The organism is Halomonas sp. 1513 (assembly GCA_001971685.1).
GTDB lineage: Bacteria > Pseudomonadota > Gammaproteobacteria > Pseudomonadales > Halomonadaceae > Franzmannia.
Window position 1 is genome coordinate 3,205,578 of record CP019326.1, and the last position, 115,343, is coordinate 3,320,920.

A 115,343-nucleotide genomic window follows, 5' to 3' on the forward strand; every position below is an offset into this window, starting at 1 on the left:
GCCGAGGCCGACCTGGCCAGGGCCCAGGCCGAGCTCGCCAGCGAGCGCGGCGAACAGCTGCGCGCGCAGAGCGAATACCAGTCGTTCGGCCGTGAGCTGCCCGCCGAGCGCCGTGCCCTGGTGCTGCGCGAGCCGCAGCTGCGCGCCGCCGAGGCCGGCGTGGCCGGCGCCCAGGTGGCCGTCGAGCAGGCCGGGCTGGACCTTGCGCGCACCCAGTTGACCAGCCCCTACCGCGCCATGATCCAGGAGCGCCTGGTGGGCAGCGGCAGCGAGGTCAGCGCCGGTACCGAGCTGCTGCATCTGGTCGACGTGGCGCACTTCTGGGTCCAGCTGTCGCTGCCCGGCGAGGCGCTTGCGTGGATCGATGCCGGGCAGGCCAATGGCGGCAGCGCCGAGGTGCGCCTGACCAGCCGCGGCTGGCCGGCGGGGGCCGAACGCCACGGGCGAGTACTCTCGGTGCTGCCGGCACTCGACGAGGGCGGCCTGCAGACCCAACTGCTGGTGCAGGTCGACGACCCGCTGGCGCTGGATCACGATGGGCCGGCGCTGCGCCTCGGCGATCTGCTGCGCGCCGAGGTCATCGCCAACCCCCGCGACGGCCTGTTCGCACTGCCGGCTCAGGCGCTCAGGCCCGGCGACGAGGTATGGCGTCTCGACGACGAGGATCGCCTGCGCCGCGCGCGGGTCGAGGTGCTGCACCGCGGCCAGGACCAGGTGCTGATCAGCGCCGGGCTCGAGGCCGGCGAACGCATCGTGGTCTCCAACCTCGGCCAGCCACGCGACGGCATGCGCCTGCGGCCGCGAACCCTGGGCAGCACCGAGCTTGCGGCGCTGCTCGATAGTGCGGCGGAGGACGAGTCATGATGCGGCGCGGCCCGATCGCCTGGATGGTCCATCACGGCGTGGCCCCCAACCTGCTGATGCTACTGCTGATCGTCGGCGGCCTGATGGCCTCGCTGACGATCAAGAAGGAGGTGTTCCCCGCCTTCGAAATCGAAATCGTGCAGATCTCGGTCAGCTACCCCGGGGCGACCCCGGAAGAGGTCGAGCAGAGCATCCTGCTGCCGATAGAAGCCGAGCTTGCCGATATCGAGGGCATAGACGAGGTCACCGCCACCGCCAGCGAGGGCAGCGCCAGCCTGCGCGCCACCCTGATCGACGGCGTCGAGGTGATGCGCGTCTACCAGGACATCCAGCAGGCGGTGAACGCCATCACTACCCTGCCCGCCGCCGCCGACCCGCCGCGCATCAACCTGGCCGGGCGCTCGCGCAGCGTGCTGCGCCTGCAGGTGCACGGCAACGTCAGCGACCGCGCCCTGCACGACGCCGCCGAGGAGGTACGTGCCGAGCTGATCGCCAGCCGCGGCATCGCCAAGGCCGAGCTGTCGGGCAACCGCGAGCGCGAGATCCAGGTGTGGCTCGACGACGAGGCGATGCGGCGCTTCGACATGACCCACGGCGAACTCGCCGCACGCATCGGCGACGAGGCCCTCGACCTGGCCGGCGGGCGGCTCTCCACCCAGGAGGGCGAATGGCTGATCCGCTACCAGGGCCGCCGCGACGACGCCCTGGCGTTCGCCGAGCTGCCGGTGGGCAGCACCGCCAACGGCGGCATCATTCGCCTCGGCGATGTCGCCGAGGTCCGCGACGGCTTCGCCGAGAGCGATCGCGAGGTCCAGTACAACGGCCAGCCGGGCCTGACCATCGACGTCTACCAGATCGGCGACCAGACCCCGCTGGGCATTTCCGAGGCGGTTCACGCCGAGCTCGACCGGCTGATCGCCAACCTCCCCGAGGGCGTCACCCTGAGCGTCGCCCGCGATAGCTCCGAGATCTACCGCGACCGCCTCGACCTGCTGCTCAAGAATGCCTGGCTGGGCCTGGCGCTGGTGATGGTGATGATGGCGCTGTTCCTCGAGGCGCGGCTGGCGTTCTGGGTCACCCTGGGCATCCCCACCGCCTTCCTCGGCGCCATGCTGTTCCTGCCGTGGATCGGCGTATCGATCAACATGATGTCGATGTTCGCCTTCATCATCGCGCTGGGCATCGTGGTCGACGACGCGATCATGGTCGGCGAGAACATCTACAGCTACCGCGAGCAGGGCCACTCGCTGCGCGAGGCGGCGGTACGCGGCGCCCGCGAGCTGGCCACGCCGATCACCTTCGCCATCCTCTCGAATATCGTCGCCTTCCTGCCGCTGCTGTTCCTGCCCGGTTTCCTGGGCATGATCTTCGCCATGGTGCCGCTGGTGGTGATCACGGTGTTCGTGATGTCGCTGGTGGAGGCGCTGTTCATCCTGCCCGCCCACCTCGCCCACGGCGCCAGCCGACGCCCCACGCCGCGCTGGCAGCGACCGCTGGAGCACGTCAGACGCAGCATGCAGGGCGGCCTGACGCGGTTCACCGAGCGGCGCTTCGCGCCGCTGCTGCAGCGCGCCCTCGACCAGCGCGCGCTGACCATCAGCCTGGCGGTGGCGGTACTGGCGGTGGCGCTGGCCTATGCCATGAGCGGGCGGCTGGGTTTCTCGCTGATGCCGCGGGTCGAGTCGGATCAGGTCCAGGCCAGCGTGACCCTGCCGGTGGGCAGCCCGATGGCCGACGACCGGCGCGTCCGCGACCAGCTGATGGAGGCCGCCGAGCGTCTCGCCGAGCGCGACGACGGGCCGCACTTCACCGGCACCCGTACGCGCCTCGACGGCGACAGCCTCGAGGTCCTGCTGCAGCTCGACCCGGCCAGCCTCGACGCCTGGCCGCCGTCGCGGGTGGCCCGCGAGTGGCGCGAGCTGAGCGGCGAGCTGACCAACGTCCAGGCCGCGCGCTTCGAGTCCGACGTCGGCGGCCCGGGCCGCGGTGCGGGGCTGACGCTGCGGCTGTCGCACCCCGACAGCAACGTGCTCGAGGCGGCCTCCCTGCGGCTCGCCGATGAGCTCGCTCAGTTCGGCGGCCTCACCGACATCGACAGCGGCCTCGGCGACGGCCTGCCGCAGCTCGAGGTGCGGCTCTCCGCCGAGGGGCGCGCCCTGGGTCTCAGCGGCAGCGACCTGGCCGCCCAGCTGCGCGGGCCGCTGCAGGGCGTCACCGCCGTCGAGCAGCACGCCGGGCGCACCTCGGTGAGTGTCGAGGTGCGCCTGCCGCCGCAGTCCCGCGACAGCTTGAGCGAGCTCTATCAGCTGCCGATTCGCACCGCCGAGGGCGTCGAGGTGCCGCTGGCCCGGGTCGCCGATATCGACATCGGCCGCGCCTCCACCACCCTGCGCCGCACCGACGGCCGCCGCGATATCACCGTCACCGCCGACCTCGACGGCGACGCCCAGGTCAACCAGGTACTGGCAACCCTGCAGGAACAGGTGTTTCCCGGCGTCGAGGCCGCCTATCCGGGCCTCGAGATCGGCCTCGGCGGCCGCCAGCAGGACACCGCCGACAACCTGGCCACGCTGAAGACCGCCATGTGGCTGACTCTGGCGGCGATCTACTGCCTGCTGGCGATCCCCTTCCGCAGCTACCTGCAGCCGCTGCTGGTGATGGCGGCGATCCCGTTCGGGGTGATCGGCGCGGTGGGCGGCCACCTGATCATGGGCTTCGGACTCTCCATCGTCAGCCTGCTGGGCATGCTGGCGCTGTCCGGCGTGGTGATCAACGATGCGCTGGTGCTGATCGACTACGCCAACCGCCGTCGCCGCGAGGGCATGGCCGCCCGCGAGGCGATCGTCGCCGCCGCCACGCGCCGCCTGCGGCCGATCATGATGACCACCATGACCACCTTCCTGGGGCTGGCGCCGATGATCTTCGAGACCTCGCGCCAGGCGCGCTTCATGATTCCCATGGCCATCTCGCTGGGCTTCGGCATGCTATTCGCCACCCTGATCCTGCTGATCCTGGTGCCGGTGCTCTACCTGAGCCTCGAGGGTCTGCGCGAACGTCTGATCTCTCACACCGCGACACGCCCACAGGAGGCCCGCTGATGCCCGCCTACACATCTCGCCGGCCGGTGGTATCGCGCCTCGGCGTCAAGCTGTTCGTGATCATCCTGGCGGTCAACGTACTGATCGCCGGCATGGTGTTCCTGGCCGTGTCGCGCAGCATCGACCGCGGCTTCATCGACTACCTGGAGACCACCCAGACCAGCCGCGCCGAGACCCTCGCCGAAGGCCTCGCCGAGGAGTGGCAGCGGCGCGGCGACTGGCAGTGGCTACGCGATGACATGAGCGCCTGGCAGCGCCTGGTGCGTCGCCAGCTGTGGCCCGGCGACGGCCCGCCCCCCCAGGGCATCGACCGGCGCCTGGGCGACCCCGGCGACTTCGTGCTCCACGACGCCAACGGCCTGCCGGTCATCGGCCTGCGCCCCAGCGAGGACGATGAGGTCGACGGCTCCGAACTGCACTGGCTACCGATCATCAGCCAGGGCGAGCAGGTCGGGGCTCTCGGCTATCGCCCTCCCCAGCAGCTGATGGCGCGCATGGACCGCATCTTCCTGTCACGACAGCAGCGCAACCTGGGCATCATCGTCGCCTCGCTGGCACTCGCTTCGCTGCTGCTGGCCGGTGGGCTGTCGTGGTGGCTGGGCGGGCGCACCGGCCACATGGCGCTGGCCACCCGGCGCCTCACCGAGGGCGACTACGACATCCGCCTGCCGGAGCATGGCGGCGATGAGCTGTCGCGGCTATCCCACGACTTCAACGTGCTGGCGGCGACGCTGGAGGCCAACCGCGAGGCGCGCCAGCGCTGGGTATCCGACATCGCCCACGAGCTGCGCACCCCGCTGGCGGTGCTGCGCGGCGAGATCGAAGCGATGCAGGACGGTATCCGCCCGATGAACGAGGATAACCTCGGCTCGCTGGCTCAGGAGGTCGGCCAGCTCGAGCGCCTGGTCGCCGACCTGCGGCTGCTGGCCCAGAGCGACGCCGGCGTGCTCGACGTATCGCTGGCGCCCCTCGATCTGGCCGAGACCCTGGCCGCACGCCTCGAGGAGCGCCGCGGCTGGCTGGCCGACCAGGGCCTCGAGCTAGAGGTACATATCACCGACCAGGCGCCGATCCGCGGCGACCTGCAGCGCTTGCGCCAGCTGTGGCACAACCTGCTCGACAACACCTGCGCCTATACCCAGGCCCCCGGCCGGCTAAGGGTCAGCCTGACCTGCGATACGCAGGTCGTGCGCATCGTCTGGGAAGACACCGCCCCGGGGGTGCCCGAGCAGGAACTCGACCGTCTCACCGAGCGCCTCTACCGGGTCGAGGGCTCGCGCAACCGCGCCAGCGGCGGCAGCGGACTGGGGCTGTCGATTGCCACCGCCCTGGTTACCGCCCACGGTGGCAGCATGCGGGCCTCGAATTCCCCCCTCGGCGGGTTATGCTGGACCCTCGAATTTCCACTGCTCAGGGAGAACGTGCATGAGCGCCACGCCTAAGGAAACCGTGCTGATCGTCGAGGACGAGCCCAAGATCGCCAGTCTGGTGGCCGACTACCTCAGCGGCAGCGGCTTCGCCTCGCACCACCTCGACCACGGCGACAGCGTGGTGCCGTGGCTCGAGCAGCAGCAGCCCGACCTGGTGCTGCTCGACCTGATGCTGCCGGGTACCGACGGCCTGACCCTGTGCCGCCAGCTGCGCGAGCGCTGGCCGCGGCTGCCGGTGATCATGCTCACCGCGCGGGTAGAGGAGGTCGACCGCCTGCTGGGCCTGGAGCTCGGCGCCGACGACTATATCTGCAAGCCGTTCAGCCCCCGAGAGGTGGTGGCACGAATCAAGGCAGTGCTGCGCCGCAGCCGCGCCGCCGAGGTACCCGGCAGCGCCGAGAGCGCCGCGCTGGTCCTCGACGACGACGGCTGGCGAGCGCTGGCCGACGGCCACGACCTGGGTCTCACCGCCGTGGAGTTTCAGCTGCTCAAGGTGCTGATGAACGCCCCGGGGCGAATCTTCTCCCGCGACCAGCTGATGGACCACATGTACCGCGACCATCGCATCGTCTCCGAGCGCACCGTCGACAGCCACATCAAGAAGCTGCGCAAGAAGATCAGCGACGTGTGGCCGGAGCGCGAGATCATCCGTTCGGTCTACGGCGTCGGCTACAAGTACCAGCCGGAGGAGTGAGACGCTGTTGCGCGATGGTTGCACCCTTGCTGCAACCTGATTGCACCACCGTAGCCGAGAGTGTCAGCGTCACCCTAAGGAACCAGGAGTCCAGCATGATTCGAATGACCGTACGCAAGACCCTGATGCCGGCGCTGCTGGCGCTGGCCATCGCGCCGCTGTCGCTGGCCGTCAGCGCCGCCGACCACGGCGACGCTAGCGCCAAGGGCGAGCGCTACCAGCAGAAGCATGTCGAACGCCTGGATGCGATGCAGGAGCGCCTGGGGTTCGGTGACGACACCCGCGCCGAACTGGAAGCCGCCCACGCCGAGCTGCACGATGCCCATCGCGACCTCAAGGACCAGGACTTTGCGTCCCGCGACGAGCGCCGTGACGCTTACCACGAGCTGCATGAACAGCACCGCGCCGCCCTCGACGAGATCCTCACCGACGAGCAACGCGAGGAGCTGCGCAGCGCCATGCGCGAGAAGATGCAGGAGCGCCGCGCCGAGTACCGCGAAGCGATGCAGGAGCGCCTTACCACGCTGGTCGACGGCTGGGAGCTCAGCGACGCCGAGCGCGAGGCCCTGACCGAGGTACGCCAAGGCATGTACCGCGATATGCGCGAACTGCGTAGCCAGGCGTTCGACTCTCGCGATGAGCGCCGCGAGGCCTACCGCGCCCTCCGCGACGAGCATCGTGCGGCGCTGGCCGAGATCCTCGACGAGCAGCAGCTCGAGGAGCTCAAGGCCACCATGCAGCCCAATGGTGGCAAGCACGGCCATCATCCCGACGCTTGAGCCGCTGATCACGCCAGCGGGCGCCATCCCCCCTCTGCCCACTGCCCGACACGTGCTGTCGGGCAGTTTTTTTGCTTAGCCGTATAGCACCCCGCGAGCCAGAACACAGCATCGTTGAATTACAGTTCAACTGCTCAGCCTCCCCTCGAGGGTTGAAGGTATCCGGCGACTCGCGTATTTTATTTGAATGATCAATCAATAAACGCTGTACGCGATGACTGCCGCCAAGCGGCGTGCAGTCTGCGTCGGCCACGCCATCACGATCGGGCACCCAAGGTGCCAAAAGCGTCTCACGGCATGCCTCAATGCGGCATGCATTGCGAGTCATGTGGGCAAATGACGGTCATTGGCGTTATTTTGATTGCTCGAGCAATCAAAATAACAGCAGCACCCATGCCCGACACGCCGCACCGCGAGACACCATATCAACAACGCTAAGGGAGTCTGCCCAATGGCGCATGACCAACACCCCCCCGAACGCCGGGATCGGCTCAATCCGGCCGTCTTCCACGGTTCGGTCGCCGGCATCCTGGTATTCCTGGTCGTTACCATGACCTTCACCGAGCAGGCCGGCGCCTTCTTCGACGCCGGCCTGGCCTGGGTAAGCGCCACCTTCGGCTGGTACTACATGCTGGCGGTGGTCGCCTACCTGGTGTTCGTGGTACTGATCGGCTGCTCGCGGTTCGGCAGCATCCGCCTCGGCCCCGATCACTCGCGGCCGGAGTTCTCGCTGCTCTCCTGGTCGGCGATGCTGTTCGCCGCCGGCATCGGCATCGACCTGCTGTTCTTCAGCGTCGCCGAGCCGGTGGCCCACTACCTGGCACCGCCCGACCTCGACCCCGAGAGCCAGGCAGCGATGCGTGCCGCCGTGGTGCAGACCTTCATGCACTGGGGGCTGTCCGGCTGGGGACTGTACGTGCTGATGGGCATGGCGCTGGCCTACTTCAGCTATCGCCATCGCCTGCCGCTGGCGATCCGCAGCGCCCTCTACCCGCTCCTCGGCAAGCGCATCTACGGCCCCATCGGCCATGCAGTGGACATTACCGCGGTAATCTCCACGGTGTTCGGTATCGCCACCAGCCTCGGCATCGGCGTGATGCAGCTCAACTACGGACTGACCTACATGTTCGACGTGCCCGAGAGCCTCTCAGTGCAGGTGATCCTGATCGCCCTGGTGGTGGTGATGGCGACCATCTCGGTGGTCAGCGGCGTCGAGAAGGGCATCCGCCGGCTCTCCGAGTTCAACATGCTGCTGGCGCTGGCGCTGCTGCTGTTCGTGCTGTTCCAGGGTCACACCCTGCAGCTGCTCGACATGGTGGTCAACAACGCTGGCGACTACCTGTCCGGCTTCATCGCCAAGAGCTTCGACACCTACGCCTTCGCCGGCGAAGAGGCCCAGGAGTGGAAGATGTGGTGGACGATCTTCTTCTGGGGCTGGTGGATCGCCTGGACGCCGTTCGTCGGCCTGTTCCTGGCGCGCATCTCGCGCGGGCGGACCATCCGTGAATTCGTGGCAGGCGCGCTGGGTATCCCGCTGGCGTTCATGATGGTGTGGATGTCGGTGTTCGGTAACAGCGGTATCGAGCTGGTCGCCAACCAGGGCGTCGCCGAACTCGGCGAACAGGCCCTGAGCACCCCGCAGACCACGCTCTACACCCTGCTCGAGCACTACCCCTGGGTGGGCCTGACCGCGGCGGTGGTGACCGTGCTCGGCATCGTCTTCTTCATCACCTCGGCGGACTCCGGGGCGCTGGTGCTGGCCAACTTCACCTCGATCCTCTCCGACGTCAACCACGACGCGCCGGTGGCCCTGCGCATCTTCTGGTCGGCGGTGATCGGCCTGATCACCATCGCCCTGCTGATGGCCGGCGGTCTGGCGGCGCTGCAGAGCGCCGTGGTGATCACCGCCCTGCCGTTCTCGCTGGTGATCTTCGCAATCATGGCCGGCATGTACCGCGCCCTGCGCATGGAGGGCGACAAGGCCGACGCCCGCCGCCGCATCGCCGGCACCGCGCCTGGCGGCGACTGGCGCGAGCGCCTCGACCGCGCGCTGGACACCTCCAACCGCGCCGGCGCCGCGGCGACCATCGAACACTCGATCCGCCCGGCGCTGACCCAGTTCGCCCAGGAGCTCGAGAGTCGCGGCCAGGTCGCCAACGTCAGCGAGGAGCAGGTCGAGGGTGAGCCGCTGCCGCGCCTGACCCTGCAGGTCGAGCTCGAGAACGCGCCGTTCTTCGTCTACCAGGTGTGCCCGCACCGCATGCGCACGCCGAGCTTCCTGCCGGTGGACGACGACTACTACGTGCGCCTCGACGTCTACCTGTCGGAAGGCGGCACCGGTCAGGACCTCAACGGCTATACCCGCGGCCAGGTGATCGGCGACGTGCTCGCCGAGTACGAGCGCCACCTGCACTTCCTGTCACTGGCCGGCGAGAACGGCAGCGTTCCCGCCATGCCCGGCGCGGTAGGCGATACGCCCTGATCCACGCTCAGGCAGTGACACCACGCGGCGACTCTTCGGAGTCGCCGCTTGTGTTAACGCCCAGGTTGATCGCCGCTGCCCCCAAGCGAAGGGCGCCGGGGCAGTTGCACCCCCGCGAGTAGCGTGGAACACTGTTCGGCAACCCTATCTCACGGCCCAGGCCGATATTCGGATTATCGTGACGACACCATCTATCTCAGCATCGCGCCCCCTGTGGCTGGCCCCGCTGGCGCTGGGCATTGCGCTTGCCAGCGGCTCGCTGCTGGCCGACGACGACTGGCCGCTTGGTCACCACCCGTTGCCCGAAGACGGCAATATCATCGGCGAGCGCTACACCGTCGAGGTCGAGGGCGACGAGACCCTGCTCGATATCGCCCGTGCCCACAACGTCGGCTATGAAGAGATCCGCGCCGCCAACCCGGAGGTCAGCATCTGGATCCCCGGCGACGGCACCGAGGTGGTGATTCCCGCCAAGCACATCCTGCCCGAGGCGCCTCGCGAGGGGCTGGTGGTGAATCTTGCCGAGCTGCGGCTCTACTACTTTCCGCCCACCGGCAACGGCGAGACCCCGCGGGTCGAGACCTACCCCATCGGTATCGGCCGCGAGGGCTTCAATACGCCGCTGGGCACCACCGAGACCACCATGCGCCTCGAGGACCCGGCCTGGTACCCGCCGCGCTCGATGCGCGAGGAGGCCGCCGAGCGCGGTGAACCGGCGCCAGCGGTGGTCCCGCCCGGGCCCGACAACCCGCTGGGCCGCCACGCCATTCTGCTGGATATTCCCGGCTACCTGATTCATGGCACCAACATGCCCGACGGCATCGGCATGCGCGCCAGCCGCGGCTGCATCCGCATGTACCCGGAGGACATCGAACACCTCTACCGCAATATCCCCAACGGTACCGCGGTCAATATCATCGACGACCACTTCAAGGTCGGCTGGGAGGAGGACACCCTCTACGTTCAGGCCTTCGCCCCCGCCGAGCAGCGCGAGGATGCCCTGACCCACCTGCTCGATCCTTTCGACAGGCTGCATCAGGCACTCGGCGACGATCTCCCGGCCATCGACTATGGCCAGCTACGCGACATCATGGAGACCGCCAACGGCGAGCTGGTGGCGGTCTATCCTCCTCCGGAACCGGTCGAGGAGGAGCCAGAGGTGCCGGAGCCCGGCGGTATCTATCGCTATGTCCTGGATGCCCCGGGCGGCATGTACCAGGAGCTGGTGGCCGGATGAGCGGCCCGCTTGCAGTGTCCAGCAACGCCAAGGGCGCGACCGAGGTCGCGCCCTGTTGGTTGAAACGCCCCGGCGCGGGCCGAGGCGGCAGGCTCAGAAGAAGCCCAGCGGGTTGATGTCGTAGCTGACCAGCAGGTTCTTGGTCTGCTGGTAGTGCTCCAGGGCCATCTTGTGGTTCTCGCGGCCGATGCCGGACTTCTTGTAGCCACCGAAGGCGGCGTGGGCCGGATACTGATGGTAGCAGTTGGTCCACACGCGCCCGGCCTGGATACCACGCCCCATGCGGAAGGCGACGTTGATATCGCGGGTCCACAGGCCGGCACCGAGGCCGAACTCGGTATCGTTGGCAATGGCCAGGGCTTCTTCCTGGTCCTTGAAGGTGGTCACTGCCACCACCGGACCGAAGATCTCCTCCTGGAAGACGCGCATCTTGTTGTGGCCCTTGAGCAGCGTCGGCTGAACATAGAAGCCGCTGTTGAGCGCATCGTCCATGGTCTCCTTGCCCCCGCCGGTGAGGAACTCGGCGCCCTCCTCGCGGGCGATGTCCATGTACGACATGATCTTGTCGAACTGCTCCTCGGAGGCCTGGGCGCCGACCTGCACATCAGTGTCGAGCGGATTGCCGCGCTTGATCGACAGGGTGCGCTCCATGACCTTGGCCATGAAGTCGTCGTAGATGCTCTCCTGAATCAGCGCCCGCGACGGACAGGTGCAGACCTCGCCCTGGTTGAAGAAGGCCAGCACCAACCCTTCCGCCGCCTTGTCGATGAACTCCGGCTCGGCGTTCATGATGTCGGCGAAGTAGATGTTCGGCGACTTGCCGCCCAGCTCCACGGTGGAGGGGATGATGTTCTCGGCGGCGCACTTGAGCACATGCCCGCCGACCGGCGTGGAGCCGGTGAAGGCGATCTTGGCGATGCGCTTGCTGGTGGCCAGCGCCTGGCCCGCCTCGGCGCCGTAACCGTTGACGATGTTGACCACCCCCGGCGGCAGCAGGTCGCCGACCAGCTTCATCAGCTCAAGAATCGAGGCCGGGGTCTGCTCGGCGGGCTTGAGTACCACGCAGTTGCCGGCCGCCAGCGCCGGCGCCAGCTTCCAGGTGGCCATCAGGATCGGGAAATTCCAGGGAATGATCTGGCCCACCACGCCCAGCGGCTCGTGAAAGTGATAGGCCACGGTGTTGTTGTCGATGGCGCTTGACGTGTCTTCCTGGGCACGGATACAGCCGGCAAAGTAGCGGAAGTGGTCGACGGCCAGGGGCAGGTCGGCATTGATCGTCTCGCGCACCGCCTTGCCGTTGTCCCAGGTTTCGGCCACGGCAAGCATCTCGATGTTCTGCTCGATGCGATCGGCAATCTTGAGCAGGATATTGGAGCGCTCCGTGGTCGAGGTCCTGCCCCAGGCGGGGGCGGCCTGATGGGCGGCATCCAGCGCCTTGTCGATATCCTCGGCGGTAGAGCGCGGGATCTGGCAGAACACCTGGCCGTTGACCGGGCTGACGTTATCGAAATACTGACCCTTCACCGGCGCGACGAACTCGCCGCCGATATAGTTGCCGTAGCGCTCTTCGTAGGTCATTACGGATCCGGGCTGGCCGGGGTTGGCATAGATCATGGCGTTGCTCCTGTCGGTTGTCGCTATTGTCGTTATCGGTGATGCTCGCTTCAGTGTTGGACAGGCCGGCACTTCGCGACATACTGCCATGGCAGGAGCCAGCCTCCTCCCTTGGTAGGAGACCCGCCTGCGATACCGCCAGCCAACTCAAGGAGCGCGCCACGCATGTACCGGCTGCTGATCGCCGATGACCACCCCCTGTTTCGCGAAGCGATGGTCGCGGTGATCGCCCGCGGACTCAGCGGCAGCGAGACCCTCGAAGCGCCCAGCCTGGGCGCCACGCTGGAGGTCATCGCCCAGCATGATGACCTCGACCTGGCGCTGCTCGACCTCGGGCTGCCCGATGCCGAGGGCCTGAACGGACTGGCTCGGCTACGCCAGGCCGCGCCCTGGCTGCCGGTGGTGATCGTCTCCGCCGAGCAGCACAAGCAGACCATCCTCGAGGCACTGAGCCTCGGGGCGGTGGGCTATATCCCCAAATCGACGCCACGCGATGCGCTGCTTGCCGCGCTCAGGCAGATCCTCGCCGGCCAGGTCTACCTGCCGCCCGATATCATGCGCGCTGGCGGCCACCCGGCCGGCGCCACGCCGGCCGCCGAGCCCAGCTCACTGGCCACGCTTACCGACAAGCAGCGCGAGGTGCTGGCGCACATGGTCAAGGGCGAGTCCAACAAGATGATCGCCTACCGCCTCGACATCGCCGAAACCACCGTCAAGACACACGTCTCGGCGATCCTGCGCAAGCTCAGGGTCAGCAGCCGAGTCCAGGCGATCCTGCTCGCCAGCGAACGCGACGACGTCACACGCTAGGCGATGCTGCCTTGCGACATGAGGGAGGCTTTTCTAGGCTGAGGGACGGGCACGGATGGCCCGCGCCCCTCTGTTCATCGCCTGCAAGGAGCACTGCGAGATGCCATTACATCCCCCCGCTGCCACGCGCACCCCGATTGCCGCGCGACTCACCCTGTCGCGACTCGCCCTGGCCGTGATGCTGGCCTCGGCCTACGGCGTAGCCAATGCCGACGACAGCGAGACCAATGACAGCGGCGACGGACGCGCCAACGTCAGCGTGACCGACGACGAAGTGATCAGCGACCATGACAGCGAAGAAACCACACTCGGCGTTACGCAGGTGGTCAGCGGTCTAGAGCACCCCTGGTCACTGGCCTGGCTGCCCGACGGCCGCATGCTGGTCACCGAACGCCCCGGCAGCCTCTATCTGATCGACGCCGACGAGGCCATCTCGCTTGGCAACCTGCCGGAGATCGACACCGACGAGGATCAGCTCACCGCCCCCGAAGGCGGCAACCAGGGCGGCCTGCTCGATGTCGCCGTGCACCCCGATTACGACGACAACGGCTGGATCTACTTCACCTACTCGAGCCCGGGCGACGATGACGGCGTTGCCAGCGACGACTATGGCACCGCCACGGCCCTGGCGCGCGCACGCCTCGACGAAGACAACCGCGAACTGACCGACGTCGAGACGTTCTACGCCCAATCGCCGCGCACCGAGCCCGGCCGTCACTACGGCTCGCGGATCCTGCTCCCCGGCGACGGCAGCGTGCTGTTCTCGATCGGTGACCGCGGCCTGCGCTACCCCTCCCAGGACCTTACCGACCCGGCAGGCTCGCTGATCCGGCTCCTCGAGGACGGCGGTGCGCACCCCGACAACCCCTTCATCGAGATGGCACCGGGCAACCTGCGCCCCGAGATCTACTCCTTCGGCCACCGCAACAAGCAGGGGCTGGCCATTCACCCCGACAACGGTGAGCTGTGGGCGGTCGACCACGGTCCCTCCGGCGGCGACCTGCTCTACCGGCTCGAGGTCGGTGCCAACTACGGCTGGCCCCAGGTCGCCTTCGGCAGCGACTACAGCACCGGCGAGTTCATCGGCATCGGCCAGGAAGCACCGGGGGTGACCGAGCCGGCGCACTGGTGGGAGGAGTCCATGGCCCCCTCCGGCATGGCCTTCTACAGCGGCGACGATGTCGCCGAGTGGCAGGGCAACCTGTTCGTCGGCTCGCTATACCGCGAGCAGCTGCACCGGCTGGTGCTCGACGGCAATAGCGTCGCCCACGAGGAGGTGCTGCTCGACGAGGAGCTGGGCCGCATTCGTGACGTGCGCCAGGGGCCGGACGGCATGCTCTATGTGCTCACCGACGAGTCCGACGGCGGCCTGTATCGACTGACGCCAGCCGATTGAGGCCACCCGGCCGGCCAGCGTGGCAGTGGCCGGCCTTAACCCGACGCGCCGCTGGGCGCCGCCGCCACGCACTGCAGCAGCGCCATCTTCAGGCGCAAGGGCTTGAGCGGCTTTAGCAGGCAGCGGTAGCCCCGCTCGCGGGCCCGCGCCTTGAGCGAGGCATCGTGATTGGCGGTGATCATGATCACCGGCAGCCGCGGAAAACGCCGCTGCAGCATCGCCGCGACATCGAATCCGTCGGGCTGATGCTCGTCGAGGTGATAGTCGATGATCAGGGCATCAGCGCCTCGTGACAGCCCTGCGTAACGGTTCAAGCCTGCCAGCGACTCGCCGCTGACCACCTCGCAGCCCCAGCCCTCCAGCAGGGCCTGCATGCCCTCGCAGATCGCCGGATCGTTGTCGATCACCCAGACCCGCGAGCCGGCCAACGGTGCCACTCCCGGTAGTGGCGGCGCCCTGTGCTGGACTGACGTTGTCGGTGGTTGGCCATAGGGCACCAGAATCGCGAAGCGCGAGCCGCGCCCGGGGATAGAGGCCAGCGACAGGCGGTGGCCGAGCATGCCGCTGATGCGGTCGACGATGGCGAGCCCCAGCCCCAGGCCGCGGTCGCTCTGCTGGCAGCCCGCATCCCCGCGGCGAAATTCGAGGAAGATCTCCTCGCGCTGGGCCTCCTCGATCCCCCTGCCGGTATCGGCAACGCTGATCTCGAGCCCCGCGGCACGGCGTCGACAGCCCAGCAGGATATGGCCGGTCGGCGTGTAGCGAATGGCGTTGCTCAACAGATTGCGCACCACCCGCGCGAGCAGGGCCATATCGGAATCGATCACCGCCGAGGACGCAACGTAGCGTAGCGTGAGGCCGCGGGTAGCGGCCATCTGGCGGTACTCCTCGGCCAGCGCATCGAGCAGCTCGGCGGCCGCGAACGGTGCCACATCCGGCGTCAGCACGCCGGCATCGAGGCGCGAGATATCCACCAGCGTACCGAGCAGCGTCTCGACGTCCTTGAGCGAGCGGCCGATATGCCCCACCAGGCGGCGCGACTCCGCCGGCATGGCCGGATCCTCGAGCTGATCGCCCAGCGCGGTGGTGAACAGGCGCGCCGCGTTGAGCGGCTGCAGCAGGTCGTGGCTGACCGCGGCCAGGAATTTGCTCTTCGACAGGTTGGCCGCCTCGGCCTCGGCCTTGGCCTCGCGCAGCCGCCGCTCGGTCTCGCCGCGCACGGCGATCTCCTCGCGCAGCTTGGTGTTCACCGAGCCCAGCTCGGCGTTGACCTGGCTCAGCTCATCGAGGGTACGATGCAGGGTCTCGGTGCGCTCGCGGACCTGCTCGGCCAGCAGCACGGCGTGCTCGAAGGCCGCATAGGGCGCACCGCCGGCGACACCGCTGGACTCGACGCGCTCGATCAGCGCCGCACACACCTTGTGCAGCCGCGCATTCTCCTCGACCAGGGCCTGCTCGCGGGGCGTCAGCGCGGCATCGCTGTCAGCCGCTACCGGGGCGCCCAAGCACAACCCCGGTGAAGGTCTGGTTGATGTGCATGCCATGGTGCTGCTCCCCGTAGGTGTTGAAACCGATCACCCGCTGGCGGCGCAGCAGGTCCGAGGCCGCCTCGAGGCTGCCCAGCGCCTCGATCTCCAGGCGCCGCAGGAAACAGTCGAGGCCGATGATCAGTTCGGGTGCCCCGAGCCGGGCGCTCAGGTCGTCGAATACCGCCTCGAGGTCGGGCAGGATCGGCGCCGGCGTCATGGCGGTCAGCACGATGCCGTTCTCCACCGCACAGTAGAAGCTCAGGCTGCCGTCATCGTTGACGCGCTGAATCGAGCGCACGAAGTAGCTCTCGCCGATCCGCACCGCCAGCGGATAGCGGGCGAAGACCGCATCATCCAGGGCCTCACGGGGGCAGCCAACCAGTCGCGCGTACTCGTCGGCGGCGGGCGCGGCGTTGAGCTCGATCACCCGGCGCCGCTCGCGATCGGCCCGGGTCACCACCAGCTTCTCGCTACGCGGCCGCAGATGATGGGTGGTGAAGACCTCGAACGGCAGGCGCGTGGTGAACATCACCACCACCGCGGCCTGGTCATGGAAGCAACCGTCGCTGTAGACGTGGGTGTGCGCTAGGCGATTATCGTCACCGGCCGACCCGCCGAAGCTGGGAATGCTGCCCAGGGCCGCATCGAGGGTCGCCAGCACCTGCTCCTCGCAGCTGGAGAGGCCGTCGAGCAGGGTCAGGGCGAAGTGGTCGCCGCCCGGGGCCGCCTGGCGTCGGGACGTCGCCAGCAGGCCGTCGGTGACGCGCTGGGCGCGCACCAGGTCGAAGCCGTCGAGCTCGTCGATCAGCGCCACTCCGACGCCGAAATGCCGCGCATCGAACCCCACCGCCACGATGCAGCCGCGGTCGTAGCCCTCGGCGGTGATCTCGCCAGCGGTGGTGCAGCCGCTGATCGGCACGCCGGCAAAGGCCGCGTCGAGCGCCTCGCCGAGTGGCCTCAGGGCATACTCGGCGCTAACGAAGAACAGCACGAATCCCAGCTGCGGGTGACGCAGCGCCGCGGCCAGTTCCGACGCAGCGCACTGGGGGTCGCGCGCGTGGCTGACCGCGGTACGCACCGCCTGGCTGTCGCTGGCGACGCTGGGATCAAGAAGTGGTGCATCGAGCATGGCAGCGATCCTGCGCGGGTTTCCTGCAGTGTAGGCCGCCGCCATCTTGCTTCACAATGGCGCCGCTAGCGGCGCGAGGCAAACAGTGCCGCGAGGCGCTCCACCTCGTCCGCCGACCACCCCTCGGGCTCGATCAGCGCCATCCAGGCCTCGATGTAGTGCTCGGCGGCGATCTCGTGGCCGTAGCCGGGCGGCGCGGTACCGGCGGCAAGGTCGGCCAGCAGCTGCAGGCCGGTGACCACCGGGTACCAGGTCAGGTCCTGGGAGACATCCGGCCCGCGCGGGGCCTGCAACCACTCCGGTTCACGGTAGAGCGCCTCGGGCTCGAAGAAGGTCACCGGATCGCTGGCATACTGCAGGTAGGCAATGCGGAAGTCGCCCCAGTCGGCCGCGCCGTCGTCGAGGCCGCCGTGCTGATTCATGAAACGCACCACCGCACCGTCGCGGAAACGCGGCCGCCAGGCCGGCGAGCCGGCATCGCGATCGCGCGTCATGGCCCGCCAGGTAGGGCTGCGAAACGGCGGCCCGCTCCACAGCGCGCCGTCGAAGGGGTCATCGATGATGTCGTAGATATCGAAGGAGCGGTCGGAGTTGAGCGCGCCGAGACTCAGCCCGTGCAGATACAGCGCCGGGCGCTGGTCGTCGGGCAGTGACGTCCAGTGGCGATAGACCGCCTCGAACAGCGCCCGCGCCATTTCGGCACCGTAGTCGCCCTCCACGATCAGCGCCAATGGGCTCGGCAGGTAGGAGTACTGGGCGGTGACCGTGGCGATATCGCCGCGCTGCAGATACTCCAGGGTGTTCTGCGCCGCCGGGTCCAGCCAACCACGGCCGGTGGGCGTGGCCAGCAGCAGCAGCGAGCGCTCGAAAGCCCCCGCCCGCTTGAGCTCCTCGAGCGCCAGTTCGGCGCGCGCCTTGGGCGTGTCGGCGGCGTTCAGCCCGACATAGACCCGCAGCGGCTGCTCGGCGGGTTCGCCGAGAAACGCCTCGATGTCGCTCGCCGAGGGGCCCCGGGTCACGAAGCGCCGACCGCGCAGGCCCAGGGCTTCCCAACTGATCAGCGACGCCTCGCTGCCAGCTACCTGAGGGTCGCTGGGCGGCGCCAGGTCATCCGGCATCAGCACGTCGACCTGCTGGTAGGAGCGATCCAGGGCGCGCAGGGTAAGGGTGAAGATGACCCCGTCGATCACCGACCAGAACAGCGCCGCGGCCGCCACCACGCCGATGACATTCGAGACGCGACGCGGTACCACGCGCTGTAGCCGGCGTGAGAGGAAACGAAAGGTGCGCCGGAACAGCCTGGCCAACAGCAGCAGCAGCGCAAATATCGCCAGCGCAATCAGGGCGACACTCAACGGCCGCGTGCCGCTGGTGGGCTCCATCTCCATCAGTAACCGCACAGAGTCCTGCCAGTCCGAGGCGCGCCACAGGAACGCAGCGGCAATCACCGCACAGACGCCAGCGGCGATACGCTTGATGCTCAGCGCGCCGCGAGGCCCGGGTATCGGTAGCTCGAGATAGGCCCACAGCCAGCGCGCCAGGACACCCAGCGCATAGCCCGCCGAGAACGACAGCCCCGAAATCACGCCTTGGACGACGAAGGTGCGTGGCAGCAGACTCGGCGTCAGTGAGATGGCAAACAGCAGCGTCCCTACCAGCAGCCCGAGTGCCGAAAACTGACGTAGCACCTGCATGCCTCTCTCCTTTGCCTGTTGGACCCGCCCCACCCTGCGAGCCTAACCAAGCGGCAGCCTGGCCGTCCAATCGTCTCGCTATGCCCTACGCTGGTGCCACCAGCGCTCCAGCCGCCCCACCAGGGTGCAATCGCCGCGCAGCCAGGGCCCCAGCAGGCGGGTCGAGAGCGGAATGAACAGGAACACCATCAGCGGCGTGAGTGCCAGGGTGCTGACCAACACCTTGGCGAGCAGCGGCAGCGTGGCAAGCGCACCACCGGCCAGCAGTTGAAACGCCAGCGATACCGGGAAGAACGCCAACCAGATCGCCACCGCCTGCTTCCAGCGCGGCGGCGCCTGGCCGTTGGCGTCGGCAAACCAGCGATCCAGCCCGGTGGCACGATGCTCGTGGGGCGCCTCGAACAGGCCAGACCCGCGCGCCAGCCAGGCACGCCGCGAGGCGGAGTGCTCCCAGGCGGCCAGGGTCTGGGCATCGCGGAAGCGAAAGATGATCTGGTACTCGTCGTCGCCGGGCGGCGGCGCCAGCACGCCGGAGCCGAGATAGCCGGCGAAGTCGGCGGCCAGGTCGCGGCCTTCATTGAGCCAGGCAATGAACGCGCGGTAGCGGCCGCGGGCCACGCGGCGTGCCACCATCAGCGTCACGGGGGCGGTAGACATCGTGTATCTCCTGTTTCATCAGCGGCGCGGGTAGCACCGCCGAGCGAACGAACGGCCCGGGTAAGAGCCCTCCGTTTTCATCCGTTCAATTCAGTGCTGCAAAAACTACACCAGCTTTACCGAGAATACTATCAAACCATCATTGAATGGCTATTCAGGATAAAATCCACGAATCCTTTGAAATGACAGGTCATACCTCTATCAACGGCAATATTTTCCGGTCTCCCGATAGGCATCGGGTAATAAAAAGCCGGCGCCCGAAGGCACCGGCAAGCCATGCAAAGAACTGCCAGCAGCGATCAGTTGGTCGCGGCCACCGCCACCGGTGCGGCACCGCGCTTGAGGGCGGCATAGCCCAGGCCAGTGACCAGCGAGCCAATCACGATGGCGGCCAGGTAGAACAGCACCGGGCTGATGGCGCCGGGGATCATCAGCACGAAGATGCCGCCGTGGGGGGCCATCAGTTGGGCGCCGACCAGCATCGATAGCGCCCCGGTCACCGCCCCGCCAACGATGCAGACGGGAATCACCCGCAGCGGATCCTTGGCGGCGAAGGGGATCGCCCCTTCGCTGATAAAGCACAGCCCCAGCACGAAGGAGGCCTTGCCCGCCTCGCGCTCCGGCTGCGAGAACTTGTGACGCGCCACGAAACTGGCAACGCCCATGCCGATCGCCGGCACCATGCCGGCGGCCATGATCGCCGCCATCGGCGCATAGGTCTGGGAGGCCAGCAGGCCAACGCCGAAGGTATAGGCGGCCTTGTTGACCGGCCCGCCCAGGTCGACGCACATCATGGCGCCGAGCAGGATGCCCAGCAGTACCGCATTTGTGGCATCCATGCCGGCCAGGAAGCCGGTCAGACCCGTCATGATCGCCGCCACCGGCTCGCCGATCACGTAGATCATGGTCAGGCCGGTGACCAGGCTCGCCACCAGCGGGATGATCAGGATCGGCTTGAGCGACTCGACGCTGGACGGCAGCTTGACGTGGCGCGCCACCGCCAGCGCCACGTAGCCGGCCAGGAAACCGGCCAGGATGCCGCCAATGAAGCCGGCCTCTATCTCCGCGGCCAGCATGCCGCCAATCATACCCGGGGCGATGCCCGGCCGGTCGGCGATGGAGTAGGCGATATAGCCGGCCAGCACCGGAATCATCAGCGCGAAGGCGGTGCCGCCACCGATCTGCATCAGCGCCGCGGCCAGGGTGCCCTCCTGCTCGAAGGCGTCGATGCCGAAGGCGAAGGAGAGCGCGATCAGCAGGCCGCCGGCCACCACCATCGGCAGCATGAATGAGACCCCGGTCAGCAGGTGCTTGTAGACGCCGACCTCCTTGAAGCTCTTGCTCGCCTCGCCGCCAGTGGCGCTCGCCCCGGCTTCCTCTAGCGTGGCATTGGCCAGCGCCGCCTGGATGGTCGGCTGGGGCTTCTTCAGGGCGTTGCCGGTGGAGGTGCGGTAGATGCGCTTGCCGGCGAAGCGGGTCGGGTCGACCTCGATGTCGCAGGCCAGCAGTACCAAGTCGGCATCCGCGATCTCCTGCGCGGTGAGCTTGTCCTGGGCGCCCACCGAGCCCTGGGTCTCGACGCGAATCTGGTGGCCCAGCGCCTTGCCGGCCTCACTCAGTGCCTCGGCGGCCATGAAGGTATGCGCGACCCCGGTCGGGCAGGCGGTGACGGCGACGATCTTGCTGCCGGCAGTGGACACTGAAGGCGCTGACTCCTCCGCCACCGGCGTGAACTCGCCGGCCTCGCGGCTGGCACGCTCGAGAAAGGCGTCGGGATCGGGCAGCGCCTGGTCGATGGAGGCCCGGTAGAGGCGCTTGCCGGCGAAGCGCGCCGGGTCCGGGACCCGCTCGGCGGCGACCACCACCAGGTCGGCGGCGGCGATCGCCTCGGCGCTGACCGGGGTCAGCGGCTCGAGCTGGCCGTGCATCTCGACGCTGACCTGCCACTGGCGACGGATCGCGGCCTGTTCCAGGCGACGGGCGGCGAGAAAGGTAGTCGCCATGCCGCTGGGGCAGGCGGTGATCAGGATGATGTTCATACGAGCGCTCCCCCTGTATCGACGTCGTCGAGGCGACGCACACGGGTCTGTTGTTGGAGAGAAGAGAGATCCTCGGCGTGGACGTTGCCCACCCCGAGGTGACGAACCGATTCCGCCGACAGCGCCGTGGCGAACGCCAGGGTCTGCGGCGCTGCATGGCCTTCGAGCAGGCCGTGCAGCATCCCCGCGACCAGGGTGTCGCCGGCGCCCACGGTGCTGGCCACCGCCACTCGCGGCGGGGTGGCCAGCCAGCTGCCGCGCCGGCTGACCCACAGCACGCCGTCGGCGCCGGCGGAGATCAGCGCCTCATCGACGCCAGCGGCGTGCAGCCTGAGCGCCGCTGCCAGCCGTTCGGCCGGGGTGTCCAGCGCCCTGCCGGCCCAGTCGGCGAGCTCCATTTCATTGGGCTTGACCGCGGTGGGACCCGCCTCGATGGCGGCCCGCAGCGCCGCCCCGCTGGTGTCGACCCACACCGGCAGGCCGTGCTCGCGCAGCCGCACCACCAGCGCGGCGAGATCCTCGGCGACGATACCCGGCGGCAGACTGCCGCCGATCAGCACCGCATCGGGGCGCGCCTCACGGTCGCAGGCCAGGGCATCGAGGCGCTCGATCAGCGCGCTGAAGGCGGCGGCGTCGATCTCCAGTCCCGGCCCGTTGATATCGGTGACCCGGCCGTCGTGCTCGGCGACCTTGGCATTGATGCGCGTCTCGCCGGCCACGCGCAGGAAGTCATCCTCCACGCCCATGGCCTCGAAGGCGCGCAGGAAGGGGCCGTCGTTGGCGGCGCCGAGGAAACCCGAGACGCGCACCCGGTGGCCGAGGGCCGCCAACACCCGCGCCACGTTGACGCCCTTGCCGCCGGCTTCGAGGTGGGTGGCATCGGTGCGGTTGACCTGCCCCAGCGCCAGGCGCGGCAGGCTGATCGCCAGGTCCAGCGCCGGGTTGAGGCTGAGGGTGAGGATATTGGCCATCAGCGTGCCTCCAGGGCGTCGCGTACCGCCTCGCTGGTGGCCTGGGCCAGCGCCAGCTCGGCCTGGGCGCGGGCCTCGGCGAGGTCGATATCGCGCAGCCGCGCCTTGACCAGCGGCACCTGGCGGGCGCTGACCGACAGCTCATCGACGCCCAGCCCCACCAGCACCGGCACCGCCGTGGCGTCCGAGGCCAGCTCGCCGCATACCCCGACCCACTTGCCCTGGGCGTGGGCGGCGTCGACGGTCATCTGGATCAGGCGCAGCACCGCCGGGTGCAGGCCATCGGCCTGGGCCGAGAGTTCGGGGTGGCCACGGTCGATGGCCAGGGTGTACTGGGTCAGGTCGTTGGTGCCCACCGAGAAGAAATCGACCTCGGCGGCCAGGCTGGGCGCCAGCAGCGCGCTGGACGGCACCTCGATCATGACGCCAAGCTGCACATCGGTGGCACGCTCGGTGGCAGGCAGCTCGGCCAGCAGGCGGTCGTAGATCGCCTTGGCCTGGCGGAACTCGGCGATGTCCTTGACCATCGGCAGCATGATCCGCAGCGGCGTGCCGACGGCGGCGATCAGCAGCGCACGCAGCTGGGTCTCGAGCACCTCCGGCTGGGTCAACGCCAGGCGGATGCCGCGCAGGCCCAGGAAGGGGTTGTCCTCCTGGGGTAGCGGCCAGTAAGGCAGCGGCTTGTCGCCGCCGACATCGAGGGTGCGCGCCACCAGCGGCCGCCCCTCGAGGGCGGTGATCGCCTGGCGATACTCCGCGATCTGGGTGTCGAGATCCGGGGCGCTGGCATGCGCCATGAACAGAAACTCGGTGCGCAGCAGGCCGACGCCTTCGGCACCGCGCTCGACGGCATCCGCGGCGTGGGCGGTATTGCCGAGGTTGGCGGCGACCTCGACGCGCTGGCCGTCGCGGGTGCGTCCCTCGTCGAAGCGCGCCTCCCAGGCCGCTCGCTCCCGCGCCTCATGCTCCTTGAGGCGCAGCTCGGCGCGGCTGCGCCGCTCCGCCGACGGCGCCGGAATCACCCGTCCGCGCTCACCGTCGAGGATCATCTCGAGGCCGTTATCGAGGCTCAGCACGCGCTCCCCCGCGCCGACCACCGCCGGGATGCCCAATGCGCGGGCAAGGATCGCGCTGTGGGCGGTGGCGCCACCGCGGGCGGTGAGCAGGCCGCGCACTCGCGTGGTGTCGAGGCGCGCCACATCGGAGGGGCCCAGGTCGTCGGCCACCAGGATATAGGGGTGCGCCGGCGGCTCGGGCAGCGTGACCTGGCAGAGGATGCCCAGCACCCGGCGCCCTACATCGCGCAGGTCGGCGGCGCGCTCGGCCAGCAGCCGGTCGGCGAGCATCTCCTGGGCGTGGGCGGCGGTGTCGATGGCGTCCCACCAGGCCGCCTCTGCAGAGAGCCCGTCGTCGATGGCGTCGCGGGCCGCCTGGTGCAGCTCGGGGTCGTCGAGCATCTCCTCGTGCATCGACAGGATCTCGGCGACCTCGCCACCCGGAGCGCGTTTGACCAGCGCCTCGAGCTGCGTCTGGCCCTCGGCGATGGCCTGCTCGAGACGCGGAATCTCGTGACGGGCCCCCTGGCCCTGGCGCGGATAGTCGAAGCGCGGCGTGCGCATCACGAACAACGGCGCGATGGCCAGGCCCGGCGAGGCGGCCACCGCCTGATGCGCAGTGTCGGCCGGCAGCGGCTCCAGCTTGGGCGCCGTGGCAGAGGCGATGGCGGCGTGCTCGCGGCCCTCGTCGAAGGGCGCCACCTTCTCGCCGAGCCCGGCGCTGACCGCCTCACAGACCGCCGTCAGTGCCGTTTCAGCGCCCTGGCCCTCAGCCGAGAACTGCAGCATCTGGCCGCGCCGCGCGCCGAGGCCAATGACCTTGGTCAGGCTCGCCGCAGACACCGCCGCAGCGCCGCCCTCGGCCAGCCGCACCTGGATCGCCAGCGGCTGGGCGCGGGCCACCTGAACCAGCTGCTTGGCGGGCCGCGCGTGCAGGCCGTGGGCGTTGAGCACCCGCACCGTAGCGGTCTGCGCCGTCGCCGACTCGCCGGCCAGGCGTGCCAGCACCTCGGCCTCGCCGAGCCCCGCCAGGGTCTCGCCGGCACCGCTATCGAGCAGCGCCACCAGACGCTCCAGCAGCGGCCGATGCGCCTCGCCCTGGGCCGCCAGGCAGAACACGCCGTTTACCGCTCCCTGAGCCGTGGCCAGCGGGGCTTCCGGCGTGGCCAGGGCCAGCGCCGGCTGGCTGACGCCGCGCTCGGCGCTGGCCAGCCACAGCCCCTGGCCCAGCGGCTGAGGGCTGGCGGCGGCAATCGCCGCGACGAACTCGCTGGCCACGCAGCCCGCCTGGCGCAGCCTTGCGGCGCCGGCCAGCGCCAGCTCCGCCGCATCATGACCCGGGAACCCCAGACACAGCGTCGTGGCGTCCATCCGCGCCTCGACCACCGCCTTGGAGAGCAGCGCGGCGACCTCGCCGCGGTCACTCGCCGCCGCCAGCCGTTCGGCGACGCCGTCGCGGTCGAGGACGTGAGTCAACTGGCGCAGGATATCGAGGTGTTCGTCGTTCTGGGCGGCGATGCTGACCAGCACGTGGACGCGATTGCCGTCGTGCCACTCGACGCCGCGGGGAAACTGCAGCACCCGCACCCCGGTGCGCTTGACGTGCTGACGGCTCTCCGGGGTGCCGTGGGGAATGGCAATGGCATTGCCGAGGAAGGTCGACGACTGCGCCTCGCGGGCGTGCAGGCCCTGGCGATAGGCGGCATCCACCAGCCCCGCGGTCTGCAGCGCCTGGGCAGCGGCATCGAGTGCCTCATGCCAGTCACGCGCCTGGCAGTCGAGAAGAATGTCGTCCTGGCCGAGTGTCAGCATGAGCTGCCTCCTGGTAGTGCCTCGCCCGTCGCGGGCAAGGCGCAGATAATCGCGCGGGTGGCGAGACGTTTGACGCGCCCGGCCTCAAGCGCTACATGTTATAGCGGCAGGCTGAATCGTGTCACCACGCACTAACGACAATGCTGGATCGAGAACACGCTTTTATCAAGCCACGATACCTACGACTTTGGCAGGGGGTCTAAGGGCACATCGGTGGCGTAGAATAAGGAAATCGACGCATGCCCAAGCCAAGGAAACCCGTCATGACCCTAGCCGAAATCGCCCGCCTGGCCGGCGTCTCGCGCACCACGGCAAGCTACGTGATCAACGGCCGGGCCAAGGAGCGGCGCATCAGCCAGGACACGGTCGACAAGGTCATGGCCGTGGTCGAGCGTCACCACTACCGCATCGATGCCCAGGCCGCCGCGCTGCGGCGCGGCGCCAGCCGCACCCTGGGGTTGATCATTCCCGACCTGGAGAACGCCAGCTATGCGCGGCTCGCCAAGCGTCTCGAGCGCGGCGCCCGTGAGCGTGGCTACCAGCTGCTGATCGTCGGCTCCGACGACGCCCCCGAGAGCGAGCGCGAGCTGGCCAGGGCGCTGCGTGCGCAGCGCTGCGACGCCCTGATCGTCGCCAGCTGCCTGGCCATGGACGATCCCTTCTACGCCGAGCTGATGGAGACGGGGCTGCCGGTGATCGCCGTCGACCGCGCCATGGATCCGTCGCGCTTCGTCAGCGTGGTCAGTAACAACCAGGCCGCCGCCCATACCCTTACCCGCTCGGTGCTGGCACCCGAGGTGGGGCGCATCGCCTGGTTCGACGCCGTGCCGCGGCTGTCGATCAGCGTCGAGCGGCGCGCCGGTTTCCAGCAGGCCCTGGCCGACGCGCCGGCCCAGGCGGTGACCTACAGCGCGGCACGCTACGAACGCGGCGAGGGCGCGCGGCTGATGCGTCAGCTGCTCGACGACCACGGCCTGCCCGACGCCCTGGTCACCGCCTCCTATACCCTGCTCGATGGCGTGTTCGACGTCCTGCTCGAGCAGGGCAGCCTGCCGCAGCGACTGCGCCTGGCCACCTTCGGCGACGACCGACTGCTCGACTTCCTGCCGCTGCCGGTCAATTCACTGCCCCAGGATCATGCGCGTATCGCCGAGCTGACCCTCAACCGCGCCCTGGCCGCCTGCCAGGACGACTATCGCCCGGGTCAGGACGTGGTCGAGCGCAGCCTGCGCCAGCGCCTGCCGCAGCTGGTGACCAATCCTCAAATGGTATAGAATATTCAACACTAGGGCGCCACGGCGACAGCGCCCACTAAGTGAACACCGGCATCCACCGCCTACTAAGTGAACACCGGCATCCACCGCCCAGACAGTACGTGTCTGGGCGGTGGATTTTTTGATGCCGCGTCGCCAGCCTCATATCCACGGGTGACACCATGAACGCCTATCTTGAACAGCGTGCGCTGAAAATTTCCACCGCCATGACCCTGCTGGTGGCGAGCCTGGGGGTGGCCTTCGGGCTGCTCTCGGGGTCGCGCTCGATTCTCTTCGACGGGGTCTTTTCGACCATCGATGCCGCCATGTCGCTGCTGGCGCTGTTCGTCTCGCGGCTGGTAATGAAGGAGTCCAGCCAGCGCTTCCAGCTCGGCTACTGGCACTTCGAACCGATGGTCGCGGCACTCAACGGCTCGATCCTACTGCTGCTATGCTTCTACGCCTTTCTCAACGCCGTCAGCGGGTTGATGGAGGGCGGCCGCGAACTGGCCTTCGATGTGGCGATCGGCTATGCGGTCATCGTCTGCGCGGCCTGCTACGGCATGTTCTTCTATGAACGGCGCCTTAACCGCCGCGCGCGCTCGGAGTTCGTGCGCATCGACACCCAGGGCTGGCTGATGGCGGCGCTGATCACCAGCGCCCTGCTGGTGGCCTTCATCGCCGCACTGCTGATGCAGGACACCGCCCTGGCGAGGTGGACACCCTACGTCGATTCGGCGCTGCTGGCGGTATTGACGCTTTGCTTCATGCCGGTACCGATCGGTATCGTGCGCCGCGCCATGGGCGAGATCATGATGGTCGCCCCGCCGGCGCTGGACGCCGAGGTGCATGCGGCCATGGCGCCGGTCATGCAGCGTGACGGGCTGCTGGAGTATTCGAGCCACGTGGCCAAGAGCGGCCGAGTGCATACCATCGAGATCCACCTGCTGACCACGCCGGCGTTTGCCCGCGACGCCGGCGTGGCTCACCTCGATGAGATTCGCGAGGAGATCGCCTCGCGGCTGAGCATTCCCGGCGAGCAGCGCTGGTTCACGCTGTCGTTCACCGCCGAGCGGCGCTGGCTATGAGGTCTCGCTAGCCGGCCAGCGCCGCGCCAGCGCCGCCAGCGACGGTGCTAGACAGTCACGCAGCGCCTCGAGTGCGGCCTGGCACGGCGCCTGCTGCGCAGCGGCCTGCTCGAGGCGCTGCGCCGCCGCTGCCAGCCGCCCCAGCCCCAGGCTCCCGGCCTCGCCCTTGATCAGATGCGCCAGCTGCGCGGTGCGTGCCAAGTCGTCGGCCGCGCGAGCGGCCTCCAACTGGTCGAGGCGTGCCGGCATATTGGACTGAAACAACGCCAGCAGTGCCTGGCGATCGGCCAGCGCCAGGCTGGCCTCGAGCTCTTCCAGGGCGGCGCCATCGAGCCATGTCGACGCCTCGTCAGGCGTGTCGGGGGACGCCGCCGGCGCGGGGTGCGGGGCATCGGGCAGGTGGCGCTCGAGCATCGCCAGCAGCGTCTCGCGAAACAGCGGCTTGGCCAGGTAGCCATCCATGCCGGCCTCACGGCAGCGCGCCTGGTCGCCGTCCAGCGCCCCGGCGGTCATGGCCACGATGGGGACCTGCCGGGTCCAGCCGTCGCGCTGGCGCAGCGCACGGGTGACCGCCAGACCGTCCAGATCGGGCATCTGCACGTCCATGAAGATCAGCGCGAAGCGCTGCGCCTCGCAGCACGCCAGGGCCTCGCTGCCGCTGGCGGCCACCGTGACCCGGCAGCCCAACCGCTCGAGCATGGCCACTGCCACCTGCTGGTTGATCGGGTTGTCCTCGACCAGCAGCAGCGAGGCGCCGAAATTCACCGCCGTGGCAACGTGCGGCCGACTCGCCGGCACCACCGTGTCAGCCGCCATCGCCGGCTGCAGCGGCAGCCGCAGCCAGAAACGGCTGCCCTGCCCCGGCGCGCTGGTAAAGTCGATCTCGCCGTCCATCGCGCTGGCCAGCTGCTTGCAGATCGCCAGCCCCAGGCCGCTACCGCCGAAGCGTCGTGCCGTGGAAGGGTCGCCCTGGCGAAAGGGCTCGAACAGCAGGTCTCGCTGGCCCTCATCGATACCGCAGCCCTGGTCACTGACGCTGATCTCGAGGCCCTCGTCCTCGCCACGCTGCGCGGCCAGCACCACCTCGCCGCGGGTGGAGAACTTGATGGCGTTGGAGAGTAGGTTGAGGATGATCTGATTGACCCGGCCCGGGTCGCCACTCAGCCGCGCTGGCAGCCGCGGGTCGCACTCGCTGCGCAGGGTCAGCGACTTGGCGCTGGCGCGCGGGGCAAACAGCGCTACCGCTTGCGCCATCAGCTCGCGCAGGTCGTAGTCGGTATGTTCCAGCTCCAGGCGACCGGCCTCGATCTTGGAGAAGTCGAGGATGTCGTTGATCAAACCCAGCAGCAGCCCGCCGCTTTCGTGAATGGTGGCGGCGTAATGCCGCGAGGTGGCATCCAGCGGCCGTTCGCGCAGCAGCTCGCTCATGCCGATCACGCCGTTGAGGGGGGTGCGAATCTCATGGCTGACCGTGGCCAGAAATTCGCTCTTGGCCTGGCTAGCCGCCTCAGCGCGCCGCGCGGTAATCTCGAGCTCCCCGCTCAGCGCTTCGGTGGCACGCCGCGCCGCAGCGCTTTCGCGTGCTTCTCGAAACAGGAACACCACCACCAGTGCCGCTGCGGCGCTCATCGCCATGATCAACCCCAACAGCAGCCGGTAGAGGCCCTGCAGCTGTTCGCGCTCGTGCGTCGTGGTATCGGCGAGGTGGGCGTTGATGGCCACGATCAGCTCTTCACTATAGCGGCTCAGCGTATCGAGCCGCGCATCCAGCGCGTCCCGTCCATCCTGCTCAAGCGAAAAATCCTCGCGGTAGAGGCGCTCGTCGATGGCGTCGACCTGATCGCCGATCGATGCCATCAGCGAGGAGGCCCGCGGAATGCTGTCGAGCAGTTCGGCGAGCTCACCGCGGCGCAGCAGGTTGACGCGGCTGTACATCAGCTCGAAGCGCAGGCGTAGATCACTCAGGGTGCCCTGGTCGGCCGGCCTGGCCAGCTGCGAACGCAGCTGAATCGCCTCGCGATCCAACTTGTAGGCCGACCAGGCCGCATCACCGCCCACGCTCTGGGCCAGGCTGTCCTGGCGCCACAGCACCAGCCCCGCGACCGTGATGGCCGCAATGAAAAACAGCAGCGCGGCAATAGCGCCGAGCTTCAGGCGGCCGGGATAGCGCAGCATCGCAGGCCCCTCATGTCAGCGGGCGATCACTCGGCATGAATATGAACCACCTGCCATACGGAACGGAAACGGATCGTCTCGTTGTGCAGCTCGGGATGGTCATCGAACGGATAGAGCACGAAGATCGGCCCGTAATCACGAATCGGCATCGCTTCACCGTTGCGGGTCAGCGCCAGGATCACATCGTAGTCGTAAAAGTTGTCGACCGGGATATCGGCGGCGAAGTCGTTCAGCGCCCTCACCCGCACCGACTCGCTGTCAGTCCCTACGGCCTCCAGCAGCGCGCGCGCCAGCGGCCCCTCGAAAGCGCTCGGACCATCGGTCCAGGGGGTATGGGTCTCGATCACCCTGCCCGGAAGGGCCTCCAACATCGCGGCATCGAAGTGCGCTTCATCGCCGACGTTGGTATGGGCAATATTGCCCGACACCGTGAGGATGACGTCACCTTCCGGGGCGGGCAGCGCCCAAGCGGCCAGCGGCAAGACGCTCAGCAACACGGCCAGCGGCAGCCGGCAGGCGAAGGATGACAAACGGTGGCGAATGCGCATGGCAGCCCCTTACGTAAACACGTTGTTATGATAATGCTGCTTCTTGATCCGTCGCACTATTTTGCCATATTCCCTAGTGTAGAATCTTACCCTTGGCATACCTTGCCGGCACCCTGGACGATACCCGGACCACAGGAGAGGTCTCTTGCCCGAGCAGTTGAAGGATTTTGCCCACACCTTCTTGCACGCCGTGAACAACCTGCTGCCGATCATCGTGGTGGTGGTGGTGTTCCAGGCGCTGGTACTGCGCCAATGGCCGGACGGCGGCCTGGGCATGGCGGTTGGCCTGCTGATCGTGGCACTCGGCGTGGCGCTGTTCCTGCGCGGCCTGGAACTGGGCATCTTCCCGGTCGGCAAGAGCCTCGCCAACCAGTTTGCGCGCCGCGGGTCGCTGCCGATCCTGATCAGCTTCGGCTTCGCCATTGGCTTCTCGGCAGTGATCGCCGAGCCGGCGCTGATCGCCGTCGCCGACCAGGCCGCCGAGATCAGCGACGGGCGCATCGATGCCCTGACCCTGCGCCTGATCGTCGCCGCCTCGGTAGGCCTGGTGATGGCCATGGGGATCCTGCGGGTGATTCTCGGCCATCCGCTGCACTGGTACATGATCATCGGCTACCTGACGGTGGTGGCGGTGACCTTCTTCGCCCCGGAGGAGATCGTCGGGCTCGCCTACGACTCCGGTGGGGTGACCACCAATATCGTCACCGTACCACTCATCGCCGCGCTGGGGATTGGCCTGGCCACCTCGATTCGCGGCCGCAACCCGCTGATCGACGGCTTCGGCCTGGTAGGTCTGGCGGTGATGGTGCCAATGATCAGCGTTCAGCTGTACGGCATCATCGTCTACGGCCAGGCCAGTCCCGCGGGTGATGCCGAACTGGTGATGAACGGTGACGATGCCCTCGACGCGGCCAATCCGCTGCTGCAGATGGCGCTCGACCTGTTCAGCATGCTGCGTGACGTACTGCCGATCCTGCTGGTGATCCTGTTCTTTCAGTATGCGGTACTGCGGCGCGCCCTCTCCAATCGGCTACGGGTCGCCGCGGGCTTCGCGCTGGTGATCATTGGTCTCTACGCCTTCGTGGTGGGGCTCAAGCTGGGGCTGTTCCCGATCGGCCGCAGCATGGCCGAGCAGCTGATTCAGTTCGACAGCTGGCTGTGGGTCTATCTGTTCGCCTTCGCCATCGGCTTTGCCACCACCATGGCCGAGCCGGCGCTGATCGCCGTGGGCCAGCAGGCCGAAGAGGCCGCCGCCGGCAAGATCGACGGCCGCGCGATCCGGCTGCTGGTAGCGCTGGGCGTGGCGATCGGGATCACCATCGGTGTTCACCGCATCATCACCGGCGACTCGATCCACCACTACATCATTGCCGGCTACAGCCTGGTGATCGTGCTTACCGCGCTGTCGCCACGCTATATCGTGGCGTTGGCCTTCGATCTTGGCGGTGTGACCACCTCGGAGGTCACGGTGCCGCTGGTCACCGCGCTGGGCATCGGCCTCGCCACCCAAATCGAGGGCCGCGACGTGCTCATTGACGGCTTCGGCCTGATCGCCTTCGCCTCGATATTCCCCATCGTCACGGTGATGATCTATGCCATCATCATGGAACGCCTGGTCAAATGGAGGAGCGTCCGATCATGAAGTTTTCCGCACTGGTGGCCATCGTGCCCGAGGAGCTGGAGCAGGAGTGCCTCGATGAGGCCAACCGCACCGGTGGCGGCGGGGTCACCCTGCTGTCCGGTCGCGGGCTTGGCGGCGAACCCAAGAAGACCTTCTTCGGCCTGACCTTCGAGGGCAGCCAGACGGTGCTGCTGATGGTGCTCGAGAAGGGCTTGTCGCTGAGCGTGCTCAAGGCCCTGCAGAAGGTGCTCAACCCCGACGGCGAGAGCTCCCGCGGGGTCGTCTTCACCATGCCCATCGAGCACCTCGGCGGCCTCGACGTCTCGCAGCTGGAGCGCTTCGAGCAGCACCTGCGCGATACGCTCTAGCCATTCATCCATCCGCCACCCGGCGGCGTCACAGGAACACATGCCTATGCTGGTCAAGGACATCATGGTGCGCGATGTGGTGAAGGTCTCGGCCTTCGCCACCCTGCGCGAGGCGTTGGCGCTGATGAAGCGCCATTCACTCAAGTCACTAGTGGTCGAGCAGCAGACGCCCCACGACGCCTGGGGGCTGATCACCTACACCAATATTCTCAAGACCATCGTCGCCGAGAGCGGCGATATCGATCTGGTCAACGTCTATGACGTCTGTGTCAAGCCGGTGATATCGGTGGGTGAGAGTCTCGACGTCAAGCACGTCGCTTCGCTGATGACCGACAACCGCGTCAAGCGCGTGCTGGTGCTGCGCGACAACGAGCTGGTCGGCCTGCTGACCATGGACGATATCATCGGCACCGTGCTGGACATGATCGACTGACGGCACTGGCCTACTGGGTCAGGCCGGCACCCGCCCGCCCGGGCAGCTCTTCCAGGCCATCCAGGTAACGCTGCAGCTGGTAGGCGCGATCCTCGAGCACGGCGTTGCGGCGCAGCTGCTCGGCCAGCGGCCAGGGCGTATCGCCAGCCGCGGCACGCGTCTCGTCGTCGACATAGCCCTCCTCGGCGTACTGCAGGTCAGCATAGTAGGCCGCAACGAAGGCAAAGTCGGCATCCCGACTCAGCTCCCACTGCTGCTGAGCTAACGCCAACGCCTCGCGCGCCTCGCTGCCGAGCCGCCCCGAGAGGCGCGACACCAGGCGCTCCACCTCGGTCTGCCAGTCGTCGTAGGCATCCGACGCGCAGGCCAGCATCGCCGGAGTGTGCCATTCGCCCTCTTCCATGCAGCTGTCGGTCTTGTGGTCGATGGGATGGCTACCCCGGGTGGGGGGCGCCTCTCCCTGGGCCAGCCCCGCCACGGGCGCTGCCAGCAGCAGCATGCCAAGAGTATGACCTATCATTGCGTGCCTCATGACACCACCTCCAGCGCCGCGCCCACCGTCAGGGTGCCGCCGCGGGCGACGATCAAATTCTGGCCAAAGTAGATCAGCCCGTCCGCTCCGCGTCGATACTCGGCCAGGGTGCGCAGCGGCTCCCGCCCGGGCAGGAACTCACCGCTCGACGGGTCCACCGTGACCATCGCACAGCGCGAGCAGGGCTTGTCGACCAGCAGCTCGACCTCGCCGATACGCAGCAGGTGCCAGTCGTCTTCGGCATAGGGCAGGCTGCCGCTGACCACCAGGTTGGGCCGAAACTGCGCCATCCGCTGCGGCGTGGCGAGGCGCGTGTTGAGGTCATCCAGCGAGGCCTGGCCGATCAACATCAGCGGATAGCCGTCGGCGAAGCTGACCCGCTTGCCCAGCGCCTGGCGATAGCGCGGTGAGCGATCGCCGAGCCATAGCAGTCGCACCGGCTCGCCCAGGGCCTCACTCAGCCAGGCGTCCGCCTCGGCGGTAGTGGTCAAGCCGGAGAAACGGTCGCCCCACACCTGGGTGGCCAGCGGCTCGCCGATATGGTTGACGTGATGCAGGGTGAAGTCGTCCAGCGCCGCATGGTGCAGCACGATGCCGTCATCGAACAGCGTGGTCGAAACACGCTGCAGCTGCGGGTGGCTGCGCGCGGTGACGAAGACACCGTCGGGGCGCACCACCATGTAGCGGCGATCCCCGTCCAGCCCCTCCTCACCGGCCCAGGCGGCGCTCAGTGCCTCGCCGGCGGTGGACTTGATCGGGTATCGAAACAGACCCGCGAGACGCAGCGACGATTCGGCCATGCAGTCATCCTTGTATCAAGCGTTGCCGTCCCCAATAACGACACTGGGGGCGATAGTCGCCCCCAGCATAGTCGTATCGGCCGTCACTTCGCCACGCCGTCAGCTCTTGGGCAGCGTCTCGATACGTACCAGATCTTCGTAGGCATGCCAGCTGGCGTGGCCCAGTACCGGCAGGATCAGCGCCAGGCCGATGTAGAAGGTCATCACGCCAATCAGCACGCAGCCGGTCAGCATGGCCGCCCACAGCAGCATCGGCCGGAAGTTACGCGCCACCGAACGCACGCTGGCCTCGATGCCCTCCATGAACGTCAGGTCCTGGTCCATCAGGGTGGGAATCGCCACCACGCTGATGGAGAAGGCCCCAAAGGCCAGGATGGCCCCGGCGGCGGTGCCCACTGCCAGCATGCCGAAGCCTTCCGGCGTGGTGATCAGCGCCGTATAGAGCGTGTCCGGGCTGGGCGTCTCGAAGCCGAAGAACAGCGCGAACAGCAGCGTGGCCAGACGAATCCAGGCGAGGAAGAAGATCATCATCATCACGCCCATCATCGCCAGCTGCCCGGCATGCGGGCGCCAGGCGCCGAAGGCGTCACCCAGGGTCGGTGCCCGCCCCTCCTCGAGGCGCCGACTGATGCCGTATGACCCTACTGCCACCAGCGGTCCCAGGAACATGAAGCCGGCCACCAGCGGCAGCAGCCAGTGCCAGAACCCCAGCGTGAAAGCCCCAGCCGTGACCGCGATGCTCAGCCCCACCCAGAACATGCCGTAGGCCAGGCTCACCGCCGTGGCCTCACGAAAGTCCTTGAAACCCGCGACCAACCAGGCACGCGGTCGATCCATGCCCACCGGGTTGATGGTGATCTTGACCGTGGCATCCGACTGCTTGTGTTTGTTTGTTTCAGCAGCATTCATGGCGTTACCCCTTATCCCGCAAGCAGTGATCCGGCACACCGGGATCGGGCCTGACGTGGCCTCGGTCGCGGGTGGCCAACACAAGGCTAGATGCCTTTTCTCCTACGCCTTCACTATAGTTCAGCGCTCGCCAATGTGCAGGTGTCGAGCATTCAACGCGACGCCCGGCGGCTCGCCAATGGCTATAAAAAATAAAGTTCATATAATCATTACCCATAGCGCTTGGCCTCCTGCCGGCGCTTGGCGCTATGCTGTTAGCGCGACTGCCCTCGCTCGCCCGAGGGGATAACGATAACGACGTCTTGTGAGGGATCCGACGATGAACGTACGCCTACCCCGAGCGGCGATGGCGGCACTCGGTGCCTGCCTGCTGCTCGGCGCCTCCCACTCAGCGCTGGCCGACGGCTATGACCTGCAACTTGAGGTCATGGCCGGTGGCTGTGCCAACTGCCACGGTACCGATGGCGCCCGCGCCGGCAGCGTGCCGCCCCTGGCCGGCCGCGATGCCGACTACCTGGAGGAGCGACTGCTGGCCTTCAAGCGCGATGAGGTGGCCGACACCACCATCATGAATCGCATCGCCAAGGGCTTCAGCGACGATGAGCTGACCCGCCTGGCCGAACACTTCGCCAACGTCGAACAGGAGTGAGGCACCCATGAACGTTGACAACATGCCACTCAAACCCCGCCAGGGTGTCTCGCGGCGCCAGGTACTCAAGGGCCTGGGGGCCGCCTCCAGCCTGCCGTTGATCGGCGGTCTGGCTCCAGCCTTCGCCAGCGGCAGCGACGGCCGCGTCGTGGTGATTGGCGGCGGCTTCGGCGGCGCTACTGCGGCCAAGTACCTCAAGCGCGCCAACCCCAACCTCAGCGTGACGCTGGTCGAGCCGGCACAAACCTTTTACACCTGCCCGTTCAGCAACCTGTTTCTCGGCGGCCTGCGCGAGATGAGCAAGATCGCCCACGGCTACGATGAATTACGCGACCGCTATGGGGTCGAGGTGATACACACCCTGGCAGAGGACATCGATCCGGATGGCCACAGCGTGAGCCTGGCCAACGGCGATACCCTGCACTACGACAAGCTGGTGCTGTCACCCGGCATCGACATCCGCTGGAACGCGCTGGAGGGCTACGACGAGGCCGCCGCCGAGCTCGTTCCCCACGCCTGGAAAGCCGGCCCGCAGACCGAGCTGCTCAAGCGTCAGATCGAGGGCATGGACGACGGCGGCACCTTCGTACTAGTGGCCCCGGAGAACCCCTTCCGCTGCCCACCCGGGCCCTACGAGCGGGCCAGCATGGTGGCGCACTACCTGTCACAGCATAAGCCCAGCTCCAAGGTGCTGATCCTCGACGCCAAGGACAACTTCTCCAAGCAGGGGCTGTTCACCAGCGGCTGGCAGCAGCTCTACGGCGACAGCATCGAGTGGGTGGGACTCTCCGGCGACGGCCGCGTGACCCGCGTCGACGCCGAGAACCGCGAAGTCGAGACCGAGTTCGGCACCGTGCACCGTGCCGACGTGCTCAACGTGGTGCCGCCGCAGAAGGCCGGCTGGATCGCCGAGCGTGCCGGCGTCACCGACGACAGCGGCTGGGTGCCGGTCAAGCCGGAGACCTTTGAATCCCAGCGGGTCGCCGATATCTTCGTGGTCGGCGATGCCACGGTGGCAGCGCCAATGCCCAAGTCGGGGTTCTGTGCCAATGCCCAAGCCAAGGTGGCGGCGGCCGCGATCGTTGCTGCCCTGCGCGGCGACAGTGCGCCGGAGCCCTACTGGAGCAATACCTGCTACAGCCTGATCGGCCCCGAGTACGGCATCTCGGTGGCCGGTGTCTACCGCGTCATGGATGGTGCCATCGCCGAGGTCGAAGGCTCCGGCGGGCTCAGTCCCAGCGATGCCAGCCCGGAGATCCGCCAGATGGAAGCCGAGTACGCCGTCGGCTGGTACAACGCCATCTGCCAGGACACCTGGGGCACCGAGGCCTGAACTGCAGCACGAATCGGGCTAGAATGAGGCCACCTTCGGGTGGCCTTTTCGATTGTCATGGAGACGCGCAATGACCCACACCGCCATGGTGGCCTGGTCGGGCCTGCTGCTCGGCCTGCTGTTCGGTGCCGCCGGCAGGCTCAGCGGTTTCTGCCTGATGCGCGGCCTGGCCAACGCCTGGGCAGCGGAGCACGCTCAGCGCGACGCTCGCAAGCTGCGCGCCTTCGCCGTGGCCATGGCGGTGGCCCTGCTCGGCAGCCAGCTGCTGGTGAGCACGACCGCGCTGTCGCTGAACGATGCCCTTTACCGCACTGCCAGCCTGTCGTGGCTACTGGTGCCGCTGGGCGGCATGCTGTTCGGCTACGGCATGGTAATGGCCAACGGCTGCGGCGCACGCTCGCTGGTGCTGCTCGGCAGCGGCAACCTGCGCAGCTTCGTGGTGCTGGTATGCCTGGGGATCGCCGCCTATATGACGCTGTCCGGCGTGCTCGCCCCGCTGCGGGTGTGGCTCGAGGGAATGACGACGCTGACGCTGCCGGCCCGCGACCTGCCCGGCTGGCTGATGCAGGGCGGCCTGGGCGCAGGCATGGCCCGCTGGCTGCCCAGCCTGCTGCTGGGCGGGGCACTGCTGGCCTGGGCACTCTCCAGCGCAGCGTTTCGCGCCTCGCCCCGCGACTGGCTGGGCGGGCTGGTGATCGGCGCGCTGATTCCCGGCGGCTGGTACGCTACGGGGGTGCTCGGTTTCGACGATTTCGAGCCGGTGCGGCTGGCCAGCCTGACCTTTATCGCGCCGATCGGCGAGAGCCTGCAGTACCTGATGCTCTCCACCGGTACGCGCCTCGGCTTCGGCGTCACGGTGGTCGGCGGTGTGCTGGCTGGCTCGCTGCTCACCTCGCTGGCGAGCCGCGGATTTGCCTGGCAGGGCTTTCCCGACCACACCCGCATCCTGCGCAGCATGGGCGGCGGTACCTTGATGGGCATCGGCGGCGTGCTGGCCCTGGGCTGCTCCATCGGCCAGGGGCTGTCGGGATTCTCGACCCTGGCGCTGACCAGCTTCGTGGCCCTGGCGGGTATTGCCGCCGGTGCCGGGCTGGGAATCCGCGGCCCGCTGGCGCTGTCCAAGGTATGATAGTGACCTTTCCTGTTTCAGCCTGGAGACCCCAATGCCCCACCGCGCACGCCAACTGACGCTTTCCCGCCGCCGCCTGCTGCACGGCGGCCTGCTCGGCCTGGGCCTGCTCGGCGCGGCCCCGGGACTGCTGTTTTCGCCGACCGCCCTTGCCAGCGACGCCTGGCAGCGGCTCGACGCAGCTCAGCAGGTGATCGGCGACGCCACCCCCGAGAGCAGCGGCCTGAGCCTGGATCTACCCCACGTCTCCGAGGACGGCTCGGCGGTCGCGCTGACCGTGGGCGTCGAGGCATCCCTCGACGAGGGTGACTACGTGGAGCGTATCTATCTGTTCGCCAGCGGCAATCCCAATCCCGAGATCGCGGTGTTCCACCTCACCCCGCTGGCCGGCAAGCCCGAGGTCTCGACCCGGGTGCGCCTCAACGAGACCCAGGAGGTAGTGGCGGTGGCGCGCAGCGCCGAAGGCAAGGTGTGGGCCACCGCCCGCGAGGTGAGGATCACCGTCAGCGGCTGCCTGATGCGCGGCGACGACGTCCCGGAGTCGCTCAGCAACCCGCGGGTCAGCGTGCCCGACAGCTTCAGCGCCGGCCAGCCCGGGGAGATCCGCACCCTGATCACCCACCCCATGGAGACGGGCCTGCGCGAGGGCGACGACGGCGAGACCCTGCCGCGTCACATCATCGAGCGCTTCACGGTCAGCGTCGACGGCGACACGGCCTTCGAGGCGGAGCTGCACCAGTCGGTGTCGGCCAACCCCTATCTGCGCTTCCACCTGGCGCCGCAGGCCAGCGCCGAGGCGGCCTTCGAGTGGCACGACGACACCGGCGACAGCGCCCGCGAGACCCGCGAGCTCAACGTCTCGTAGGAGCAACGTCAGTCGCGATGACAGCGCGCAGCGCTGCCTGGTGTATGGCCGAGCGCAATAGCTTGTAGGCTAGCGCACGATCATCACCGACATCTTCGAGTGATGCACCACGTGCTCGGCGTTGGGGCCGAGCACGTAGTCGGCGAACTTACGCTTGTTGTGGGAGGCCATCACGATCAGGTCGGCGTCGATCTTCTTGGCCGCCTTGATGATCGCCTCCCACGGCGAGCCGTCGATTACCGCATGCTTGACGCTGACGTCACCCGGCACGTGCTCGTCTACGAACGCCTGTTGGGCCTCGTTCAGCGCCTCGCGCGCCTTCTTGGCAAAGTCCTTGGGAAAGTAGGACCCCACCAGCGGCATGCGATAGTCGGGCATCACCGTGACGATCTGCAGCGAGGCGCCGAAGGTCCGGCATAGCGTCAGCGCCGTGGGCAGCGCCTTCTGCCAGGAGGCCTCCTCGTTGAGGTCGATGGGCAGCAGTAACTTCTGATACATGGCAGCTCTCCTTGGGCGTTAGGCGGACGCCGTCTGCGCCGACGTTGGCTCACGACGGCGGCGCTGCAGCACCACCACCAACCCGAACAGCAGGAACCCGGGGATCCACATCCACTCCTTGGCCCAGCGATCCACCGGTGCCAGGATCTCGAGCACCTCTTGATCGAAATCGAAGCCGACGTCAGCGGCCAGGCTGCCGAACTCGACGAAGTCGACGATCGCCTGGTCGCCGTCGACGTAGAGCTCGAGCCCCAGGTTCTGGAGGCGCTCGGCGCCGCTGTCACCGCGCGGTACCGGCACCAGCAGATAGGTGGTCATGGGATCGCCGAAGGCGTCTTCGCCAGCGATCTGCACGCGAATATTGCTGCCATCCTCGATGTCGTCCAGCGCCTGCTCGAGCTGCGCCGGCGGAATCGACTCGTAGGGGTCGTGTATCTGATCCATCCAGTAACCGGGACGGAACAGCGTGAACGCCACCAGCAGCAGGATAAGGTTTTCGTACCAGCGGTTGCGCACGATCATGAAGCCCTGGGTGCCAGCGGCGAAGATCAGCATCGCGATGGTCGAGATAATGAATATCACGATGCCCTGCATAAAGCTGACGTCGATCAGCAGCAGGTCGGTATTGAAGATGAACAGGAACGGCAACGCCGCGGTGCGCAGGCTATAGTAGAAGGCCTGGAAGCCAGTGCGGATCGGGTCACCGCCGGACACCGCCGCCGCGGCGAACGAGGCCAGGCCCACCGGTGGCGTGACGTCGGCCATGATGCCGAAATAGAACACGAACAGGTGCACCGCAATCAGCGGTACGATCAGACCGTTCTGCTGGCCCAGCATCACGATCACCGGCGCCAGCAGCGCCGAGACCACGATGTAGTTGGCGGTCGTCGGCAGGCCCATGCCGAGGATCAGGCTGAGCACCGCGGTGAGCAGCAGGATCAGCATCAGGTTGCCCATCGACAGGATCTCGACCACATCGGCCAGCACCAGGCCGACCCCGGTCTGCGACACCGCACCGACGATGATGCCCGCCGCCGCGGTGGCGATGCCGATGCCGATCATGTTGCGGGCGCCGGCCACCAGACCGTCCCACAGGTCGAGGAAGCCCTCCTTGATATCGGCGGCCAGTCGACCGCGACCGCGGAAAATGGCGGTGATCGGTCGCTGGGTAATCATGATGAAGATCATGAACACCGTGGCCCAGAACGCCGACAGCCCCGGAGACAGGCGCTCGACCATCAGGCACCACACCAGCACGATGACCGGCAGGATGAAGTGCAGGCCGACCATCACCGTCGGCTTGGTGCGCGGCAGCTTGACCACCTTTGAGTTGGGGTCATCGAGCTCCAGTTCGGGATAGTTGGATCCCACCTTGAGCAGGCCGATATAAATCACCGTCAGCGCCACCGCCACCACCCACGGCGTGGCATCGCCGAGCACCGGCTTGAGCCAGCCGAGCCCGTAGTAGACCGCAAATGACAGCGCCATCAGCAGGATCAGGCCAGTCAGGAAGCCGAGCACCTTGTTGATCAGCGGGCGCGCCGGGTTGCTCGACGGCAGGCCGGTCATGTCGGCTTTGAGGGCCTCGAGATGGACGATGTAGATCAGCGCGATATAGGAGATCACCGCCGGCAGGAAGGCGTGCTTGATCACCTCCACATAGGGAATCCCGACGTACTCGACCATCAGGAAGGCGGCCGCGCCCATTACCGGCGGCATGATCTGGCCGTTGACCGACGAGGAGACCTCGACGGCACCGGCTTTCTCGGCAGAGAAGCCCACCCGCTTCATCATCGGGATAGTGAAGGTACCGGTGGTCACGGTATTGGCAATCGATGAACCGGAGATCAACCCGGTCATGCCGGAGGCCACCACGGCGGCCTTGGCCGGCCCACCCTTGTAGTGGCCGAGCATCGAGAAGGCGACCTTGATGAAATAGTTGCCGGCGCCTGCCTTGTCGAGCAGCGCGCCGAATAGTACGAACAGGAATACGAAGCTGGTCGAGACCCCCAGCGCAATGCCGAACACCCCCTGGGTGGTCAGCCACTGGTGGTTGATCAGCCCCGCCACGCTGACCCCACGGTGGGCGAGCAGCCCGGGCATATAGGGGCCCAGCAGAGAATAGAGAATGAAGACCGAGGCGACGATCATCAGCGGCGGCCCTAGCGCTCGCCTGGCCGCCTCGAGCAGCATGATGATACCGACGACGCCGACGATGACGTCCTGGGGCTGCGGGCGACCGGGTCGCTGGGACAGCTCGGCGTAGAACATGAACATGTAGGCGCCACAGAACGCCGCCACCGCGGCGAACACCCAGTCCTGAATCGGGATCCGATCACGCGGCGAGCGTTTCAGCGCCGGGTAGGCCATGAAGGCCAGGAACAGCGCAAAGGCCAGGTGAATCGAGCGCGCCTCGGTGGCGTTGAACACCCCGGTGCGAAATATGTAGGGTAGCGGCGAAGCGATCCACAGCTGGAACAGCGACCAGGTCGCCGCGATGCCGACCAATAGTTTGCCCGGCATGCCTACCGGCTTGCGTGCCCCGGAGTCGCTGGCCGCTACCATCTCCTCCAGGTCGACATCGTTGGTCGACGCTTTCTTGTCAGCACTCATACGCTTGCCCTGCCCTTGGCCGAGTGACGCGGATGCATCCCATCCACTCGTGTTTGCTTGACGTCATGCTCAGTCGAATCTCGGATCATCATGCCCAAAACCACGATGCGCGGCCTCCCGCCAGGGCGACCGCGCATCGTCAGGTGGAGTCAGTTCACTCCTGAAGCGCCGGGATCACTCTTCGATCCAGCCACGCTCGGCGTAGTAGCGCTTGGCACCGTCGTGCAGCGGAGCGGTCAGGCCGTCGGAGATCATGTCCTCTTCGTTGAGGTTCTCGAAGGCCGGGTGCAGGCGCTTGAAGCGATCGAAGTTCTCGAACACCGCCTTGACGGTCTCGTAGACCACGTCGTCGTCGACGTCAGCGGTGGTGACGAAGGTCGCCGCCACGCCGAAGGTCTCGACGTCCTCGTCGTTGCCGCGATACAGCCCGCCGGGAATGGTGGCGCGAGTGTAGTAGGGATAATCGTCGATCAGGCCGTCGATCTCGTCGCCGGTCACCGGCACGATGCGCGCATCGATGGTGGTGGTGGCTTCCTGGATCGAACCGTTGGGGTGGCCGACGACGTAGACCATGGCGTCGATGTTGTTGTCGGACAGGGCCGATGCCTGCTCGGCGGCGTCCAGCTCGGAGGCCAGCGCGAAGTCGTCGGTGGTCCAGCCCTTGGCGTTCATCACCACGTCCATGGTGTTACGCTGGCCAGAGCCCGGGTTACCGATGTTGACGCGCTTGCCCTGCAGGTCGTCGAAGCTTTCGATGTCGGAGTTGGCACGCGCCACCACGGTCAGCGGCTCGCCGTGCATGGTGAATACCGCACGCATCTCTTCCCAGGCGCCGTCTTCCTCGAAGTTGGCCTCGCCGTGGTAGGCACGATACTGAACGTCGGACTGGACCACGCCCATGTCCAGCTCACCGCTCTTCATGCCGTTGACGTTGGCGACGGAACCACCGGTGGACGGCGCGTTGCAGCGAATGTTGTGGTCGTCGCTACCACGGTTGACCATGCGGCAGACCGACTGGCCGACGACGTAGTAGACGCCGGTCTGGCCACCGGTACCGATGGTGATGTACTGCTCATTGGCCACGGCGGGGGCGGCGAAGGCCGCAGCACCGAGGAGCGCGCCGGTAAACGCGGCGGCAGTGAAGGCATGGCGTTTCATGAGACACCTCTTGATGTTGTTGACGACGCGACCGGCGATCCTGCCGAGCGCTTGCTCCAGGGGCAATGACCCTGCGTCACGGTAGCCCTGACATCGTTATAGCCTTGCTGCACGGTGCAGCGCCAATCGCTACTGCGCACAGGACAACCATTCAGTCAGAGATACCGCCATTAACAGTTCGCTACTTTAGCGAAATTTCCTAAAAAAAACAGGTACCAGTGCGAGCTTCTGCTAGCGCTCGCCCGATACCCGTTCAGTCTAGGTGTCATCAGCGTTTAGGGATCGTTAATTTTGGCTTTATTTCAGGATGCCTTAACGATCAATGCCTGCTTCTCGTCCTTCATGGCCGCGAATTCGGCCTCATAGAAGAACTCGCGCTCACCCAGCGCGGGCTCGAGGTGGTTGAGCCAGGTGGCTTCCTCGTCGTACTTGGCAAAGAACGGCCGCTGCACCCAGTCGCTGTCGCGGCCCTGGATGAAACGCAGCACGAAGACCTTCTCGCCGCGGATCTCGGTGACCCCCTGGATCTCCACCTTGCCCGGATCGGCAGACATCGACGGCCCGCGGGCGGTGCGCGCCAGCCCCGGCACCTGCTTCATGGCCTCGCGGTAAATCTCCCAGGCACGCACCAGCGGCACCTCGAAGTAGTGGCGGGCGCCGGTGTCGCGTTCCACGAACATGTAGTAGGGAATCATCCCCAGGCGTACCTGGGTGGTCCACATGCGCGCCCACTGGTCGGCGTCGTCGTTGATGTGCTTCAGCAGCGGCGCCTGGGTGCGGATCTCCGCCCCGGTGGCACGGATGCGGCGGATCGCCTCGTGGCAGATCGGGGTGTCCATCTCCTTCCAGTGGTTGAAGTGCGCCATGAAGGCCACATGCTTGCCGGCGGCGGTCAGCTCGCGGAACAGCTCGAGGATATCCTCGGCGTCGGGGTCGGTGACGAAGCGGTAGGGCCAGAAGGTCAGGCTCTTGGTGCCGATACGGATGTCCTGCACATGGTCCAGCTCCGGCGCCATCAGCCCCTCCAGGTACTGGCGCAGGTGCTTGGCCTTCATCACCATGGGGTCGCCGCCGGTCATCAGCAGGTCGGTGACCTCGGTGTGCTCGGCCAGGTAGCGATGCAGCGAACCCGCCTCGCTGGAGGCGAACTTGAGCTCCTTGTCGCCGACGAACTGCGCCCAGCGGAAGCAGAAGGTGCAGTAGCTGTGGCACACCTGCCCTTGGCTAGGGAAGAACAGCACCGTCTCGCGGTACTTGTGCTGCATTCCGGGCAGCGGCTCGCCGTCTAGCAGCGGCAGGTTGAGATCCATCTGCCCCGCCGGATGCGGATTGAGTTCGCTGCGAACCCGCTCGATCACCGGCTTCATCTCGGCTGCCGGCGCTTCGCGACGTACCAGCTCGGCCACCTCCTCGAAGTGCTCGGGGCGCAGCATGCCGCGCTGGGGAAAGGTCAACTGAAACACGGGATCGGCGGGCACATTGTTCCAGTCGATCAGCTCTTCGATCACGTACTCGTTGACCCGGAACGGCAGTACCTGGCTGACCACCCGCATATCGAAACGCAGGTCGTCAGGCAGAGACTGGATCGCCTCGATCTTGTCGAGCTGGCGATGGGTATAAACCTTGAACTGGCGTGCCTCGAAGGCGCTGGCGGCTCTCTCGAGGTCGGCATTGACTGGCTGATTCATGCCATCTCCTGTTTATTCTGCTCGGCGCGCGGGCCGGCCGCGCGCTTCACAGCTGGCAGGCAGCGGCAGCGGCGCCGTATGGCGTTCATCGGGGAGAGCCATTGGTACAGGCTAGGGTGTGGCGTTGCAAGTTTCTGCGCACATTTGCAACGAATGTCGCTTAAAGAGCGACCAAATGCCACAAATGGATTATCGGCAGGCGCGCCGGTAGCGGCCTTGCAGCTCGCGGCGCTCGCGCAGCTGTCGCGTGCCCACGGTAGTGCCCGAGCGCAGCTGCTCGATGCGTTCGGCGAGCCCTCGACAATCGAGCACCAGTGGTTCATCGGGCGTCGCGGGCACCGCCGGGCTCGCCGGCTCGTCCGGCCGCGGCGCCGGCACCAGCAGCTCGAGGGGGATCACCACCTCGACCCGCGGCTGAGCACGCGTCTCGGCCACTACGCTACCCGCCACCGCCATGCCTACCAGCAGCGCGCTGAGTGTCACGGCCATGCCCTGTCGCATACGCTTCACCTCGTGTTACTGCCTTAAGCGTAGTCGCTGGATGCGCAAACCTCAGACGTTGTAGCCCAGCACGCGAGGCAGCCATAGGGCGATTTCGGGGAACACGGCCACCAGCGCCAGCGCACTGCCCATGGCGGCAACGAAGATCAGCGCCCAGCCCACGGTCTGCTCCAGGCGGATCTTGGCCACCTCGGTGGTGACCATCAGATTGACCGCCACCGGCGGCGTGAACTGGCCGATGGCGATATTCATCGCCAGCAGGATACCGAACCATACCGGGTTCCACTCGAAGTGCTGCATCACCGGAATCAGGATCGGCATCAGGATCAGGTAGATCGAGATGGCATCCAGCAGCATCCCGGCGACCAGCACCGCCAGCATGATCAGGATCAGTAGCATCACGCCGTTGTCCGATAGCGCGATGATCCACTCCGCCATGTCGCGGAAGGTGCCGAGCATGGTGCCGGCCCAGGCGAAGATCCCGGCCAGGGCGATGATCAGCATCACCACCCCGGAGATCACCGCCGCCTCGCCGAACAGCGACCACAGGTCGCGCCACTTGAGCTCGCGGGTAAAGAACAGCCCCACCACGATGCCGTAGGCCACCGCCGCGACCGCCGCCTCGGTGGGCGTGAACAGTCCAGAGCGCAGCCCGCCGAGGATCAGCACCGGGGCAAACAGCGCCGGCAGCGCCTGCTTGAAGGTCTCGCCGACCTTGAGATGCTCGGCGCCCTCCACCGGGGTGCCGCCCTCCCAGCCGTAGCGGCGCGACAGCAGCAGCGCCGGCACCATCATCGCCAGGCCGGCGAGGATCCCCGGGAACAGCCCCGCGGCGAACAGCGCGCGCAGGTCGACGCCGGGGACCACGATGGAGTAGAGAATCAGCGCCACCGAGGGCGGAATCAGGATCGCCGTGGAGGCCGACGCGGCGATCAGCGTGGCCGAGAACGGCTTGGGATAGCCCGCCTTGGTCATGCTCGGCAGCATCACCATGGCCACCGCCGCGGCATCCGCCGGCCCCGAGCCGCTCATGCCGCCCATGATCATGCACACCAGCACCGCCACCACCGCCAGGCCGCCGTGACGCGGCCCGATCAGCGCCTGGGCGAAGCGCACCAGGCGCAGCGCCACGCCGGCGCGCTCGAACAGCAGACCGGTAAGGATAAATAGCGGGATGGCGATCAGCGGGTACTTGGCGACGCTGTTATAGGTATTGGTGCCGAGGGTCGCCAGCATCTCCGGCGATAGCCCGATGACGATGCCCACCGCCCCGGCCAAGCCCAGCGAGAAGGCCACCGGCACGCCGGCGATCAGCAGCCCGGCAAAGGCCAGCAGCATCCACAGGTCAGGGCTCATCGGCGAGCCTCCCGGTCAGCCGGTCCCAGGTCTGCTGGGTCTGGCGGATCAGCATCGCCCCGGAGAGCAGCGGCAGCCAGATGATGTACCACCACTGCGGCAGGCCGATCCCCGGCGACAGCGACTGCCACTGGTACTCCTCCCAGGTCAGCTTGGCGCCGAACCAGGTCACCAGCCCCAGCACCGTCACACCGCATAGCCACTGCAGCAGGATCAACACCTTGCGCGGCCCGTTGGGCAGCGCCCGCTCCAGCAACCCGATACGGATATGACCGTTGCGACGCAGCGCCACCGAGGCGCCGGCAAAGGTCACCACCACCAGCAGAAATACCGAGAACTCCTCGGTGAAGGCCAGCGAGCCGCCTGTCACATAGCGGGTCACCACGTTGCCGAGGCTGATCACGGCAATGATCACCAGCGCCAGTGACGCCAGCCAGCGTTCAGGGCGCGCGTCGGGAGAGACCTTCATGACTACCTCGCAAAAAAGGCGCCGCCCCTCGTGCAGCAGGGGCGGCAGGCAGGATTACAACGAGAATCAGCGCGCGTCCATCGACGCCTGGGCGGCCTCGACAATGGCCTCGCCGATCCGCGGCACCCACTTTTCGTGGACCGCCTGGGTGGCATCGACGAAGGCCTGGTGCTGCTCATCGCTGAGCTCGGTCACGTTCACGCCACGCGCTTCGATATCGGCAAGCCGCTCCGGCTCCTGCTCACGGGTCATGGCGATCTCCCACTGACCGGCCTCGATAGCGGTCTCACGCAGCATCTCGCGGTCAGCCTCGTCGAGGGACTCCCAGACACGCTGGTTGGCGGCAAAGATCAGCGGGTCGTTCATGTAGTTCCACAGCGTCAGGTACTCCTGCCCCACTTGATCGATACGCGCCACGTCGAACACCGAGAGCGGATTTTCCTGACCGTCCACGGCGCCGGTGGTCAGCGCCGGCTGGGCGTCGGTCCAGCTCATCTGGGTCGGGTCGGCGCCCAGGGCACTGAAGGTATCCTGGAACAGCGGCGAGCCGACCACGCGGATACGCAGCCCGTCGAGATCCTCCGGCGCACTGATCGGGCCGCGCGAATTGGAGAGCTGGCGGAAGCCGTTCTCGCCCCAGGCCAGCGGCACCACGCCGCGAGACTCGATGGCGTCGAACACCATCTCGCCGGCGTCGCCGCCGGTGACGGCGTCCACCGCCGACTCATCGGGAATGAAGAACGGCAGCGAAAACAGGTTGAGCTCCGGCACCTGCGGCGACCAGTTGATGGTCGAGCCAACGGCCAGGTCGATCAGCCCCGAGCGCATCGCGGAGAATTCACGGGTCTGATCGCCGGACACCAGCTGCGAGTTGGGGTAGACGCGCAGGGTGATGCGCCCGTCGCTGCGCTCCTCGACCAGCTCCGCCCAGCGTTCCGCGGCCTGACCCCAGGGAAAGGCGTCGGACAGCACGGTGGAAACCGACAGCTCGCGGGCTTGAGCCGACAGCGAGGTAGAGAGCAGCGCGGCACCGGCCAGCGCAACGGTGAAATGGGTCAAGCGGCGTGACAGGGTCATGGAATGTCCTTGCAGCAGAGGGCGCCGCCACTCGGCGGCGGGCCATTTATTGGTATCGGGGCGCACGGGGCGCGGGTCGTCATGCTGCCGCCTTGGGATAGCAAGGCGATATCGGCCGCTTGTGGCGGAATCTTCAGTAAACGCTGGCCAGCCTGGGGGTGAAAAGGCCGGCGAGCCGGAGCGCGATGACTCACTGGCCTATTGTAGAGCGCCAGGCGTTGAAAGAAAGCCACTTACACCAAGGTGTAAGTCGGCGACCAACGAGTTCGCCGCGCTATACCGCCTCGTCCAGCTCGCCGACGCACTGCAGGGCGGCATCCGGAATGGCGACACAGTCGCCCTCCTCGATGCCGTGCTCGGCGAAATAGCCGGCGTTGACCTCCAGCGCGGCGATATAGCGGGCATCGGCGCGCGTCACCGGGCATTCGCTGGGATCCGAGGAGGTGCAGGGCGTCATGCTGGCGATGGTCACGATGCGCCCCTGCTCGTCGATGAAGGCGATATCCAGCGGGATCCGAGTGCGGTACATCCAGAAGCCGCTGCGCGACGACTGGGGTTCCGAGTAGACGAACAGCATGCCGGCATCGCTGGCCAGTTCATCGCGATCCATCAGCCCCCGGGCGCGCTGGGCAAGGCTTTCGGCCAGTTCGACCTCGAGCTTATGCGGCCCGTGCTGGCTATGAATGGCCAGGGTATCACGGGCAAAGTCCATGGGCTGGCCAGCGTCGGCCTGCGCCAACAGCGCCTTGGGCAGCATCAGGGTAGCGCTCATGCCGAGCAGTAGCTGGCGGCGGGTCAGGTTCATCGACGTCGTTCCTCGTTTAGTCTTGGCCCTGCATGATATGCACACCAGCGGCCAGTAGCGATACGCTCACCCGCTCGCCCTGTGCCAGGCCATTGCGCCGCGCCGCATGGGTGGCGATCTCGAAACGCAGGCTATCCGGGGTGTGATCGAAGCTCAGGGTGACCTGGGCGATACCACCCAGCACGATCAACTCGCTGACCCGAGCATGCACGGGGTTCTCGCGCTCACCGCGAGAAGGTCGCTCACGGCGATGGAGCACCACGTCCGATGGGGGAATATACCAGTGAACCTCATCGCCACTCTCAACGCTGGCCGGCAGCTCGGCGCTGAGCCGGTAGGGGCCCCACTGCACCCAGGCCTGTCCCGCGCCACCGCGCAGCGCCTGGCCTGCGAAGACATTGTGCTTGTCGAGCAGACGCGCTACCTGGGGCGACGCCGGGCGGCGAAACAGCGCCTCGGCGGGCCCGCTCTGCAGCGTCTCGCCGGCCTGCAGCACGCACAGCCGGTCGGCCAGCGCCGCGGCCTCCTCGAGGTCGTGGGTGACCAGCAGGATGGGGATGTCGATCATCTCGCGCAGCTGGGCGAGCTCGCGCTGCAGGCGGCGCCGGGTGACCTGGTCCACCGCCGAGAACGGCTCGTCGAGCAGCAGCGTCCGCGGCTCGCGGGCCAGCGCCCGGGCCACCGCCACCCGCTGGCGCTGGCCGCCGGACAGCGCCGCCGGGTAGCGCCCCTCGAGCCCCTCGAGCCGCACCTGGGCCAGCCAGCGTGACGCCCGCCCGGCACGCTCGCCCCGCGGCACATGATCCATCGCCGCCATCACGTTGGCCTGGGCGGTGAGGTGGGGAAACAGCGCATAGTCCTGAAACACCAGGCCAATACGTCGCCGCTGCGGGCTCAGGCAGACGCCGCCCTCGGCATCGAACCAGGTCTCTCCGGCACAGCGAATGCTTCCGCGCGCCGGCCGATAGAGGCCGGCGATGGCGCGCAGCAGGGTGGTCTTGCCGCCGCCGGAGGGACCCACCAGTGCCAGCAGTTCGCCGGGCGCACAGTGGAAATCGGCGGCCAATGGAATCGGCCCGGCCTGCTGCAGGTGAACCTCAAGGCCCGGCGCGAGGCGCGGTGGTTCAGACATGCAGCCCCCTGCCGCGGCGGGCGAGGCCGTAGACCACGCCGATGGTCACGAAGGAGACCGCCAGCAGGATCGCCGACATGATCCCCGCGCCGGCCTCGTCGAAGGCCTGCACGCGGTCGTAGATCGAGATCGCCAGCGTCCGCGTCTCGCCGTCGATGGAGCCCCCCACCATCAGGATCACCCCGAATTCACCGAGGGTGTGGGCGAAGGTCAGCGCCAGCGCCGAGATCAGCCCGGGCCATACCAGCGGCAGTTCGATACGGGCGAAGGTCTGCCACGGCGAGAGGCCGCAGCACCAGGCCGCTTCGCGGACATTGCTCGGCACCCCTTCGAAGGCGCGCTGGATGGGCTGCACGGCGAACGGCAGGTTGACCACCAGCGAGGCCAGCAGGATACCGCTGAAGGTGAAATTCAGGCCGCTGCCGGTCAGCCGCTGCCAGAGTGCGCCAAACGGCGCCTCGACGCCGAACGCCAGCATCAGGTAGAAACCCAGTACGGTGGGCGGCATCACCAGCGGCAGCGCCACCGCCGCCTCGCACAGCGCCTTGCCGCGAAACCGGCGGGTCGCCAGGGTTCGCCCCAGCCACAGGCCAATCGGGATCAGCAGCAGGCAGGTAAAGACCGCCAACTGCAGCGAGACCGTCAGCGCACGCCAATCCATCAAGGCGTCTCGTCGCCTGACGGCAGGCTAAAGCCGTACTCGGCGAGCAACTCACGCGCCGCGTCCTGCTGCAGGTAGGCGTAGAAGTCGCGGGCGGTCTCGCCGGCGCCGTCGATCAGCGCCATGCGCTGGTTGAGCGGCGCATGCCACGCCTCGGGAATCAGCACATGGTCCGAGCGTGCCGCCAGCGCCGGCGCCAGGGCCAGCGAATAGGCCACCAGGCCGCCGCGGGCGTCGCCGCCCAGCGCGAACTGCGCCGCCTGGGAAACATTCTCGCCGAGCACCTTTAGCGGCTGCATCTCGGCCCATAGCCCGGCATGCTCCAACGCCTGCTGCGCGGCCACACCGTAGGGCGCATGCTCGGGGTTGGCCAGGGCGATGCGCGCACGTCCCTCTCCCGCCTGCAGGCTGGCCACCGCGCGCTCCACCGCAGCCAGCGGCGCGTCCTCGCCGGGCAGGTCATCGCGTCCGGCCGGCTGCAGCCATACCAGACGCCCCACCGCATAGCGCACGCCGGCATCGACGGTGCGCCCCTCGGCGTGGAGCGCCTCGACGTAGGCTTCGTCGGCGGAGAGATAGAGCTCGAAGGGAGCCCCCTGGGCGATCTGGCGGCGGAAGTTGCCGGACGAGCCGAAGTTCAGGCGCAGCGCCTGCCCGGTCTCGGCGGTGAAGCGCTCGGCGATGGCCTCGAGGGCGAACTGCAGGTCCGAGGCGGCGGCCACGGTGGGCGCCTGCTGCTGGGCCTGGGCCAGCGCCGGGAGCCAGGCCAGCAACACTATCAAGAGTCCGCGCCGAAGTCCCTGCATGTGGTTTCCCCGTGATTCAGTCTTTTGCCAACCAGCATCTTCATGCCGCTTGACCAAATGGTCAAGTTGCGTCACATGGGTGAATTGTCGACGATGCAGGCTGCCAAGGCAAAGCCCCAGCCACGGCATGCCAGTGAACCGAGCACGCTGACATGCACTACCGAGATCCATGCCATGCCGCAGTCGCCACTCCTGAGGCTTGACGCCATTGCGATCGGCCACCTGCACGCGGTCTCCCTGGAGATCGCCGCAGGCGATATCGTTTGCCTGTCCGGCCCCAGCGGTTCGGGCAAGACGCGACTGCTGAGGGCGATTGCCGATCTCGAGCCCCACGGCGGTGAGGCCTGGCTAGGCAAGGTAGCGCGTCGCGACTGGCGCGGCAGCGACTGGCGGCAGCGAGTCATGCTGATCCCGGCAGACAGCCAGTGGTGGTACGAGCGAGTCGGCGAACACTTCCCGGACCCACGCTGCGCAACGCTGAAGGCGGATCTGCAGCAGCTGGGCTTCGCTGCCGAGACCCTCGACTGGGACGTGGCGCGGCTCTCGTCAGGCGAGAAACAGCGTCTGGGGCTGCTGCGCGCGATCGCTCATCGGCCCAAGGTACTGCTGCTCGACGAACCCACCGCCAACCTCGACGCCGACAACATCACTCGCTGTGAAGCGTGGCTGCGCCAGCGGATTCGCGACACGCCGCTGGCGGCGCTGTGGGTCGCCCACGACATGCAGCAGATCGCACGAGTCGCAACGCGTCACCTGCACATTGCCGGCCAGCGGCTGGAGCCTCGAGCATGGACGTGATCGATCTGGCCTGGTGGCAACTGGGGCTCGCGGCCCTGATGGTGATGGCGCTGGCCGGCTGCAGCGCGCTGAGTCGACTCGGCATGGGTCGCAGCCTGCTGATCGCCGCCGCCCGGACCGCGATTCAGCTGACGCTGATCGGGCTGGTGCTGGAGGCGCTATTCTCCGTGGCCTATTTGCACTGGGTCGCGCTGATGGCACTGGCCATGCTGCTGGTCGCCGGACGCGAAGTGATGGCGCGCCAGAAACGCCGCCTGACCGGGGGGTGGGCGTTTGGCATCGGGACGCTATCGATGTTCGTGTCGTCGTTCACCGTCACCGTGCTGACCCTGACGGTCATCGTCGGCCCCGAACCGTGGTACACGCCGCAGTACGCCATTCCGCTGCTGGGCATGATGCTCGGCAACACCATGACCGGGGTAGCCCTGTCGCTGGATCGGCTGACCGACAGCGTATGGCGTCAGCGCGCGGTGGTCGAGAACCGCCTGATGCTCGGCCAGCGCTGGCAGGAGGCGGTGGGCGACCTGCGCCGCGAGGCGATGCGCAGCGGCATGATCCCGACCATCAACGCCATGGCCGCCGCCGGCGTGGTCAGCCTGCCCGGGATGATGACCGGGCAGATCCTCGCCGGCAGCCCGCCGTCGCTGGCCGTTAAATATCAGATATTAGTGATGTTCACGATCACCGTGGGTACTGGGTTCGGCACCATGGCGGCCGTCGCCGCCGGCAGCCGTCGCCTGTTCGATGAACGCGAGCGGCTGCGCCTCGACAGACTGTCGAGACCGCGCCAATGAGGCGTCAGGCACGGCTCTCTGTGCGGGACTGATCCGCCGGGGCATCCCGCTCGGCATTCATCTTGGCCGCCATCGCCTCGCGCTCGGCGGCCTCGTCCGCCAGGCTGCGCTTGGGCAACAGCAGATTGAGGGTGAACGCCACCAGCGCCGCCACCACGATCGGCGAGCCACCCACGACCAGCTGCAGCATCGACGGGAAATACTCGATGGACTCGGGGACGGCATAGATGCCCATGCTCAATGCCAGCGCCAGGCTGACGATGGTCATGTTGCGCGCCGAGAGCTCATCCTTGGTGATCAACTGGATACCGGTCATGGTGATCATGCCAAACACCGTGATGGTGGCGCCGCCGAGCACCGGGAAGGGAATGGTGGTCATGATCGCGCCGAACTTGGGCACCAGCCCGGCGAGCAGCATGAACAGCGCCGCCAGTGCCAGCACATAGCGACTGATCACCTTGGTCATGGCGACGATACCCACGTTCTGGCTGTAGGAGGAGGTGGGCATGGCGCCGAACAGCGAACCCAGCGCCGTGGTCGCACCGTTGCCCATCAGCCCGCCGAACAATTCGCGGGTACTCGGCTCGCGGTTCATGCCGCCCACCGAGGTCGCCGACAGGTCGCCGATGGTCTGCACCGAGTTGACCACGCAGATGATCACTACCGAGAGGATCGCGGCGGCGTGAAACTCCAGTTCGAAGGGCATCAGCCGGGGGGCACTGAACCAGGTTGCCTCGCCCACCGGGCTGAAGTCGACGCGCCCCAGCGCCAGTGCCAGCAGGTAGCCCACGCCGATGCCGCAGATGATCGCCGCCAGCTTGAGGAAACCGCGGCCGAACTGGGAGACCACCAGCACCACCAGCAGTGTTACCAGGGCAATCAGCCAGTTGAGCGGGTCGCCGTAATCGTTCTGCCCGACGCCACCGGCCATGTAGTTGACCGCGATATCGTAGAGCGACAGGCCGATCACCAGTACCACCGTGCCGGCCACCACCGGCGGGAACAGATGGCGAATGCGGGTAATGAACAGCCCGACCACGATCATCGTGACACCGCCAATGATCTGCGCGCCGAGAATACCGCCGATACCATACTGGGCACCCACGGCGACCAGCGTCGGCACATAGGCGAAGCCGACGCCGAAGATGGTGGGCAGACGTGCCCCCAGCTTGCCGATGCCGTAGAGCTGGATCAGCGTCGACAGCGCCGAGGCCACCAGCGAGATCTGGATCAACGTCATCTGCTCGGCGTGGCTGCCACCAACGGCGCCAACCACGATGATCGGCACCGTCACCGTGCCCATGATCATCGCCAGGATATGCTGCAGGGAGAGCGGCAGCGCCTTGGCCAGCGGTGGCCTGCCATGAAAATCGAAAACCGATTGACTGTGTTGTGGTGTGCTCATCTCAGGACTCTACTGTTTTTATGTATACAATCCGCACCAAATACCTTACCTCATAACAGGCAGTGATTGGTAGACATTAACTGTATACAAAAACTCCTCCATAGTACTCCTTGCGCAGACCCAGCAATAAAAAAGCCGCCACCCTTGCGGGTGGCGGCTGATTCAACACGACGCCGTATGGCGCGAGTCGAGCGTTACTTGGCGGCCTTGCTGGCAGCCTTGGACGCGGTCTGGATGTTCTCTTCAGCCAGCTTCTGGCCTTGCTGAACGAAATCCTGGTTCAGCGCGACGACTTTCTCTGCATCGCCCTTGACGCGCTCGGACAGCTCTTTGGCCACTTTCTGCTGGCCTTCGACGTAAGTACGCAGACCTTCTGCGTCCTTGATGTCGAGCATGGCGCGTGCCTGGCTCATGCTGACGTCGCTATAGGCCTTGACCGCTTCGTACTGGGTGTTCAGCAGCTTTTCGGCATAGTCGAGGCTCAGTGCCGCATAGGCACGGGCCGGGCCGAAGAACATGGATTCGAACTGCTGAGTGGCTTGATCGATAGTTGCGTTGCTCATTGGACACCTCCGTAGGTTTCGGGAGCGAAGGCTTTTCGTCCTTCGTTGCAGTGCAACATAGCAGAGCATTTTGTGCAATGCAACATCGATGGCGGAGATTTTCTCAGTCGATCCGCTCGAGGGTCTCGCGGTGCACCCGGCCACGCTCGACGTATTTGTCGGCGCCCTTCTGCATGGCGGCGATAGCCTCGTCGCTCAGGGTCTTCACCACCCTGGCCGGCGCACCGAGGATCAGTGAGTTGTCGGGAAACTCCTTGCCCTCGGTGACCACCGCCCCGGCGCCGACCAGGCAGTTCTTGCCGATCTTGGCACCGTTGAGCACCACCGCCTGAATGCCGATCAGCGCGCCGTCGCCCACGCTGCAGCCGTGCAGCATCGCCTGGTGGCCCACGGTGACCCGCTTGCCCACCGTCAGCGGATAGCCCGGGTCGGTGTGCAGCACCGCCCCCTCCTGCACGTTGCTGCCCTCGCCTATCTCGATAAGCTCGTTGTCGCCGCGCAGCACCGCCTGGTACCACACGCTGCTGCCCTTGTGCAGCGCCACGCGGCCCATCACATCCGCGGTTTCGGCCACGTAGCTGTCGGCGTGCACCTCGGGGGTCATGCCATCGTAGCGATAGATCGCCATTTCATCTCTCCTCTTGGGACTCGGCCTATGACCTCCCATTGATACCCTATCAATGCCGGCCTCTGCCATAGCGCCTTGGTGGTGTGTGGCGCCGCGTGCAGTGCCTGCTTGTCCCTTCTCAGTTATGACACCTAAGATGATGCAGCATATCGGCTTGACTCTTGGTGCCGATACGCGGCCAGTCATCAGACGATCAGGATGCCCAGCATGCCCCCGGTACCTGCACCCGAAATCCTCACCTTCGGTGAGGCCATGACCATGTTCGTCGCCGAGACGCCGGGGCCGCTGGCCGAGGTCGAGCGCTTCCGGCGCAGGATCGCCGGCGCCGATACCAATGTCGCCATTGGCCTGGCCAGGCTCGGCTTCGGTGTCGCCTGGCTGAGCCGCGTCGGTAACGACGGCTTCGGCGAGTTCATCCGCCGCACCCTGGAGCAGGAAGGGCTGGATTGCCGCCATCTGGTCAGCGACGCCGCCAACCCCACCGGCCTGCTGTTCAAGGAGCGCGCGGAGGATGGCCAGGATCCACGGGTCAGCTACTTCCGCCGCGGCAGTGCGGCAAGTCGGCTGTCTTGCGACGACGCCAATGACCTCGACCTCAGCGCCCTCAGGCACCTCCACGCCACCGGCATTCCTCCCGCCCTCTCGTCCAGCGCCCGGGAGCTCTCCCACCACCTGCTGGCCCAGGCCCGCGCGGCCGGTGCGAGCATCTCCTTCGATCCCAACCTGCGCCCCAGCCTGTGGCAAAGCGAAGAGGAGATGCGTGACACCCTCAATCACCTCGCCGCCCAGGCCGACTGGGTGCTGCCCGGCCTCGCCGAGGGGCGGCGGCTGACCGGACAGGAATCTCCCGAGGGCATCGCCGACTTCTACCTCGAGCGCGGTGCCAAGGCGGTTGTCATAAAACTGGGCCCCCAGGGCGGCTACTATCGCGGCAAGCTCGGCGGCCGCGAACAGAGCCTCAGCGTGCCCGGCTTCGCGGTGGCCGAGGTGGTCGATACCGTGGGCGCCGGCGACGCCTTTGCCGTCGGCGTGATCAGCGCCCTGCTCGACGGGCTCGATCCGCGCCAGGCCGTGCTGCGCGGCAACCTGCTGGGCGCCGAGGCGGTCAAGGTCATCGGCGACATGGAAGGATTGCCCGACCGCCAACGACTCGAGGCCCTTATCGCCACGCATCCGGAGATAGATGCATGACTACCCCGCTATGCCTGCTGTTCGACTCCGACGGCACCCTGGTCGACAGCGAGATCCTGCTCGCCGAGGTCATGGCCGAGGTGCTGCCGCGCTTCGGGCTGCCCTTCACGCCACGCCAGTATATGCAGGCGTTTCGCGGCGTCCGCTTCCTGACCATCGTGCTCGCCCTCGAACAGCGCCACGGCGCTCTCGACGCCGCGCGCCGCGGGCGTCTGGAGCAGGAGATGCGCGCCCTGATGGAGCGGCGCATGCGCGCCGAGCTGATGCCCATCGCCGGCATGGCCGACGCCCTGGCGGCACTCGACGCCCACCCCAAGGCGGTGGTCTCCAACGGCCCCGAGGCCAAGATTCGCTGCGCGATGGAGAGCGTGGGTTTCAGCCATCATTTCGAGGAGCGGCTGTTCAGCGCCTACACCCTCGAGGTGTGGAAACCGGACCCGGGCCTTTTTCTGCAGGCCGCCGCCAGCATGGGCTACCCGCCGGCGTGCTGCGTGGTGATCGACGACGCAGCGGTAGGCGTGGCTGCCGGCCTCGAGGCCGGCATGCAGGTGATTCACCTCAACCGCTTCCCCGACGCCGAGACCACTCCCGCCGGCGCCATCGCCATCCATAACGCCCGCGAGCTGCCCGCGGCGGTGGCCGAGCTGAGCCTTTACTAGCCTAGGCGCAGATCAGCGGTAGCCGTCAGGAAGGTCGACCACGCGGGGCGCCGCGCGACACATGCCGCCGTTCAGGTCGAGCATGCGTTCGAGCCAGGCGTAGACCGGATCGGCGTTGGAGACCAGATCCGCCGCCGATACCACCCGCGCCCACATGAAGGTGGCGAACACCAGGTAGTCGGCGGCAGCCGGGGCCTCGCCATCGATGAAGTCGGCTTCATCGAGCCGGCCACGTAGTGGCTCCAGGGCCGCATCGAGCTGGCTCAGGCCGCGACTCGGCGAGTGAAAGTCCTCCAGGCTGCGCCGGAAGCGCTGCTCGCGGGTCTCGCGAAAGTATTGCCGATCGCCGGGATGCAGCGCGTTGAGCAGATCCATGATGATGGTGCGCAGGATCGCCGGCGCCAGCGAGCGCTCGGCGTAGAACTTGAAGAAACGCGCGCGGGCCTCGGCGTGTTCGTCGCCAAACAGCGGCGATTCAGGATAGGCGCGATCTAGATAGCGCATGATCGCGTAGCTGTCGCAGACGACGTCATCACCGTCCACCAGCACCGGTACCGCTCCCTGGCCAGAGAAGGCCAGTGCGTCCTTGTCGACGAAGTGCCAGGGACGCGTTTCGACGTCGAGCCCTTTGTGTGCCAGCGCCAACTTCACTCGCCAGCAGTAGGGTGAAAATCGCAGCGCATCATCTTTGCCACTAAGGTCGTATAGAACGAGAGACATCAGGGCTTACTCCTCACCAATAGCATTATCGTTTCCCTCAATCACATAATTAGTCTCAGACTATCACTGGCTTAGCCTGCTGCCCGCCACTGATATAACCCACTGTCCATTAGTCGAACGCTAGCCTCGTCGAGAGCCCGGAAATGGCCCTTTTTTTTCTCAACGAAATAACTACTAATCCTTTAATTTCATATTGTTAGAAATCCTCATCCCACCCTCACCCCGGGTGGTCATACCAATTACCCACGAGTGGCATCAAGGTCGCCAATGCGATTATCTTCCCACTACCCGTCCATGGCGACGGTTCGCCGGGATATCAGTCATCACTGATATCCCATGGACACGCAAGCGTCTCGCTCCCGTTGCAGGCATTTTCTGCGATGCTTGAAAAATAAGAGGAAACTTGCCTCATGAATGACACTGTACTCGCGCTATTGGCGTTCACGCCATTGCTGTTGGCCGGTGTACTGCTGATAGGCTTTCGCATGGCCGCCAAGGTGGCTATGCCGATCGTCTTCGTCGTCTCCGCGCTGATCGCTCTGGTCGCCTGGGACATGACCTTCACCCGGGTCGTGGCCTCCTCGTTGCAGGGCCTCATCCTCACCGTCTCGATCCTGTGGATCATCTTCGGTGCCATCCTGCTGCTCAATGCCATGAAGTATTCGGGGGGCATCGCCGCCATCCGTAACGGCTTCTCCGGCATCAGCCCCGACCGCCGCGTCCAGGCGATCATCGTCGCCTGGCTGTTCGGCTGCTTCATCGAGGGCGCCTCCGGGTTCGGCACCCCCGCCGCCGTGGCCGCGCCGCTGATGGTGGCACTCGGCTTCCCGGCACTGGCCGCCGTCGTGGTCGGCATGATGATCCAGTCCACCCCGGTCTCCTTCGGTGCCGTGGGCACGCCGATCGTGGTCGGCGTTACTGGCGGTGTGAACCAGAGCGCCATTACCGAACGTCTGGCCGCCGACGGCGCCACCTGGACCGAGTACTTCCGGCTGATCGCTGCGGAAGTGGCGATCATCCACGGTATCGTCGGCGTGCTGATGCCGCTGATCATGGTGGTGATCATGGTGCGCTTCTTCGGCGCCAACCGCTCGTGGAAGGAAGGCCTGTCGATCGCCCCCTTCGCGATCTTCGCCGGTGTAGCCTTCGTGGTGCCCTACATGCTGGCAGGCGTACTGCTCGGGCCAGAGTTCCCGTCGATGATCGGTGCCATGGTGGGTCTCGCCATCGTCGTTCCGGCGGCGCGTCGCGGCTTCCTGATCCCCAAGGACACCTGGGACTTCCCGCCCCGCGAGCAGTGGCTCGACGAGTGGATCGGCAAGCTCGAGATCAAGATGGACGACATCGCCGGCAAGCAGCCGCTGTCGACCTTCATGGGCTGGGTGCCCTACGTGCTGCTGGCCGTGCTGCTGGTGATCTCACGCACCGTCGAGCCGGTCACCAACGCGCTCAACTCGGTCGTCCTGAGCTGGAACAATATCCTCGGTGAAGCCGGTGTCTCGGGTGCGATAGCACCGCTCTACCTGCCCGGCGGCATCCTGGTGTTCGTGGTACTGCTCACCGCGCTGATCCATCGCATGAAGTTCGCCGACCTGCAGAAAGCCTTTGGCGAATCGAGCAAGACCATCATTGGCGCCGGCTTCGTGCTGATCTTCACCATCCCCATGGTGCGGATCCTGATCAACTCCGGTGTCAACGGCTCCGACCTGGTCTCGATGCCGGTGGCCATGGCCCAGTTCGTGGCCGACAGCGTGGGCGGTGTCTATCCGCTGTTCGCACCGGCCGTGGGTGGCCTTGGCGCCTTCATCGCTGGCTCCAACACGGCTGCCAACCTGATGCTCGCCGAGTTCCAGTTCAACGTCGCCGAGCAGCTGGGTGTCTCCACGGCCATGATGGTCGCCCTGCAGGCGGTGGGTGCCGCGGCAGGTAACATGATCGCCATCCACAACGTGGTCGCGGCCTCCGCCACCGTTGGCCTGCTGGGCCGCGAGGGTACGACCATCCGCAAGACCATTCTGCCGACGATCTACTACCTGACGTTCACCGGCATCATCGCCTTGATTGCCTTCTACGTGATCGGGGTAACGGATCCGCTGATGGGTAATTAACCACGCCTCCTCGAGGTATCTGTATGACCTGCGCCCCACCTCATTGGTGGGGCGCAGTCATTTGCGGGCTACGCAACCACCGAGCTAGTATTACAGTATGACACCTCAGGAGACAGCCATGACCTCGATCACCCACCTCACGGTTCAGGACGTTCGCTTCCCCACTTCTCGCTCGCTGGATGGCTCCGATGCCATGAACGCCGCCCCCGACTACTCGGCTACCTACGTCATCCTGCATACCGATAGCGACCTGGAGGGGCACGGCCTCACCTTCACCATCGGCCGCGGTAACGAGCTGTGCGTCAAGGCCGTAGAGTCGCTGGCCTATCTGGTCGAGGGCGAGACACTGGAGACGATCACCGCTGATATGGGTACGTTCTGGCGCCGGCTCACCAGCGGTGACAGCCAACTGCGCTGGACCGGCCCCGAGAAGGGCGTGATCCATCTCGCCACCGCTGCCATCGTCAATGCACTCTGGGACCTGTGGGCCAAGTCGGAAGGCAAGCCGGTGTGGAAACTGCTGGTGGACATGACCCCGGAACAGCTGGTCAAGAGCCTCGATTTCCGCTTCGTCAGCGATGCCATCACCCCCGAGGAGGCGCTGGGCCTGCTCCGCCGTCAGGCAGCCGGACGCCAGCAGCGTGAAGAGGAGATGCACGCGCGCGGCTACCCCGGCTACACCACCTCGGCGGGCTGGCTCGGCTACGACGATGACAAGGTACGGCGCCTGGCCCGTGAGGCGCTGGCCGAAGGCTGGACGCACTTCAAGCAGAAAGTCGGTGGCAACCTCGAGGAGGACCGACGTCGCGCCCAGATACTGCGCGAGGAGATCGGCTGGGAACGTGCGCTAATGATGGACGCCAACCAGATGTGGGACGTCGACGAGGCCATCACCAACATGCGCCAGCTGGCCGAATTCGATCCGCTGTGGATCGAGGAGCCGACCAGCCCCGACGATATCCTCGGTCACGCCGAGATTCGCCAGCGGCTGGGCTCGATCGGCGTGGCCACCGGCGAGCACTGCCACAACCGGGTGATGTTCAAACAGCTGCTCCAGGCCGAAGCCATCGACTACTGCCAGCTCGATGCCGCGCGGCTAGGCGGGCTCAACGAGGTCATCGTGGTGCTGCTGATGGCCGCCAAGTTTGGCGTACCGGTGTGCCCCCACGCCGGCGGCGTGGGGCTCTGCGAGTACGTGCAGCACGTCTCGATCTTCGACTATATCGCCGTATCAGGCTCGCTGGAGGGTCGCATCCTCGAATACGTCGACCACCTCCACGAGCACTTCGAGCACCCGGTAGTGATCCGTAACGGCCACTACCAGGTGCCCACCGCACCGGGCTACAGCATTACCCTCAAGCCCGCGTCACTGGCGGAACACGTCTATCCGGACGGTCCCGCCTGGCAGACACACTAGGGAAGCGCTCAGCCAACGTCCACTAGCGCCTGTTCCAGCAGGCGTGCCACGTGGATCGCCTCGCGACCGCTGCCATCCTTGATCTGATGACGGCAGCTGGTGCCATCGGCGACCAGCACCGCATCGGCGTGCGCCTCGCGGATCGCCGGTAGCAGCGACAGCTCGGCCATCTGCAGCGAGGCGTCGTAGTGCTCCGCCTCATAGCCGAAGCTGCCCGCCATGCCACAGCAGGACGACTCGATGGTCTCGACTTCGAGATCGGGAATCCACGCCAACACCTGCTCCACCGGCCGCAGTGCATCGAAGGCCTTCTGGTGGCAGTGGCCGTGGAGCATGGCTCGCTTATGAGGCAGCGCCTTGAGCGCCAGCGGCAGTTGATCGGCCGCCTTTGCCTCGACCAGGAACTCCTCGAACAGATAGGCCGCCTCGGATAGCGCTTGGGCCTCATCGCCGAACCCGTACTGCAGAAACTCGTCGCGCATGGTGAGTAGGCACGACGGTTCGAGGCCGACGATCGCCACCCCGCGCTTGACGAACGGCAGCAGCTGATCGAGGGTGCGCCGCGCCTCCGCCTTGGCCTTGTCGAATTGCCCCGACGACAGGTAGGTGCGCCCGCAACACAGCGGCCGCTGGCCCGGCGTTACGTTGAGATGCACCCGATAGCCGGCCGCCTCCAGCACCCGCTTGGCGGCCCTGGCATTGTCGCCCTCCATATAGTTGTTGAAGGTATCGACGAACAGCAGCACCTCCCGCGCTCCCGCGGCGATACCGCTGGGCGCCTCGGCCGCGGACAGGAAATTGCCGTCGAAGACCGGCAATGCGCGCTGGGGCGCCAGCTTGAGCGCCTGCTTGATGCGCTGGGCCAAGAACGGCACCCGCTCGACGCCGTTGACCAGACCGGCGAAGCGGCTAGCCCAGGGGGCATAGCGCGGCAACTCGCCGACCATCCGGTCACGCAAGCTCAGCCCTTTGGCCCGCGCCCGCGCGGTACGTGCTTCGATCTTGAACTTGGCCATGTCGACGCCGGTCGGGCAATCGCGCTTGCAGCCCTTGCACGAGACGCACAGGTCGAGCGCTTCCTTGACGTCGTCACCGGCCAGGCCGTGGTCGCCGAGCTGGCCGGACAGTACCAGCCGCAGTGTGTTGGCACGCCCGCGCGTCAGGTGCTGCTCATCCTTGGTGATACGGTAGCTGGGACACATGGTGCCGGCGTCGAACTTGCGGCAGTGGCCGTTGTTGTTGCACATCTCCACCGCCATCGCCAGGCCATGGGTGGCATCGCCCCCCGAGCCGGGTGGCGTCTGCTCGCCACTCAGCGGGTCGCGCTTGACGTTCCAGGCCGACCAGTCGAATACCGGCGTCAGCGGTATCGCCTGATAGTCCTTGGCAAAGCGGAAGTAGCGGGCGTCGTCCATCTTCGGCGTATCGACGATCTTGCCTGGATTTAACAGGTTATCAGGATCGAACAGCCGCTTGATCTCGCGAAATGCATCGTTGACGGCGGGGCCGAACTGCCAGGCCACCCACTCGCCGCGGCACAGGCCATCGCCGTGCTCGCCGGAGTAAGCCCCCTTGTACTCGCGCACCAGCGCCGAGGCCTGCTCGGCGATCTCGCGCATCTTCTCGGCGCCGTCGCGGCGCATATCGAGGATCGGCCGCACGTGCAGGGTGCCAACGCTGGCGTGGGCGTACCAGGTGCCCTCGGTGCCGTAGCGGTGAAACACCTGAGTGAGCTTGTCGGTGTACTCGGCGAGGTGCTCCAGCGGCACCGCGCAGTCCTCGATGAAGGAGACTGGCTTGCCGTCGCCTTTCATGCTCATCATGATGTTGAGCCCCGCCTTGCGCACGTTCCACAGCGCCTTCTGCTCGCCGGCCTCGGGCATCTCGACCACGCTGCCGGGCAGTCCCAGATCGCCCATCAGCTGGCTGAGCTTGGCCAGCGCCTCGCGCTGTGCGGATTGATCGTGGCCGGCGAACTCGACCAGCAGGATGGCTTCGGGTTTGCCAATCAGGGCCTTCTCGATCACCGGCCGAAACGCCGGATTCTCCAGCGATAGATCGATCATGGTGCGATCGACCAGCTCCACCGCGGTGGGGTCGAGCTTGACGATATGCTGGGTGAAATCCATCGCCTGATAGAAGGTGGGGAAATTCACCACCCCCAGCACCTTGTGCTGAGGCAGCGGCGAGAGGCGCAGGGTAATCCGCCGGCTGACCCCCAGGGTGCCTTCCGAACCGACCAGCAGATGCGCCAGGTTGACGCGACCGTCAGGGTCGTAGGGCTTGGGATTCTGGCAGTCGAACAGATCGAGATTATAGCCACCGACCCGGCGCAGCACCTTGGGGAAGTGCTCGCGAATCTCCGCCCCGACGCCTTCGGCAATCGCCCTGACCTGCTCGGCGAGGCGTTGCTCCGCCGAGCCCTGGGCCAGCCGGTCGACATGGCCGAAGTTCACCTCGCTGCCATCCGCCAGTCGCGCCTCTACGCCGAGTACGTTGTGCACCATGTTGCCGTAGCGGATCGAGCGCGAACCGCAGGAGTTGTTGCCGGTCATGCCGCCGATGGTGCACTGGGCACTGGTCGAGACGTCCACCGGATACCACAACCCGTGAGGCTTGAGCCAGGCGTTCAGGTGGTCGAGCACGATACCGGGCTCGACCACTACCGTGCGTGCCTCGGCATCGAATTCGACCACGCCGTTGAGATAGCGCGTGGTGTCGATCACCAGCGCCTCGCCCACCGTCTGGCCGCACTGGCTGGTGCCCGCACCGCGGGCCAGCACCGGCACCCTGGCGTCGCGGGCAATATCCAGCGCCAGCCCCAGGTCCTCCTGGTGGCGAGGGATCACCACCCCCACCGGCGTCACCTGGTAGATCGACGCATCGGTCGAGTAGCGCCCCCGCGAGGCCTGATCGAACAGCACCTCGCCTTGCAGCTCACGGGCCAGGCGTGCCGCCAGTTCGGTCACCGGCTTGACCTTGGCATCGCGGGATTGAGTCTTGTCGGTCAGGGACGTCATGCCGCCCTCCTCAGTCGTTCAACCGGATCAAGCGGCGGAAGTCAGCGGATTGGCGGCGAAGTAGTCGAGCGCTGCAGCCACTCCGCTACCCTTGAGCGAGATGCCTGCCAGTTTCATGCCGGCCTCGCAGCCCCCAAGCGTGGCAATCAGCGTCAGGTCATTGCAGTCACCCAGATGACCGATGCGGAACATCTTGCCCTTGGCCTTGCCAAGCCCCGTGCCCAGCGAGAGATCGAAGCGCTCATAGATGATCTTGCGCACCTCGTCGGCGTCGATCTCTTCCGGCACCACTACCCCGGTCAGTACCGGCGAATAGACCTCGGGCTCCAGGCACTGGACCTCCAGCCCCCAGGCCTCGACGGCGGTGCGCACGCCCGCCGCCCAGCGCTGATGCCGGGCCAGCACGTTGTCGAGTCCCTCATCGAGCAGCATGTCCAGTGCTTCGTTGAGGCCATACAGCAGGTTGGTGCTCGGCGTATACGGCCAGTAACCGTTCTGGTTGGCCTCGAGGATCTCGTCCCAGGCCCAGAAGCTCTTGGGCAGCTGTGCCGTCTTGCTGACTTCGATGGCCTTGGGGGAGAGCGCATTGAAGCTGATCCCCGGCGGCAGCATCAGGCCTTTCTGTGAGCCGGAGACGGTGACGTCGACACCCCACTCGTCGTGGCGGAAGTCGGCGCTGGCCAGCCCCGAGATGGTATCCACGATCAGCAGCGCCGGGTGTCCGGCAGCGTCAATGGCACGGCGTACCGCGGCGATATTGCTGGTGACGCCGGTGGAGGTCTCGTTGTGCACCACGCACACTGCCTTGATCTCGTGACCGCTATCCTCCTTGAGCCGCGCCTCGATCATGTCGGCTTGGACACCGTGTCGCCAGCCCTCATAGCCGGGCAGGCCGATGAACTCGGGCTCGAGGTTGAGCCGACGCGCCATCTTCTGCCACAGGGTGGCAAAGTGGCCGGTCTCGAACATCAGCACACGATCCCCCGGCGACATGGTATTGGCTAGCGCCGCTTCCCAGGCGCCGGTGCCTGAGGCGGGATAGATGATCACCGGATGCTTGGTCTTGAACACCTTCTGGATCTTGGCCAGCAGCTCGAGTCCCAAGGCACCGAACTCAGGGCCGCGATGGTCGATGGTGGGCAGGCTCATGGCACGCAGAATGCGGTCCGGTACCGGCGACGGCCCGGGAATTTGCAGGAAATGGCGGCCGGAGGGATGGAAGTCGAGCTTGAGCATGATGGTGTCTCCACGGACAGTTGTACTTTTGATAATGAATGCAATTTAAGTCATCAAAAAAGTCTTACTTGACGCATCCCTCGGCGCGCAGGGTGGCGACCTCTTGCGGGGACAACCCGAGCGTCGTGGTCAGCACCTCGTCGGTATGCTGGCCAAACAGCGGTGCCGGTGAACGGATCTGCGACGGTGTGCGCGAGAACTTGCTGGGAAAGCCGATGGTCTTCATCTTGCCGATCACCGGGTGATCCATCTCCTCGACCATCCCGCGGGCCAGATAGTGCTCGTCCTGCATCGCCTGGCCGAAGTCGTTGATCGGGCCCGCCGGCACCCCGGCCTTGTCGCACAGCGCCAGCCAGTAGTCGGTGTCCTGCTCAGCCATGATCTCCTCGAGCAGCGCCTCGAGGTCCTCGACGTGCTGACCGCGGTCCTGGTTGGTGAGAAAACGGGGGTCGGCCATGAGGTCGTCGCGCTCCAGCACGTCGCCACACAGACGCTCCCAGGTACGCTGGTTGGCACAGCCCAACATCAGATAGCCGTCGCGCGCCTTGATCGCCTGATAGGGCGCCGACACCCGATGCCGCCAACCGGTCGGCTGGGGCACCCTGCCCTCGGCGAAATAGGCCGCCGCCTCCCATGCAAACCACGGCAGACCGCACTCGGTGATGGCAATATCGATATGCTGGCCCTCGCCGGTGGTCATCTTATGGATATGTGCGGCAAGGATCGAGTAGACCGCAGTGATCCCGGCGCCGATGTCATACACGGCGATGCCGGTCTTGAGTGGTCGACGTCCGGGTTCACCGGTCATCGACATCAGGCCGCTCATGCCCTGCGCCACCAGGTCGAAGCCGCCGCGGTGACTGTAGGGGCCGGTCTGGCCGTAGCCGGAAATCGAACAGTAGACGATGCCGGGGTTGATGGCCTTGATGGTGTCGTAGTCGATCTTGAGCGACTTGGTGACCCCGGTGCGGTAGTTCTCGACGATCACATCGGCGTCTTCGGCCAGGCGATAGAATATCTGCCGGGCGCGCTCATCCTTGAGGTTCAAGGAGATGCTCTTCTTGTTGCGGTTTATCTGCGAAAAGCAGGTCGATTCGTCGTTGACGTAGGGCCCCATCTGGCGACTGTCATCGCCGCCGTTGGTCTTTTCGACCTTGATCACCTCGGCGCCCATGTCGGCCAGCACCATGGTGCAGTAGGGGCCGGCCATGATCTGGGAGATGTCCAGTACTTTCAAATTGTGTAAGGGAAGCATCGGCTCCACCTCGCTTGTCATTAGTGGCCCGTCCACACGAACGGCGTCTTGTTGACGAACTTGTTCACCGCCGCCTTGAAGTCATCGCTCATATAGCAGGTGATAACCCAGTCATCGCCGGCGTCACGGGCAGCCCGCCGCTGCTCCTGAACGCGCCCCACCAGTACCTTGCTGGCCTGCACGGTAAGCGGCGCGCGTCGGGAGAACTGCGCGGCCACCTCGGCCACCTCGGCATGGATCGCGCCGGGCTCGATGACGGCATTGACGAGGCCAGCCTGGCTTGCCTCGTCGGCGCTGAACAGCTTGCCCAGCATCAGCGCCTCCTTGGTCCGCGCGATGCCGACCATGTCGATCAGCCGTGAGACGTTGGTGATCGACAGGCAGTTGCCCAGGGTCTTGGCGATCGGCACCCCGAACTTGAGGCTAGGCGTGCAGTAGCGAAAGTCGCAGACCATGGCCAGCGCTGCACCGCCGCCGACGCAGGCGCCCTCGATCAGCGCGATAGTAGGCTTGTTCAGGGTCTCCAGCTTGCCAACCACCCGATCGATGCGACGCTCGTAGCCGATCGCATCCTCGGGCTTCGAGAAGTCGCTGAACTGGGTGATATCGGTGCCGGCCACAAAGGCCTCTCCACCAACACCATGCAGCACCACGGCGTGTATCTGCGCATCCGTTGCCAGTTGATCGCAGCGCGACTCCAGGGCGTCATACATTTCCCAGGTCATGGCGTTGCGGCTCTGTGGGCGATTGAAACCCAGCCAGGCCACGCCGTCGCGCACCTCAAACAGCAGACTCTCTTCGTTCATAGGCCTCTCCATGCCCCTCCCGGCGCGACCCAGCCGGGAGGGGACCTTGGCTTAGCGATACTGGCTTAGCGGTAGAAGAACTCGACCAGCGCCATGGGAATCGCCGGGATATAGGTGACCATCAGGAGCACCACCAGCAAGACGCTGATAAAGCCCAGGTTGGAGCGCGTCACCGACCACACATCCGACTTGGCGATCGAGCAGGCGGTAATCAGCACGCTCGCCACCGGCGGGGTCTGCTGGCCAATCGCCAGGTTGAGGCAGACCACCAGGCCGAAGTGCACCGGATCGATCCCGGCCGCACCGACCAGCGGCATCACGATAGGCACCACCAGAATGATCGCCGCGGCCGAGTGCAGGAAGAGCCCGATCAGCAGGAAGAACACATTCAGCATCATCAGGATCGCGTACTTGTTGTCGGTCAGGCTGAGCACCGCCTGGGCCAACTGCTGGGGCATGCGCATCTCGGTCAGGAACACCCCGATCAAGGCCGACGCCGCCACCAAGAGCATCACCACCGCGGTCTGCTGGCCGCCGTCGATGATCGCCTTGTAGAGCGTACGCATGTCCAGCTCACGATAGATCACCGCGCTGATGAAGATAGCGGCCGCTACTGCCAGGCCGGCACCTTCGGTCGCAGTAACGAAACCACCAAAGATCGAGCCGAGGATGATGATCGGCAGGGTCAGCGCCCAGCTGGCCTCCTTGGCGGTCTGCTTGACCCGCTTCCACTGGAACACCTCCTCCACCGGCCAGTTGTACTTGCGCGCATAGTAGTAGCACAGCGCCGCCAGACCGCCCGCGCCGAGCAGCCCGGGCACGATACCGGCCACGAACAGCTGGACGATGGAGGCACCGGACATGACGCCATACAGGATCATCGGGATGGAGGGCGGAATGATGATCGCCAGGGACGCCGAGGAGGAGGTGACCGCCGCGGCGAAGGGCGCCGGGTACCCGCGCTTCTTCATGGCCGGGATCAGCACCGAGCCGGTGGCGGCCACGTCGGCCACCGCCGAGCCTGAAATCTCGGCGAAGAACAGCGAGACGCCGACATTGATCATCGCCAGCCCGCCGCGGACAAAGCCGAACAGCGCCGAGGCAAAGGCGATCAGGCGCTTGGAGATCCCGCCGGTGTTCATGATGGCACCGGCCAGCACGAACATCGGAATCGCCAGCAAGGGGAAGCTGCTCGCTCCCTCGAACATGGTCAACCCGATGTTGGGCAGCATATCGAGGCCCTGAAACGATACGATGGCTACCGTCGCCACGATCGCCAGCGCCACGGCGATGGGCAGCCCCATCAGGATCAGTCCGATCAAGCCAATTATCATAAACGGCAGTGTCATGGCTGATCCCTCTTAGTCAGTGATTCCGCAGTGAAGCCGGCCCGCGCATTGTCACGCTCGGCCTCGGCAATGGCGTGGCGGATCTCCTCCTCTTCCTGAGTCAGGCCGGCGCGTACCTTGGCCAGATGACTCGGCATGCTGAGTAGTTGGGCGATGATAAATAGCCCAGCGCCGATGGGAATGACCGACTGGGTAAAGGACATGGGTACCCAGCGCAGAGTGATCAAGGCCATGCCCTGCATCACGTCCAGGACCACTAGCCCAGCCCAGCCGAGCACCAGGAAGAAGCCGATAAACAGCGCTTCGGAGACATAGGTCACCGGCATACGGATATGCACCGGCATGGCGGCGACCACCCCGTCGACACCGATATGTCCTCGCTTGAGCGCCGCCAGGGCCCCGGCGTAGTAGGTCAACCAGACCAGCATGATGGCGGCGACTTCGTCATACCAGGAGGGCGTTCGCCAGGCGTAGCGGGTCACCACCGCATACAGCACCACCAGCGTCAGCGACACCATCAGCACTACCGTGATGATCTCGAGCAAACGCTCCATGATGCGAGAGATTTGGTTCAGAGTGCCCATGATTCTCGACTCATTGAGGTAGGGAACTGGATCCCCCGCGCCGTCTAGGGGACGCGGGAGAGAGGTCTAACGCGAGCGATGGACTATTCGTTACCGAGCGCCAGCACTTGGTCGATCAGCTCCTGGGAGCCGGGCACTTCATTGGCGAAGGCTTCATAGATCGGCGTCGAAGCCTCGATGAACACCGAGGTATCGACCTCGTTCACCTCGGTTCCCGCAGCCTCGATGACGCCAATCAGATCCTGATCCAACTGGGCGGCGTGCTCGTAGACGAACGCCTGGGTTTCCTGGGCCGCCTCGATAATGATCTCCTGAATCTCCTCGGGCAGATTATTAAAACGGCGCCCGGCGGTCAGGTAGGCCGGGGTATAGACGTGGCCGGTGAGAGAGAGATAATCCTGTACTTCTTGGAAGCGCTGCCCGGCAATCTGTGCCAGCGGGTTCTCCTGGCCATCCATGACGCCGGTTTGCAGTGCCATGAATACCTCGGAGAGCGACATCGGCGAGGGTTCGGCACCGTACTCTTCAAACATCCTCACCCGCCACACGCCCTGGGGCACCCGCAGCTTGACGCCACGCAGATCTTCCGGCGTGTTGATGGCGCGGCGGTTGTTGGTGATATGGCGGAAACCGTTCTCCCAGACGGCTAGGATGCGATAGCCATTATCCTCGGCCAGCGGCGCCAGCTGCGGCCAGAAGACCTCTTCTTCGACCCGCTTCATGTGCTCGCGATCCTGGATCAGGTACGGCAATTCGAAGAGGCCGAACTCGTCCGCCACCGAGGACATGATGGTGGAGGGCAGCGCCAAGTCGACGGTGCCTAGTCGCATGCGCTGCAGCAGTTCGGAGTCGGTGCCCAACTGGCTGGAGCCAAATACCACGACCTCGTAAGGTTCCGGGAGCCGCTCGTTCACGAGCTCAGCAAAGTAGTCGGCAGAGTCGCTGAAAAGCGAGTCCGGACCGCCGACGTGTCCAAAGGTGATTTCACGAGCCTGGGCTTGCAGCGAGGCGGATGCCACCGCGATAGCGAGCGTGGCGAGAGCGACACGGGGGAATAGCATGGCGTGTTACCTCTTTGTTTTAGTCTTGGCACGATACTTGGGCAGAGGCGCTGCGCAGTTGTTGTGGTCGTTGCGCGTCTTGCTCAGCAGCCTGCTTGTCGATGATTCCTATCAGGCTCCGATAAAATGAATTCTTTATTCAAAGCCTGATGATCAAGCTAGACGTGGCGTTCGAATGGTGTCAAGCATCCATTGGTCGCATGTGCTGGCACCATCCCGGTACGGGTCAGAGCGAATCGCCCATTTGCCGTAATAATGAATTCATAATACCTTTTGCACTATGCCGTCAATCTCGCCAACATATACGTTGGGCATACGCATAGCGGCATCCTGACAGGGACATCCAGACACATGGCCGGGCGTGAACAAGGAACTTGATCATGAGCAAGATTCAACATCGCAACCTCTACCGGGAAGTCGCCGACCGTACACGCAAGCTGATCGAGCATGGCCAGCTGACGCCCGGTGAGCGCATTTCGGAAAAGCAGCTGTGCGAGACGTTCGGGGTGTCGCGCACGCCACTGCGCGAGGCGCTCAAGGTGCTGGCGTCGGAAGGGCTGGTCGAGCTATTGCCTAACCGCGGCGCGCGGGTCATGCAATTGACCGTCAAGATGGTCAAGGACACCTATGACCTGATGGGGGCACTGGAGGGGTTATCCGGCGAACTGGCCTGCCAGCAAATCAACGATGACGGCATCGCCGCCATCTGCCAGCTGCATGAGCAGATGTTGGAACACTACCGCAAGCGCGAGATGCAGCCCTATTTCGCGGTCAACCGCCAGATTCACGAGAGCATCCTGGCCGCGGCCAACAATGAGGTGCTGGAGGAGATGTACAACAACCTCAGCCACCGGGTGAAGCGGGTCCGCTACTCCAAGAAGATGACCGAGGCTTTCTGGCGCCAGGCGGTCAACGACCATGAGATGATGATCGTGGCGCTTAAAGCCAGGGACGGAAAACGCCTTGGCCAGATCCTGCGCGACCACCTATGCCACAAGCTGGAAGTGGTAACCCTGGCAGGAGTCATCGAAGATGACGAGCTGATCGGGGCCGCCAACGGCTGACGCTTACTCCCACCCCTCCAGACGCATCGCCGAGCGCTCCAGCCGCTGGGTCTCGACCTCGATCTCGCGCAGCCGCTCGCCAATGCTGTTGAGATGCTCCAGCGCCACCCGCTTGGCCAGCGTCGGCTTGCCCTGCACCACCGCCTCGTGAAGCCTGGCGTGTTGGCGGTTGATCATCTCGCGCGGCTCTGCGCGGTGGTAGAGGTTCTTCACCGAGGCAAATACCGAGCTCAACAGCAGGTCGGTGAGGCTCTGCAGAGTGTGCACCAGCACCGGGTTGTGCGAGGCCTGACAGATCGCCAGGTGAAAGGCGTGATCGAGGCGCGCCAGTCGCTCGACATCGATGTTCTCGGCCTCCACCACGTAGCTGGCCATCTCCTGGTAGCGGCGGGTGATCAGCACCCGATCGGCAGGCGTGCCGCGACTGGCGGCCAGAAACGCCGACTCGCCCTCCAGCAGTGCGCGCACCTCGAGCAGGTCGAACAGCGTGCGCGGCTGGCTCTTGAACAGGTGCATCAGCGGGTTATCGTCCCGCTGCGGCACCAGCTGCGCCACGCTGGAGCCGCGCCCGTGGCGGGTCTCGATGACGCCCTTGCTGCGCAGTGCGCGCAGCCCCTCACGTAGCGAGGAGCGTGACACGCCCAGCTTGTCGCATAGCCGCCGCTCGGAAGGCAGCAGCTGGCCAGGGTGGAACACCCCGTCGAGAATCAGCTGTTCAAGCGTTGCTGCGACGCCGTCTGCGGTGCGCATACCGGCCAGGCGCTCATCGGGCGTGAAAGGCATTGCGGGCTCCTCGCATCAGCTTGGCTACGGAACTAGCCTCATGGTCAGTCAGGATGTAGATTGGAAAGCATTTCCACAATATAGACCAATGTCTGGTCAGACCACTACACCACAGGCTGGACAAGGCGACGCTCAGGGCACAGATTGACCACTGACAGATGCGCAAGCTGGGGAGTCACCATGAACATTCTTTACGACGCGGCGCTGGACGGCGAGCTGCCGCACAACGACAAGGCCGACGTGCTGGCCCGCATCAGCGAGGCGGTGCCCGGCATGACCCTGCTGCACCGCGAGGAGGACCTGCGCCCCTTCGAGTGTGACGGTCTCTCCGCCTATCGGGTGCTGCCGATGCTGGTCGCGCTGCCCGACAGCCTCGATCAGATCGAAACGCTGCTCAAGACCTGCCACGCCGCAGGCGTGCCGGTGGTCACCCGCGGCGCCGGTACCGGCCTCTCCGGCGGTGCCCTGCCGCTGGAGCAGGGCGTGCTGCTGGTGATGTCGCGCTTCAAGCAGATTCTCGAGATCGACCCCGATGCCCGCGTGGCGCGTATTCAGCCCGGGGTGCGCAACCTGGCCATCTCCGAGGCCGCGGCGCCCTACGGCCTCTATTACGCGCCGGACCCCTCGTCGCAGATCGCCTGCTCGATCGGCGGCAACGTTGCCGAGAACGCCGGCGGCGTGCACTGCCTGAAGTACGGGCTGACCGTGCACAACGTGCTCAAGGTCGAGGTGATGACCATCGAAGGCGAGCGCATGACGCTGGGCAGCGAGGCCTTCGATGCCCCCGGCTTCGATCTGCTGGCGCTGTTCACCGGCTCCGAGGGCATGCTTGGCGTGGTCACCGAGGTGACCGTCAAGCTGCTGCCCAAGCCGGAGAGCGCCAAGGTGCTGATGGCCAGCTTCGACGACGTCGAAAAGGCCGGCAAGGCGGTGGGCGACATCATCGCCGCGGGCATCATCCCCGGCGGGCTGGAGATGATGGACAAGTTGGCCATCCAGGCCGCCGAGGATTTCGTCAAGGCCGGCTACCCGGTGGAAGCCGAAGCGATCCTGCTGTGCGAGCTCGACGGCGTCGAAGCCGACGTCGACGACGACTGCGAGACGGTAAAAGGCGTCCTGCGCGAGGCCGGCGCCACCGCCATCAGCCTCGCGCGCGACGACGCCGAACGCGCCAAGTTCTGGGCCGGTCGCAAGAACGCCTTCCCTGCCGTGGGCCGCATGTCGCCGGACTACTACTGCATGGATGGCACCATCCCCCGCCGCGAGCTGCCGCGGGTGCTCAAGGGCATCGCCGCGCTCTCCGAGGAGTCCGGCCTGCGCGTGGCCAACGTCTTCCACGCCGGCGACGGCAACATGCACCCGCTGATCCTGTTCGATGCCAACCAGCCCGGTGAACTGGAGCTGGCCGAGGACGTGGGCGGCAAGATCCTCGAGCTGTGCGTTGCAGCCGGCGGCTCGATCACCGGCGAGCACGGCGTCGGCCGCGAGAAGATCAACCAGATGTGCGCCCAGTTCCAGCCCGACGAGATCACCACCTTCCATGCGGTCAAGGCGGCCTTCGACCCGACCCGCCTGCTCAATCCGGGCAAGAACATTCCCACGCTTGCGCGCTGTGCCGAGTTCGGCGCCATGCATGTGCATAACAATGAACTGCCGCACCCCGAGCTGCCGCGTTTCTGAGGAGCCCCCATGGCGGATACCGATTCTCTGCAAGACCACGACATCAGCGAGGCGCTCTGCGAGCAGGTGCGCCAGGCCGACCGCGACAAGACGCCGCTGCGCATCGTCGGTGGTAACACCAAGGCGTTCTACGGCCGTGCAGTAGACGGCACTGAGCTGTCGACCCGCGAGCACCGCGGCATCAGCCACTACGACCCCGTCGAGCTGATCGTCTCGGTGCGCGCCGGCACCCCTCTGGCCGAGCTTGAAGCAGCGCTCGACGCCGAGGGTCAGCGCCTGCCCTGTGAACCGCCCCACTTCGGCGCTAGCGCCACGGTCGGCGGCATGATCGCCTGCGGGCTGTCCGGGCCGCGCCGCCCCTGGGCCGGCAGCGTGCGCGACCTGGTGCTCGGCACCCGAGTGATCACTCACGAGGGCAAGCAGCTACGCTTCGGCGGCGAGGTCATGAAGAACGTCGCCGGCTACGACCTGTCGCGGCTGATGGTCGGCGCCCAGGGCACCCTGGGCCTGCTCACCGAGGTCTCGTTGAAGGTGCTGCCCAAGCCCGCCGCCAGTCACAGCCTGCGCCTCGAGCTGCCCCTCGACGCGGCGCTGAACAAGCTCGCCGAATGGGGCCGCCAGCCGCTGCCGCTGTCTGCAGCCAGCTACCACGACGGCGCCCTGTACCTGCGTCTCGAGGGCGGCGTAAGCTCGGTGGCAGCAACCCGTGAGCGCCTCGGCGGCGACAGCCTCGACGCCGGCTACTGGGAAGAGCTGCGCGAGCTGCGCCTGGCCTTCTTCTGCGCCGACCAGCGCCCGCTGTGGCGGCTATCGCTACCCAACAATACCCCGCCGCTGGCGCTGGACGGCGAGGTGCTCTACGACTGGGCCGGCGCCCAGCGCTGGCTGAAGAGCGACGCCGCCGGCGCCGACATACGCGAGGCCTGCGCCCGCGCCGGCGGCCACGCCACCTGCTATACGCCGGGCGTTGCCGAGCCGTTCACCCCGCTGGCGCCGGTGGTGGCCAAGTACCATCGCAACCTCAAGGCCGAGCTCGACCCCAACGGGATCTTCAACCCCGGCCGACTCTACGCGGAGGTCTGAATGCAGACGCACTTTACCCCCGAGGACCTCGAAAAACCGCACATCAAGGAAGCCGACCGCGTGCTGCGCAGCTGCGTGCACTGCGGCTTCTGCAACGCCACCTGCCCCACCTACCAGCTGCTGGGCGACGAGCGCGACGGCCCTCGCGGGCGCATCTACCTGATCAAGGAGCTGCTCGAGAGCCGCGACGATGACGACCAGGTCACCGCCGAGACCCGACTGCACCTCGACCGCTGCCTGACCTGTCGCAACTGCGAGACCACCTGCCCGTCCGGCGTCGAATACCACAAGCTGCTCGACATCGGCCGCGCCGAGATCGAGCGCCGGGTGCCGCGCAGCACCGGCGAGCGCGCCCAGCGCTACGCCCTGCGCAAGATGCTGGTCGAGCCCAAGCGCTTCCAGGCGCTGCTCAAACTCGGCCAGACCTTCAAGCCGCTGGTGCCCGGCGCGCTGCGCAGCAAGATGCCGCCGGCGCCGGTGGACGCCGGCCAGCGCCCCGACTCTCGTGCTCATGCCCGCCAGATGCTGATCCTCGAAGGCTGCGTGCAACCGGGGCTATCACCCAACACCAATGCCGCCACCGCGCGGGTGCTGGATCGTCTGGGGATCAGCCTGACGCCGGTCAGCGAGGCCGGTTGCTGCGGCGCCATCGACTTCCATCTCAACGCCCAGGACGATGGCCGTGCACGCATGCGTGCCAATATCGACGCCTGGTGGCCACATATCGAGGCCGGCTGCGAGGCCATCGTCCAGACGGCCAGCGGCTGCGGCGCCTTCGTCAAGGAGTACGGCGAGATGCTCGCCGACGACCCGGCCTACGCCGAGAAAGCCAAGCGCGTCAGTGCTCTGGCCAAGGACCTGGTCGAGATATTGCGCGACGAGAAGCTTGACGACCTGGCGGTCAGCGAAACCCGCAAGCTGGCCTTCCACTGCCCCTGCACCCTGCAGCATGCGCAGAAGCTCGGCGGTGCGGTGGAGGGCGTGCTCACCCGGCTCGGCTTCGCACTCACCCCGGTGGCCGACGCTCACCTGTGCTGCGGCTCGGCGGGCACCTACTCGATCACCCAGCCCGAGCTTGCCACCGAGCTGCGCGACAACAAGCTCGACGCCCTGGAAGCCGGCAAGCCGGAGACCATCGTCACCGCCAATATAGGCTGCCAGACGCACCTCGCCGGCGCCGGACGCACCCCGGTCCGCCACTGGATCGAGATCGTCGATGAGGCGTTAAAGCCTGCCAAGAGAAGCGCTTAGATAGCATTTCCGAATACCCATGAGATGAGCGCCGAGGGCAAGCTGGAACGAGGGTCTTTTGCCATGGATGGCAAAAGTAGCTCCCAGGGATGGGTTCACAGCGCCCTCGTGAAGGCTTGCCCTCGGTGAAGCTCATCGCCAGCATCAACCGCTCACCAAGGAGCCCAACATGAAAACCAAATCCGTACTCACCCTGACCGACGTTAACGCCATCCTCGATGCCGCCCAGCAGGAAGCCGACGCCAACGGCTGGGCAGTGACCATCGCCGTGGCCGATGATGGCGGCCATCCTCTCGGCCTGCGTCGCCTCGACGGTGCGCCGCTGTTCAGCATCGAAGCCGCCATCGAGAAGGCCCGCACCTCGGCCTATGGCGCACGCGAGACCCAGCTGTTCGAAGAGATGATCAACAACGGCCGCACCGCCTTCCTGTCGGCGCCGATGAAGGCCCTGCTCGGCGGTGGCGTACCGGTGCTGGTCGACGGCCAGATGGTCGGCACTGTTGGCATCTCCGGCGTCAAGCCCGACCAGGACATCCAGGTCGCCAAGGCCGGCGTAGCCGCGATCGGCTGAGCGCGACGGGTGCCCGCCACGGCGGCGGGCACCACCCGCTTCCAGCACTCCAAGCCGCCCCCTAAGCCGCTTTGACGGCAAAGCCCCCGCGCATGCTAAGCATACTTACCTGACCGGCACTATGACTGCCGGGCAAAAAGCCGCACCATCCTTGTATCGAATAATACAAGGAGATGATCTATGAGCTCCCCGGGTGACCCCTCGTCGCATGCCGAGTCCAGCGACATGCAGACGGATTACGTCGTTGGCCAGGACAATCTCGAAGGGAGCCTCGGCCCCATCGGCTTCGATATCCACAACCGCGTCTTCGCCGTATCGGCACTCGCCTCGGTGGTCTTCATTCTCCTCACCCTGCTGTTCCCCGAACGAGCCGGCGGCATCTTCCAGTCCATCGTCGGCTTCTCCACCGGCACCCTGGACTGGTATTTCATGCTGGTGGTGGATTTCTTCATCCTGTTCTGCGTGGCGCTGGTGGTGCTGCCCTACGGGTCGATCCGACTAGGTGGGCCGGATGCGCGGCCGGACTTCAACTACCTGTCGTGGTTCTCGATGCTGTTCGCCGCCGGTATCGGTATCGGGCTGCTGTTCTTCGGGGTGCTGGAGCCGGTCTATCATGCCAACGTCTCCTTGCCGCTGGGCATTCCCTCGCCGTTTGGCGACGACGGCGCGCTCGACCCGGAGGCGATTCCCGGCGCCACCGCCATGGGCCTTGCCGGCACCTACCTGCACTGGGGCATCCACGGCTGGGCCGTCTACGTGGTGATGGCGCTGGCTCTGGCCATCTTCACCTACAACAAGGGCCTGCCGTTCTCGATTCGCTCGGCCTTCTTTCCCATCCTCGGCGACCGCGTATGGGGCTGGTGGGGTCACGCCATCGATATCCTGGCGGTGTTTTCCACCCTGTTCGGCCTGGCGACGTCGCTGGGGCTGGGTGCCCAGCAGGCCAATGCGGGCATGAATTTCGTATTTGGCCTCGAGGTCACGACCACCACCCAGGTCATCATCATCCTGCTGGTGACCGCCGCCGCCCTGGTCTCGGTGTGGCGCGGGCTCGAGGGCGGCGTCAAGAAACTCTCCGAAATCAACATGGTGCTGGCGGTGCTGTTCTTCTTCTTCGTGCTGTTCGCCGGCCCCACGCTGGTCGCCCTGAGCGGCTTCTTTACCGGCCTCACCACCTACGTAAGGGAGCTCGCCCCGCTATCGGCGCCCTTCGGCCGTGATGACGACGCCTACCGCCAGGCCTGGACCATCTTCTACTGGGCCTGGTGGATCAGCTGGGCGCCGTTCGTCGGCATGTTCATCGCCCGGGTCTCGCGGGGACGCACGATTCGTGAATTCGTGATCTGCGTGCTGCTGATACCCAGCCTGTTCATCTTCGTCTGGATGGGGGTGTTCGGGGCCACCGCACTGGATCAGCTCTACGCCAGCCCCGACACCAGCCTGGTCAAGGAGTACGTGATCGACACCTACAGCCCCGAGCTGTCGCTGTTCGGCATGCTCAACGAGCTGCCGCTGACCGGCCTGATGTCGACCCTGGCCATCGTGCTGGCGCTGATCTTCTTCATCACCTCGTCGGACTCCGGCTCGCTGGTGATCGATACCATCACCGCCGGCGGCAAGATCGATGCGCCGCGTCCCCAGCGCATGTTCTGGGCCACAGTGGAGGGCTTCATCGCCATCGTGCTGCTGATCGGCGGCGGGCTCTCGGCGCTACAGGCCGGGGTGACGGCGACGGCGATTCCGTTCTCCGTGGTGATGCTGCTGATGTGCTATACCATTATCAAGGCGCTGAATGGCGAGCTTCGCCAACTGCGCCAAAAACCCTCTTGAGGGCTAGATAAGCCAACGAGCACGGAAGGAGGCGATCCATGGCAGGCGGCTGGTCACGCGATGGTGCCGAGCAGGAGCAGATTGAGAGTACGGTGGAAGATGCGCTGCAGCGGGTACGCAGCCAGCTTCCCAGCGGCGAGAGCCTGCGCCACTGTGAGGAGTGCGGCGACGAGATTCCTCAGGCGCGCCGCGAAGCGATCAAGGGCGTGCGCCTGTGCATCGCCTGCCAGAGCGAACGCGACAAGCAGCAGACGTCCTACAGTGGCTACAACCGTCGCGGCAGCAAGGACAGTCAGCTGCGCTGACGCCGGTCACCGGCCCTGCCATGGCTTGCAGCCACCTCTCAGCACGATATGATGACACCCCTCCAGAGCCCCGTTCCCAGCGGGGCTCTGCTTTGTCCAAGAGGTCGCCATGCCGCTGCTCTATTTCCTCGCCCCGCTGGGTGCCGTGCTGATCTGGTCGGGCAATATGACCATCAACCAGCTCACCGTGGGCGCCATCGCGCCGAGCAGCATCGCCTTTCTACGCTGGGTGCTGGCACTGTCGGTGTTGACGCCCTTTGTGCTGCCGGCGGTGTGGCGCCATCGTCAGGCGCTCAAGCGCGAATGGCCCAAGCTGGCCTTCCTCGGCCTGCTGGGCATGGCGATGTGGCAGGGGCTGGCCTACGTTGCCGCCGAGACCACCTCGGCCACCAACATGGGCATTCTTGCCGCCACCGTACCGCTGCTCACGGTCCTGCTCAGCGCGCTGATTCTGCGCGAGCCACCCAGCCTCGGCGGCGTGGCCGGCGGGCTGGTGGCGCTGTGCGGGGTGGCGGTGCTGCTCGGCCGCGGCGACCCGCTGTCGCTGCTGGTGCTCGACGTCTCGCCGGGCGACGCGCTGATGGTAGTCGCCGCCAGCTGCTACGCCACCTACGGCGTGATGCTAAAGCGCTGGCAGATGGATCTACCGCCCTGGGTGATGCTCTACGTGCAGGCGGTCTTCGCCACCCTGCTGCTGCTGCCCGGCTACCTGCTCGGGCCGATGACACCGGTGGATGGCGGCAACGTCTGGCTGATCGCCTACGCCGGCATCCCCGCCTCGATCATCACCACCTTCCTGTGGATGCGTGCGGTACGCCAGATCGGCGCCAGCAAGGCCAGTATCTTCCTCAACCTGATGCCGCTGTTCAGCGCCATCATCGCCATGCTGTTCCTCGGTGAGCGCCTGGCCGGCTGGCACCTGCTCGGCGGCGGCCTGACCCTGATCGGCGTGATCATGGCCCAGACCCTCACCCAGCCGCTGTTACAGCGCCAACGCCAGAGCCAGCCATGAGCCTCGACACCACCCTGATCAACCGCCAGCGCATGCCCGTCGACGACGACGCCAAGCTATGGCTGTTCGGCTACGGCTCACTGATCTGGAAGGCGGAATTTGCCTACCTCGAGCGCCGTCCCGCGCATATCGAGGGCTGGGTACGACGCTTCTGGCAGGCATCACATGACCACCGAGGCACCCCACAGGCACCCGGCCGCGTGGTCACGCTGATACGCCAGCCCGGTGCGCTCTGCCATGGCATGGCCTACCGCATCAGCGGTGAAGTGCTGCACGGGCTGGATATCCGCGAGAAGAACGGCTACCTGCGCGAGACCACCCTGATGCACTTCGCCGACGGCAGCCACGCCGACGGCCTGCTCTACCTCGCCACCGAGGACAACGCCGCCTTTCTCGGCGACGCCTCCCTCGAGTCAATCGCTCGCCAGATCGCCGCCGCCCATGGCCCCAGCGGCGCCAACCGCGACTACCTGCTCAACCTCGCCACCGCCCTGGAAGCTCTCGGCGCCGACGATCCGCATGTATTTGCGCTCGCGGAGAGCGTGCGTTCGAATAAATCGTAAAGTTAACGCCGCGTAAGCCGATAGCCTCGGTAGAGCACAGTGCCTGAGAAACCGGTGCCATCTGTATGAGGGGAAACCGCCATGCCACAGGCCTTGCTCACCAAGGTCGAATCGGAGTTGATCAAGCCCTGGTATCGCCTGCGCTTCAGCCCAGCGGTTGAGGCACGCTTTGAAACGGACACATCGCCACGTCGCTGTCGGCATCTAGTCCTGGCAGGCATCGTGGCGCTGGTCATCTACGATCTCTTCCTCCTTAACGACTATATTTTTCGCCCCGAGATTCTGGGCACTGCCGCCTGGCTTCGTTTGGGGCTGATCACTCCGCTGGGACTTACGGCCCTCTACTGCGTGAGCCGCAACCTGGCACCGGCCGTGCGCGAGGCGATGATGTCGGCCGCGGTCATTTCGACGATGCTGATCTCCAACGTGATCTTTTTCATTTCGAAAGCGCCCTACTCCTTTCTCGACACCTTTGCCTTCGGGCTGATTCCGCTGGTGAGTAACGTCATCTTTTCACTACGCTTCGCATTTGCTGCTGCCACCTCGCTAATCTGCACCCTCATGATGGCGGTCTTCGTGGTGCTCTACCAACCCATGGCGTTCGAAATCAAGGTCTACACCCTGGTCCTCTTCACTGCCAATGTCGTCTTCACTCTGCTCGCCAATTTCCGCCTGGAGTCCAGCGAGCGAAAATCCTACTTGCTGCTGCTGCGCGAGCGTCTGAGGAACCAGGTCGCGTTAGAGGACAACCAGGCTCTGACCAAGATATCGGCCACCGACCCGCTAACCGGTGTCGCGAACCGCCGCCATTTCGACAGCGTGCTTGCACAGCACTGGGAAGACGCCATCGCCAGACAGACCATGCTCGGCATACTGGTCATCGATATTGACTACTTCAAGAACTACAACGACCACTACGGGCACCTTCAAGGGGATCACTGCCTTCGCCATGTTGCGCTGGAAATACAGCAACATGTGCGACATGAAGACGATCTGGTGGTGCGCTTTGGCGGTGAAGAATTCGTCGTATTGTTACTCAACGCTTCTGCCGCGTCGGCCTACCGGGCCGCCGAGCGTATCCGCCAGGGCATCGAGGCGCTGGGTCTGCCCAATGAAGGTGCCCCTCACGCCCCGATGGTGACGGTCAGCATCGGGGCTGCGGTAACGCAGCCGGCCGAAGGCATGGCGCCACCCGCCCTGCTCCGGCGTGCCGATGAAGCCCTTTACCAAGCCAAGGGCGCAGGCCGCAATCGCAGCGTACTGGCGCCGCTGGAGGGCGGGCCAGTGTGCGTCTAGCCTTGCCAGCAAGAGCCATGCGATTTCAGCGTATCCCCGCCCTGAGGAACGACTGCACGAACTGGCGCTGGAAGAGCAGGAAGGCGATCAGCAGCGGGGCGATGCTGAGCAGGGTGGCGGCGCTGACGGTGGCCCAGTTGACGCCGGTCTCCGGGGCCGAGAACACCCCCAGCCCGACGGTCAGCGGGCGGCTCTCCACCGAGTTGGTGACCACCAGCGGCCACAGGAAATTGTTCCAGTGGTGGCTGATCGACACTAGGCCATAGGCCAGGTAGGTGGGCTTGGCCAGCGGCACATAGACCTTGAGCAGGATCGCCAGCCAGCCGCAGCCCTCGATGCGGGCGGCATCCTCCAGCTCGCGGGGAATGGTCTTGAAGGTCTGGCGCAGCAGGAAGATGCCGAAGGCGCTGGCCACGTAGGGCAGCCCGATGCCGGTGATGGTATCGACCAGCCCCAATGAACTGGCGATACGGTAGTTCTCGACGATCAGCACCTCGGGGAACACGAACAGCTGGATCAGCACCAGCATGAACAGCAGGTCCTTGCCGGGAATCGGGAAGCGCGCGAAGGCGAAGCCGGCCAGGGTACACACCACGAACTGCGCCAGCACCACCCCGGTGACCAGCAGGAAGGTGTTGAGGTAGTAGCGCGCGAACGGCGCCTGGGCCCAGGCGTTGGCGAAGTTGTCCAGGGTCAGCGGCGCGAACAGGTCGAAGCGCACCATGAACGCCGGTGGATGAAAGGCCGCCCACACCGCGTAGACCAGCGGAAAGATCCAGATGATCGCCAGCAGCCAGGCGGCGGTGGTCTCGAGGCTCGGCACGCGCAGCGCCAGTCCTCTGGCAATAGAGAGAGTGGCTTGGCTCATGCGCTCGCCCCTTGCAGTGGTGACACGCTCATTGGTAGTGGGTCCGTCGGTCGAGGATGGCGAATTTCACCGTGGCCACTACCCCCAATACCAGCAGGATCACCACCGTGATGGTGGCGGCGTAGGTGCGGTCGAAGAACGAGAAGGCGTTCTCGTAGACGTAGTAGAGCAGCAGGTTGGTGGCGTTGTTGGGGCCGCCCTTGGTGAGGATGAACAGGTGATCCACCACCCGCACGGCGTTGATCAGCGCATTGATCAGCACGAACAGCGTGGTCGGCATCAGCAGCGGGAAGGTCACCCGCCAGAAGAAGCTCCAGCGGCTGGTGCCCTCCAGGTCCGAGGCCTCCTTGAGCTCCGGCGGAATGCTCTGCAGCGCCGCCAGGTAGAAGATCATGAAGAACCCGGCCTCCTTCCAGACGGTCATCACGATCACCGAGGTCAGCGCCACGCTGGGGTCGCCCAGCCAGTTGACCCCGGACAACCCAAAGGCGCCGAGCAGCTTGTTGAACAGGCCGATCTGCGGCGCGTAGAAGAACATCCAGATATTCGCCGCGGCGATCATCGGCAGGATGGTCGGCGTGAAATAGGCCATGCGCACGAAGCCGCGGCCCGGCAGCCGGGCGTTGACGAACAGCGCCATGCCCAGGGCAATAGCAATCGAGGTGGGAATGGTGCCCAGCGCATAGATCAGGTTGTTGCGTGCCACCCGCCAGAAGGTGGTGTCGTCGATCAACAGCTGGTAGTTCTCGAGGCCGACGAACTCGGCGGGCTCACCGCGAAAGCCGGGCAGGAACAGGCTATTGATCAGCGTGGCGATCGTCGGTAGATAGGCGAAGGTCGCCAGCAGCACCGCCGCGGGCAACAGCAGCAGGGCGCCGTAGAGCTGCATGCGTCGGTGAGAACTCTGGATCACGATGACATATCCTGTCTGGGTCTGATCCGGGGCAAGGGCGTTGAGCAGGCGCTGTCAATCCTTCCCTGGACGCTACCGACGCCATCCATGGCGTCGAACCTGCTCGCTGCCCTTGCCGCCGGTCACAGTGGTCGACTGGCGGTTGCTCCGACTAGCAGTCCCTCCCCTTTAGCGCGCGTAGCGCCGCAGCACACCATCGGCTTCGCGCTGGGCCTGGGCCAGTGCTTCAGCCGGCGTCATCTGCCCGGTCAGCGCCGCCTGCACGGCGTTGTCCAGCGCCCGGCGCACGCGCCCGCCCTGGTAGGTGGAGAGCTCGGCGGTGCCGTGCTCGAGCTGGTCGCGGGCCACCGCCGCCGGGGCAAAGGTCTCGACGTAGTCGCGCAGCAGCTCGGTCTCGTAGGCGTCCGGGCTGACGCCCATGTAGCCGGTCTCGATCGACCAGGCCGCGGCGCGCTCGGGATCGGTCATCCAGCGGATGAAGGTCATGGCGGCGCGCTGCTCCTCCTCGGTGGTGTCGTTGAAGATGTAGAAGTTGCCGCCACCGGTTGGGCTGCCGCGCTGGGTCTTCATCGGCAGCATGGCCACGCCGAACTCGAAGTCGGCCTCGTTGCGCACCGCGGTGAGGTTGCCGGTGGTGTGCCACATCATCGCCGTGGACTGCTCGATGAAGTTCTGGCGCAGGGTGCCCCACTCGATGGTGCCGTCGGGCATTGCCTCGTGCTCCTGGGACAGCGATACCCAGTACTCCAGCGCCTCGACGGCGGCGGGATCGTCGAAATAGACCTCGGTGCCGTCGTCGCTCATCAGCCGATGGCCGTTCTGGAAGGCGAAGGCCTGGAACATCCAGTAGGGGTAGCCGGTGGAGGGCACCATCACGCCCCACTGGTCGCCGCCGGAGGCCTCGCGCACCGCGGCGGCCATCTCGGCCATGTCGTCCCAGGTTTCCGGCGGCGTCTCGGGGTCGAGGCCGGCGGCCTCGAAGGCGTCCTTGTTCCAGTACAGCACGATGGTCGAGCGCTGGAAGGGGATGCCGTAGGTCTGGCCATCCACCTGGCCGTTCTCCATCAGCCCCGGGTAGAAGCTGTCGAGCCACTCGCGCTCCGCGTCGCTCTCGAGCAGGTCGTCGAAGGCGACGATGGCGTCCTGCTCGAGCAGCTCATAGAGGTCGATGGAGAACAGCACCGAGAGCTGCGGCGCATCGCCGGCCTCGATGGCCGACATGGCGCGCACCCGGGTGTCGTCGTAGTTGCCGGCGTAGATCGCATCGACGCTGATAGTCGGGTGCTCGGCCTCGAACTCGTCGACCAGCTCGTCGATGACGTCGGTCAGCGCCCCACCCACCGCGATGGGATAGTACATGGTCAGCTCGACGGGATCGTCGGCCAGCGCCGGGCTGGCGCTAAGCACGGCGGCGGCCAGCGCCGTCAGGGGAAAAGAGAGACGTGCACGCATGGGATGGCTCCTGTAGTTCACGGGTGAGACGCTCGCGAGTGAGAGGTTAACGGGTCAGTCGTGCCGGGATTCGCGGCAAATGCCACGGCGGTGAGATCGTCACGACGCAGCCCGTCGGCGGCGAACAGATGCGCCGCACTCGGCGCCCAGGCCAGCCGGCAGCGGGTACCGGGCGGCATCGGCCGCTTGCCAGGCAGCCGCGCACGCAGCCGCTGGCTACCTACGCCGAGCTGGAGGATGGTGTCGGCGCCAAGGTACTCCTCGTCGATCACCTCGGCGGGCACGCCGCTGGCGTCGCTGGGAAGCACCTCGATATCCTCGGGACGAATGCCCAGCTGGCCGCCCGCAGCGGCGGCAGGCGCCACCGCTACCGCAGACTCGCCGTCGATGACCGCGGCGCTGTCACTTGCCGTCAGTTGCACCAGGTTCATTGCCGGGCTGCCGATAAAACTCGCCGCGAAGGCGCTGGCCGGGCGGTTGTAGAGCTCGGCGGGCGAGCCGTCCTGCACGATGCGGCCGTTCTGCATCAGGATCACCCGGTCGCCCATGCTCATCGCCTCGACCTGGTCGTGGGTGACGTAGATCACCGTCATGCCCAGGCGCGCCTGGAGCGACTTGATCTCACGACGCATCTCGCCGCGCAGGCGGGCATCGAGGTTGGAGAGCGGCTCATCCATCAGGCAGATGGGATGTTCGGAGATGATCGAGCGCGCCAGCGCCACCCGCTGGCGCTGGCCGCCGGAGAGCTGGGCCGGCTTGCGCTCGAGATAGGCCTCGAGATCGACCAGCTCGGCGACTCGGGCCAGGCGCTCGCGGCGCTCGGCCTTGGGCACCTTGCGGCTGCGCAGGCCGAACACGATGTTGTCGGCCACGCTGAGGTGGGGGAACAGCGCGTAGGACTGGAACACCATGCTCAGGCCGCGGTCCCCCGGCGGCAGGAAGGTCACGTCGCGATCGCCGATGGCGATGCGCCCTTGCGTGGCCTGCTCGAGGCCGGCGATCATGCGCAGCGTGGTGGACTTGCCGCAGCCCGAGGGGCCAAGCAGGATCACGAACTGGCCCGGCGTGACGTCGAACGAGATGGCGTCCACCGCGGTGGTGTCGTCCCAGCGCTTGCTGACCGCCTCGAGACGGATGCGCTGATGATTGTTATTGGTGGTCATGGCGTGCCCGCAGTCAGATGGCGGCGAAGGAACATAACGTCTCCCATGAAAACTAGCGTAGTCGCTGGCCTCGACTTGTCATCAACGGATTATCCTCGCGCATCATGACCGTTGCCTGACACTGCGATGACCGCTGGATGACCGACGCCGGGGTCGGTGCGTGCTAGAATTCAGGCTCTTTTTTTCGTTCAGGAATTCGCTGCCCATGTCCCTCGACGATCTGCACCTCAACCTGCGCAACCTGACCGCGGACGACTACCCCCAGCTCAAGTCGCTGATGGACAAGGTCTATGACGATATCGGCGGCGCCTGGCCCAAGCTGACCATCGACAAGCTGGTCAGCGAGTTTCCCGACGGCCAGATCGTCATCGAGGACGACCAGACCATCGTCGGCGTGGCGCTTACCGCACTGGTGGACTACGACGAGTTCTCCAACCCGCACCAGTACGACGACCTGATCGGCCACCGCGAGGTCATCCTCAACCAGCCCGACGGCGACGCCATGTACGGTCTCGATGTGCTGATCGACCCGGACTACCGCGGCTACCGCCTGGGCCGGCGCCTGTATGAAGCGCGCAAGGAGCTGTGCCGCTCGATGAACCTGCGCGCCATCCTCGCCGGCGGTCGTATTCCCGAGTACCACCAGCACGCCGACGAGCTCTCGCCGACCGAGTACATCGAGAAGGTGTCGCGCAAGGAGATCCACGACCCGATCCTCTCCTTCCAACTGGCCAACGACTTCCTGGTCAAGCGCCTGCTGCGCAAGTACCTGCCGGAGGACGAGAAGTCCCAGGGCTTCGCCACCCTGCTGGAGTGGAACAACATCCTCTATGAGCCCGCCGAGCGCGTACTCGAGAGCCGCAAGACCCAGGTTCGGGTGGGCGCGGTGCAGTGGCAGATGCGCGAGTTCGACTCGGTGGAGACGGTGCTCCAGCAGATCGAGTACTTCGTCGACGCGCTGTCCGGCTACCAGAGCGACTTCGCGGTCTTCCCCGAGCTGTTCAACGCGCCGCTGATGGGCCTGCAGGACCGCGCCGCCCAGCGCGACCAATTGGCCGCGATCCGCTTCCTGTCGGGCTTTACCGAGCGCTTCAAGACCGAGCTGTCGCGCATGGCGGTGTCCTACAACATCAATATCGTGGCCGGCTCGATGATCGAGGAGGCCGAGGATGGCAAGCTCTACAACATCGCCTACCTGTGCCACCGCGACGGCACCCTGGAGCGCCAGGCCAAGCTGCACATCACTCCTCAGGAGCGTCGCGACTGGGTGATCGAGGGCGGCGACGACCTGCGCGTGTTCGACACCGACGCCGGCCGCGTGGGCATCCAGATCTGCTACGACGTCGAGTTTCCCGAGCTCTCGCGCCTGCTCGCCGATCAGGACATGGACATCCTGTTCGTGCCGTTCTGGACCGACACCAAGAACGGCTACCTGCGGGTGCGCCACTGCGCCCAGGCCCGCGCCATCGAGAACGAGTGCTACGTGGTGCTGTGCGGCAGCGTCGGCAACGTGCCGTCGATCGAGAACCTCGACATCCAGTACGCCCAGTCGTCGGTGTTCTCGCCCTCGGACTTCGCCTTCCCCCACGACGCGGTGCTCGCCGAGACCACCCCCAATACCGAGATGATCATGTTCTCGGATCTCGACCTGACGCGCCTCACCGTGGTGCGCAGCGAAGGCTCGGTGACCAACCTCAAGGATCGCCGCAAGGATCTGTTCGACCTGCGCTGGCGCGACTGGTCGTGGAAGTCCGGCGCCAACCTCGAGGACAACTGAGGCCATGCTGGGGCGTCTCAAGCGCTGGCGCAGCAGGCAGTTCGAGCAGCGCCACCCGTTCCCCGACGACGCCTGGGCCGAGGCCCGGGCGCGTATCCCGCTGCTCGCTGCGCTCGATGCCGACGACGCCAGCCGCCTCGCTCAGCGCGCCTGGCGCTTCGCCCACGCCAAGCGCCTGACCCTGCACCCCGAGCTCGCCGCGACCACCGATTTCGACCTTCCGGCGCGGCTGGCGCTGGCCGCCCAGGCCTGCCTGCTGACCCTGGGCTGGAACGACGACGAGCACGCCGAGGCCTTCGCCAACGTCCACGAGGTGCTGGTGCTGCCCGAGGCCTTCCAGCGCCAGGTCGAGGAGATGGACGAGTTCGGCGTGATGCACGAGTACGTTGACGAACGCGCCGGCGAGACCTCCTACCAGGGCCCGGTGGTGGTGGCATTTCCCGACCTGATGGAGAGCGGCGAGTGGAGCGGTTTCAACGTGCTGATCCATGAGTTCGCCCACAAGCTCGACATGGGCAACGCCAGCGATATCGACGGCTTTCCGCCGCTGCCCCGGGACATGGACCCGCGCGAATGGCATCGCCTGTTCAGCGCGGTGTGGGACGACCTGCAGGCGCGCCTCGAACGCGGCGAAGAGACGCCCATCGACGACTATGCGGCGAGTCACCCCGGCGAGTGCTATGCGGTATGCTGCGAATACTTCTTCAGCGCCCCGGACGTGCTCGACCAGGCCTACCCCTCGCTGTACGCACTGCTGGTACGCTATTTTCGTCAGGATCCGCTGACGCGCCTGCCGGCCGAGCACGACGCCGTCGAGCACCGTCACCGTCAACCCCATGAGGAACGCGATGATCGATCTGCGCAGTGATACCGTGACCCGCCCCACCCCGGCGATGCTCGCCGCCATGGCCGAGGCCCCGGTGGGCGACGACGTATGGGGCGACGACCCCAGCGTGAAGCGCTTCGAGGAGGCCGTCGCCGCGCGCGCCGGCAAGGCCGCGGCGCTGTTCTTTCCCTCCGGCACTCAGAGCAACCTGGCCGCGCTGCTGGCGCACTGCCAGCGCGGCGATGAGTACATCGCCGGCCAGCTGGCTCACACCTACAAGTACGAAGGCGGCGGTGCCGCGGTGTTCGGCAGCATCCAGCCCCAGCCGCTGGAGAACGCCGCCGACGGCTCGCTGCCGCTGGACAAGATCCGCGCCGCCATCAAGCCCCGCGACTTCCACTTCGCCCGCACCCGGCTGCTGGCGCTGGAGAACACCATCGGTGGCAAGGTGCTCGACCCCGACTACGTGCAGGCGGCCACCGACCTGGCCCGCGAGCACGGCCTGGCCACCCACCTCGACGGCGCGCGGCTGTTCAACGCCGCGGTGGCCAGCGACACGCCGCTGGCCACGCTGTGTGCGCCCTTCGACAGCGTCTCGCTGTGCTTCTCCAAGGGGTTAGGCGCGCCGGTGGGATCGGTGCTGGCAGGCCCGCAGCCGCTGATCGACGAGGCGCTGCACTGGCGCAAGGTACTCGGCGGCGGCATGCGCCAGTCAGGCCTGCTGGCCGCCGCCTGCCACCACGCCCTGGAGCATCACGTCGCTGACCTGGCCCTCGACCACGCCAAGGCGGCACGGCTCGGCGAGGCCATCGCGGCGCTGCCCGGTGTGGAGGTAAGCTCAGTTGCCACCAACATGCTCTTTGCGCACTTCCCGGACGCCCATCGCCAGCCGCTGGTCGCCCATCTCAAGGCGCGCGGCATCCTCGCCGAGCTGCTCTACGCCACCCGCTTCGTGGTCCATCGCGATATCAGCGACGCCGATATCGACGCGGTGATCGATGCCTTCGGCGAGTATTTCCAACAGCACGGTTGAGCGCGCTGGCGGTCATTGACGGCGTCGTATAGCAAACGTCGCGACACGCCGGTATCAATCATCAGGCCCGACGTCCGGTGCCTCACCCATGCGCACGCCGTCGCTGTGGCGCTCTAGCGCCAGCAGCCAGGCGCTGTGATCCCATTGGGTCTTGCCCTCGTCGTAGAGCTCGCGATAGTACTCGGCGGCTTTCTCCAGCACCGGCAGCGACATGCCGAGTGCTTTCGCCTCGGCCAGGCAGGTATCGATATCCTTGATGAAATTACGCAACGGCGCGCCGGGAATGAAGCGCCGGTCGAGCATTCGCTGGCCGTGTTCCTGCAGCACCCTGCTGTCGCCATGGCCTCCGGCCAGGGCCACCGGGATCTGCGCCGGGTCGGCACCGCCCGCCGACGCCAGCAGCATGGCCTGGGCCACGCCGGTGATATTCACCGCCACCATCACCTGGTTGGAGAGCTTGACCAGCTGCCCGGAGCCGGCCGGTCCCACATGGGTGGTCCGCCCCATCGGCTTGAAGATGCCGTCCGCTTCCGCGCGCTCGAAGGCAGCCTTGTCGCCGCCGGCCATGATCGCCAGCGATGCCTCGGCCGCACCCAGGCTGCCGCCGGAGACCGGGGCATCGAGATGGGCGACGCCGATCTCGGCGAGTCGCTCGGCATGCTCGCGGGCCATCGAGGGGGGAATCGACGCCATGTCGATAAACACCGCGCCACGCTTCATCCGCTGGGTGGCCCCGGAGTCGAAGAAGACCTCACGTACGACCGGCCCACTGTCGAGTATCGAGAGGATGTAGTCGGCGTTCTCGACCGCCTCGACGGGGGTGTCGACCACCACCGCCCCATGCGCCTCGAGCGCCTCTGCCTTGCTGCGGGTACGGTTCCACACCGTGACCGAGAACCCCGCCTTGAGAAGGTTGGTGGCCATCGGCCCGCCCATCAGGCCGGTGCCCAGAAAAGCGATTTGCGTACTCATGTAGCGTCTCCTTGTTGTGATTATGAGGCCCGGTGACGAGGCACTTTCCCGCCGCAGTGTCGGCAGGATCAGGTCAGCCGAAGGGTCGCCCGCCCGATTCCTGTAAACACGGCCTCCACGTCAACCGGCTGCTCGGCCACGATCTTGCCGGTGTAGGAACCGCAGGTGACAATCTCCCCGGCGCGCAGTGACTGCCCGGTTTGCGGCAAGGCATTGGCCAGCCACACCAGCAGTGCCGCCGGATCCCCCGCCGGGTTGCCGCCCTGGGTGTTCACCGCCATCCGCCCGCCGATCGTCAGCGCCACCTCGATGCGCTCGAGCGAGAGCGACTGCCAATCCGCTGCGCCGTCGCCCACCACCAGGCAACCGCAGTTCTGCAGGTCGGCTAGCTGCGAGAGCTTGTCGACACCGCTCGGCCAGTCGAGAAAACGCGAATCGACGAGCTCGATGGCGGCGTGGGCCGAGGCGACCGCAGCCAATACCTCGTCACGCGAGTAGGCGCTATCCCGCGCTGGCAGGTCATGCTTCAGCCGGAAGGCCACCTCGGCCTCGATGGCCCCCACGGTAAAGTCGGCGAGTCGTCGTTCGACATGCCCTTCATGCAGCAGCCTTGCGGGTAGCGCGGCGTAGTGGGGCGCCGACTCGGGGCTCGCCGCCCCCACTTTCCAGCCGCCTCGACCGCCGAGCCGCTCGACGAGTCGCTGCTGTATCCGATAGGCCTGCTCGGCGTCACGCGGGCGACAGCTGTCGGGCAGCGCCGATAGCCGCGGCCCGCCGTTCAACACCGCTTCCAGCAGGCCGGCAGCCTGTTCGTTCAACTCATTCATGATTCACCCAGTTGATGATGATTGTGCGAGGGGATGGTGCCTGGTTGTGTATCAGCCCATACAGTATACCCGTGGTCATCAAGATACGGCGGGGCTAGAAGAGGCCCCGGCATCATCCAGGTCACGCTCAGCGGCCAGCCAGCGCCACAGCCACTCGGCGTCCTCGCTGACCTCGCGGCGGCTGGGCCGCACCAGCCAAAAGCGCTCGTCGCTGGCCAGGGCATGGCCCAGCGGCGTGGCCAGGTCGTGGCGCTCGGCCAGTAACCGCCGATGCGCCAGGGCAATGCCGGCCCCTTGACTGGCCAGGGCCAGCGTCATCACCTGGTTGTCACAGCTCAGGGCACGACAGCGGGTCTCCAACCCCGCCACGCCGGCGCTCTCCAACCACGCCGACCAGCCCACGCCGAAGCCCAGCGCGTGCAGCAGGGTATGGCCGGCAAGATCCTGCGGCGTCTTGAGCTGCGCCGCCAGCGGCGCTGCACAGACCGGCACCAGCCACTCGGCGCCCAGCGACAGCGCCTCCACGCCCGACCAATCGCCGTGCCCATAGCGAATCTCGATATCGGCCCCTTCGGGCCCGAAGTCGTCCTGCCAGATGGCGCTTACCAGCCGTATCGCGATCAGCGGATGTTCGCGCTGCACACGCGGCAGCCGCGGTGCCAGCCAGTTCTGCTGGATCACCGGCGTGGTGCGCAGCGTCACCGAGTGGTCCGCAGCACTACCAAATACCTCGGCGGTGCCCTCACCGAGCCGGGTGAAGGCATCGTTGATGCTCGGCAGCCATGCCCGGCCGGCTGGCGTCAGGCTCAGGCTGCGCGGATGCCGCACGAACAGCTTGTGGCCCAGGCGGTCCTCGAGCAGCCGGATGCGCTGGCTGATCGCCGCTTGGGTCACGCCCAGCTCACGACCGGCGGCGGTAAAACTCAGCGTGCGGGCCGCCGCCTCGAAGGCCTGCAGCCACAGCAGTGGCGGTAAGTCGCTCATGAGAAAGTCCGCTATAAGCTCAGCTTGGCCAAAGGGGCCAGATTAATCGTTTGTCACGCCCTCGGCCAGCCTCCACCCTGATGTCCGTTATTCACATCAGCAGCGCGGAGAGACACTTTCATGCTCAACAGCCCTTCCTCTCGACCCGATATGCTCACCGCGCAGCGGGCGCCTGAACGGCCAGACGAGCTTGCCGCACCGCCCATGGCCGAGCTGATGCCCTACCCCGCCACCCCGCTGCTGCGTGAGGCAAGCGCCAGCGACGCGCGTGTCGAGCTGACCTGGGAGGATGGCCAGCGCGCCAGCCTGCCGCTGCTCTGGCTGCGCGACCACTGCCCCTGCGAGGCGTGCCGTCACCCTCAGACCCGTGAGCGGTTGATCGCACCCCTCGATGAGGTGCCCGAGTGCGCCGAAGTGAGTCTCGAGGGCGGCCACCTGGGGCTGCGCTGGGCCGACGGCCATCTCAGCCGGTTCGCCGCAGGCTGGCTCTATCAGCGCCGCCCCGGGGCAGCGGACGAGAGCGCACTGCCCGCGCGCCAGGCCTGGCGCGAGGCGTTCATTCCGACCCGCGTCGCCCACCCCGACTTCTTCTCGCCCCGCGGCGAAGCCGCCTGGCTCGAGGCGCTGCTGCGCGATGGCCTGGTGCTGCTCGACGGCGGCCCCCAGGCCGACGAGGAAGTCAGCCGCATCGCCGAGCGCATCGGCCCCCAGCGGCCCACCAACTTCGGTGCGCGCTTCGACGTGCGCTCCAAGCCCAATCCCAACAACGCCGCCTACACCGCCATCGGCCTGGCGCTGCACACCGACCTGCCCAACTGGCGCCAGCCGCCGGATATCCAGCTGCTCTACTGCCTGCAGAACGAGGCCGAGGGCGGTGAATCGCTGTTCGCCGACGGCTTCCAGGTCGCCGAGGCGCTGCGCCAGCAGTCGCCCGAGCACTTCCGCCTGCTCAGCGAGCTGGCCATCGACTTTCGTTTCCAGGACGAGACCCAGGATATCGCCGTGCGCGCCCCGATCATCGAATGCGACGCCAGCGGCCGGGTGGTAGAGGTGCGTTTCAACAACTGGATCCGCGACACCCTGCGCCTGCCCGCCGAGCAGATGACCGCCTGGTACCGCGCCTATCACCACTTCTGGACGCTGCTCCACTCGCCGCGCTACCAGCTCGACTTCGCCCTGGCGCCGGGCGAGATGGTGGCCTTCGACAACCGCCGCGTGCTGCACGGCCGGCGCGCCTTCGATCCCAACACCGGCGCCCGTCACCTGCAGGGCACCTACCTCGACCGCGACATGCTCGAATCGCGGCTGCGCGTGCTGGCGCGTCACCGCTAACGCCGCTCCCTCATGCTGCCGCCGGCCACGACAACGCACATACGCCGGCGGCGTCGACCCACCATCACAACAGGAGAGACTCCATGACTGCCCCCCTGACCTCCCCGCGCGCGCTGCTGGCATGCGGCCTGCTGGCCGGCCTGGCGCTGCCCGCTCACGGCGACGACGCCACCCTCGACTTCGGCGTACCCGCCTGGCCCGGCATCACCGTCAAGACCGAGATCGCCGAGCAGCTGCTGGGCCCGCTCGGCTATGCGACACGCACCCATGAGCTGGGCCTGCAGGTGGTCTACCAGGGCATCGACAGCGGCGACATCGATGTCTTCCTGGGCGGCTGGATGCCCGCCCAGCGTGACATGTTCACGCCCCGCGAGGCCGATGATCGCCTGCGCGCGGTGGCCAACAACGTCGACGGCGCCCAGATGACCCTGGCGGTACCCGAGTACCTCTATGAGCAGGGCATCCAGAGCTTCGCCGACCTCGACGCCAACCGCGAGCTGTTCAACGGTCAGATCCACGGCTTCGGCGCCGGCTCGGCGGCCAGCGAGATCCTCGAGGCCGCGATCGATGACGACACCTGGGGGCTCGGCGACTGGCGCCTGGTCGATACCAGCGAGGTCGGCATGCTCAGCGCCGCCCAGGACGCCATCTCCCGCGAGGAGGCGATCGTCTGGGTCGGCTGGACGCCGCACTGGATGAACCTCGAGCTGCCGATGCGCTACCTCGACGACCCGCAGGACCTGTTCGGCGAGAACAACGGCGAGAGCGACGTGCTGACCCTGATGCGCAGCGACTACGCCGAGGCCAACGCCGAGCTGGTCGGCTTCTTCGAGGCCTTCACCTTCAGCGCCGAGGAGCAGAGCTGGATGATCCAGGAGTATGGCCAGCAGGAGCGCGACCTCAGCGAGGTGGCCGCCGAGTGGATCCGCGACAACGCCGAGCGCGTCGAGGCGATGTTGGCCAACGTCAGCGACCGCCACGGCGAGCCGGCCTGGCCTCAGGTCGCTGAGGCCCTCGAGCTCTGACCAGCCTCTACATTCAGTTCCCCTGGGCCGGCACCCGGCCGGCCATCTCGCCTTCGAGATGTTCGATGAAGGCGCGAATCCGCGCCGGCACCTGCCGGCGCTGCTCGTACACCGCGTAGAAGTCCGCGCGCACGCCACGCCACTCAGGTAGCAGCGCCACCAGCGCGCCGCTGGCCAGATGATCGTGGACATCCCACCACGAACGCAGCATCACCCCGTGACCGTCCAGCGCCAGCCGGGTGATCACCTCACCGTCATTGCTGGCCAGCCGCCCGTCCACCTTGACCGCCTGGGTCTCGTCGCTATCAGGGCACTCGAAGCGCCATAGCGGAAAGTCGCTGTCGTTCTCGCGGATCACCAGGCAGGGGTGGCGAGCCAGGTCGGCGGGCGAGTCGAGCCTTGGCATGCTCGCTGCGTAGCCGGGCGCGGCGCACAGCACGCGGCGATTGGCGAGGATCCGCCGCGCCACCAGCCGCGAATCGGGAGGCTCGCCGACGCGGATGCCGACATCGAAGCCGTGATCGCCGAGGTTGAGGGGAAAGTTGGTCAGTTCCAGCCAGCCCTCGAGCCGCGGGTGCTCGCAGCAGAAGGCCGACAGCAGCGGCGCCACGTGACGACGCCCGAAGCCGAACGTGGCGTTGACCCGCAGTCGCCCGGCGAGCGGGCCTTGGCCACCCTCGCCACGCGACTCCAGCAGCTCGCCTTCCAGCGCTTCCAGCTCGTCGAGAATCAACACGCCGCGGGACAGGTAGAGTTCACCCTCGGCGGTCAACGTCAGACGCCGGGTGGTGCGATGGGCCAGTGCCACGCCGACCCGCGCCTCGAGCTGCTTGAGGCGCTTGCTCACCGCCGACAGCGACAGCCCCAGGTCACGCGCGGTGGCGGTCAGGCTCCCGGCCCGGGCCAGGTGCTGAAAGAACGCCAGATCGTCGAGCTGCGACACGCCACTCTCCACTTATTTTCAACAATACCTTGAAGTTTACCCTGATTATCGAAAACCAAATAGGGACTAGACTAGGCTCAGGTAACCGGAGACACACCATGTTCCAAGGCTTTCGCCACGTCGATATCTCGGTGGGCGCCAACACGATCCACGCCAGGATCGGCGGCAGCGGTCCCGCCCTGCTACTGCTGCACGGCCATCCCCAGACTCACGTCATCTGGCACCGCGTCGCCGATGCCCTGGCCGAGCACTATACGGTGGTTGCCACCGACCTGCGCGGCTACGGCGACTCGTCGAAGCCGCCCGGCGAACCCGACCATGCCAACTACAGCAAGCGCGCCATGGCCGACGATCAGTTGGCGGTGATGCGCGAGCTTGGCTTCGAGCGCTTCTACCTCTGCGGCCACGACCGCGGCGGCCGCGTGGCTCACCGCCTGGTCATGGATCACCCGGAGGCGGTGGAAAAGCTGATGCTACTCGACATCGCCCCGACCCTGGCCATGTACGAACAGACCGACCGCACCTTCGCCACGGCCTACTTCCACTGGTTCTTCCTGATTCAGCCGGCGCCGCTGCCGGAAACCCTGATCGAGGCCTCGCCGGCCGACTACATCACCCGCACCATGGGCGGGCGCCACGCCAGCCTGGAAGCCTTCGACCCCGCGGCCATCGCCGAGTACCAGCGCTGCCTGGCCCAGCCCGGTGCGGCCCACGCCCTGTGCGAGGACTACCGCGCCAGCAACGGCATCGACCTGGAGCACGATCGCGCCGACCGCGAGGCCGGGCGGCGCATCACTTGCCCGGTCAGCGTTCTGTGGGGCAAGCACGGCATCATCGAACGCTGCTTCGACCCGCTGGCGGAGTGGCGCGCCGTGGCAGAGAAGGTCGAGGGCGAGGCCCTACCCTGCGGCCACTACATCCCCGAGGAGGCGCCGCAAGCACTGCTCGAGCGCCTCCTGCGCTTCATGACTCCCAACCACTGACCCGAGGACCCGACCATGACCCATCGTATCGCCGTGATCGCCGGTGACGGCATCGGCACCGAAGTGATTCCCGAAGGCCTGCGCGCCCTCGAAGCCGCCGCCAAGCGCTTCAATATCGACCTCGACTGCCAGACTTTCGAGTTCGGCAGCTGCGACTACTACCTCGAGCACGGCAAGATGCTGCCCGACGACTGGTTCGAACAGCTCAAGGACTTCGATGCGCTGTTCTACGGCGCGGTGGGCTGGCCGGAGAAGGTGCCCGACCATATCTCGCTGTGGGGCTCGCTGCTGCAGTTCCGCCGCCAGTTCGACCAGTACATCAACCTGCGCCCGTGCAAGCTGATGCCCGGCATCAAGAGTCCGCTGGCCGGCCGCCAGCCCGGCGATATCGACTTCTACGTGGTGCGCGAAAACACCGAGGGCGAGTACTCCAGCGTCGGCGGCAAGATGTTCGAGGGCACCGACCGCGAAGTGGTGATCCAGGACACCGTGATGACCCGCACCGGCATCGACCGGGTTCTTAAGTACGCCTTCGACCTGGCCCAGACCCGGCCGCGGAAGAAGCTCACCTCGGCCACCAAGTCCAACGGCATCTCGATCACCATGCCCTACTGGGACGAGCGCGTGGAGGCCATGGCCAAGGGCTACCCGGAGATCGCCATGGACAAGTTCCACATCGATATCCTCACCGCCAACTTCGTGCTGCACCCGGACTGGTTCGACGTGGTGGTGGGCAGCAACCTGTTCGGCGACATCCTCTCCGACCTCGGCCCGGCCTGCACCGGCACCATCGGCATCGCCCCCTCGGCCAACATCAACCCCGAGGGCAAGTTCCCCAGCCTGTTCGAGCCGGTCCACGGCAGCGCCCCGGATATCGCCGGCAAGGGCATCGCCAACCCCATCGGCCAGATCTGGTCAGGCGCCATGATGCTCGAGCATCTCGGCCATCAGGAGGCCGGCGACGCCATGCTCAAGGCCATCGAAGCGGTGCTCGCCAGCGGTGATCAGAGCGTGCTGACGCCGGACGTCGGCGGCCAGGGCACCACCGAGAGCCTGGGTCGCGCCATCGCCGAGAAGATCGCCGGCTAAGGCTGCACGCCAACCCCAGCACCAGACAGCCCCCACCGGTCAACGCCGGTGGGGGCTGTGCATTTTCGCCTTTCAGGTTCGCTGCGGGGGCCTGGATCAACCCTTGAGCTTGGCGGCGATGCCGGCCACGTGCTCGCCCTGGAAGCGGGCGATCTTCAGCTCGCGCTCGTCGGGTTGGCGCGAGCCGTCGCCGCCGGCGATGGTGGCGGCGCCGTAGGGGGTGCCACCGCTGACCTTGGAAATATCGAACTGCTCCTCGATACCGTAGCCGATCGGCACGATCACCATGCCGTGGTGAGCCAGGGTGGTCCAGGTCGAGGTGATGGTCATCTCGTCGCCGCCGCCGGTGCCGGTCGAGGTGAACACGCTGGCCACCTTGCCGCGCAGCGCACCCTTGGCCCACAGGCCGCCGGTCTGGTCGAGGAAGGTGCGCAGCTGGCCGGCCATGTTGCCAAAACGCGTCGGCGTGCCGAAGATCACCGCGTCATAGTCGGCCAGTTCGGCGGGAGACGCTTCCGGGGTGTCGTAGTCCTGCCTGCCGCCGGCGTTGGCCAGCGCCTCGGCGCTCATGGTTTCCGGCACGCGCTTGACGGTCACCTCGACGCCCGCCACCTTGGCGGCGCCTTCGGCCACGGCCTTGGCCATGGTGTCGATGTGGCCATACATGGAGTAGTAAAGCACCAGTACCTTGGTCATTGCGGTCATCCTCTCATCGTCGGTTGATGTATGGCGCTACGATAGCGCAGCCGTGAATGAGAAAAAGCGAATGATTTCGACAGCTCGGTGCGATTTTATCGACTCATCTCGGGCTGGGAACCCCACCGACAAACCGCTGTCATCAGCTGTGCTGCCCCGCAAGCCGCAAGAGACGGAATCGCTGCGATGGCCTCATCGCCGCAACACTCGCCCCCACGCAAGGAGCCTTACCGTGACGATCTTCGAAGCCCTGCGCCACGATCATGACATTCAGCGCGACCTGCTCGATCAGCTGGTGGCCACCCACGGCGATACTCAAGCGCGCCGCGACCTCTATCGCCAGGTACGCGCCGAGTTGACGCATCACGCTGCCGCCGAGGAGCGTGCGCTGTACATTCCGATGATGGCCATCGATCTGACCCAGGAGAAGGCGCGCCACAGTGTGGCCGAGCACCATGAGATCGACGAGCTGATCGAGACCCTGGACGCCACCGAATTCGACTCTCCCGCCTGGCTGACCCACGCCAAGTCGCTGCAGCACCTGGTGACCCACCACCTCGACGAGGAGGAGCACGAGGTGTTCCAGCTGGCAGGCCGCGGCCTGCAAGCGCAGCAAAAGACCGACCTGGCCGACGACTACCGCCGGGAAATGGCACGGCTGCGCCAGGCATGAGGCAACCGAGCACTCGCACCGGCATGCGCAACCGGGTGCCTCGCCGGCACGTCATCGCGCTGCCCGCCGCCACGGCACTGCTCGTGGCGGGCTGCACCGGCATCCCCAGCGGCACCCAGCCGGTGACCGGCTTCGAACTCGAGCGCTATCTCGGCCAGTGGTACGAGATCGCGCGCCTCGACCACTCCTTCGAGCGCGGGCTGGACTGCGTGACCGCCGACTACTCGCTGCGCGACGATGACGGCGTGCGCGTCATCAACCGCGGCTACAACCTCGAGGATCAGGCGTGGGACGAGGCCGAGGGGCGCGCCTACTTCATCGGCGAGGAGGACGTCGGTCGACTCAAGGTGAGCTTCTTCGGCCCCTTCTTCGGCGGCTACAACATCCTCGAGCTCGACGATGACTACCAGTACGCCCTGGTCGCCGGCCCCAACCGCGACTACCTGTGGATCCTGGCCCGCGACCCCGAGCTCGACGACGCCACCTACCGGCGGCTGCGCGACACCGCCGAAGAGCTCGACTTTGCCGTCGACGAATTGATCGAAGTCGAGCAAGGCGAGGCCTGCCCCGCTCGTTGAGGAAGCGCCGGGGTTTTCATTCTGGCACCCGGCTTTTTCACCAGCTCGACGTGACCGCTTGCCGCCGTGGGCAGTGACTTGGATGGTGGGGCACACTCTGGCCACACGACGCGAGATCACGGCATGCTGAACGACTGGCTCGACCTGACCCTGGACGGCAACGCCAGCGGCGCCCGCGAGGGTCGCCTGGCGTCAGGTAGCTATCGCTGCCACGCCGCTGGCATTCTCGAGCTGACCCCGAAGACACAGAGCCGCGACGCCGTCGCCTGCGTGATCTCCGCCGGCATCCACGGCAACGAAACCGCCCCCATCGAGCTAGTCGGTGAGCTGCTGTCATGCCTCGAGGCAGGCAAGCTGACACTCGGCGCGCCGCTGCTGATACTGCTGGGCAATATCCCGGCGATCCGCCACTCAACGCGCTTCATCACCACCAATCTCAACCGGCTGTTTCGCCGCGACCTGGCCCTCGAGGGCGACGAGCCCGAGCGAGCACGCACGCTGATGGCCAGCGTCGATGACTTTTACCAGCGCCACGCCGAGCTGCCACGGCTGCATTACGATATGCACACCGCGATCCGCGACAGCCGCTATCCGCGCTTCGTCGTCGAGCCGTTTGCCGACTCGCCTACCGCCGCCGAGCAGTGGCAGTGGCTAGCCGCCGCCGAGATGCAGGCGGTGCTCCACCAGCACCAGCATAGTTGGACCTTCTCGCACTACTCGAAGCACTACCACGGCGCCCAGGCCTTCACCCTCGAGCTGGGCCGGGTCGCGCCCTTCGGCGACAATGACATGGCCGCCCTGCGCCCGCTGCGCCACCTCCTCGAAGCGCTGCTGGAAGGGCGCGAGCCGCCGCGCGGCGACCCGCTGCGCTTGGCCTTCTTCCGCGTCGAGCAGGAGCTGATGCGCCACGCCGAGGAGTTCCGGCTGTGCTTCGCCGACGACGTGGCCAACTTCACTGAATTTCCCCCGGGCACCTGCCTGGCCCGTGACGCCGAGGCCGGCGACTGCGTCGTCGGAGAGCAACCGCTGGCGGTGGTCTTCCCCAACGCCGAGGTCGAGCTGGGCGCCCGCGCGGCGCTGCTGGTCAAGGCAACTGCAGCAGCACCGGGGCCTACCGATCAGTAGATAGGCGCGACATTTCACCTTTAGGCAAGATGATTTTCCACATTACAACAACAGCTTGGAGATTTACGATGCAACCTCCCCACAACACCCTAGACCAACGTCTAACCCAGCTCCCCGAGTTCGACCCTGTCCGCACCGCGCTGGCCTGTTAGAATCGCCCCCTTTTCGCGCCAGCCACGCTCACGTTACCCACGCTGAACCAGGGCCCGCCCTCAGCCCATGTCATGGAGCTAATTATCATGGCCGCAACGCCAATGCCCCTCGAAGCGCGCAACATCAAGAAGCGTTTTGGCGACACCGAGGTACTCAAAGGCCTCTCGCTACAAGCCCACAAGGGAGACGTCATCACCCTGATCGGCGCCTCCGGCTCCGGCAAGAGCACCTTTCTACGCTGCATGAACCTGCTCGAGCAGCCCGACGAGGGCGACCTGCTGATGCACGGCGAAGAGATCCGCTTCAAGCAGACCCGGCGCGGCCGCGAGCCGGCCGACTGGAAGCAGGTGGTGCGCATGCGCGCCAAGCTGTCGATGGTCTTCCAGAGCTTCAACCTGTGGGCGCACATGACGCTGCTCGAGAACATCATCGAGGCGCCGGTTCACGTGCTCGGCAAGCCCAAGAAAGAGGCCATCGAGCAGGCCCAGGCGCTGCTCGAGCGGGTCGGCCTCACGGCGCGTGCCAACGCCTACCCGGCCCAGATGTCAGGTGGCCAGCAGCAGCGCGGTGCGATCGCCCGGGCCCTGGCCATGGAGCCGGAGGTGATGCTGTTCGACGAACCCACCTCGGCGCTCGACCCGGAGCTGGTCGGCGACGTGCTCAAGGTGATGCGCGACCTGGCCGCCGAAGGCCGGACCATGGTGGTGGTCACCCACGAGATGAGCTTCGCCCGGGATGTCTCCAGCCAGGTGATCTACCTGCACCAGGGCCTGGTCGAAGAGGCCGGCCCGCCCCAGGATGTGCTGGCCAACCCAAGTTCGCCGCGCCTCCAGCAGTTCCTGGCGCCCAAGTACTGACCGCGGGAGACTCACCATGCTTGATCTGCAAGGCTACGGCCCGCGACTGATCGAAGGCGCCGGGGTCACCCTGTCACTGGCGCTGCTGTCGCTGATCCTGGCCATCGTGCTGGGCCTGCTCACCGCCAGCGCCAAGATGTCGCGCAGCTGGTCGCTGCACAAGATCGCCACCCTCTACACCACGGTGATCCGTGGCGTACCCGATCTGGTGCTGATGATGCTGCTGTTCTTCGGCGGCCAGATGGCGCTAAACGTGGCGACCGACGCCCTCTACGACCGCTTCGGGGTGGACTGGTACATCAATCTCAACGCCTTTGCCGCCGGGGTGATCACCATCGGTTTCATCTTCGGCGCCTACATGGGTGAAACCTTCCGCGGCGCCTTCCTGGCCGTCGACGAGGGCCAGATCGAGGCCGGCAAGGCCTACGGCATGAGCGACTGGCTGGTGTTCCGGCGCATCCGCTTTCCGCTGATGATGCGCCACGCCCTGCCGGGCCTCTCCAACAACTGGATGGTACTGCTCAAGACCACCGCGCTGGTCTCGGTGATCGGCCTCTCGGATATGGTTCGGGTGGCCGCCGAGGCCTCCCGCGCCACCCATGAGCCCTTTACCTTTCTGCTGCCAGTTGCGGCCATCTATCTGCTGATCGCCAGCGTCTCGGAGTGGCTCTTCGCACGGCTGCAGAAGCGCTACAACGTCGGCTTCGGAGGGCACTGACATGGAACTCATGACCTGGTTCACCGACCTGCTCGACGGCAACCTGATCTTCACCCCGCGGACCCTGGGCTACTACTGGGACGGCCTGGTGACCACCACCCAGCTGGTGTTCCTGTCGCTGCTCGCCGGCCTGATACTGGCCGTGCCGCTGGCCATCGGCCGCAGCTCGCGCCACCGCTGGATCAGCCTGCCGATCTACGCCTACACCTATGTGTTCCGCGGCACCCCGCTGCTGATCCAGCTCTACATCATTTACTACGGGGTGGTGTTCGTCGACGGCATCCAGGAGACGATCTTCTGGCCGCTGCTGCGCGAGGCCTTCTACCCGGCACTGATCGCCTTCACCCTCAACACCGCGGCCTACACCACCGAGATCTTTCGCGGCGCGATCAAGGCCACCTCGCGCGGTGAGATCGAGGCGGCCCGCGCCTACGGCATGTCCAATGCCCTGACCATGCGCCGCATCGTGCTGCCCAGCGCCTTTCGCCGCGCCCTGCCGGCCTACGGCAACGAGGTGATCTTCATGCTGCATGCCAGCGCCATCGCCAGCGTGGTCACGCTGATGGACCTGACCGGGGCGGCACGCTTCGTCTACGCGCGCTTCTACGCGCCGTTCGAGGCCTTCCTGTTCGTGGCGGCGATCTACCTGTGCCTGACCTTCGCCATCCTCTACTTCTTCCGTTTCCTCGAGAAACGGCTGCTGGCGCATCTCAGGCCGGCATGACGATGGGCCGATACCCGCCGTCAAACACGCGTTGGGAAACTGGCCTGGCAAGGCCACTTTCCCTCTTCCGGCCAGTCGCAAGCTGCGCTAATGTAGCCGGGTTCTCACCCTTGGGTGACCCCCGACAACAACAGGGACATGCATCATGAAAAAGCTGCTCACCATCACGATTCTCGGCGCCGCCATGGTCGCCGGGACCGCCCAGGCCCGCGACTACGATCACGTGCGCTTCGGCGTCGACGTGCCCTACGAGCCGATGGAGTACCGCACCCCGGACGGCGAACTGACCGGTTTCGATATCGACCTGGGTAACGCCCTGTGCGAGGAGATAGGCATCACCTGTGAGTGGATCGTGCAGGAGTGGGACGGCATCATCCCCGGCCTGATGTCGCGCAACTATGACGCCATCATGTCGTCGATGACCATCAACGACGAGCGCCGCCAGACGGTGCTGTTCTCCGACCCCTACTTCACCCCGCCGTCGGCCTGGTTCGCCCCGGCCGACAGCGAGCTCGACGACGCCACCGAGGAGAGCCTCGACGGCAAGACCATCGGCGTGCAGCGCGGCACCCTGCAGGACAACTTCGCCACCGACATGTTCGGCAGCGTAGCAAACGTCAGCCGCTACTCCACCGCCGACGACATGGTGCTGGACATGCAGGCCGGCCGCCTGGATATCGTGTTCCTCGACTATCCGGTAGGCAAGTCGACCCTGCTCGACAGCGAAAGCCGCGACTACAAGGTGGTCGGCGAGATGATCACCGAGCCCAAGGAGTACTTCGGCGACGGCTTCGGCATCGCCTTCCGCCAGCGTGACGAGGCACTCGCCGAGCGCTTCAACGAGGCCCTGGCGACGCTGCAAGACGACGGCACCTACGACGAGATCTACGAGCGCTACTTCGGCGACGACGAGTAATCCCGTCCTGCGCTCCCGGCTGCGCCGGGAGCGTTTTCCAGCCTGCCCATTGCCGAACTTGCCCCCGCAAGCTCGGCAGTATTTTGCTTTTTTCACAACAATAAGGACGTTCTCATGTACCGCTATCTTGGCATCACCCTGCTCGGCGCCGCCCTGGTGGCCGGCAGTGCCCAGGCCCGCGACAGCTATGACCACGTGCGCTTCGGCGTCGACGTGCCCTACGAGCCGATGGAGTACCGCACCCCGGACGGCGAGCTGACCGGCTTCGATATCGATCTCGGCAACGCCCTGTGCGAGCAGATGGGCATCACCTGCGAGTGGATCGAGCAGCAGTGGGACGGCATCATCCCCGGCCTGATGGCGCGCAACTACGACGCCATCATGTCGTCGATGACCATCAACGAGGAGCGCCGCGAGCAAGTGCTGTTCTCCGACGCCTACCTGACGGTGCCCTCGGCCTGGTTCGCTCCCGAAGAGAGCGAGATCGATACCGCAGACGAGCAGACCCTCGACGGCCTGACCCTCGGCGTGCAGCGCGGCACCCTGCAGGACAGCTACGCCACCGACTTCTACGGCGACGTGGCCAATGTGCGCCGCTACGCCACCGCAGACGACATGCTGCTCGACATGGAGTCGGGGCGTCTCGACCTGGTGTTCGTCAACTACCCGGTGGGCAAGACTACCCTGCTCGACAGCGAGCGCGGCGACTACCGCGTGGTCGGCGAGATGATTCGCGAGCCCTACGAGTACTTCGGTGACGGCATTGCCATCGCCTTCCGGCCCCGCGACGAGGCACTCGCCGAGCGCTTCAACACGGCCCTCGCCGAGCTCCAGGAGAGCGGCGTCTACGACGAGATCCACGACCGCTACTTCAGCGAATAAAGCAGCTCACTGCGATTCTGTGTCAGGCCCCACCCAATGGCGGGGCCGCTTGACACCTCCCGTGCAATCGCGCATGTTTTCCAGGTGGCATCGACACCCAAGAGGTCCACTTCCATGACTTTCCACCCTAGGATCGTCCAGGCGAGTTTCGTTGAGAGCTTCTATCTCAGCGAATGGTTCGACGAATAGCCCTCCCCCCGGCCAGCCCTGGCCACTCGGCACCTGCGTGCCCGATATCACCGCTGACACCGCGATGAACCCTGCCCGGCCCGACGCCCAGGCGCGATCCATCGGCTGAATCAGCGGCAACGCCCTACGTACCAACAATCACAAGCTGCCACCGCGCGGCGACCTAGACCCATGGAGATTCCCATGCGCTATTACACGCTACTGCTGAGCGCTGCGCTCGGCGCCACCCTGATCACCGGCACCGCCCAGGCCCGCGACTACGACGAGGTCCGCCTCGGCGTCGACATCCCCTACGAGCCGTTCATGTATCGCCAGGCCGACGGCGAACTGACCGGCTTCGAGATCGAGCTCGGCGAGGCGGTCTGCGACTATCTCGAGATCAACTGCACCTGGGTCGAGCAGGACTGGGACGGCATCATTCCCGGCCTGATGGCGCGCAACTACGACGCCATCATGTCGTCGATGGCGATCACCGAGGAGCGCGCCCAGCGAGTACTGTTCTCCGAGCCCTACTACACCACCCCCAGCGCCTGGATCACCACCCACGAGCACGACATCGACATCGACGACCGCGACAGCCTCGACGGCCTGACGGTGGGCGTGCAGCGCGCCACCCTGCAGGACAACTACGTCACCGAGCTGTACGGAGACGTGCTCGACATTCGCCGCTACACCGGCGTCGACGACGTGGTCACCGACCTGCGCGCCGGGCGCCTCGACCTGACCTTCATGGACTACCCGATCGCCGAGGCGGCCATCGAGATCGATACCGAAGGTAGCGACTTCCAGCGCATCAGCGACTTCATCAAGGAGCCCGAGCACATCTTCGGCAAGGGCGTCGGCGTTGCCTTCCGCCCCCGCGACGAGGCGCTGGCCGAGCGCTTCAACGAGGCCCTGGCGGCGCTCAAGGAGGACGGCACCTATGATGAGATCATGCAGCGTTACTTCAGCTACGACGTAAAACTGTAACGTCACTTGAGCCCCACGACGCCGGCCGCAGCGCCGCGTCGTGGGTTACCCGCCCCCCAGAGAACGACCATGCTGACACTGCTCAAGAATGCACGACTCTACGCCCCGGAGCCGCTGGGGCTCTGCCACCTGCTGATCGCCGATCGCCGCATCGCCGCGATCTGCGCTGCACAAGACACGCCCCCCGTTGAGGGGACCGCCGTCGAGGTAATCGACCTCGGCGGACGCCGGGTGATCCCCGGCCTGGTCGACCCGCTGGTGCATATCACCGGCGGCGGCGGCGAAGGCGGTTTCGGCACCCGCACCGCCGAGCTGACCAGCGCCGATGCCCTCGCCTCCGGCGTTACCACCCTGGTAGCGGCGCTGGGCACCGACGCCCTGACCCGCACCCCGTCCAACCTGATCGGCAAGGCGCGGGAGCTCGCCGCCGCCGGCCTGAGCGTCTACGCCTATACCGGCTCCTACCAGCTACCGCCGGTGACCCTGACCGGTTCGGTGGCCAGCGATATTCTCTATATCCCCGAGTTCATCGGCGTCGGCGAGGTCGCCATCAGCGACCACCGCGGCTCGCAGCCCAGCGCCCAGGAGCTGACCCGGCTGGCCTCGGAGGCGCGCACCGCCGGCCTGCTGGCGGGCAAGGCGGGGATCGTCTTCATCCATACCGGCGATGCCGCGAGCCACCTCGAGCCGCTGCGCGAGGTGGCCCGCAGCAGTGCCATCCCGCTGTCGCAGTTCTACCCCACGCATATCAACCGCACCGCGGCGCTGTTCGAGGACGGCCTGCGCTTCGCCCGCGAGGGCGGACGCATCGACTTCACCACCAGCACCACCGACGCCCTGCTGGGCGGCGGCGAAGTGGCCGCCTCGGAGGCCGTGGCCCGCGCCCGCCACGCCCGCGTCGACCTGGCCCGGGTCAGCCTCTCCTCGGATGCCAACGCCTCGCTGCCGCAGTTCGACGTCGAGCGTCGCTTCGTGGGCCTCGAACCCGGCCGCCTGGCCAGCCTGTTCGAGGTGCTCGGCGAGTGCGTCACCCACCACGAGATCCCCCTCGAGCAGGCGCTGCCGTGCGCCGCCGGCAATGCCGCCGATGCCCTGAAGTTGCCGCACAAGGGGCGGCTGACGGTGGGCGCCGACGCCGACCTGCTGGTGCTGTCAGACAGCGGCTGGGCCATCGACGAGGTGTGGGCGCTGGGCCGGCGGGTACACTGATGCAGCGAGCGTGCTGCCTCAGCGCAGCACGCGGCGAATCAGGAACGGACCGATCACTTCGAAGACCACGGTGGAGGCCACCACCGCCGAAAGCAGTAGCGAGCGGTGCTCGGGAAAGCGCTCCACCACCAGCAGCGCCATGCCCATGGCGATACCGGCCTGGGGCGTCAGCGCCAGGCCGATGTCCCGTGGCAGATCGCCGCCCCGCCCAACCAGCTGCACGCCCAGCGCCCCGCCCATGAAACGCCCCGCCAGGCGCAGCGCGATATAGGCCAGGGTCAGCCACAGCGCCGCGCCCATATAGCTGAGATCGATGTGTGCCCCGGAGAGCACGAAGAAGAACACCAGGAACGGCCACTCGATATGCTCGACCTGGCGGAACGAGCGGGTGTGATGTGAGGAGAGATTGGCCACCAGAGCGCCGGCAAACATCGCCGCCAGCAGCCCCGACACCTCGAGCCAGGTGGAGAAGCCGGTCAGCAGCAGGATCAACGCAAACGCCTCGACCTGAGTCGGCTCTCCGGGCCGCAGGCGGCCGGTGAGCCAGGCCGCCGGCAGGCCGATGGCCGCGCCCAGCGCCAGCGCGCCGCCCAGCTCCCAGCCGGCGTAGGCCAGTGCCAGGCTGCCGTCGCCGGTCAGCTGCCAGCCGAGCAGCGCCATGGCCAACCCGAACAGCAGGATCCCCCAGGCATCGTCGATGGCCACCATGCCCATCAGCAGCCGTGCGCGCAGGCGGTCATCGCCGCGGGCGTAGACCTCGTCGCTGATCTCGGCCGGCTCGGTGGCCACCGAGATCGCCGCCAGGGCGACCACCACCACCAGCGGAAAGCCCAGCAGCCACAGCCCCACGCCGACGAACAGCGCACCGCTGAGCACGATCGACAGCGAGATCACCACCAGCAGCCAGCCGTTGCGGCGCAGCCGCGAGAGAGTCAGCTCGCCGCCGAGCAGAAACGACACCAGCACCAGCGCCATGTGGATCAGCGGCTCGCTCATGCCCCCCAGCGGCGCGCTGCCGTCGCGCCCCAGCAGCAGCTGCTGGACCAGCGCCAAGGCCACGCCAACCAGCACCAGCAGCGAGATGCGCGGCAGGCGCCAGCGCCTGGCCAGCGCGTCCACCCCGATGCTGATGCTCAGGATTATCCCCAGCAGGATCAGGTTGGCCGACCCCACGCTGAGTTCGGCCATCGGCCACTGCCAGGTTTCGCTCGCGGTCATGCAGCGAGCCTAGCGAGCCTGCTGCATGAAGTTCAAGATCCAGCGCACCGTCAACTCGGCATCCAGCGGCGCGGAGAGTGAGTCGAGCCCCTCGGCGACCCGCGTCGCGCCGACCAGCTCACGGCGCAGCTGCATCAGGTCATGGGAGTAGGGTTTATTGAACTCGGGATGCCCCTGCACGCCGAGGAAGTGCTCGCCGACCTGCATCAGGTAGTAGGGGCAGAAGTCGCTGCCGGCCAGCACCCGCGCCTCCGGCGGCAGGCGTTCGACCTGGTCCTGGTGGCTGACCAGCAGATCGAGATGGGGCTGCCACGGCTGCATCCACGCGGTGCGCGCGTTGACGCAGTTGAACGACATGCCCACCCCCCAGCCCCGCGGGCTCTTGACCACCTCGCCGCCCAGCGCCTTGGCAATCAGCTGGTGGCCGAAGCACACCCCCACCAGCGGCTTACCGGCGTCCCACAGCTGGCGCACGAACTCGCACAGCGCCTCGACCCACGCCAGGCCGTCGTTGACGCCGAACTTGGAGCCGGTGGTCAGCCAGGCGTCGGCGGCCTCGACGTCGTCGGGGATCTCGCCGTCGAGGCAGCGCCAGACGCGAAATTCGAGGCTCGGGTCGACGCGCTTGAACAGCGCCTCGAACATCGCCGGGTAGTTGCCGTGAGTCGCGATCAACTCCGGCGCCACATCGTCGCACTGCAGCAGCCCTATGCGCATCGCCCGGCCTCCTCTTTGCAAGTCTTGCTCGACATGGTGTGCCACGCTTGGCAGCTATCGCTCAAAGACGCCCCTCCACCGCCGCGACGAAGATGTCGCGATACTGATTGGCGTCGAAGGCGATCGGGTTGGTACCCGACGAGGGGTCGGCCACCGCCATCTGCCCGACCTTGTCGGCCTGCTGGGTATCGATCTTAAGCGCTGCCAGGGTATGCGGGATCGCCAGCCGCTCGCGCAGCTCCAGCACCCAGTCGATCACCGCCGCGGTACCCGGCTGGCGCAGGTCGAGATAGCGCCCCAGGCGCACCATCGGCTCGCCGATCGCCTGCTGATTGGCGCGCAGCACATAGGGCATCAGGATCGCATTGAGGGTGCCGTGGTGGGCGTCATACAGCGCCCCCAGCGGATGCGCCAGGGCATGCATCGCGCCCAGGCCGCGCTGGAAGGCGGTGGCGCCCATGCTCGAGGCCACCAGCATGTTCATGCGCGCCTCGAGGTCGCTGCCGTCGGCGTAGGCCCGCGGCAGGTACTGGCAGACCCGGCGCATGCCCTCCACGGCGATGCCCTCGGCCATGGGATGGTAGAGCGGCGAGCACCACGCCTCGAGGCAGTGCGACAGCGCATCCATGCCGGTGGCGGCGGTCAGCGTGGGCGGCAAACCGGCGCTCAGCTCGGGGTCGAGGATCACCGTGGCCGGCACCATGCCGGGATGGAAGATGATGCGCTTGACGTGCTCGACCTCGTCGGTGATCACCGAGGCGCGGCCCACCTCCGAGCCGGTACCGGCGGTGGTCGGCACGGCAACGATGGGGGCGATGGCGTCAGCGTCGGCGTTCTTCCAGTTGTCGCCGACGTCCTCCAGCGACCACAGCGACAGCCCCTCGCGCTGGTTGGCCATCAGCGCCACCGCCTTGGCGGCGTCGAGCCCCGAGCCGCCGCCGAAGGCGATCACCCCGTCGTGGCCGCCGTCGCGGAAGGCGGCCATGCCATCGAGGACGTTCTTGCCGGTGGGGTTGCCCTTGATCTCGCTGAACACGGCGATGCCCAGGCCGCTGTCGTGGCAGGCCAGCACGACGTCGCGCACCATCGGCAGGTTGGCGAGCCCCGGGTCGGTGATCAGCAGCGGGGCCTGCATGCCCAGCGCCTGGCATACCGCAGGCAGCTCGCGGATGCGCCCGACGCCGGTAAGGATATTGGCGGGGTAGTTCCAGCCCATGCTGAACTGGCTCATGTCCTGGCTCATTGGCGACTCCTAGGCGTGCTTGAGATGGAAAGATTTGGGCCGGGTCAGGGTCTCGTAGCCTAGCCGCGACAGCGAGCAGCCGCGCCCCGACTGCTTGACGCCGGTCCAGGCCAGCTCGGGGTCGAGGTAGTCGCAGCGGTTGGTGAACACCGTCCCCGCCTCGAGGCGCTGGGCCAGCCGCTCGCCGGCCGCCATGTCGCGGGTGAAGACCGCGGCGGTGAGGCCAAAGGCGCTGTCGTTCATCAGCGCCACCGCCTCATCGTCGGACGCCACCGGCATGATACCCACCACCGGGCCGAAACTCTCCTCGTGCATGACCCGCATCGAGTGATCGACCCCGGTGAGAAGCTGCGGCGCCAGGTAGGCGCTGCCCGGCACCGACAGTGGATAGTCACCGGGATCGATCCACGCCTTGGCCCCGGCGCTGACTGCCTCCTCGATCTGGCCGCGCACGAAGTCCGCCGCCGCCGGGCGCACCAGCGGGCCGAGGGTGGTGGCCGGGTCGCTGGGGTTGCCCAGCCGCAGCTGCTTGACCCAGGCCACCGCGCGCTCGACGAAGGCGTCGAAGATCGCCTGGTCGACGTAGATGCGCTCGATGCCGCAGCAGCTCTGGCCGGAGTTGAAGAAGGCGCCGTCCATCACCCCTTCCACCGCGGCGTCGAGATCCACGTCGCCGCGAATATAGGCCGGATCCTTGCCGCCCAGCTCCAGGCCGCTGGCGATGAAGCGCCCCGCCGCGTTGCGCTCGACCATCTCGCCGCCGGCCACCGAGCCGGTGAAGGAGACGTGGTCGATGCGCCGGTCGCGGATCAGCTGCTCGGTGGCGTCGTGCGACAGGTGCAGGTGCTGGAACACGCCCTCGGGCAGGCCCGCGGCATCGAAGGCCTGCTGGATGCGCTCGGCGCACAGCGGGGTCTGGGCGGAGTGCTTGAGGATCACCGTGTTGCCGGCCATGATCGCCGGCACGATGGCGTTCACCGCGGTCATGAAGGGGAAATTCCACGGCGCGACGATAAACGACACGCCCAGCGGTTCGCGGGTGATATAGCGAGTAAAGCCCGGCTTGTCGGCGAGCCGGATCGGCGCCAGCGCCGCCTCGGCCAGGCCGATCATGCCCCTGGCGCGCTCCTCGAAGCCGCCGATCTCGCCACCCGCGGCGGCGATCGGGCGGCCCATCTGCCAGGTCAGCTCAGTGGCCAACTCATCGCGCCGGGCGACGAAGGCATCGACCATCGCCGAGCACAGCCGACCGCGCTCGGCGACAGGCACCTGGCGCCAGCTGCGCTGGGCGCTGGCCGCCCGCGACAGCGTGGCCTCGATCTGCGCCGGATCGGCCTGCTCCCGCTCGACATAGACCGTGCCGTCGACGGGGGATATCGTTTTCTGTATGGCCATACGCTTCTCTTTCCTTCCTGTAACAAGTGACACGGCTCAGTTCGCTTCTATCCGGCACTCGGCTCGCGGCCACCCCGGCGCTGGGCGCTGGGCGCTGGGCGCTGGGCGCTTAGATAATCTCGAAATAGCGGTCCAGCTCCCAATCGGTGATATGCCGACGGAACTCGCGCTCCTCCCACTCCCGGGTCGCCGCGAAGTGCTCGACGAAGTCGTCGCCGAACAGCGCCCGGGCCGGCTGCGACGCCTTGAGCCGCTGGGCGGCCTCCCAAAGCGTGCGCGGCAGCGCCTGGTGCTCGGGGTGGTCGAGTTCGTAGGCGTTGCCGCGCACCTGCTCGTCGGGTTCGAGGCGCTGCTGGATGCCGTACAGGCCGGCGCCGATGGCGGCCGCCAGGGCGAGATAGGGGTTGGCATCGGCACTGCCGAGCCGGTACTCGACGCGCTGCGACTTGGCGCTGCCGGGAATCACGCGCAGCGCGGTGGTGCGGTTCTCGACGCCCCAGGTCGCCTCGGTGGGTGCCCAGAAGCCGGGAATCAGCCGCGTATAGCTGTTGATGGTGGGCGCGAACATGGCCAGGAATTCGGGCATCAGCTGCTGCTGGCCGGCCACGAAGTGACGCTGGATATCGCTCATGGAGTAGGGCTTGTCGGCATCGAAGAAGGCCGACTCGCCGCTGTCGGCATGCCGCAACGAGAGGTGGATATGGCCGCTCTGGCCCGGGTAGTCCGGCGACCACTTGGCCATGAAGGTGGCCATCAGGCCGCGGCGCTGCGCCCACACCTTGGTGAAGGTCTTGAACAGCGCGCCCTTGTCACCGGCGGCCAAGGCGCCATCGACGCCGATCGCCGCCTCGAGCACCCCGGGGCCGGTCTCGGTGTGCAGCCCCTCGATGGGGAAGTCCATGGCCTCGGAGAGCGCCAGCAGCTCATGGTAGAGCTCGGCGTGCACCGAGCTTCTGAGCATCGAGTAGCCCATCATGTCCGGGGTCAGCGGGGTCAGGTTGCGGTAGCCTTTCTCGCGGATCGAATCCGGGGTCTCGCGGAACATGAAGAATTCGTACTCCAGCGAGCCGTGGGCGCTGAAGCCCATCTCAGCGGCCCGGTCGAGCACCCGCCGCAGCAGCCCGCGCGGGCAGATCGCCTCGGCACGGCCGGTGAACTCGGCGAGAAACAGCAGCATGTCGCCCTCCGCCGGCACCTCGCGGCAGCTCTCGGGGACGATGCGCAGCTCGGCATCCGGGTAGCCGGTATGCCAGCCGGTATATTTGACGTTATCGTAGAGCACGTCCTTGCTGTCCCAGCCCAGCACCACGTCGCAGAACGCGAAGCCCTCGTCCAGGGCGTGGAAGAACTTGTCGCGACGCATGTACTTGCCGAGCATCACGCCGTCCATGTCGAACATGCCGACCTTGACATGGGACAGGCCGCGCGCCTCGACCAGGCGTCGGGCCTCGTCGGCGCTGGTAATCTGTCGGGGTAATAATTGACTCATGGCAGCTTCCTAAATGGGCCAGCGGTCGTTGCCCGCGCCGCGGGCATAAGGAAGCGGGCCAGCAGCCCGCCTCCTGGGGTTCCTCAACTGTAGCGGTAAGGAGGCCCCGCCTGCTGCATGGTCTCGCGGTAGTCCTTGAGGATCTGCACGACCTTGGCACTACGCTCGCTCTGCTCGGCGATCTCGTCCCAGAACTCCAGCGCCGCGTCCTCCAGGGTCTGCCACTCCTCCTCGGGGATCGAAGTGAGTTCGAGCTTGCCGCCGGTGGTGCGGTAGTGGGCCTCGCCCCACCAGTACCAGTGCTGCCGGTAGTAGTGCGAGTTGTCCATGCACAGCTTGAACAGCGTCTGCAGGTGCTCGGGCACCTCGTTCCAGCGGTCGCTGTTGGCGAAGTAGGAGCCGGCCCAGGCGCCGGAGATGTTGTTGGTCAGGTAGTAGTTGGCGACGTCCGCCCAGCCGACGGTATAGGCCTCGGTGATACCCGCCCAGGCGATACCGTCCAGCTCGCGGGTCTGCATGGCGACTTCGATGTCTTCCCACGGCAGGGTCACCGGCACCACGCCGAAGCGGCTCAGGAAGCGCCCGGCGGTGGGGAAGGTGAAGACGCGCTTGCCGC

103 protein-coding genes (2 of these 103 cut by a window edge) are annotated in these 115,343 nt (G+C 66.5%); 51 read left to right on the plus strand and 52 right to left on the minus strand.

Translation table 11 applies throughout. The features are described from left to right. The 7 genes from BWR19_14550 to BWR19_14580 form a co-directional block, all read left to right on the plus strand. Positions 1-864, plus strand: partial view of an efflux transporter periplasmic adaptor subunit gene (locus BWR19_14550; GenBank protein APX94055.1) — the 3' portion only. It extends 396 nt beyond the left edge of the window; the window shows 864 of its 1,260 coding nt (coding positions 397-1,260); its start codon lies beyond the left edge, outside the window; its stop codon occupies positions 862-864. Continuing rightward, positions 861-3,962 (plus strand): cobalt-zinc-cadmium resistance protein, encoded by a 3,102-nt coding sequence (locus tag BWR19_14555; protein APX94056.1) that lies wholly within the window; start codon positions 861-863, stop codon positions 3,960-3,962. Before BWR19_14550 ends, BWR19_14555 begins: the two co-directional genes overlap by 4 nt. After that, positions 3,962-5,404: a two-component sensor histidine kinase gene (locus tag BWR19_14560; GenBank protein ID APX94057.1), complete on the plus strand. Its 1,443-nt coding sequence runs from the start codon at positions 3,962-3,964 to the stop codon at positions 5,402-5,404. Before BWR19_14555 ends, BWR19_14560 begins: the two co-directional genes overlap by 1 nt. Continuing rightward, positions 5,388-6,086 carry a two-component system response regulator BaeR gene (locus tag BWR19_14565; protein ID APX94058.1) on the plus strand — a complete coding sequence of 233 codons (699 nt, stop codon included), beginning with the start codon at positions 5,388-5,390 and terminating at the stop codon, positions 6,084-6,086. The genes BWR19_14560 and BWR19_14565 overlap by 17 nt, the downstream gene beginning before the upstream one ends. A 95-nt stretch (positions 6,087-6,181) precedes the next feature. Then, a complete protein-coding gene (locus tag BWR19_14570) occupies positions 6,182-6,865 on the plus strand; it encodes a hypothetical protein (GenBank protein APX94059.1) in 684 nt (227 codons plus the stop codon). A gap of 451 nt (positions 6,866-7,316) precedes the next feature. Then, positions 7,317-9,347, plus strand: a complete 2,031-nt coding sequence (locus BWR19_14575; protein ID APX94060.1) for a high-affinity choline transporter BetT — start codon at positions 7,317-7,319, stop codon at positions 9,345-9,347. A gap of 178 nt (positions 9,348-9,525) precedes the next feature. After that, complete coding sequence (locus BWR19_14580) at positions 9,526-10,584, plus strand: hypothetical protein (protein APX94061.1); 1,059 nt, start codon at positions 9,526-9,528, stop codon at positions 10,582-10,584. 93 nt (positions 10,585-10,677) lie between these two features. On the opposite strand, the gene BWR19_14585 is transcribed toward BWR19_14580, so the two are convergent. Beyond that, positions 10,678-12,198 (minus strand): aldehyde dehydrogenase, encoded by a 1,521-nt coding sequence (locus BWR19_14585; protein ID APX94062.1) that lies wholly within the window; start codon positions 12,196-12,198, stop codon positions 10,678-10,680. Between the two features lie 165 nt (positions 12,199-12,363). Here BWR19_14585 and BWR19_14590 point away from each other — a divergent pair, with 165 nt between their 5' ends. Continuing rightward, positions 12,364-13,008, plus strand: coding sequence for a DNA-binding response regulator (locus tag BWR19_14590; GenBank protein ID APX94063.1), 645 nt, complete (start codon positions 12,364-12,366; stop codon positions 13,006-13,008). 178 nt (positions 13,009-13,186) lie between these two features. Continuing rightward, the gene (locus tag BWR19_14595; GenBank protein APX95045.1) at positions 13,187-14,404 is read left to right on the plus strand and encodes a pyrroloquinoline-quinone glucose dehydrogenase; all 1,218 of its coding nucleotides are present in this window, start codon (positions 13,187-13,189) and stop codon (positions 14,402-14,404) included. 35 nt (positions 14,405-14,439) lie between these two features. On the opposite strand, the gene BWR19_14600 is transcribed toward BWR19_14595, so the two are convergent. The 7 genes from BWR19_14600 to BWR19_14630 form a co-directional block, all read right to left on the minus strand. Then, entirely contained in the window at positions 14,440-15,948 is a 1,509-nt protein-coding gene (locus BWR19_14600) for a hybrid sensor histidine kinase/response regulator (protein ID APX94064.1), read from the minus strand. Next, positions 15,887-17,062, minus strand: a complete 1,176-nt coding sequence (locus BWR19_14605; protein ID APX94065.1) for a GfdT protein — start codon at positions 17,060-17,062, stop codon at positions 15,887-15,889. Before BWR19_14605 ends, BWR19_14600 begins: the two co-directional genes overlap by 62 nt. 65 nt (positions 17,063-17,127) lie before the next feature. After that, positions 17,128-18,756, minus strand: a complete 1,629-nt coding sequence (locus tag BWR19_14610; GenBank protein APX94066.1) for a hypothetical protein — start codon at positions 18,754-18,756, stop codon at positions 17,128-17,130. A 78-nt stretch (positions 18,757-18,834) separates the two neighbouring features. Continuing rightward, complete coding sequence (locus tag BWR19_14615; protein APX95046.1) at positions 18,835-19,389, minus strand: antibiotic biosynthesis monooxygenase; 555 nt, start codon at positions 19,387-19,389, stop codon at positions 18,835-18,837. A gap of 323 nt (positions 19,390-19,712) precedes the next feature. Beyond that, entirely contained in the window at positions 19,713-21,452 is a 1,740-nt protein-coding gene (locus tag BWR19_14620) for a PTS fructose transporter subunit EIIBC (GenBank protein ID APX94067.1), read from the minus strand. Then, positions 21,449-22,423, minus strand: a complete 975-nt coding sequence (locus BWR19_14625; GenBank protein ID APX94068.1) for a 1-phosphofructokinase — start codon at positions 22,421-22,423, stop codon at positions 21,449-21,451. The genes BWR19_14620 and BWR19_14625 overlap by 4 nt, the downstream gene beginning before the upstream one ends. Then, positions 22,423-25,290, minus strand: coding sequence for a phosphoenolpyruvate--protein phosphotransferase (locus tag BWR19_14630; protein ID APX94069.1), 2,868 nt, complete (start codon positions 25,288-25,290; stop codon positions 22,423-22,425). Before BWR19_14630 ends, BWR19_14625 begins: the two co-directional genes overlap by 1 nt. Positions 25,291-25,553: 263 nt before the next feature. Between BWR19_14630 and BWR19_14635 the strand changes: the two genes are divergently transcribed. Then, positions 25,554-26,564: a DNA-binding transcriptional regulator FruR gene (locus BWR19_14635; protein ID APX94070.1), complete on the plus strand. Its 1,011-nt coding sequence runs from the start codon at positions 25,554-25,556 to the stop codon at positions 26,562-26,564. A 161-nt stretch (positions 26,565-26,725) separates the two neighbouring features. Next, positions 26,726-27,631 carry a cation efflux family transporter gene (locus tag BWR19_14640; GenBank protein APX94071.1) on the plus strand — a complete coding sequence of 302 codons (906 nt, stop codon included), beginning with the start codon at positions 26,726-26,728 and terminating at the stop codon, positions 27,629-27,631. On the opposite strand, the gene BWR19_14645 is transcribed toward BWR19_14640, so the two are convergent. Both BWR19_14645 and BWR19_14650 read right to left on the minus strand, forming a co-directional pair. Then, positions 27,626-29,806 carry a hypothetical protein gene (locus tag BWR19_14645; protein ID APX94072.1) on the minus strand — a complete coding sequence of 727 codons (2,181 nt, stop codon included), beginning with the start codon at positions 29,804-29,806 and terminating at the stop codon, positions 27,626-27,628. The genes BWR19_14640 and BWR19_14645 overlap by 6 nt on opposite strands. Before the next feature lie 26 nt (positions 29,807-29,832). Then, positions 29,833-30,354 (minus strand): oxidoreductase, encoded by a 522-nt coding sequence (locus BWR19_14650; GenBank protein APX94073.1) that lies wholly within the window; start codon positions 30,352-30,354, stop codon positions 29,833-29,835. Positions 30,355-30,511: 157 nt separating this feature from the next. Between BWR19_14650 and BWR19_14655 the strand changes: the two genes are divergently transcribed. The 3 genes from BWR19_14655 to BWR19_14665 are packed head-to-tail and all read left to right on the plus strand — an operon-like array spanning position 30,512 to position 32,776. Then, a complete protein-coding gene (locus BWR19_14655) occupies positions 30,512-31,996 on the plus strand; it encodes a hypothetical protein (GenBank protein APX95047.1) in 1,485 nt (494 codons plus the stop codon). After that, positions 31,993-32,343: a transcriptional regulator gene (locus BWR19_14660; protein ID APX94074.1), complete on the plus strand. Its 351-nt coding sequence runs from the start codon at positions 31,993-31,995 to the stop codon at positions 32,341-32,343. The genes BWR19_14655 and BWR19_14660 overlap by 4 nt, the downstream gene beginning before the upstream one ends. A gap of 46 nt (positions 32,344-32,389) precedes the next feature. Beyond that, entirely contained in the window at positions 32,390-32,776 is a 387-nt protein-coding gene (locus BWR19_14665) for a histidine kinase (protein ID APX94075.1), read from the plus strand. Positions 32,777-32,786: 10 nt separating this feature from the next. Here the strand turns inward: BWR19_14665 and BWR19_14670 are convergent, their stop codons facing one another. The 3 genes from BWR19_14670 to BWR19_14680 all read right to left on the minus strand — a co-directional run bounded on the left by BWR19_14670 (position 32,787) and on the right by BWR19_14680 (position 35,017). Further along, positions 32,787-33,275: a hypothetical protein gene (locus BWR19_14670; protein APX94076.1), complete on the minus strand. Its 489-nt coding sequence runs from the start codon at positions 33,273-33,275 to the stop codon at positions 32,787-32,789. A gap of 29 nt (positions 33,276-33,304) precedes the next feature. Continuing rightward, entirely contained in the window at positions 33,305-34,108 is an 804-nt protein-coding gene (locus tag BWR19_14675) for an MOSC domain-containing protein (protein ID APX94077.1), read from the minus strand. 99 nt (positions 34,109-34,207) lie between these two features. Further along, a complete protein-coding gene (locus BWR19_14680; GenBank protein APX94078.1) occupies positions 34,208-35,017 on the minus strand; it encodes a hypothetical protein in 810 nt (269 codons plus the stop codon). 319 nt (positions 35,018-35,336) lie between these two features. Here BWR19_14680 and BWR19_14685 point away from each other — a divergent pair, with 319 nt between their 5' ends. The 4 genes from BWR19_14685 to BWR19_14700 all read left to right on the plus strand — a co-directional run bounded on the left by BWR19_14685 (position 35,337) and on the right by BWR19_14700 (position 38,993). After that, positions 35,337-35,666, plus strand: a complete 330-nt coding sequence (locus tag BWR19_14685) for a hypothetical protein (protein ID APX94079.1) — start codon at positions 35,337-35,339, stop codon at positions 35,664-35,666. 22 nt (positions 35,667-35,688) lie between these two features. Next, entirely contained in the window at positions 35,689-36,999 is a 1,311-nt protein-coding gene (locus tag BWR19_14690; GenBank protein APX95048.1) for a cytochrome C, read from the plus strand. Between the two features lie 70 nt (positions 37,000-37,069). Continuing rightward, entirely contained in the window at positions 37,070-38,128 is a 1,059-nt protein-coding gene (locus BWR19_14695) for a hypothetical protein (GenBank protein APX94080.1), read from the plus strand. A gap of 34 nt (positions 38,129-38,162) precedes the next feature. Continuing rightward, on the plus strand, positions 38,163-38,993 hold the full coding sequence (locus BWR19_14700) for a thiosulfate oxidation carrier complex protein SoxZ (protein ID APX94081.1): 831 nt from the start codon (positions 38,163-38,165) through the stop codon (positions 38,991-38,993). Positions 38,994-39,062: 69 nt separating this feature from the next. On the opposite strand, the gene BWR19_14705 is transcribed toward BWR19_14700, so the two are convergent. The 12 genes from BWR19_14705 to BWR19_14760 form a co-directional block, all read right to left on the minus strand. Next, the gene (locus BWR19_14705) at positions 39,063-39,491 is read right to left on the minus strand and encodes a universal stress protein UspA (GenBank protein APX94082.1); all 429 of its coding nucleotides are present in this window, start codon (positions 39,489-39,491) and stop codon (positions 39,063-39,065) included. An 18-nt stretch (positions 39,492-39,509) separates the two neighbouring features. Beyond that, positions 39,510-42,104, minus strand: coding sequence for a C4-dicarboxylate ABC transporter (locus BWR19_14710; GenBank protein APX94083.1), 2,595 nt, complete (start codon positions 42,102-42,104; stop codon positions 39,510-39,512). A 174-nt stretch (positions 42,105-42,278) separates the two neighbouring features. After that, positions 42,279-43,262 carry a C4-dicarboxylate ABC transporter substrate-binding protein gene (locus BWR19_14715; GenBank protein ID APX94084.1) on the minus strand — a complete coding sequence of 328 codons (984 nt, stop codon included), beginning with the start codon at positions 43,260-43,262 and terminating at the stop codon, positions 42,279-42,281. Positions 43,263-43,564: 302 nt separating this feature from the next. After that, positions 43,565-44,950: a lysine 2,3-aminomutase gene (locus BWR19_14720; GenBank protein ID APX94085.1), complete on the minus strand. Its 1,386-nt coding sequence runs from the start codon at positions 44,948-44,950 to the stop codon at positions 43,565-43,567. 189 nt (positions 44,951-45,139) lie between these two features. After that, complete coding sequence (locus BWR19_14725; protein APX94086.1) at positions 45,140-45,451, minus strand: hypothetical protein; 312 nt, start codon at positions 45,449-45,451, stop codon at positions 45,140-45,142. 51 nt (positions 45,452-45,502) lie between these two features. Further along, positions 45,503-46,807, minus strand: coding sequence for a C4-dicarboxylate ABC transporter (locus tag BWR19_14730; protein APX94087.1), 1,305 nt, complete (start codon positions 46,805-46,807; stop codon positions 45,503-45,505). After that, entirely contained in the window at positions 46,797-47,276 is a 480-nt protein-coding gene (locus tag BWR19_14735; protein ID APX94088.1) for a C4-dicarboxylate ABC transporter permease, read from the minus strand. Before BWR19_14735 ends, BWR19_14730 begins: the two co-directional genes overlap by 11 nt. Before the next feature lie 66 nt (positions 47,277-47,342). Then, positions 47,343-48,353, minus strand: a complete 1,011-nt coding sequence (locus BWR19_14740; protein ID APX94089.1) for a C4-dicarboxylate ABC transporter — start codon at positions 48,351-48,353, stop codon at positions 47,343-47,345. Positions 48,354-48,627: 274 nt separating this feature from the next. Further along, positions 48,628-49,158 (minus strand): hypothetical protein, encoded by a 531-nt coding sequence (locus BWR19_14745; GenBank protein APX94090.1) that lies wholly within the window; start codon positions 49,156-49,158, stop codon positions 48,628-48,630. Positions 49,159-49,174: 16 nt separating this feature from the next. Continuing rightward, positions 49,175-50,290 carry an ABC transporter gene (locus BWR19_14750; protein APX94091.1) on the minus strand — a complete coding sequence of 372 codons (1,116 nt, stop codon included), beginning with the start codon at positions 50,288-50,290 and terminating at the stop codon, positions 49,175-49,177. Further along, positions 50,283-50,951, minus strand: a complete 669-nt coding sequence (locus tag BWR19_14755; GenBank protein APX94092.1) for a molybdenum ABC transporter permease subunit — start codon at positions 50,949-50,951, stop codon at positions 50,283-50,285. Before BWR19_14755 ends, BWR19_14750 begins: the two co-directional genes overlap by 8 nt. After that, entirely contained in the window at positions 50,951-51,757 is an 807-nt protein-coding gene (locus BWR19_14760; GenBank protein APX94093.1) for a molybdate ABC transporter substrate-binding protein, read from the minus strand. The genes BWR19_14755 and BWR19_14760 overlap by 1 nt, the downstream gene beginning before the upstream one ends. Before the next feature lie 174 nt (positions 51,758-51,931). Between BWR19_14760 and BWR19_14765 the strand changes: the two genes are divergently transcribed. Continuing rightward, positions 51,932-52,555, plus strand: a complete 624-nt coding sequence (locus tag BWR19_14765) for an ABC transporter (protein ID APX94094.1) — start codon at positions 51,932-51,934, stop codon at positions 52,553-52,555. Continuing rightward, on the plus strand, positions 52,546-53,349 hold the full coding sequence (locus BWR19_14770; protein APX94095.1) for an iron export ABC transporter permease subunit FetB: 804 nt from the start codon (positions 52,546-52,548) through the stop codon (positions 53,347-53,349). The genes BWR19_14765 and BWR19_14770 overlap by 10 nt, the downstream gene beginning before the upstream one ends. A gap of 4 nt (positions 53,350-53,353) precedes the next feature. Here BWR19_14770 and BWR19_14775 read toward each other — a convergent pair whose 3' ends face one another. From BWR19_14775 to BWR19_14785, 3 genes are all read right to left on the minus strand, one after another. Next, the gene (locus BWR19_14775; GenBank protein APX94096.1) at positions 53,354-54,754 is read right to left on the minus strand and encodes a uracil permease; all 1,401 of its coding nucleotides are present in this window, start codon (positions 54,752-54,754) and stop codon (positions 53,354-53,356) included. 194 nt (positions 54,755-54,948) lie between these two features. After that, the gene (locus BWR19_14780; GenBank protein ID APX94097.1) at positions 54,949-55,317 is read right to left on the minus strand and encodes a phasin family protein; all 369 of its coding nucleotides are present in this window, start codon (positions 55,315-55,317) and stop codon (positions 54,949-54,951) included. 103 nt (positions 55,318-55,420) lie between these two features. Continuing rightward, positions 55,421-55,945, minus strand: coding sequence for a gamma carbonic anhydrase family protein (locus BWR19_14785; GenBank protein ID APX94098.1), 525 nt, complete (start codon positions 55,943-55,945; stop codon positions 55,421-55,423). 207 nt (positions 55,946-56,152) lie between these two features. Here BWR19_14785 and BWR19_14790 point away from each other — a divergent pair, with 207 nt between their 5' ends. Both BWR19_14790 and BWR19_14795 read left to right on the plus strand, forming a co-directional pair. Then, entirely contained in the window at positions 56,153-57,136 is a 984-nt protein-coding gene (locus BWR19_14790) for a 2-dehydro-3-deoxygluconokinase (protein ID APX94099.1), read from the plus strand. Beyond that, positions 57,133-57,795: a haloacid dehalogenase gene (locus BWR19_14795; GenBank protein APX94100.1), complete on the plus strand. Its 663-nt coding sequence runs from the start codon at positions 57,133-57,135 to the stop codon at positions 57,793-57,795. The genes BWR19_14790 and BWR19_14795 overlap by 4 nt, the downstream gene beginning before the upstream one ends. 12 nt (positions 57,796-57,807) lie before the next feature. On the opposite strand, the gene BWR19_14800 is transcribed toward BWR19_14795, so the two are convergent. After that, positions 57,808-58,515, minus strand: a complete 708-nt coding sequence (locus BWR19_14800) for a glutathione S-transferase (GenBank protein APX94101.1) — start codon at positions 58,513-58,515, stop codon at positions 57,808-57,810. A gap of 410 nt (positions 58,516-58,925) precedes the next feature. Here BWR19_14800 and BWR19_14805 point away from each other — a divergent pair, with 410 nt between their 5' ends. Together BWR19_14805 and BWR19_14810 are read left to right on the plus strand one after the other, a co-directional pair. Next, complete coding sequence (locus BWR19_14805; protein APX94102.1) at positions 58,926-60,623, plus strand: lactate permease; 1,698 nt, start codon at positions 58,926-58,928, stop codon at positions 60,621-60,623. 118 nt (positions 60,624-60,741) lie between these two features. Continuing rightward, positions 60,742-62,040, plus strand: coding sequence for a fuconate dehydratase (locus BWR19_14810; protein ID APX94103.1), 1,299 nt, complete (start codon positions 60,742-60,744; stop codon positions 62,038-62,040). A gap of 8 nt (positions 62,041-62,048) precedes the next feature. Here the strand turns inward: BWR19_14810 and BWR19_14815 are convergent, their stop codons facing one another. From BWR19_14815 to BWR19_14845, 7 genes are all read right to left on the minus strand, one after another. Next, the gene (locus BWR19_14815; protein ID APX94104.1) at positions 62,049-65,060 is read right to left on the minus strand and encodes an FAD-binding oxidoreductase; all 3,012 of its coding nucleotides are present in this window, start codon (positions 65,058-65,060) and stop codon (positions 62,049-62,051) included. A 27-nt stretch (positions 65,061-65,087) separates the two neighbouring features. Beyond that, entirely contained in the window at positions 65,088-66,296 is a 1,209-nt protein-coding gene (locus tag BWR19_14820) for a serine--glyoxylate aminotransferase (protein APX94105.1), read from the minus strand. Between the two features lie 64 nt (positions 66,297-66,360). Next, positions 66,361-67,551, minus strand: coding sequence for a CoA transferase (locus BWR19_14825; GenBank protein APX95049.1), 1,191 nt, complete (start codon positions 67,549-67,551; stop codon positions 66,361-66,363). Between the two features lie 20 nt (positions 67,552-67,571). Further along, positions 67,572-68,357 (minus strand): enoyl-CoA hydratase, encoded by a 786-nt coding sequence (locus tag BWR19_14830; protein ID APX94106.1) that lies wholly within the window; start codon positions 68,355-68,357, stop codon positions 67,572-67,574. Between the two features lie 65 nt (positions 68,358-68,422). Further along, positions 68,423-69,706: a C4-dicarboxylate ABC transporter permease gene (locus tag BWR19_14835; protein APX94107.1), complete on the minus strand. Its 1,284-nt coding sequence runs from the start codon at positions 69,704-69,706 to the stop codon at positions 68,423-68,425. Next, positions 69,703-70,290, minus strand: a complete 588-nt coding sequence (locus BWR19_14840; GenBank protein APX94108.1) for a C4-dicarboxylate ABC transporter permease — start codon at positions 70,288-70,290, stop codon at positions 69,703-69,705. Before BWR19_14840 ends, BWR19_14835 begins: the two co-directional genes overlap by 4 nt. An 83-nt stretch (positions 70,291-70,373) precedes the next feature. Next, complete coding sequence (locus BWR19_14845; GenBank protein ID APX94109.1) at positions 70,374-71,351, minus strand: C4-dicarboxylate ABC transporter; 978 nt, start codon at positions 71,349-71,351, stop codon at positions 70,374-70,376. Between the two features lie 380 nt (positions 71,352-71,731). Here BWR19_14845 and BWR19_14850 point away from each other — a divergent pair, with 380 nt between their 5' ends. Further along, the gene (locus BWR19_14850; protein ID APX94110.1) at positions 71,732-72,415 is read left to right on the plus strand and encodes a GntR family transcriptional regulator; all 684 of its coding nucleotides are present in this window, start codon (positions 71,732-71,734) and stop codon (positions 72,413-72,415) included. A gap of 3 nt (positions 72,416-72,418) precedes the next feature. On the opposite strand, the gene BWR19_14855 is transcribed toward BWR19_14850, so the two are convergent. Beyond that, positions 72,419-73,198, minus strand: a complete 780-nt coding sequence (locus BWR19_14855) for a transcriptional regulator GlcC (protein APX94111.1) — start codon at positions 73,196-73,198, stop codon at positions 72,419-72,421. A 180-nt stretch (positions 73,199-73,378) separates the two neighbouring features. Between BWR19_14855 and BWR19_14860 the strand changes: the two genes are divergently transcribed. The 9 genes from BWR19_14860 (at position 73,379) to BWR19_14900 (ending at position 82,789) form a co-directional block, all read left to right on the plus strand. Then, on the plus strand, positions 73,379-74,878 hold the full coding sequence (locus tag BWR19_14860; GenBank protein APX94112.1) for a glycolate oxidase subunit GlcD: 1,500 nt from the start codon (positions 73,379-73,381) through the stop codon (positions 74,876-74,878). A 9-nt stretch (positions 74,879-74,887) separates the two neighbouring features. After that, positions 74,888-75,961, plus strand: a complete 1,074-nt coding sequence (locus BWR19_14865) for a glycolate oxidase subunit GlcE (protein ID APX94113.1) — start codon at positions 74,888-74,890, stop codon at positions 75,959-75,961. After that, entirely contained in the window at positions 75,962-77,212 is a 1,251-nt protein-coding gene (locus BWR19_14870; GenBank protein APX94114.1) for a glycolate oxidase iron-sulfur subunit, read from the plus strand. A 169-nt stretch (positions 77,213-77,381) separates the two neighbouring features. Next, positions 77,382-77,783: a hypothetical protein gene (locus BWR19_14875; GenBank protein ID APX94115.1), complete on the plus strand. Its 402-nt coding sequence runs from the start codon at positions 77,382-77,384 to the stop codon at positions 77,781-77,783. Between the two features lie 180 nt (positions 77,784-77,963). Then, positions 77,964-79,613, plus strand: coding sequence for a BCCT transporter (locus BWR19_14880; GenBank protein ID APX94116.1), 1,650 nt, complete (start codon positions 77,964-77,966; stop codon positions 79,611-79,613). Positions 79,614-79,651: 38 nt separating this feature from the next. Continuing rightward, complete coding sequence (locus tag BWR19_14885) at positions 79,652-79,918, plus strand: hypothetical protein (GenBank protein APX94117.1); 267 nt, start codon at positions 79,652-79,654, stop codon at positions 79,916-79,918. A gap of 109 nt (positions 79,919-80,027) precedes the next feature. Continuing rightward, complete coding sequence (locus BWR19_14890) at positions 80,028-80,930, plus strand: EamA family transporter (GenBank protein APX94118.1); 903 nt, start codon at positions 80,028-80,030, stop codon at positions 80,928-80,930. After that, positions 80,927-81,493 carry a gamma-glutamylcyclotransferase gene (locus tag BWR19_14895; GenBank protein ID APX94119.1) on the plus strand — a complete coding sequence of 189 codons (567 nt, stop codon included), beginning with the start codon at positions 80,927-80,929 and terminating at the stop codon, positions 81,491-81,493. Before BWR19_14890 ends, BWR19_14895 begins: the two co-directional genes overlap by 4 nt. Positions 81,494-81,574: 81 nt before the next feature. After that, positions 81,575-82,789 (plus strand): hypothetical protein, encoded by a 1,215-nt coding sequence (locus BWR19_14900; protein ID APX94120.1) that lies wholly within the window; start codon positions 81,575-81,577, stop codon positions 82,787-82,789. 25 nt (positions 82,790-82,814) lie between these two features. On the opposite strand, the gene BWR19_14905 is transcribed toward BWR19_14900, so the two are convergent. The 4 genes from BWR19_14905 to BWR19_14920 all read right to left on the minus strand — a co-directional run bounded on the left by BWR19_14905 (position 82,815) and on the right by BWR19_14920 (position 87,185). Beyond that, positions 82,815-83,657, minus strand: a complete 843-nt coding sequence (locus tag BWR19_14905) for an ABC transporter permease (protein APX94121.1) — start codon at positions 83,655-83,657, stop codon at positions 82,815-82,817. A 28-nt stretch (positions 83,658-83,685) separates the two neighbouring features. Beyond that, entirely contained in the window at positions 83,686-84,546 is an 861-nt protein-coding gene (locus tag BWR19_14910) for an ABC transporter permease (protein ID APX94122.1), read from the minus strand. 192 nt (positions 84,547-84,738) lie between these two features. Beyond that, positions 84,739-86,022, minus strand: coding sequence for an ABC transporter substrate-binding protein (locus tag BWR19_14915; protein APX94123.1), 1,284 nt, complete (start codon positions 86,020-86,022; stop codon positions 84,739-84,741). A 17-nt stretch (positions 86,023-86,039) separates the two neighbouring features. Then, complete coding sequence (locus tag BWR19_14920; protein ID APX94124.1) at positions 86,040-87,185, minus strand: ABC transporter ATP-binding protein; 1,146 nt, start codon at positions 87,183-87,185, stop codon at positions 86,040-86,042. Between the two features lie 205 nt (positions 87,186-87,390). Between BWR19_14920 and BWR19_14925 the strand changes: the two genes are divergently transcribed. The 3 genes from BWR19_14925 to BWR19_14935 are packed head-to-tail and all read left to right on the plus strand — an operon-like array spanning position 87,391 to position 90,821. Then, the gene (locus BWR19_14925) at positions 87,391-88,962 is read left to right on the plus strand and encodes a hydrolase (protein APX94125.1); all 1,572 of its coding nucleotides are present in this window, start codon (positions 87,391-87,393) and stop codon (positions 88,960-88,962) included. Positions 88,963-88,966: 4 nt separating this feature from the next. Continuing rightward, a complete protein-coding gene (locus tag BWR19_14930; GenBank protein ID APX94126.1) occupies positions 88,967-89,830 on the plus strand; it encodes a hypothetical protein in 864 nt (287 codons plus the stop codon). After that, entirely contained in the window at positions 89,811-90,821 is a 1,011-nt protein-coding gene (locus tag BWR19_14935) for a low-specificity L-threonine aldolase (GenBank protein ID APX94127.1), read from the plus strand. Before BWR19_14930 ends, BWR19_14935 begins: the two co-directional genes overlap by 20 nt. 54 nt (positions 90,822-90,875) lie before the next feature. On the opposite strand, the gene BWR19_14940 is transcribed toward BWR19_14935, so the two are convergent. The 3 genes from BWR19_14940 to BWR19_14950 form a co-directional block, all read right to left on the minus strand. Beyond that, positions 90,876-91,793 (minus strand): hypothetical protein, encoded by a 918-nt coding sequence (locus BWR19_14940; protein ID APX94128.1) that lies wholly within the window; start codon positions 91,791-91,793, stop codon positions 90,876-90,878. A gap of 68 nt (positions 91,794-91,861) precedes the next feature. Next, entirely contained in the window at positions 91,862-92,611 is a 750-nt protein-coding gene (locus BWR19_14945; GenBank protein APX94129.1) for a hypothetical protein, read from the minus strand. Between the two features lie 87 nt (positions 92,612-92,698). After that, on the minus strand, positions 92,699-93,604 hold the full coding sequence (locus tag BWR19_14950) for a LysR family transcriptional regulator (protein APX94130.1): 906 nt from the start codon (positions 93,602-93,604) through the stop codon (positions 92,699-92,701). A gap of 150 nt (positions 93,605-93,754) precedes the next feature. On the opposite strand from BWR19_14950, the gene BWR19_14955 reads away from it, so the two are divergent. Together BWR19_14955 and BWR19_14960 are read left to right on the plus strand one after the other, a co-directional pair. Further along, positions 93,755-94,936 (plus strand): gamma-butyrobetaine,2-oxoglutarate dioxygenase, encoded by a 1,182-nt coding sequence (locus BWR19_14955; protein APX94131.1) that lies wholly within the window; start codon positions 93,755-93,757, stop codon positions 94,934-94,936. A gap of 83 nt (positions 94,937-95,019) precedes the next feature. Next, positions 95,020-95,961, plus strand: coding sequence for a glycine/betaine ABC transporter (locus tag BWR19_14960; GenBank protein APX94132.1), 942 nt, complete (start codon positions 95,020-95,022; stop codon positions 95,959-95,961). 13 nt (positions 95,962-95,974) lie between these two features. Here BWR19_14960 and BWR19_14965 read toward each other — a convergent pair whose 3' ends face one another. Further along, the gene (locus BWR19_14965; protein APX94133.1) at positions 95,975-96,904 is read right to left on the minus strand and encodes a LysR family transcriptional regulator; all 930 of its coding nucleotides are present in this window, start codon (positions 96,902-96,904) and stop codon (positions 95,975-95,977) included. Between the two features lie 98 nt (positions 96,905-97,002). On the opposite strand from BWR19_14965, the gene BWR19_14970 reads away from it, so the two are divergent. Further along, complete coding sequence (locus tag BWR19_14970; GenBank protein ID APX94134.1) at positions 97,003-97,887, plus strand: alpha/beta hydrolase; 885 nt, start codon at positions 97,003-97,005, stop codon at positions 97,885-97,887. 15 nt (positions 97,888-97,902) lie between these two features. Beyond that, positions 97,903-98,976, plus strand: a complete 1,074-nt coding sequence (locus tag BWR19_14975; protein APX94135.1) for a tartrate dehydrogenase — start codon at positions 97,903-97,905, stop codon at positions 98,974-98,976. 96 nt (positions 98,977-99,072) lie between these two features. Here the strand turns inward: BWR19_14975 and BWR19_14980 are convergent, their stop codons facing one another. Next, on the minus strand, positions 99,073-99,672 hold the full coding sequence (locus BWR19_14980; GenBank protein ID APX94136.1) for an NAD(P)H:quinone oxidoreductase, type IV: 600 nt from the start codon (positions 99,670-99,672) through the stop codon (positions 99,073-99,075). Positions 99,673-99,904: 232 nt separating this feature from the next. On the opposite strand from BWR19_14980, the gene BWR19_14985 reads away from it, so the two are divergent. The 10 genes from BWR19_14985 (at position 99,905) to BWR19_15030 (ending at position 108,665) form a co-directional block, all read left to right on the plus strand. After that, positions 99,905-100,345 carry a hemerythrin gene (locus BWR19_14985; GenBank protein ID APX94137.1) on the plus strand — a complete coding sequence of 147 codons (441 nt, stop codon included), beginning with the start codon at positions 99,905-99,907 and terminating at the stop codon, positions 100,343-100,345. A gap of 23 nt (positions 100,346-100,368) precedes the next feature. Beyond that, the gene (locus BWR19_14990) at positions 100,369-100,923 is read left to right on the plus strand and encodes a lipocalin (protein ID APX94138.1); all 555 of its coding nucleotides are present in this window, start codon (positions 100,369-100,371) and stop codon (positions 100,921-100,923) included. Between the two features lie 123 nt (positions 100,924-101,046). After that, complete coding sequence (locus BWR19_14995; GenBank protein ID APX94139.1) at positions 101,047-102,048, plus strand: succinylglutamate desuccinylase; 1,002 nt, start codon at positions 101,047-101,049, stop codon at positions 102,046-102,048. A gap of 239 nt (positions 102,049-102,287) precedes the next feature. Next, positions 102,288-103,058: a histidine/lysine/arginine/ornithine ABC transporter ATP-binding protein gene (locus BWR19_15000; protein ID APX94140.1), complete on the plus strand. Its 771-nt coding sequence runs from the start codon at positions 102,288-102,290 to the stop codon at positions 103,056-103,058. Positions 103,059-103,074: 16 nt separating this feature from the next. Next, on the plus strand, positions 103,075-103,776 hold the full coding sequence (locus BWR19_15005; GenBank protein APX94141.1) for an ABC transporter: 702 nt from the start codon (positions 103,075-103,077) through the stop codon (positions 103,774-103,776). 1 nt (position 103,777) lies between these two features. Further along, positions 103,778-104,500: an amino acid ABC transporter permease gene (locus BWR19_15010; GenBank protein APX94142.1), complete on the plus strand. Its 723-nt coding sequence runs from the start codon at positions 103,778-103,780 to the stop codon at positions 104,498-104,500. 145 nt (positions 104,501-104,645) lie between these two features. Beyond that, on the plus strand, positions 104,646-105,416 hold the full coding sequence (locus BWR19_15015; GenBank protein APX94143.1) for a nickel transporter: 771 nt from the start codon (positions 104,646-104,648) through the stop codon (positions 105,414-105,416). A 114-nt stretch (positions 105,417-105,530) separates the two neighbouring features. Continuing rightward, positions 105,531-106,298, plus strand: a complete 768-nt coding sequence (locus tag BWR19_15020) for a nickel transporter (GenBank protein APX94144.1) — start codon at positions 105,531-105,533, stop codon at positions 106,296-106,298. A 372-nt stretch (positions 106,299-106,670) separates the two neighbouring features. Next, entirely contained in the window at positions 106,671-107,456 is a 786-nt protein-coding gene (locus tag BWR19_15025) for a nickel transporter (protein APX94145.1), read from the plus strand. Positions 107,457-107,525: 69 nt separating this feature from the next. After that, a complete protein-coding gene (locus tag BWR19_15030) occupies positions 107,526-108,665 on the plus strand; it encodes a beta-aspartyl-peptidase (protein APX94146.1) in 1,140 nt (379 codons plus the stop codon). An 18-nt stretch (positions 108,666-108,683) separates the two neighbouring features. On the opposite strand, the gene BWR19_15035 is transcribed toward BWR19_15030, so the two are convergent. The 6 genes from BWR19_15035 to BWR19_15060 form a co-directional block, all read right to left on the minus strand. Beyond that, the gene (locus BWR19_15035) at positions 108,684-109,883 is read right to left on the minus strand and encodes a cation:proton antiporter (protein ID APX94147.1); all 1,200 of its coding nucleotides are present in this window, start codon (positions 109,881-109,883) and stop codon (positions 108,684-108,686) included. Positions 109,884-109,892: 9 nt separating this feature from the next. Continuing rightward, positions 109,893-110,600, minus strand: coding sequence for a GMP synthase (locus BWR19_15040; GenBank protein ID APX94148.1), 708 nt, complete (start codon positions 110,598-110,600; stop codon positions 109,893-109,895). Positions 110,601-110,661: 61 nt separating this feature from the next. Then, positions 110,662-111,831, minus strand: a complete 1,170-nt coding sequence (locus tag BWR19_15045; GenBank protein ID APX95050.1) for an alcohol dehydrogenase — start codon at positions 111,829-111,831, stop codon at positions 110,662-110,664. Positions 111,832-111,852: 21 nt separating this feature from the next. Next, complete coding sequence (locus BWR19_15050; GenBank protein APX94149.1) at positions 111,853-113,238, minus strand: aldehyde dehydrogenase; 1,386 nt, start codon at positions 113,236-113,238, stop codon at positions 111,853-111,855. A 109-nt stretch (positions 113,239-113,347) separates the two neighbouring features. Then, the gene (locus BWR19_15055) at positions 113,348-114,727 is read right to left on the minus strand and encodes a glutamine synthetase (GenBank protein ID APX94150.1); all 1,380 of its coding nucleotides are present in this window, start codon (positions 114,725-114,727) and stop codon (positions 113,348-113,350) included. Between the two features lie 83 nt (positions 114,728-114,810). Continuing rightward, on the minus strand, positions 114,811-115,343 hold the 3' portion of the coding sequence (locus BWR19_15060) for a C4-dicarboxylate ABC transporter (protein ID APX94151.1). The gene runs 532 nt beyond the window's last position; 533 of the gene's 1,065 nt are visible here — the last part of the coding sequence; its start codon lies off the right edge, out of view; its stop codon occupies positions 114,811-114,813.

Excerpts from the sequence above, each read along its gene's own strand:
- BWR19_14895 (APX94119.1), top strand. The coding sequence starts at position 80,927 with ATGAGCCTCGACACCACCCTGATCAACCGCCAGCGCATGCCCGTCGAC.
- BWR19_14760 (APX94093.1), bottom strand. The coding sequence starts at position 51,757 with ATGCAGGGACTTCGGCGCGGACTCTTGATAGTGTTGCTGGCCTGGCTC.
- BWR19_14805 (APX94102.1), top strand. The coding sequence starts at position 58,926 with ATGAATGACACTGTACTCGCGCTATTGGCGTTCACGCCATTGCTGTTG.
- BWR19_15030 (APX94146.1), top strand. The coding sequence starts at position 107,526 with ATGCTGACACTGCTCAAGAATGCACGACTCTACGCCCCGGAGCCGCTG.
- BWR19_14950 (APX94130.1), bottom strand. The coding sequence starts at position 93,604 with ATGAGCGACTTACCGCCACTGCTGTGGCTGCAGGCCTTCGAGGCGGCG.
- BWR19_14680 (APX94078.1), bottom strand. The coding sequence starts at position 35,017 with ATGAATGCTGCTGAAACAAACAAACACAAGCAGTCGGATGCCACGGTC.
- BWR19_14755 (APX94092.1), bottom strand. The coding sequence starts at position 50,951 with ATGGATTGGCGTGCGCTGACGGTCTCGCTGCAGTTGGCGGTCTTTACC.
- BWR19_14590 (APX94063.1), top strand. The coding sequence starts at position 12,364 with ATGTACCGGCTGCTGATCGCCGATGACCACCCCCTGTTTCGCGAAGCG.
- BWR19_14880 (APX94116.1), top strand. The coding sequence starts at position 77,964 with ATGAGCTCCCCGGGTGACCCCTCGTCGCATGCCGAGTCCAGCGACATG.
- BWR19_14855 (APX94111.1), bottom strand. The coding sequence starts at position 73,198 with ATGCCTTTCACGCCCGATGAGCGCCTGGCCGGTATGCGCACCGCAGAC.
- BWR19_14915 (APX94123.1), bottom strand. The coding sequence starts at position 86,022 with ATGCGTGCACGTCTCTCTTTTCCCCTGACGGCGCTGGCCGCCGCCGTG.
- BWR19_14910 (APX94122.1), bottom strand. The coding sequence starts at position 84,546 with ATGCAGCTCTACGGCGCCCTGCTGCTGTTGCCCGCGGCGGTGCTGCTG.
- BWR19_14765 (APX94094.1), top strand. The coding sequence starts at position 51,932 with ATGCCGCAGTCGCCACTCCTGAGGCTTGACGCCATTGCGATCGGCCAC.
- BWR19_14695 (APX94080.1), top strand. The coding sequence starts at position 37,070 with ATGACCCACACCGCCATGGTGGCCTGGTCGGGCCTGCTGCTCGGCCTG.
- BWR19_14960 (APX94132.1), top strand. The coding sequence starts at position 95,020 with ATGACTGCCCCCCTGACCTCCCCGCGCGCGCTGCTGGCATGCGGCCTG.
- BWR19_14665 (APX94075.1), top strand. The coding sequence starts at position 32,390 with ATGCTGGTCAAGGACATCATGGTGCGCGATGTGGTGAAGGTCTCGGCC.
- BWR19_14715 (APX94084.1), bottom strand. The coding sequence starts at position 43,262 with ATGAAACGCCATGCCTTCACTGCCGCCGCGTTTACCGGCGCGCTCCTC.
- BWR19_14850 (APX94110.1), top strand. The coding sequence starts at position 71,732 with ATGAGCAAGATTCAACATCGCAACCTCTACCGGGAAGTCGCCGACCGT.
- BWR19_14705 (APX94082.1), bottom strand. The coding sequence starts at position 39,491 with ATGTATCAGAAGTTACTGCTGCCCATCGACCTCAACGAGGAGGCCTCC.
- BWR19_14955 (APX94131.1), top strand. The coding sequence starts at position 93,755 with ATGCTCACCGCGCAGCGGGCGCCTGAACGGCCAGACGAGCTTGCCGCA.
- BWR19_14565 (APX94058.1), top strand. The coding sequence starts at position 5,388 with ATGAGCGCCACGCCTAAGGAAACCGTGCTGATCGTCGAGGACGAGCCC.
- BWR19_14815 (APX94104.1), bottom strand. The coding sequence starts at position 65,060 with ATGACGTCCCTGACCGACAAGACTCAATCCCGCGATGCCAAGGTCAAG.
- BWR19_15040 (APX94148.1), bottom strand. The coding sequence starts at position 110,600 with ATGCGCATAGGGCTGCTGCAGTGCGACGATGTGGCGCCGGAGTTGATC.
- BWR19_14840 (APX94108.1), bottom strand. The coding sequence starts at position 70,290 with ATGGGCACTCTGAACCAAATCTCTCGCATCATGGAGCGTTTGCTCGAG.
- BWR19_14780 (APX94097.1), bottom strand. The coding sequence starts at position 55,317 with ATGAGCAACGCAACTATCGATCAAGCCACTCAGCAGTTCGAATCCATG.
- BWR19_14670 (APX94076.1), bottom strand. The coding sequence starts at position 33,275 with ATGCTGCTGCTGGCAGCGCCCGTGGCGGGGCTGGCCCAGGGAGAGGCG.
- BWR19_14605 (APX94065.1), bottom strand. The coding sequence starts at position 17,062 with ATGCTCGATGCACCACTTCTTGATCCCAGCGTCGCCAGCGACAGCCAG.
- BWR19_14720 (APX94085.1), bottom strand. The coding sequence starts at position 44,950 with ATGAATCAGCCAGTCAATGCCGACCTCGAGAGAGCCGCCAGCGCCTTC.
- BWR19_14835 (APX94107.1), bottom strand. The coding sequence starts at position 69,706 with ATGACACTGCCGTTTATGATAATTGGCTTGATCGGACTGATCCTGATG.
- BWR19_14860 (APX94112.1), top strand. The coding sequence starts at position 73,379 with ATGAACATTCTTTACGACGCGGCGCTGGACGGCGAGCTGCCGCACAAC.
- BWR19_14925 (APX94125.1), top strand. The coding sequence starts at position 87,391 with ATGTCCCTCGACGATCTGCACCTCAACCTGCGCAACCTGACCGCGGAC.
- BWR19_14770 (APX94095.1), top strand. The coding sequence starts at position 52,546 with ATGGACGTGATCGATCTGGCCTGGTGGCAACTGGGGCTCGCGGCCCTG.
- BWR19_15005 (APX94141.1), top strand. The coding sequence starts at position 103,075 with ATGCTTGATCTGCAAGGCTACGGCCCGCGACTGATCGAAGGCGCCGGG.
- BWR19_14875 (APX94115.1), top strand. The coding sequence starts at position 77,382 with ATGAAAACCAAATCCGTACTCACCCTGACCGACGTTAACGCCATCCTC.
- BWR19_14610 (APX94066.1), bottom strand. The coding sequence starts at position 18,756 with ATGCAGGTGCTACGTCAGTTTTCGGCACTCGGGCTGCTGGTAGGGACG.
- BWR19_14625 (APX94068.1), bottom strand. The coding sequence starts at position 22,423 with ATGGCCAATATCCTCACCCTCAGCCTCAACCCGGCGCTGGACCTGGCG.
- BWR19_14790 (APX94099.1), top strand. The coding sequence starts at position 56,153 with ATGCCCCCGGTACCTGCACCCGAAATCCTCACCTTCGGTGAGGCCATG.
- BWR19_14920 (APX94124.1), bottom strand. The coding sequence starts at position 87,185 with ATGACCACCAATAACAATCATCAGCGCATCCGTCTCGAGGCGGTCAGC.
- BWR19_15020 (APX94144.1), top strand. The coding sequence starts at position 105,531 with ATGTACCGCTATCTTGGCATCACCCTGCTCGGCGCCGCCCTGGTGGCC.
- BWR19_14750 (APX94091.1), bottom strand. The coding sequence starts at position 50,290 with ATGTCTGAACCACCGCGCCTCGCGCCGGGCCTTGAGGTTCACCTGCAG.
- BWR19_14890 (APX94118.1), top strand. The coding sequence starts at position 80,028 with ATGCCGCTGCTCTATTTCCTCGCCCCGCTGGGTGCCGTGCTGATCTGG.
- BWR19_14845 (APX94109.1), bottom strand. The coding sequence starts at position 71,351 with ATGCTATTCCCCCGTGTCGCTCTCGCCACGCTCGCTATCGCGGTGGCA.
- BWR19_14905 (APX94121.1), bottom strand. The coding sequence starts at position 83,657 with ATGAGCCAAGCCACTCTCTCTATTGCCAGAGGACTGGCGCTGCGCGTG.
- BWR19_14745 (APX94090.1), bottom strand. The coding sequence starts at position 49,158 with ATGAACCTGACCCGCCGCCAGCTACTGCTCGGCATGAGCGCTACCCTG.
- BWR19_14810 (APX94103.1), top strand. The coding sequence starts at position 60,742 with ATGACCTCGATCACCCACCTCACGGTTCAGGACGTTCGCTTCCCCACT.
- BWR19_14865 (APX94113.1), top strand. The coding sequence starts at position 74,888 with ATGGCGGATACCGATTCTCTGCAAGACCACGACATCAGCGAGGCGCTC.
- BWR19_14620 (APX94067.1), bottom strand. The coding sequence starts at position 21,452 with ATGAACATCATCCTGATCACCGCCTGCCCCAGCGGCATGGCGACTACC.
- BWR19_14975 (APX94135.1), top strand. The coding sequence starts at position 97,903 with ATGACCCATCGTATCGCCGTGATCGCCGGTGACGGCATCGGCACCGAA.
- BWR19_14940 (APX94128.1), bottom strand. The coding sequence starts at position 91,793 with ATGAGTACGCAAATCGCTTTTCTGGGCACCGGCCTGATGGGCGGGCCG.
- BWR19_14650 (APX94073.1), bottom strand. The coding sequence starts at position 30,354 with ATGCGCATTCGCCACCGTTTGTCATCCTTCGCCTGCCGGCTGCCGCTG.
- BWR19_14675 (APX94077.1), bottom strand. The coding sequence starts at position 34,108 with ATGGCCGAATCGTCGCTGCGTCTCGCGGGTCTGTTTCGATACCCGATC.
- BWR19_14800 (APX94101.1), bottom strand. The coding sequence starts at position 58,515 with ATGTCTCTCGTTCTATACGACCTTAGTGGCAAAGATGATGCGCTGCGA.
- BWR19_14710 (APX94083.1), bottom strand. The coding sequence starts at position 42,104 with ATGAGTGCTGACAAGAAAGCGTCGACCAACGATGTCGACCTGGAGGAG.
- BWR19_14690 (APX95048.1), top strand. The coding sequence starts at position 35,689 with ATGCCACTCAAACCCCGCCAGGGTGTCTCGCGGCGCCAGGTACTCAAG.
- BWR19_14645 (APX94072.1), bottom strand. The coding sequence starts at position 29,806 with ATGCTGCGCTATCCCGGCCGCCTGAAGCTCGGCGCTATTGCCGCGCTG.
- BWR19_15035 (APX94147.1), bottom strand. The coding sequence starts at position 109,883 with ATGACCGCGAGCGAAACCTGGCAGTGGCCGATGGCCGAACTCAGCGTG.
- BWR19_14795 (APX94100.1), top strand. The coding sequence starts at position 57,133 with ATGACTACCCCGCTATGCCTGCTGTTCGACTCCGACGGCACCCTGGTC.
- BWR19_15025 (APX94145.1), top strand. The coding sequence starts at position 106,671 with ATGCGCTATTACACGCTACTGCTGAGCGCTGCGCTCGGCGCCACCCTG.
- BWR19_14930 (APX94126.1), top strand. The coding sequence starts at position 88,967 with ATGCTGGGGCGTCTCAAGCGCTGGCGCAGCAGGCAGTTCGAGCAGCGC.
- BWR19_14995 (APX94139.1), top strand. The coding sequence starts at position 101,047 with ATGCTGAACGACTGGCTCGACCTGACCCTGGACGGCAACGCCAGCGGC.
- BWR19_15015 (APX94143.1), top strand. The coding sequence starts at position 104,646 with ATGAAAAAGCTGCTCACCATCACGATTCTCGGCGCCGCCATGGTCGCC.
- BWR19_14560 (APX94057.1), top strand. The coding sequence starts at position 3,962 with ATGCCCGCCTACACATCTCGCCGGCCGGTGGTATCGCGCCTCGGCGTC.
- BWR19_14830 (APX94106.1), bottom strand. The coding sequence starts at position 68,357 with ATGAACGAAGAGAGTCTGCTGTTTGAGGTGCGCGACGGCGTGGCCTGG.
- BWR19_14980 (APX94136.1), bottom strand. The coding sequence starts at position 99,672 with ATGACCAAGGTACTGGTGCTTTACTACTCCATGTATGGCCACATCGAC.
- BWR19_14555 (APX94056.1), top strand. The coding sequence starts at position 861 with ATGATGCGGCGCGGCCCGATCGCCTGGATGGTCCATCACGGCGTGGCC.
- BWR19_15000 (APX94140.1), top strand. The coding sequence starts at position 102,288 with ATGGCCGCAACGCCAATGCCCCTCGAAGCGCGCAACATCAAGAAGCGT.
- BWR19_14660 (APX94074.1), top strand. The coding sequence starts at position 31,993 with ATGAAGTTTTCCGCACTGGTGGCCATCGTGCCCGAGGAGCTGGAGCAG.
- BWR19_15010 (APX94142.1), top strand. The coding sequence starts at position 103,778 with ATGGAACTCATGACCTGGTTCACCGACCTGCTCGACGGCAACCTGATC.
- BWR19_14900 (APX94120.1), top strand. The coding sequence starts at position 81,575 with ATGCCACAGGCCTTGCTCACCAAGGTCGAATCGGAGTTGATCAAGCCC.
- BWR19_14575 (APX94060.1), top strand. The coding sequence starts at position 7,317 with ATGGCGCATGACCAACACCCCCCCGAACGCCGGGATCGGCTCAATCCG.
- BWR19_14775 (APX94096.1), bottom strand. The coding sequence starts at position 54,754 with ATGAGCACACCACAACACAGTCAATCGGTTTTCGATTTTCATGGCAGG.
- BWR19_15045 (APX95050.1), bottom strand. The coding sequence starts at position 111,831 with ATGAGCCAGTTCAGCATGGGCTGGAACTACCCCGCCAATATCCTTACC.
- BWR19_14630 (APX94069.1), bottom strand. The coding sequence starts at position 25,290 with ATGCTGACACTCGGCCAGGACGACATTCTTCTCGACTGCCAGGCGCGT.
- BWR19_14730 (APX94087.1), bottom strand. The coding sequence starts at position 46,807 with ATGAGCCCTGACCTGTGGATGCTGCTGGCCTTTGCCGGGCTGCTGATC.
- BWR19_14615 (APX95046.1), bottom strand. The coding sequence starts at position 19,389 with ATGGTGGCACGCCGCGTGGCCCGCGGCCGCTACCGCGCGTTCATTGCC.
- BWR19_14700 (APX94081.1), top strand. The coding sequence starts at position 38,163 with ATGCCCCACCGCGCACGCCAACTGACGCTTTCCCGCCGCCGCCTGCTG.
- BWR19_14740 (APX94089.1), bottom strand. The coding sequence starts at position 48,353 with ATGACCCTGTCACGCCGCTTGACCCATTTCACCGTTGCGCTGGCCGGT.
- BWR19_14600 (APX94064.1), bottom strand. The coding sequence starts at position 15,948 with ATGGCATGCACATCAACCAGACCTTCACCGGGGTTGTGCTTGGGCGCC.
- BWR19_14725 (APX94086.1), bottom strand. The coding sequence starts at position 45,451 with ATGCGACAGGGCATGGCCGTGACACTCAGCGCGCTGCTGGTAGGCATG.
- BWR19_15050 (APX94149.1), bottom strand. The coding sequence starts at position 113,238 with ATGGCCATACAGAAAACGATATCCCCCGTCGACGGCACGGTCTATGTC.
- BWR19_14970 (APX94134.1), top strand. The coding sequence starts at position 97,003 with ATGTTCCAAGGCTTTCGCCACGTCGATATCTCGGTGGGCGCCAACACG.
- BWR19_15055 (APX94150.1), bottom strand. The coding sequence starts at position 114,727 with ATGAGTCAATTATTACCCCGACAGATTACCAGCGCCGACGAGGCCCGA.
- BWR19_14595 (APX95045.1), top strand. The coding sequence starts at position 13,187 with ATGCTGGCCTCGGCCTACGGCGTAGCCAATGCCGACGACAGCGAGACC.
- BWR19_14635 (APX94070.1), top strand. The coding sequence starts at position 25,554 with ATGACCCTAGCCGAAATCGCCCGCCTGGCCGGCGTCTCGCGCACCACG.
- BWR19_14990 (APX94138.1), top strand. The coding sequence starts at position 100,369 with ATGCGCAACCGGGTGCCTCGCCGGCACGTCATCGCGCTGCCCGCCGCC.
- BWR19_14820 (APX94105.1), bottom strand. The coding sequence starts at position 66,296 with ATGCTCAAGCTCGACTTCCATCCCTCCGGCCGCCATTTCCTGCAAATT.
- BWR19_14935 (APX94127.1), top strand. The coding sequence starts at position 89,811 with ATGATCGATCTGCGCAGTGATACCGTGACCCGCCCCACCCCGGCGATG.
- BWR19_14825 (APX95049.1), bottom strand. The coding sequence starts at position 67,551 with ATGCTTCCCTTACACAATTTGAAAGTACTGGACATCTCCCAGATCATG.
- BWR19_14640 (APX94071.1), top strand. The coding sequence starts at position 26,726 with ATGAACGCCTATCTTGAACAGCGTGCGCTGAAAATTTCCACCGCCATG.
- BWR19_14885 (APX94117.1), top strand. The coding sequence starts at position 79,652 with ATGGCAGGCGGCTGGTCACGCGATGGTGCCGAGCAGGAGCAGATTGAG.
- BWR19_14585 (APX94062.1), bottom strand. The coding sequence starts at position 12,198 with ATGATCTATGCCAACCCCGGCCAGCCCGGATCCGTAATGACCTACGAA.
- BWR19_14735 (APX94088.1), bottom strand. The coding sequence starts at position 47,276 with ATGAAGGTCTCTCCCGACGCGCGCCCTGAACGCTGGCTGGCGTCACTG.
- BWR19_14685 (APX94079.1), top strand. The coding sequence starts at position 35,337 with ATGAACGTACGCCTACCCCGAGCGGCGATGGCGGCACTCGGTGCCTGC.
- BWR19_14870 (APX94114.1), top strand. The coding sequence starts at position 75,962 with ATGCAGACGCACTTTACCCCCGAGGACCTCGAAAAACCGCACATCAAG.
- BWR19_14570 (APX94059.1), top strand. The coding sequence starts at position 6,182 with ATGATTCGAATGACCGTACGCAAGACCCTGATGCCGGCGCTGCTGGCG.
- BWR19_14785 (APX94098.1), bottom strand. The coding sequence starts at position 55,945 with ATGGCGATCTATCGCTACGATGGCATGACCCCCGAGGTGCACGCCGAC.